Source organism: Ligilactobacillus cholophilus (assembly GCF_030389495.1).
Lineage (GTDB): Bacteria > Bacillota > Bacilli > Lactobacillales > Lactobacillaceae > Ligilactobacillus > Ligilactobacillus cholophilus.
In genome coordinates this window covers 1,095,756-1,211,098 of sequence record NZ_CP127832.1, presented here as the reverse complement: position 1 = coordinate 1,211,098, position 115,343 = coordinate 1,095,756, and the positions used below count along the sequence as shown (strand labels likewise).

The following is a 115,343-nucleotide window of genomic DNA, read 5'->3' as shown; positions in this document are numbered from 1 at the left end:
AGAAGAATTAAAGCAATTCGATGGCAAAAATGGTCACAAGGCATATGTTGCAATCGAAGGTGATGTTTATGATGTTACAGACATCCCAGGGTGGAAAAATGGTGAACATCATGGGAATTTAGCTGGAAATGATGTAACTGATGCACTTTTAAATAAGTCACCTCATGGAACACGAGTACTTTCAAAATTAACAAAAGTTGGTAAACTAATTTAAAATTATTTTTAAAAAGAAAAGAGATGGAATATTTATTTCCATCTCTTTTTTGATATAAAAAGAACTATGATTAATCATAGTTCTTTAAATTTATAATTTAAATTTTAGTACCAGTTGTGTGATAACCAGAAGTTCTTAGCGTTTACCCATGAACCGTAACGACCTTTTACATAACTGTCAGCAGTTCTATCTTGGTTTGCTTTTGAAAGGTCACCGTTTAAGTAGTTAATATCTAATTGGTAAGCACCATAGTAACGACCATTACGAGCTTCGTAGTTACCACCTGATTCGTGTTGGATAATCCATGCACGTGCTGAAGCTTCATCACCTGAAACATTTGATGTGTAACTTTGTGTTGAAGTTTGTTGTGTGTTTTGTTGTGTACTTTGTGTTGATGTAGCAGTTTGAGTTGCTGCTTGCATTTGACTGTTGTTTGTTGTTGATTGTTGTTGAGCAACGTTTGTTGTTGAAGCTTGTGCTGTGTTTTCAGCGCTAACTTCTAACTTTTCACCAACAAAAATCAAGTCAGGATTATCAAGGTTGTTCATTTCTTGAATTTTATTAACAGTTGTGTTGTACTTTTCTGCAAGTTCTGAAACTGTGTCACCAGCTTGAACAGTGATTGAGTCAGCATTTGCAACAACAGTAGCACCTGCAATTGAACCTGTTAATGCTGCAGCAGAAACTAAAACCTTTTTCATCTTCATAAATATATCCACTCCTAAAAATTTCTATCTTCTATCTGTTTATTTTTCAATTTATATTAATTTATGTAATTGATTTGAAAAATAAAAAACCGACGTTTTATCGATTCAACGATTAATAGTATACGAATTTAATATAACAACGATGTAGCACTTATATTACTAATTATTACAAAATGCATTTATTTTGTAATAAAGCGCCCATAATCTTTGATATATAAGGATTTATAAATTTTGAAATAATTGCTTTTTTTATGAAATTTTTTCAAAATAATGCGAATTTTATTTGAAAAAGAGCAATTTTTTTCGCTCAATGTAACAAAATAAGGTATAATTTAACGCAAAAGTAATAGAGAATTACGGAGGAATATTGGATGGCAAAAATTTTATTGTTAAATGCTGGAAGCTCATCAGTAAAATGGAAAGTTTTTGAATTAACGAATGAAAAGATGATCGCTGAAGGTGAAGTGGAACGGATAAATACACCTAAGGCAATGATTACTATTAAATATAATGGCGAAAAGATTGTTAATAATGAACCTGATTTAGGATATGAAGCATCCGTTCGATTAATTTTAAAGAAAATCCAAGAATTAAAAATTGCGACATTAGATGAAATTTCTACGGTTGGTCATCGTGTTGTTGCTGGAGGTCGACGTTTTACTAAAGCAACAAAAATTAACGCAGAAGTTTTAGAAGAAATCAAAAATTTAAAGGATTTTGCACCATTACATAACCCACATGAAGCTCATTTTATTGAGTTAATGCAAAAAATCTTACCAGATGTTGATCAATATGCTGTTTTTGATAGTGTGTTTTTCACTGATATGCCGGAAATGAATGCAATTTATAGTTTGCCATATGAAATGTCTGAAAAATATGGTATTCGGCGTTATGGGGAACATGGAATTAGTCATGGTTATTTAAGTAAAAGAACTGCTGAAATTCTTGATCGTCCACTATCAGAATTAAAAATTATCACTTTACATTTAGGAAGTGGAGCATCAGTTGCAGCAATTAAAAATGGAAAAGCCTTTGATAGTTCAATGGGCTTTACACCACTTCCAGGACTAACAATGGGAACACGTTCAGGAGATATTGACCCTTCAATTGTACAATTCTTAATGGATAAAGAAGGTATGTCTGCTGATGATGTAATGAATTTATTAAATGACAAATCAGGGATTTTAGGAATTTCAGGATTTAGTTCTGATATGCGCGATATTGAAGCTAGATGTGCTCAAAATGATGAGAGAGCAGCACTTGCTCGTGAAATCTTTATTAATCGTGTAGTTAAATATGTTGGAAGTTACTATACTGAATTAGGTGGTATTGATGCTATTGTATTAGCTGGTGGCATTGGGGAACATCAAATTGACTTGCGTGCTGATTTATTGAAGGAATTAAGTATTTTAGGAATTCAAGTTGATGCTCAAAAGAATCAAGCAAATCAAGAAGGAATTATTTCGCCAGATGATGCAAAAGTTAAAACGTTATTAATTCCAACAAATGAAGAATTAGCAATGGTTCAACAAATTAAAAAAGTTTTATAGGATATTTTTTAAGACGTGAATTTATTCGCGTCTTTTTATTTATGTATTATATTGTTAAGTGTCAAACTTAATGTACGGTATTTGTAAATATATTTTAATTTTATAAATCTGTTTTTGGTGTATAATCATTAAAAACGAATATTATTTGAAAATAATTGAGGTGTTTTTTGATGAAAAAAATTGCAATTGTAATGGGAAGTATTTCGGACTGGGATACAATGAAACATGCTGCTCAAATTTTAGATGAATTGAACGTTGATTATGTAAAAAAGGTTATCTCTGCACATAGAATGCCAGATGAAATGTTTTCATTTGCAAAAAATGCTTCTAAAAATGGAATTAAAGTAATTATTGCAGGTGCTGGTGGAGCAGCACATTTGCCAGGAATGATTGCAGCAAATACATTAGTTCCTGTGATTGGAGTTCCTGTACAAAGCCATGCTTTAAATGGATTAGATTCGTTACTTTCTATTGTACAAATGCCAGCTGGAGTATCAGTTGCAACAATGGCGATTGGAAAAGCAGGTGCAAAAAATGCAGCACTGATGGCAGCACAAATATTAGGTATTAACGATCAAAAGATTGAACAAAGATTAACTGAATATCGTGAAAGACAAACTTCTCAAGCAATAGAAAGCAGTGAAAATCTTGAATAATAGTATAAAAATCGGAAGTACAATTGGTATTATTGGCGGAGGACAATTAGGTCAAATGCTGGCACAATCAGCAAGACAAAGTGGTATGAAAGTTATTATTTTGGATCCACAAAAGGATTGTCCAGCAGCGTTATTTGCAGATGGGCAAATTGTTGCTGATTATTCAGATGAGGCAGCAATAAGAAAGTTAGTAAGTAAAGCTGATGTACTAACATATGAATTTGAAAATGTGGATTTAAATATATTAGAAAAAATTCAAAATAAAACTCTTTTACCTCAAGGTACACACTTATTGAAAATTACTAAAGATCGTTTGAATGAGAAGAACTTTTTAAAAAATTTAGGTTTAAGGACAGCGGAATTTAGTAGCATTAATACAGAAAAAGAACTAAAGAATGCTTTAGATGAATTTGGATATCCTAGTTATTTAAAAACTTGTGAGGGTGGATATGATGGTAAAAATCAAATGCAATTAAAATCAACTAGTGATTTTGATAAAGCTACAACGATTCTACAAAAGGGACCATGCATTTTAGAGAAAAAAGTTATTTTTAAAATGGAATGCTCTGTAATGGTTGGCAGAAATGTTGATGGAGAAGTTAGTGTATTTCCAGTAAGTGAGAATATTCATCGTAATCAAATTCTTCATGAAAGTATTGTTCCTGCAAGAATTTCAGAAAAATTACAAAATGAGGCACAGTTAATTGCAAGAAAAATAGCTGAAGCATTAAATTTGTGTGGGATTTTGGGAATTGAAATGTTTATTGGTGAGGATGATAATGTTTACGTCAATGAATTGGCTCCACGACCACATAATTCTGGACACTATTCCATTGAAGCATGCAATTATTCTCAATTTGATATTCATAATCGTGCTATTTGTAATTGGAAAATGCCTGAAATAAAACTATTAAAGCCAGTAGTAATGGTAAATGTATTGGGGCAACATTTAGAAAAAGTGAAAGCTTTAGTGCCACATAATGAAGAATATCATTTTCATGATTATTGGAAAACTGAAGCAAGAGTTGATCGTAAAATGGGACATGTTACAATCTTAACAAATGATATAGAAAAAACTTTAAATGATATAGAGAAAACTAACATTTGGGATTGATGAGTTAGTTTATAGTAAATATGGTAATTATAAATTATTTTCAGCAAAAGACGAACAATATACACTAAAATAGTGATTTAGTAGTGACAAATTTACTAAATCACTATTTTTTTGTGAAAATAAACTGAATGTAAGCGTTATTCGTTGTTGACATAGTTCGTGTTTTTGTAATAACATAGGTCTTGTAAACAGATACAAAAAAATATTTCGTTTAAAAACGAACGTTTCAAAGAGGAGATTACTGTGAAAGTTAAGAAGTTATACATGGGAAAAGCAAAGGAAGTTTGGAGTACTGAAGATGAAAATGTACTACAAATTGTCTATCTCGATCAAGCAACAGCATTTAATGGTAAAGAAAAAGATGAAATTGATGAAAAAGGAATTATTAATAATAAAATCTCAAGTTTAATTTTCAAATATTTGAACAAAAATGGAATTAATACTCATTATTTAAAAACAATTTCTGATAACGAAGAATTAGTTAAAAAGGTTGAAATCATTCCATTAGAAATGATTACTCGTAATTACTCTGCGGGACATTTTGCAAGTCGTTTTGGCGTAAAAGAAGGCATTAAGTTTGAAACACCTGTAGAAGAAATGTGTTATAAGAGTGATCCGCTGGATGATCCAGAAATTAATGAATCACAAGCAGTAGCATTAAAAGTAGTGACTCATGAAGAATTGGAAAAAATGTGGGAAATATCGCGTAAGGTAGATAAACTATTAACACCAATTTTTAGTGAAGCAGGAATGACTTTGATTGATTTTAAATTGGAATTTGGAAAATTGCCAAATGGTGAAATTATTCTTGCTGATGAATTTTCACCAGATAATTGTCGCTTATGGGACCAAAAAACACAAGATCATTTAGATAAAGATGTTTATCGTAGAAAGTTAGGCTCATTAACTGCTGCATACAAAATTGTATTAGATAGACTTGAAAAAGTGATAGGAGAATAGAGATGAAAATAAGACTTTTTGTAAATATTAAATCTTCAGTATTTGACCCTCAAAGTAAAGAAATCACAGAGGCGGCTCAAACATTAGGCTTTGAAAATGTTGCTGATATTAAAGCAGGAAAGTTCTTTGATATTAAGTTAAAAGATCAAAAGATTGATGAAGAAATGATCAAAAAATTAGCAGAAAATCTATTAGTTAACTTTAATTTAGAAACATATCATTATGAAATTTTGGAGGATGAATAATGAAAGTAGCAATTATTGTTTTTCCAGGATCAAATTGTGATACGGATTTGCATTACGTATTAACTAATTTATGTCATGCTGATGCGGAATATGTTTCTTATCGTACCTGTGATTTATCCAAATATGATGCAGTTATGTTGCCAGGTGGTTTTTCATATGGAGACTACTTAAGATGTGGTGCAATTGCAAGTATTGCTCCTGTAATGCAAGAAGTTCAACGATTTGCTGATGAAGGTAAACCAGTTATTGGAATTTGCAATGGGTTCCAAATTTTAACAGAAGCAAATATTTTACCAGGTGCGTTAAAAAGAAATGATAATTTAAAATTCATTTGCAAAACGGTTTCTTTAAATGCTGAAAACACAAAGACGCCATTTACATCAGCATTAAAAGAAAATGAAAAGATCGAATTACCAATTGCGCATTCAGATGGAAGTTATTATGCAGATCCAACTACACTAGATGCATTAGAAAATAATAATCAAGTAGTGTTTAGATATGCAGATGAAAATCCAAATGGAAGTGTTAATAATATTGCTGGTATTTGTAATCGAAGAGGAAATGTTGTAGGAATGATGCCTCATCCAGAACGTGCATCTGAAGCAATTATGGGAGGATCAGATGGTATAAAAATTTTTCAGTCATTATTAAGTTAAAGAATTTCAAAACATATGGAGGAATAAATAATGGATGAGGTAATGAGTCCACTTGAAATTAAAGAGAAAAAACCATATTTAGAATGGGGATTATCTGAAAAAGAATATGACTATATTTGTGAAAAGTTATTAAAGAGACTTCCAAATTATACTGAAACAGGCTTATTAGCAGTAATGTGGAGTGAACATTGTTCATATAAAATGTCAAAACCATTATTAAAGTTATTACCTAAAAAGAATAGCAAGGTTCTCCAAGGCCCAGGTGAAGGTGCTGGAATTATTGATATAGGTGATGATCAAGCGGTTGTATTTAAAGCAGAAAGTCATAATCATCCTTCAGCAGTTGAACCTTATGAAGGTGCTGCAACAGGAGTTGGTGGTATTTTACGGGATATTTTTAGTATGGGTGCTCGCCCAATTGCATCACTTGACTCTCTTCATTTTAATGAAATTAAGAGTGCACATGATCGTTATTTAATTGATCAAGTTGTTGCCGGAATTGGTGGATATGGGAATTGTATTGGTGTTCCTACTATTGGCGGTGAAACAACTTTTGATAGTTGCTATAAAGGCAATCCGCTTGTGAATGCAATGAGTATCGGAATTATGAATGTAAAAGATATTCAACAAGGACGTGCAGAAGGTGATGAAAGTTCCATTATCTACGTTGGTGCAAAAACTGGACGTGATGGTATTCATGGAGCAACTTTCGCATCAGCTGATTTTAGTGATGAACATGAAACTCAACGTTCTGCGGTTCAAGTTGGGGATCCGTTTATGGAAAAACTATTAATGGAAGCTTGTTTGAAATTAATTCAAGAGCATCCAGATTGGTTAATTGGGATTCAAGATATGGGTGCTGCTGGGTTGGTATCTTCAAGTTGTGAAATGGCTTCAAAATCTCATACAGGTGTGAAATTAAATTTAGATTTAGTACCACAACGTGAAACAAATATGACGGCATATGAAATTATGCTTAGTGAATCACAGGAAAGAATGCTCTTATGTGTACCAAAAGAACATACACAAGATGTAATTGATTTATTTAAGGAATTCAATCTTGAAGCCGCTAAAATTGGTGAAGTTATTGATGATACAAGATATGTACTTACACACGAGGGAAAAGTAGTAACAGATATTCCGGTATCGACATTAACAGATGATGTATTACAAGAAATTGGTAAAGAATCAATTCCAGAACGAATTAGCACAGCTAAAGAAGCTGAATTACCTAAAATAACAAATGCAAAAGAGATTTTCTACAAGTTATTAAAACAACCTACAATTGCATCTAAGAAGTCATTAACTACAACATACGATTCTCAAGTTAGGGCTTCAACAGTTGCGGGACCTAATGGTATTAATGATGCAGGAATTATTAAAGTTCGAGGAAAGAAAAAGGGGATTGCTGCAACAACAGATGGCAATGGCTGTTTCGTTTACTTAGATCCCAAAATCGGAAGTGAAATTGCAGTATTAGAAGCTGCGATGAATCTCTTGTCAGTTGGAGCAGATCCTTTAGCTATAACAGATTGCTTGAACTTTGGAGATCCACATGATCCAGAAGTTTACTGGGAATTACATCAATCTATTATTGGAATGGCAGAAGCATGTCGCCACTTAGACACTCCTGTTGTTTCGGGTAATGTTTCACTTTATAACGAGAGTAATGGCGAAGCAATCTATCCTACACCAATGATAGGAATGGTTGGGTTAATAAAAGATGTAAACCATTATATTAAAAATTCAGTCAGTTACGAGGATGAAAATCTTTATCTTATTGGTAAAACAGAGGATGATTTCAGCGGATCCGAAATCCAAAAAATGCAACAATCAAAGATTAACGGAAAGTTACGTGAACTTGATTGGAATGCAGAATTAACTAAGATAGCATTACTAAAGAATGCAATTGATAAAAATCTTATTAGTAGTGCTCATGACATTAGTGAGGGTGGAATAGCCGTAGCTTTATCTGAAATGTTCTTTAATACTCGATTAGGTGTTTCAGTTGACTTAGCAATGCCAGTTAGAAAAATCTTTAGTGAAACTCCAGGAAGAATGATTGTTGGAGTTGCAGATGCTAATAAGAAGAAGTTTGAATCAATTTTAATGGATAATGCTCAATTTATTGGCAAGGTTAATCAAAGTGCAAAAATTCAAATTAATTGCACAGATGATAAATTTATTTATCCAGTATATGAGGCACAGAAAATTTGGGAGGACGCTATTCCATGTTTAATGAAGAAAAAGGACTAAATGAATACTGTGGAATATTCGGAATATATGGAAATGAAAAAGCTAGCGATTTTGTTTATACCGGATTACATGCACTCCAACATCGTGGGCAACAAGGAGCAGGAATTGTAAGCGATATGGGCAATCATTTAGTTCGACGTAGAGGACTAGGATTACTATCAGCTGTTTTCAGTAAATATGAGGATATTGCACAACTTCAGGGAGAAAATGCAATTGGTCATGTTAGATATGGAACTAGTGGTTCAGATTCAATTTTTAATATACAGCCTTTTCTGTTTGATTTTAACGGTAATGATGTTGCATTAGCACATAATGGAAATTTGACTAATGCTCAGACACTAAAACGTAAACTCAAAGAAGACGGTGCTAAATTTGAGTCTGATTCTGATTCAGAAGTACTAATTCATTTGATTAAACAAAAACAAAACATGAGTTTTATTGATGCATTGAAAAAGAGTTTGAATGAAATAAAGGGTGGTTTTGCATTTCTATTTTTGAAAAAGGATTGTATGATTGCAGCACTTGACCCTAATGGATTTAGACCTTTATGTATTGGTAAGAGGACAGATGGTTCATATGTTGTTGCAAGTGAAACATGTGCGTTAGATGCGGTCGATGCAGAATATGTACGAGATGTTCAACCTGGAGAGTTGATTATCTTTGATAAAGATGGAATGCATCTTGACCATTTTACTACAGATACACAATTAGCTGTTTGTTCAATGGAATATATTTATTTTGCTAATCAAGATTCTAGCATTCATGGTGTTAGTGTATATGATGCAAGAAAGAAAATGGGCCAATTATTAGCAAGGGAACAACCAGCTGATGCCGATATAGTAATAGGAGTACCTAATTCTTCATTAGCTGCTGCATTAGGGTATGCACAGGAAAGCAAACTGCCTTATGAAATGGGATTAGTTAAAAATCAGTATGTTGCACGGACATTTATTGAACCTACACAAGAACAAAGAGAACGAAGTGTACGTTTGAAATTATCAGCAGTTAAATCAGTTGTTCAGGGAAAAAGAGTTGTTATTGTAGATGATTCGATTGTTAGAGGGACAACCTCAAGTCAAATTGTTAAATTATTAAGAAAGGCTGGAGCAAAAGAAATTCATTTAAGAATTGCTTCTCCACCATTTAAATTCCCATGTTTTTATGGAATTGATATTTCAACACGTTCAGAACTGATTGCTGCTAACTATTCAATAGAAGAAATGAAAAAAATCATTGATGTCGATTCATTAGGATATTTGAGTATTGAAAGTTTAGTTAAGTCAATTCCAATTCCAGATGCTAAGGGTGCCCCTAATGGTGGATTAACAATAGCTTATTTCAATGGAGAATATCCAACTCCACTTTATGATTATGAAAAAGATTACTTAGAATCTTTGAAAAAGCAAAAAAGAAAGGGACTAGAAAATGGATCAATATAAAGAAGCTGGGGTTGATATTGCTGCAGGCAATGAATTAGTTCATCGAATTAAAAAAATTGCTAAGCAAACTCGAACCAGAAAAAATGAAAATGAAATTGGAAATTTTAGTGGTACATATCAACTTGGCTCAAAATCTATTTTGGCAAGTACTGATGGAGTAGGAACAAAATTAATGATTGCACAAGAAGCACAAGTATATGATTCAATTGGAATCGATTGTGTAGCGATGTGTGCAAATGATATTTTAGCGCAAGGTGCACAGCCATTATTCTTCCTTGATTATTTAGCAGTTGGTCAAAATAATCCTGAAAAATTAGAAAAAATTGTTAAGGGCGTTGCTGATGGTTGTATTGATGCTGAAATGGAATTAATTGGTGGAGAAACTGCAGAAATGCCAGATATGTACGATAAGGATGAATTTGACATTGCTGGTTTTACAGTTGGTATATGTGAAACTAATGATTTATTAACAAATAAATTGCCTCAAGAGGGAGATATTTTAATTGGATTACCTTCTAACGGATTACATTCCAATGGTTATTCATTAGTTCGAAAAATTTTATTTAAAGATCATCATTACTCTTTAGATGATAAATTAGAAATTTTAAACAATGAATCCCTTAAAGATGAGCTTCTTAAACCTACTAAGATTTATGTTAAAGCAGTTAAGAAATTGCTTGAAAGTAAATTGATACACGGGATTGCTCATATTACTGGAGGTGGTTTACTTGAAAATGTTCCCCGGATGTTAAATGAAAAATTACAAGCGGTAATCGATACAGATGCATGGGAACCAAATCCAATTTTTAAACTTTTAAAAGAAGAGGGTAAATTAGATGATGCTAATTGCTACCGTATTTTTAATATGGGAATTGGTTTAGTTCTTTGTGTTGATCCTAATAATTACCAAAAAGTGTGTTCACAATTAGAAAGTGAAAATGAAACATACTTTAAAATTGGAAAATTAGAAGCAAGGGCTTCAGGTGATTCAGCTATCAAGTTATTAAAAGGTGGGAAGAATATTCAATGAGAATTGCGATTTTTGCGTCAGGAAATGGAACTAATTTTGAAGTTCTCGCAAAAGCATTTCAAAGCCATGAATTTGGGGAGAATGCCAAACTTGAACTACTGTTTTGTGATCATCCCAATGCTCCTGTTATTAAACGAGCTGAAAAATATGGTGTTTATACAGCGACGTTTACATTGAAATCTTGTGGAAACAAAGAGGAGTATGAAAAGAAAATCTTGCAAATCCTGAAATCTAGAAAAATAGATTTAGTGGTTTTAGCAGGATATATGAGAGTTATTAGCCCGGTAATTTTAAATAATTTTGATGGGAAAATTATTAATTTGCATCCTGCTTATTTACCTGAATTTACAGGATTACATGCAATTGAAAGAGCATTTCAAGATCATGTTGAAAATGGAAGAACGCAAACTGGGGTTACAATCCATTATATAGATGAAGGATTGGATACTGGTCCAATCATTAAACAGGAACATGTTCCTATTTATAAAGATGATGATGTTGATACGTTGGAGGCAAGGATACATCAAACCGAACATAAATTGTATCCAGAAGTATTGAAGAAAATTTTGGAGGAAGAAAATGAAAAAAGCAATAATTAGTGTATCTGATAAAACAAACTTATTAGACTTTGCCAAAGGTTTAACTGAAAACGGATTTGAAATTATTTCAACAGGTGGTACACAAAAATATTTAAATGAAAATGGTATTGAAACAATCTCAATTGAAGAAGTAACTGATTTTCCTGAAATTTTAGACGGAAGAGTTAAGACATTACATCCAAAAGTTCATGGTGGAATTTTAGCTAAACGTGATAACGATGATCATTTAGCAACGTTAAAAGAATTAAATATTGATTTAATTGATCTAGTATGTGTAAACCTATATCCATTTAAGAAGACAGTAACTGATGAAAGTAAAACAAATAGTGAAATTATTGAACAAATTGATATTGGTGGTCCATCAATGTTACGTTCTGCAGCTAAGAATTATCAAGATGTAACTGTTGTTACTGACCAATCAGATTACGAAGTAGTTTTAGATCAAATCAAAAAAGATGGACACACTAGTCTTGAATTACGTCAAAGATTAGCAGCTAAAGTCTTCCAAAAGACTGCAGCTTATGATGCTTTGATTTCTTCATACTTTAATAGTCAAATCAATCAACCAGCTCCTCAAAACTTAACATTAACATATAACCTAATTGATGAAATGCGTTATGGTGAAAATAGTCAACAAAAAGCATGGTTCTATGAAGATGTTGTTCCAAAGAAATTCTCAATTTGCCAAGCAAAGCAACTCCATGGAAAGAAATTATCATTTAATAATATCAAAGATGCGGATGCAGCCTTAAGAATTATCCGTGAATTTGATGGTCCAACTGCAGTAGGATTAAAACATATGAATCCATGTGGTATTGGTAAAGGTGAAACGATTGAAGAAGCATGGGATCAAGCATATTTAGGGGACCCAGTATCAATTTTTGGTGGTATTGTTGCATTAAACCGTCCAGTTGATGTAAAAACTGCTGAAAAATTACATAAACTATTCCTTGAAATTATTATTGCTCCTTCATATGATGACGATGCATATGAAATTTTAGCTAAGAAAAAGAACTTACGCTTATTAACAGTTGATTTTGAACGGAAAGATGAACCTGTAAGAAATGAAACTGTATCTGTTATGGGTGGCTTATTAGTACAAGAACAAGACTTCCTTGCAGATGATGTTAAGGATTGGAAAGTAGTTACTAAGAAACAACCAACTCCAGAACAATTAAAGACGATGGAATTTGCTTGGAAGGCAGTGAAATTTGTTAAGTCAAATGCAATTTTAGTTGCTAATCCACAAAGAACACTTGGTGTTGGTGCTGGTCAACCAAACCGAATTGATGCAGTTAAAATTGCGATTGAACATGCCCAAAAATACATTGATGATGAATGTGTATTAGCAAGTGATGCATTCTTCCCAATGAATGATTCAGTTGAATATGCAGCAAAACATGGAATCAAATTGATTGTACAACCTGGTGGATCAATTCGTGATCAAGACTCAATCGATATGGCAGATAAATATGGAATTGCAATGGTAATGACAGGTCGTCGTCATTTCAGACACTAGGAGGAAAAAATGGAAAACATTAACGTAATGGTAATTGGTTCAGGTGGACGTGAATATGCAATTTGTCGCAAATTAAAAGCGAGTTCAATGGTTAATAAGGTATTCTGTGCACCTGGTAATCCGGCAATGAACAAAATTGGTGTTGAAGTTTTAGATATTGAAGAAAATGATTATGATAAGTTGATTCAAGCAGTCGAACTTCATCAAATTGCATGGACTTTTGTTGGTGGAGAAGTAGAATTGGCCAATGGAATAGTTGATGTATTCCAAGAACATCATTGTAAAATTATTGGGCCAGATAAAGAAGCTGCTCAATTGGAAAGTTCTAAATCATTTGCGCTTAAATTTATGCGTAAGAACAATATTCCAACAGCACAAAGTAAAACATTTAGTAATAAAGAAGTAGCACGTAAAAATATTACTGAATTTGGTTTCCCATTAGTAATAAAAAAGGACGGACTTGCTGGAGGAAAGGGAGTATATATTGCACCTGATCAAGAAGCTGCATTGCAATTTGTTGATCAGCAAGATGTGGATGCTGCTCATCCACTAGTTTATCAAGAATGTTTAAGTGGACAAGAGTATTCGGTTTTTATTCTATTAGATCAGAATTCATATCAAGTATTACCTATTAGTCAAGATCATAAACGTGCTTATGATAATGATGAAGGTCCTAATACAGGGGGGATGGGAGCTTATAGTCCAGTTCCTCAACTTACATCACAGCAATATGAACAGATTATGAAAGATGTTGTTGAGCCAACAGTGAAAGGTGTTCATAGAGAAAAATTTTCATACAAAGGAATTTTGTATGTTGGAATTATGATGACAGCAGAAGGACCAAAAGTAATCGAATATAACGTTCGTTTAGGCGATCCAGAAACTCAAGTAGTACTACCACGAATTGAAAATGACTTTGCAAAATTATTAAATCAAGTTGCGAATAATGAAAAAATTGATAATATTATAATTAGTTACGAATCATTTATAAATGTTGTTTTGGCTGCTAAGGGTTATCCACAAAACCCGGTTACAAATCAAAAAATCGATTTAACGGATATCCCTGAAAATATTTTTATTGATTATGCAAATGTTAGTGAAAAAGATGGCGTTTTGTATAATCAAGGTGGTCGAATTCTATCTGTAGTTGGTAGGGCTGCTTCATTAAAAGAAGCCCAAAAAGAAGTTTATTCATTTTTGAATGAACATCCAATTTCAGACACATTTTACCGTAAAGATATTGGTAACAAAGCTATTTGTGATTGATTAGGAGGAATCTTACAATGAGTGATATTGAAATTGCACAACAAGCTAAATTAGAACCAATCCAACAAATTGCAGAAAAAGTTGGTTTGACAGATGATGAAATCGAATTATATGGAAAGTACAAAGCTAAAGTTAACTTACCATTAAAAAATGCTCACAAAACTAAAGAAAAAATGGTTTTAGTGACAGCTGTTAACCCTACACCAGCTGGTGAAGGAAAATCAACAGTTACAATTGGTTTAGGTGATGCATTAAAAGAAATTGGCAAGAACGTAATGATTTGTTTACGTGAACCATCTCTTGGACCAGTAATGGGAATTAAAGGAGGAGCAACTGGTGGTGGTTATTCACAAGTTGTTCCAATGGAAGATATTAACTTACACTTTACAGGTGATATGCATGCTTTAACAAGTGCAAATAATACATTAGCTGCTTTAATTGATAATCATATTTACCAAGGAAATGAATTACATATTGACCAACGCCGGATTATATGGAAACGAGTACTTGATATTAATGATCGTGCATTACGTCACACAGTGATTGGTTTAGGTGGTCCTCTTCAAGGGATTCCTCGTGAAGATGGCTTTGATATCACAGTTGCTTCTGAATTAATGGCTATCCTTTGCTTGGCAACTGATTTGAAAGATTTGAAACGTCGGATTGGTAACATCGTTATTGGTTACAACTTTGATAAAGAACCTGTAACAGTTGATCAATTAGGCGTAACAGATGCAATTACTTTATTGCTTAAAGATGCAATTAAACCTAACTTAGTTCAAACAATTGAACATACACCAGCATTAGTACATGGTGGCCCATTTGCTAATATTGCTCATGGATGCAATAGTTTAATCGCAACTAAGACAAGTTTGAAATTAGCTGATTACACAATTACAGAAGCTGGTTTTGGTGCTGACTTAGGTGCTGAAAAATTCTTAGACATTGTTTGTCCTAAATTGGGTAAAACTCCAAATGCAATCGTATTAGTTGCAACTTGTCGTGCATTAAAGATGAATGGTGGAGTTGCTAAGAAAGACTTAGAAGAAGAAAATGTAGCTGCTGTTGAAAAAGGATATGCTAACTTACAACGTCACATCAATAACTTGAGACAATATAATGTTCCCGTTGTAGTAGCTGTAAACCGCTTCAGTACAGATACACCAGCAGAATTAGATAAAGTAGTTGAACTTTGTGCTGCTGATGGTGCTAAGGCTGTAGTTTCAAATGGATGGGCTGAAGGATCAGCTGGTGTTCTTGATTTAGCTCGAGAAGTTGTTGCTGCATGTGATGAAACATCAGACTTTAAGCCATTATATGATCCAAATGAATCAATTGAAGATAAAGTGCAAACATTAGTTACAAAGATCTATGGTGGAAAAGATGTTGCATATAGTGCCAAAGCTAAATCTCAAATTAAGAAATTTGAAAAATTAGGTTGGGACAAGATGCCAATCTGTATGGCTAAGACACCATATTCATTCTCAGATAACGAAAAATTACTTGGGGCACCAAAAGACTTTACAATTCATATCCGTGAATTTGTACCTAAGTTAGGAGCAGGTTTCTTAGTTGCTTTAACAGGTAATGTATTAACAATGCCAGGATTGCCAAAAGTACCTGCTGCAAATGGAATGACTTTATCGGATGATGGTAAGATTAACGGTTTATACTAAAACTGAATATTAAATTAATGAATGATATTTAAATGGATTTATTTCTATTTAAATATCATTTTTTTTGACTGAATTAAGAATTATATTTAAATAGAAGATTCATGGTAAAATAAGAACGAATGTTTGATTGGAGTGAAATAGATGAAATTTTTACATACTGCAGATTGGCATATTGGGAAAAAATTACATGATTTTTCTTTATTTGATAGTCAACAAGAAGCATTAAAACAAATCGAGCACATTGCTAAGGAAGAACAAGTTGACGCAATTGTAATTGCTGGTGATTTATATGATCGTTCTGTTCCAAGTGAAGAAGCGATAAAAATGTTAAATCAAGCTTTGATGGAACTAAACTTAAATGATCATTTTCCAATATTGATGATTAATGGAAATCATGATTCAGCAATCCGATTAGATACTGGTAGCCAGTGGTTTAAAAAAACAAAGTTGTTTTTAAATACGAAACTTAAAGATGCATTTACTCCAATTGAAATAAAAGATACACAGTTTTTTCTATTACCATATTTTGAAATTCCGGTAGCACGTGACTATTTTGAAGATGACAGTATTCAAAACTTGGCACAAGCAATGAAAAAAATTGTAGCAAAAATGAAGATGAAATTTAATAATGACAAAAAACATGTTTTAGTAGCACATTTTTTTGCTGCAGGTAGTACACATAAAGATTCAGAAACGAATATTGAAGTTGGTGGCTTGGATGCTGTTCCATTAGATATTATGAATGATTTTGATTATGTTGCATTAGGACACTTGCACAGCAAAAATGCATTGCATGATGAAAAGATGAAATATAGTGGTTCACCAGTTAAGTTTTCTGTCAGTGAAGCAAATGATACTAAAGGGGTTTGGATTGTTGATACTGACCAACCTGTTGGGAAAATGACCAAATGGATTCCATTGAAACAAAAACATGAAATTCAAATTTTAAATGAAGATTTTGAAACATTAATTTCTCCACAAATGTATCAAAAAATTCCAGATGAAGATTTTGTAGCGGTTGAATTAACTGATAAAGAAATTATCCCTAATATTATGAATCGTTTGCGAGAATTTTATCCAAGGATTATTAGTTTTAAAAGACAAAATGGGCGAGAGGTTATTGAACAAGAAATGCCTAAAGAAATAAAGAAACTATCACCGGTAGAAATGCTAGAGATGTTTTTTGAAGAATCCACTGGTCACATTTTGTCTAAGGAACAATTGGATTTTGCAGAAAAAGTATTAACTGAATTAGAAAGAAGTGACTCATAATGCGTCCGTTGAATTTAACATTGGAAAATTTTGGACCTTATCAAAATGTTCAAATTGATTTTACTAAATTTCTAAATGCACCATTATTTTTAATTAGCGGTAAAACTGGAAGTGGTAAGACTACAATTTTTGATGGGATTTGTTATGCATTATTTGGTAAAACTTCTGGTGACGAAAGAACTGCAAGTCAAATGAGATCACTATTTGCTAAACCAACTGATAAAACAAAAGTGATATTGGAATTTGAACACCAGGGAAAGACGTACAAGATTACACGTGAACCAACATATGAATATCGAAATAATAAGGGGTCAAATTCAACTCATACCGCTAAAAACTCACTTGAATATCGTGATTCAATGGGTGAATTGATTGTTTTAACTAAAAAGCGAGATGTTGATAATTTTATTAGCAATTTATTACATTTAAATGCACAACAGTTTACGCAGATTGTACTATTGCCTCAACAAAAATTTCGTAAATTTTTAACAGCGGATAGCGATGAAAAAGAAAAAGTTCTACGTCAGGTTTTTGGAACAGAGATTTTTGCTCAGTGGACGGAAAAAATCAAAGAAAATGTTCGAAAAAAGAAACAACAAAGTGAGATGCAAACAAAACAGTTAGAAACGTTAATGAATACGGTTAAATTGAATGATGATGATTATGAAAAAATTAAAGCACCAAATGATTGGCTTGAAGTTGTTCAAAATTATGTAGTAGAAAAAGAAAAAATATTAGTACAAAAACAAAGCGAATTAAAGCGAGTTCAAGGTAAAATTGAACAATTGATGCTTAAATTTCAAAAACAAAAATTATTAGCTGATCGGTTGCAAAAGTTGAAAAATGTAGAAAAAGAAATTAAAGCATTGCAGCAAAAGCAAGATTATATTCAAAATTTGAAGATACAAGTTCAAAATTTAAAATGGGCATTGAATAATAAAACGTTAATGAATGAAATTACTCAAGGCCGAAAAAAATTAAATGAAGATAATCGTAAATTAACGACTTTTACTACCAAGTTAGAAAACATTGAAAATGAAAAACAACTTAGAAATAATGAATTATTAAAATTAAATAATCAAAAGGAAAAATATCATCAATTAGAGTTAAAACAGCAAGAATTACAGTCGAAGTTGCCTCTGTTTGATCAAGTTGCAGATTTACAATTGCAGTTAAATAAAATTGATGAGCAGTACCAAAAAGAAAAGGAAGTAAAATTTGAAAGTGAAAAGAAATTAGCGACAGCTAATGATAGGTTATTGCAATTAAGAAATGAAGTTCTTGATTTAAGCGATTTAATAAATGAAATAAATCAAATTCAACGCAATAATGATAGTCTGGAGCAGTTAGAAAAAAGTTTACAGGAATTAGTAGAAGATGATTTAAAGGTTAAACAATTAAAAAATGGACTTGATGAGGAAAAGCGTCACTTTGAGCAGCAAAATAAAATTTATCAACAGTGCAAGGAAACAAGAGAAAATTATCAAGATTATTTTGCTAAAAATCAGATTGCTTATTATGCACAACAGTTAAAAGAGGGGACGCCATGTCCAGTGTGTGGATCAATCGAACATCCACATTTAGCAAAGCTTGATTCTAAAATTCCTCAAATCAGTGAGCAACAAGTGAAGGATGCTCAGGAAAAGGAAAATAAAGCATTACGGAAATTTTCAGAATTGAAAACAAAAGTGCAGGATTTAGACGAGCAAATTGTTCAAAAAAATAATGAGTATAAAAAAAGGTTAAAAGAATATCAAATTAAAGCTCAAACAAGGGAAAGTAATTTAACAATTCTAAAGAATGAATTGATGAAAAAAATTAAAGAGGTTGCTAGCCGGTTAGATGATTTATCAGAAGAAAAGTATTCTCAAGAATTAAAGAAAAAGCAAATTCCTAAGATTGAGAATGAAATTAAACTATTAACGGAAGCAAGTCAAGAAGCACAAAATAAAGTAAATCAATTAGAAAAAAGAAATATTGAGGTAAAAACACAATTACGTAATCAACAAAATAATTTACCTAAGGATTATTTAAATCGCGAAAGTTTAGAAGAAGCGATTGAAAAGATGAAACAAAGTATTAGTGCGTTTGATCAACAATTGAAAAAGAAAGATGAACAAGTTCAAGAATTAGATCGAGCTTTTACATCATTAAAGGCTAATAAAAGACAGTTGGAAGAAATTGTTGTTGAAGAACGTACAATTTTGGAAAAAAATGAAAAAGATTTAAAAGTAGTTTTAGATGATAAACAAGTATCAGAAAAACAACTTTTAGATTGGCTTAAAAATGTTGGACAGATTGAACAAAATCAGTTTGAAATTAGTAGGTATGAAGAAAATTTATATGCTAATCAAAAACAACAAAAAGAATTATGTGACAAAGTAACAGGGAAAGAAATGCCTGATTTAGATCTTGTTCAAAAGCAACAAAGGGAGGCTAGTGAAAAAGGTTCTCAATTAAGTCGACAATGCGGAGAAATAAAAAATGAGTATGATAGATTGAATGAAATTTATCACCAAGTAGAAAAATTATGGGAGAAACAAAAAGAAAATCAAAGAGAATTAGATGAATTAAGTGAATTATCACAAGTTATAGTTAATGGGACATCAGCAAGAAAATTAGGTTTAGAAAGATTTGTATTGCGTGAGTACTTTAAAGAGGTGTTGCATGTGGCATCACAAATTTTAGAGAAAATTACAAATGGACGCTATACTTTTATTTTGCAACAAACAGCAGAACGAAATGTTGCTAATCAAACAGGATTAGGAATTGATATTTATGATGATGAAGCTGGAGAAACGCGTAGTGTAAGAACTTTATCTGGAGGAGAAAGTTTCATTGCAGCATTATCATTAGCTTTAGCATTAGGTGAAGTGATTCAACGTCAAAATGGTGGGACACAAATTGAAACGTTATTTATTGATGAAGGATTCGGTTCTTTAGATGAAGAATCATTACAAGTTGCTTTAGAAACATTGCGTTCGCTTGAAAGTCAGAATAGAATGATTGGTATTATTAGTCATGTGCAAGAATTACATGCACAGATCCCAGATCAAATTAATGTGATTACTCATAATGGGCAAAGTGAAATTCAATATAAAATTAAATAGAGTATAAGGAGTTTGTATGAAATATCGCACACACCTTGCCACAACAATGGCAATTGGATTGCCGTTAATGGCTGGATTGAATGAAATTAGTTTAATAAATATTGGTGCTCTTGGCTTAGGAAGCCTTTTGCCGGATATAGACCATCCAAGTTCTTTTTTAGGGAAAAGAAATAAAATTGCAAGTGGTATTACAAATAAGACGCTTGGGCATCGTGGTGGAACACATTCATTGATAGGAGTGTTTGTGGTTTTTATACTAGGTACGTTTATTCAACAAAACTATTTAGCTGTGTCGGGGCAAAATATGACATTTTGGTTAGTTTTTGGTTTCCTATTTCATTTGATTGAAGATGCATTTTCTAAAGAAGGAATTCATTGGCTATGGCCATATAAGCGAAAACGTCGTAGGAAAAAAATAATTTATTATACAACTGGTGGTATTGGGGAATATTTAATATTAGGTTTTACACTATGCCTGTTATTAATAGAACTTCGCCTGTTGTATTTAGGCACTTTAAATCAGTTTGCTCATTTTACATGGTTAAATGAAGTTCAAAGTAAATTTGAATATTTACAGAGGTTTTGTCATTTATAAAAAGCGAAGGATATTGTCCTTCGCTTTTTTTATTTTTCTTCTTCTTTGAAAACATAAAATCGTTGACCAAAATAATTTAAAACAGTAAATAAAATAGAACCAGAAAGTAATGAAACGATTTGTAATACAAGACTGCTTGCACTGCTGAAAATAAACTTAGCAATTGGTTTAGCAATGCCATAAGCAACAATATAACAAACTAAAATATTAATAATAAATTTAATAATATCTTTTTTGCTTTCGGTATTACTATTAAATGTGAAGTTTTTATTTAAAATATAACTAACGATACTACCTACAATTATATTAACGGCCGATGATGTCCAATAATTAATAGTATGATTAATTTCAGCGATGTCCATTAAATGCATTGTAATAAACATTGCTATCCAACCAACAACAGTATTAATAATACCAACGAAAATGAATTTAATTACGGTACTGTCGAATAGTTTTTTATTTTTTTCTTTTTTCACATTAAGCCTGCTCTCTTAAATAGGATAGTTATATAATTGATTAATTTAATTTTAACCAACATCTGATAAGTATAGAAAAAAATAAAAAAACAGTCAATTTATTTCAAAAATAGCTTGACGAATTTTATTTAACTCTGTATAGTAGTAAATGTTGTTACTGAGACAACTTAGAAAAAGTTTTTTTAAAAATATTTAAAAAAATCGTTGACATTTCTTTATAAATATCATATTATTTATAAGTTGTCTCATGTAAGACATTGAACATGTAGATCTTTGAAAACTGAATATGTTTCGATGAACAAATGTGCAGGGCAATTCATGAAAATGAATGCAAAAACATTTGCGAAGTCAATTCGCTAGTAAAATTTATGAGTCACAAAACTTTTAAAATGAGAGTTTGATCCTGGCTCAGGACGAACGCTGGCGGCGTGCCTAATACATGCAAGTCGAACGAGAAAATCTTACACCGGATGCTTGCATCCACCGTAAGAATTTCGAGTGGCGGACGGGTGAGTAACACGTGGGTAACCTGCCCAAAAGAAGGGGATAACATTTGGAAACAAGTGCTAATACCGTATAACCATGACAAGCGCATGCTTGTGATGTGAAAGATGGTTCTGCTATCGCTTTTGGATGGACCCGCGGCGTATTAACTAGTTGGTGAGGTAAAGGCTCACCAAGGTGATGATACGTAGCCGAACTGAGAGGTTGATCGGCCACAATGGGACTGAGACACGGCCCATACTCCTACGGGAGGCAGCAGTAGGGAATCTTCCACAATGGGCGCAAGCCTGATGGAGCAACGCCGCGTGAATGAAGAAGGTCTTCGGATCGTAAAGTTCTGTTGTTAGAGAAGAACACGTGTGAGAGTAACTGTTCATGCGTTGACGGTATCTAACCAGCAAGTCACGGCTAACTACGTGCCAGCAGCCGCGGTAATACGTAGGTGGCAAGCGTTGTCCGGATTTATTGGGCGTAAAGGGAACGCAGGCGGTCTTTTAAGTCTGATGTGAAAGCCTTCGGCTTAACCGGAGATGTGCATTGGAAACTGGAAGACTTGAGTGCAGAAGAGGAGAGTGGAACTCCATGTGTAGCGGTGAAATGCGTAGATATATGGAAGAACACCAGTGGCGAAAGCGGCTCTCTGGTCTGTAACTGACGCTGAGGTTCGAAAGCGTGGGTAGCGAACAGGATTAGATACCCTGGTAGTCCACGCCGTAAACGATGAATGCTAGGTGTTGGAGGGTTTCCGCCCTTCAGTGCCGCAGCTAACGCAATAAGCATTCCGCCTGGGGAGTACGACCGCAAGGTTGAAACTCAAAGGAATTGACGGGGGCCCGCACAAGCGGTGGAGCATGTGGTTTAATTCGAAGCAACGCGAAGAACCTTACCAGGTCTTGACATCTTTTGACCACCTGAGAGATCAGGTTTTCCCTTCGGGGACAAAATGACAGGTGGTGCATGGCTGTCGTCAGCTCGTGTCGTGAGATGTTGGGTTAAGTCCCGCAACGAGCGCAACCCTTGTTGTCAGTTGCCATCATTCAGTTGGGCACTCTGGCGAGACTGCCGGTGACAAACCGGAGGAAGGTGGGGATGACGTCAAGTCATCATGCCCCTTATGACCTGGGCTACACACGTGCTACAATGGACGATACAACGAGTCGCGAAATCGCGAGGTCAAGCTAATCTCTTAAAGTCGTTCTCAGTTCGGATTGCAGGCTGCAACTCGCCTGCATGAAGTCGGAATCGCTAGTAATCGCGGATCAGCATGCCGCGGTGAATACGTTCCCGGGCCTTGTACACACCGCCCGTCACACCATGAGAGTTTGTAACACCCAAAGCCGGTGGGGTAACCTTTATGGAGCTAGCCGTCTAAGGTGGGACAGATGATTGGGGTGAAGTCGTAACAAGGTAGCCGTAGGAGAACCTGCGGCTGGATCACCTCCTTTCTAAGGAAAAAATACGGAAACTGCACATTGTCGAAACTTATTCAGTTTTGAGAGATCTACTCAATATTAATGGACCTGTAGCTCAGCTGGTTTAGAGCGCACGCCTGATAAGCGTGAGGTCGATGGTTCGAGTCCATTCAGGTCCATCAATAATGGGGCCTTAGCTCAGTTGGGAGAGCGCCTGCTTTGCACGCAGGAGGTCAGGAGTTCGACTCTCCTAGGCTCCATTGATGAATTAGTTCATCAAACTTGTTCTTTGAAAACTAGATAATAATTTATTTCTTAATAAACCGAGAACACCGCGTTTTTAAGAGTTTTAACAAGAATCAAAGTTCTTAATTCGCTAAACTCATAAACCAACTGATCAAATCAGTTCAGGTTAAGTTATTAAGGGCGCATGGTGGATGCCTTGGCACTAGGAGCCGATGAAGGACGTGACTAACTGCGATATGCTTCGGTTAGCTGTAAGTAAGCAATGATCCGGAGATTTCCGAATGGGGAAACCCGAAACCGTTAGGTTTCATCACTAAGTGAATTCATAGCTTAGTTGAAGGAAGACGCGGGGAACTGAAACATCTAAGTACCCGCAGGAAGAGAAAGAAATTCGATTCCCTGAGTAGCGGCGAGCGAAACGGGAACAGCCCAAACCAAGAAGCTTGCTTTTTGGGGTTGTAGGACTGAACATCCGAGTTACCAAGAAATAACGTAGTTGAATGATCTGGGAAGATCAACCAGAGAAGGTGATAGTCCTGTAAACGAAACGTTGTTTCCTCAGTTCAGGATCCTGAGTACGGCGGAACACGTGAAACTCCGTCGGAATCCGGGAGGACCATCTCCCAAGGCTAAATACTACCTAGTGACCGATAGTGAACCAGTACCGTGAGGGAAAGGTGAAAAGCACCCCGGGAGGGGAGTGAAATAGTTCCTGAAACCATGTGCCTACAAGTAGTCAAAGCTCATTAACGAGTGATGGCGTGCCTTTTGTAGAATGAACCGGCGAGTTACGCTTGCATGCGAGGTTAAGACCGCAAAGTCGGAGCCGCAGCGAAAGCGAGTCTGAATAGGGCGCAAGAGTATGTAGGTGTAGACCCGAAACCAGGTGACCTACCCATGTCCAGGTTGAAGGTGCGGTAAAACGCACTGGAGGACCGAACCTGTGTATGTTGAAAAATGCTAGGATGAGGTGTGGGTAGCGGTGAAATTCCAAACGAACTTGGAGATAGCTGGTTCTCTCCGAAATAGCTTTAGGGCTAGCCTCGGAGTTGAGGATCGTGGAGGTAGAGCACTGTTTGGACTAGGGGCTCATCAAGAGTTACTGAATTCAGATAAACTCCGAATGCCACAGATCTATATCCGGGAGTCAGACTGCGAGTGATAAGATCCGTAGTCGAAAGGGAAACAGCCCAGACCACCGATTAAGGTCCCTAAATATGTGTTAAGTGGAAAAGGATGTGGGATTGCATAGACAACTAGGATGTTGGCTCAGAAGCAGCCACCATTCAAAGAGTGCGTAATAGCTCACTAGTCGAGTGATCCTGCGCCGAAAATGTAACGGGGCTAAACACATTACCGAAATCGTGGATGCACGTAGTGCATGGTAGGAGAGCGTTCTAAGGGCAACGAAGTCAGACCGTAAGGACTGGTGGAGCGCTTAGAAGTGAGAATGCCGGTATGAGTAGCGAAAGATTAGTGAGAATCTAATCCACCGAATGACTAAGGTTTCCTGGGGAAGGCTCGTCCGCCCAGGGTTAGTCGGGACCTAAGCTGAGGCCGAGAGGCGTAAGCGATGGATAACAGGTTGAGATTCCTGTACTATTAATTTTTGTTTGAACGATGGAGGGACGCAGGAGGCTAGAGATGCGCACGAACGGAAATGTGCGTCCAAGTAATAAGTCGGTATGAGAGTCAAATGCTTGAATACACAACGACAAGTTACGATGGGGAACGAAATTAAAGTAGTGAAGTGATCGACGTCACACTGCCAAGAAAAGCTTCTAGTGAGAAAATTAATACCCGTACCGCAAACCGACACAGGTAGTCGAGGAGAGTATCCTAAGGTGAGCGAGAGAACTCTCGTTAAGGAACTCGGCAAAATGACCCCGTAACTTCGGGAGAAGGGGTGCTGACCTCCGGGTCAGCCGCAGTGAAAAGGCCCAGGCGACTGTTTATCAAAAACACAGGTTTCTGCAAAATCGTAAGATGAAGTATAGGGGCTGACGCCTGCCCGGTGCTGGAAGGTTAAGAGGAAAAGTTAGCTTCGGCGAAGCTTTGAATTGAAGCCCCAGTAAACGGCGGCCGTAACTATAACGGTCCTAAGGTAGCGAAATTCCTTGTCGGGTAAGTTCCGACCCGCACGAAAGGCGTAACGATCTGGGCACTGTCTCAACGAGAGACTCGGTGAAATTATAATACCCGTGAAGATGCGGGTTACCCGCGACAGGACGGAAAGACCCCATGGAGCTTTACTGTAGCTTGATATTGGGTGTTTGTATAACTTGTACAGGATAGGTAGGAGCCATTGAAGGCGGAACGCTAGTTTCGCTGGAGGCGTTGGTGGGATACTACCCTAGTTGTATGAACACTCTAACCCACGCCGGCAATCACGGCGGGAGACAGTGTCAGGTGGGCAGTTTGACTGGGGCGGTCGCCTCCTAAAAGGTAACGGAGGCGCCCAAAGGTTCCCTCAGAATGGTTGGAAATCATTCGCAGAGTGTAAAGGCAGAAGGGAGCTTGACTGCGAGACCTACAAGTCGAGCAGGGACGAAAGTCGGGCTTAGTGATCCGGTGGTTCCGTATGGAAGGGCCATCGCTCAACGGATAAAAGCTACCCTGGGGATAACAGGCTTATCTCCCCCAAGAGTCCACATCGACGGGGAGGTTTGGCACCTCGATGTCGGCTCATCGCATCCTGGGGCTGTAGTCGGTCCCAAGGGTTGGGCTGTTCGCCCATTAAAGCGGTACGCGAGCTGGGTTCAGAACGTCGTGAGACAGTTCGGTCCCTATCCGTCGCGGGCGTAGGAAATTTGAGAGGATCTGTCCTTAGTACGAGAGGACCGGGATGGACATACCGCTGGTGTACCAGTTGTCTTGCCAAAGGCATCGCTGGGTAGCTATGTATGGATGAGATAAACGCTGAAAGCATCTAAGTGCGAAACTCACCTCAAGATCGGATTTCCCATTCCGTAAGGAAGTAAGACCCCTGAGAGATGATCAGGTAGATAGGATGGAAGTGGAAGTGCAGCGATGCATGGAGCGGACCATTACTAATCGGTCGAGGACTTAACCAAAGGTTAAAAAAGCGGTGAAGGTCAAAAGAATAAATTATTAGCTAGTTTTGAGAGAACAAGGTTTTCTCAAAAGCACAAAGTGCGGTGATGATGGCTTGAAGGATACACCTGTTTCCATTCCGAACACAGAAGTTAAGCTTCAAAACGCCGATAGTAGTTAGAGGAACGCCTCTTGCAAGGGTAGGAAGTCGCCGTGCAATCATTGCGGAAGTAGTTCAGTGGTAGAACACCACCTTGCCATGGTGGGGGTCGCGGGTTCGAATCCCGTCTTCCGCTTATTTTTTTACTTAAAAAAGAAGATTGCATCTATTGCAATCTTCTTTTTGTGTGTAATTAATGATAAAAAATAATTTGTTAAAATATGTTATGTAGTGTTGGAAATATTATAGGATTATTAAATTTTATTATTAACTTTCATATAGCCTTTTTGATAGTTCTCGTCTAACTTTATATAAAGTATTATATACTTTATTGTTAGTGATATTTAATTTATTAGCAATTTGTTTGGGAGTTAAATGAGTATTGAAATACAAAGAAAGAATTTCATTTTCAAATGAAGTCAGATTTTTAATAATGTTTTTGAATTCTAATTTCCCAAAATAAGTTACTTCAATATCAAAACGATTAATTTTGTATTCTACAGGCACTTTTGAATTATGAATAAAAGGATCAAAAGGAGTTGTTATTAAGTTAGCCTTTCTTTTATAGGAACTTTGTTCTCTAAGTAAGCTGCAAAATCTACGTTCAAGATTTAAATAGAAAAAAGTTCCAAAGGATACATCTAAATTAGGATTATAACTATCAAGTGATTTATAACAAGTAATAAAAGCTTCTTGCATTAAATCTTCTAAATCATATAAATTTATGTAATATTTACTGCATATTTTAGTTACTAAAGGTGCATACCTAGTAAAAACTGTAAGCAAGTAATCATTATCAATTACTTTTTTACAACAACAATTAAATTTTTTACAATTATTACACTTTTTTTTATTTGTCATAGTAACCTCATTTCTATGACTTAATAAAGTATAGATCTAACCTATTAATAAAAAAAACAATGATTGTGTAATTTGGAGAATTTATTTAGGGTTGACATTAAAAAAATATAGTTTTATTATTTGAATTAAATAAAATAATAGAGGTTGCAAAAAACATTAGTAGGTTAATGGAGTTTCTGTTAAACGTTGAAATTAACTGAAAGGGGATTTTGCCGAAATATATTATTAAAGACAGTTAATAATATATTGGGACGTAGTTTAAGAGATTACGGACTGTCGCATTAATTTTATGCGGAGCGCTATTATTCAACATAGGATAAATAGAATTTTTAAGTCTTACAGTTGAAATTGAGCTCAGTCAACAGTAGGGCTTTTTATTTATTTAAATTTTGTTGATAGTGTGACACCTTTATTAATTATTTAATTAAATATAGGGAGTCTTTTTATTATGGAAAATCGAAAGAAGATGTCAGTAATGGCCCTTGTATTGATGATTTTTGCATCAATCTTTGGTCTGGGGAATGTAACTACTGCATATTATCAAATGGGGTATGGAGCAATTATCTGGTATATTGCAGGTGCCATTTTGTTCTTTATTCCAACCTCATTAATGTTTGCTGAATATGGTTCAGCATTAAAGGGTAGCCAGGGAGGAATTTATTCATGGCTTGAAACTTCACTTGGTGAGAAACCTGCTTTTATCGGAGCCTTTGTTTGGTATGCAGCTTGGGTTATTACATTGTTAAGTCAATTCTCAACAATTTGTATTCCAATTTCAGGATTGATTTTTGGAAAGGATACAACACAAAGTTGGCATCTTTTAGGTTTGAATTCAACTGAAACACTAGGAATTATTGGAATCGGATTATTATGTTTAATTACGTGGTTAGCTAGTCGAGGTTTTGATAAGATTGAAAAGGTCGCTTCGGCAAGTGGAATAGTTATCCTTGCAATTTCGGGATTATTCATTGCTGCAAGTATTTTGATGTTATTTTTCAACCATGGACATTTAGCTCAACCAATATCAGTTCATGCGATGGTTTCATCACCAAATTCACAATTTAAGTCACCAATTGCTATCTTATCTTTCTTTGTATATGCAGTTTTTGCATATGCAGGGATGGAAACTATGGGAGGAACAATTGATCAAGTTGATAAGCCTGAGCGTAATTTTCCTCGAGGAATTATTTATGCAGGAATTGGAATGATATCAATTTATGCTTTAGGAATTTTCCTTTGGGGTGTAACAGCTAATTGGAACAAAGTATTAGGAGCAAATTCAACAAACCTTGGAAATATTACATTAGTTTTAATGCAAAATCTTGGTTATACAATTGGACGTGAAATTTTCCACTTATCAGTTCATCAAGCTTTAATCATTGGAAATTGGACTAATCGACTAATTGGATTTGAAGAAATGATGTCACTATTTGGATCAATGATTTTCTTGATTTACTCGCCATTAAAAACTATTTTAATGGGATCTCCAAAGCGTTTGTGGCCAGAAAAGCTTACCAAGTTAAATGATCATAAGATGCCAGCTTTTGCAATGTGGATGCAAGCCATTGTGATGGGAGTTGTAATTTTCGGAGTTTCATTTGGTGGGAGAGATGCTCAACAGTTTTACACAGTTTTGACTGATATGAACAATGTTACCTCATCTGTACCATATTTATTCTTAATTTTCGCATTCCCATTTTTCAAGCGAGTTCAAAATTTAAATCGACCATTTGAAGTATTTAAGAATCAAAGAGTAACTGATACAATTTGTGCTATTAGTTGGATTACGATTTTCTTTGGCATTATCTTTACTATTATTCAACCAGTTATGCAACATGATGGTTATACTGCCTTTTGGACAGCATTTGGGCCTGTATTCTTTGCTCTTGTAGGTTGGTTATTCTACCGGCATGCAGTTCGGAATGAAGAGACTGTGGCTCAAGAAGAATTGGATTAAGTTTTATAATTAGATTGATTGTGACAAACAAATGAAGTGGATTTCTAATGATTGTTACGTATTTCATTTCATGTCACAATCTTTTTTTGTGTTAAATTTGAATCTAATCAATGTTCCATAAAGGGGATTAATCAAAAAAAACAAGCTATAAAGCTTGTTTTGTATTGTAGTTAAAATATGCACACCTATAAGATTTCTAATTTTAAGCCACTTATCGGGTTTGAACCGACGACCCCCACCTTACCATGGTGATGCTCTACCTACTGAGCTAAAGTGGCATATTGATACTTTGTAAGTATATTATATAATCATTAAGGATGCAATATTGAAAGGATACTTTTTAATGAAACATTTGATAATTCTATGTGGTGCTTCAGGTACTGGTAAAACAACGATTCAACAATATTTAAAAGATAAATATCAGATGCCACGTGTAATTACACATACTACAAGAAAAAAACGAGATAACGAGATTGATGGAGTAGATTATTATTTTGAAACTGATAAAAGCTTTGATCAAAAGCACTATTTTGAATCTGTAAATTACGATGGGAAAAAATATGGGTCATCACAGGAAGCGTTACAAGAAGCTTGGAAAAAATCTGATTTTGCCACATTAGTTGTAGACACACCAGGAGCAATTTCATATGTAAAAGCTTTAGGAAATCAGGTAACTGTGTTTCATATTCAAGTAAGTGATTTAAAAGAATTGAAAAAAAGATTAATTAAACGAGGAGATAATGCTGAGTTAGTTAAGCAAAGATTGGCTAGCAAGGAAAGTCAGAGAGATTTAAATGTACCAATTGAAATCAAACAAAATACGATAATTATACATAATGATGACTGGAATTTAACTAAAAAAAAGATTGATCAAGCGGTTCAAAAAATTCAGCAAAAATTTCAGTAAAAAAGTATTGTATTTATGTTATCCAGGTGGTAAATTTAATGCAATCGGTAATTTTAAAGGGGATATAAAATGATTGATAGTGCATTACAAATTTTAAGACAAAACAATTTAAAAGTAACTAAGCAACGAAAAGATCTTTTAGCATACTTAAATCAATATCAAGATAAGTATATTAATGTATCCGCTGTAGATGAACATATGCATAAGTTATATCCTCGAATGAGTCATAATACAATATATCGAAATATTCGAGATTTTAATCACTTAGGAATTGTTGAGTTACAAACTAAAAGAAATGTATTACAGGTTAAATATCAATGTGATTTTAAACATGTGCATCATCACCATTTTATTTGTACTAATTGCGGAAAAGTTCAAGAATTGTCACAATGTCCGATGGAACAATTCCAACGGCAATTGCCAGGATGTAAAATTAATGGGCATAAATTTGAAATCTACGGGATTTGTGCGGAGTGTTACGAAAAATTCAAAAATTGATAGAAAATTAATCATAAATAAAAATTAAAATATTTTTAAGGAAGAGATTAAACGGGAGGGGAATTTTAAATGAAACGAATAGCTCCATTTATTACGCCATTTGCGATATTTTCTGCTGTATTAGCACTTGGAGCAACTAATGTCGCTGTTAATACAGTTACGCATACATCAGAGGGAAAGCCTAAATCAAGCGTAGTTTCATCAAGTGTAGCAAAGAAATCGATTAGCTTAAAATCAAGTATTGTGCATTCGATGCCTAACGATGAAAGTAAGCAAGAGGATGTTCCAAGTAAGCCAGCAGATCAAACTTCGGTTAAAGCAGATAATCAAAGTGTAACGAATAAACAAGAACAAACTAATAATGATCAAAACCAAACTAGTCAAAAGACAAATACAACAGGTAATGATCAAAAGGCAGACAATAATAATACAGATACAAATACAGATAATAATACGGATACAAATAATCAAACTAATGAACAGACTAACCAAACATCGCAAACACAACAAAAACAAACACGCGATGCAACTGGCGGAACTGGAAATAATCAAACTAATACAAATAATCAAGAATAAAGGAGTCGAATAATAGATGTTTACATTTCTTGATATGATTCGAGCTTCTTTAAATTATGTCAATTTAAGTACAGTTTTAAAGAATCGAATTTATACTATTTTAGCTACTATTGGTAATTTTTATTTACTATATGTTGCAATAAAATTTTATATTAATGGGTATTTTCTTCGTGGTACTTTATTTTTGTTAGCGTTTATTGGAATTTTATATTTTTCATATTTGAATTTACTTTATTATTTTACAAAAACAAAAAAATCTAAAATTGATGTTTCTCCTTGGATAGAGAAAAAATTACATTTGCAAGGACAAGATCCAATGTCAGCTGCAGAAGCAGAAAAACGAGAGTTAATGCCTGGATATGTACAAACTAATGGGATTTTTAAAAATGAAAACTTTTTACCAGCAGCAGTTGTGCATTCAGGAACACAACATCATAATATTCAAGAATTGGCACAGCAATTAACACGAATGGGATACTTAAAATTAGATTATGGTGGATTAAGTGAAGCTGAAATTTACGAAAAATTGGAAAAGCTTAATAAACCACAAAAAGCATTAAGTGCTCCAGTTGCATTACCTTATTTTGAATTAGCACAAAAGGGAAATTCATTAGTAATATATGGTGGTTTAAACCAAATTGAGCGAAAAGAACTTGCAACCATCCGTGAAGTAGGATTATTGAGTGCAAGAGAAGCAATGAAAAAGTATCAATTATATTTAGCAACAGCAGTAATTACAGGCGGTCCTGAAAAAATTTTAGGTCGAAGTGGTTTAATTGAAAAGAATAATCCATTTACTTTAGATGTACAAATTGCATATCGTAAAAAAGAAACTGCTGACAGCTCATCACAACAAAGTCGTGTGGGAGGCACTAACTCAGGCTTTTCTGAAACAGTAGAAGAAACTTCCACAATGTCACGGTCTCAACATGAAACTGTGGAAACTAAAGTTCCTAACAAACATTGGAGAAGTCGAAGATAAAAAAAGAAGTTGCAATATTGCAACTTCTTTTTTATTTATCTTCATCAACTATGAAAGATGCTAATTGTTGTTTTAATTTAGGCGAAACATCAGCGGTAATTAAAGTACCATCATTTTGGTATTCAGTTTCTTTAATGTTTGCTTGTTGATTTAAAATATCAATGTATTTGCCTTGGTTAAACGGAATAAGAAACTTCTTAGTTTGATAGTCCTTAAATAATTCTTTATGCAATAAATCAAGTAACATAGTAATTGATTTTTGGTCTTTAGCACAGTAAGTAAACTGGTTACTTTCTAATGTTGGATAAGGAATATTTGCTTTGTCAGCTTTATTAAAAGCATAAATCATTGGAATGTTATCAACTCCAATATCGCGTAATGTATCTTCCGTTGTCTGAATCATTTGACGATAATTTGGATCAGAGATATCGACTACTTGAATTAAGAGGTCTGCTTCAGCAGCTTCTAATAATGTTGATTTAAAGGCCTCAACTAATTGGTGAGGTAATTTAGATACAAATCCAACGGTATCACTTAAGATAAATGCTTTTTTATCAGGTAAAGTGATTTTACGGACATATGTATCTAACGTAGCAAAGAGCATGTCTTTTTCAAAAACGCGTTTGCTATCATTAATTTCCAAATAATCAAGAATATTATTCATAGTTGTTGATTTACCAGCATTAGTATACCCAACTAAAGCAACTGATTTTAAGTCAGATTTTTGACGCTTTTTACGTTGTGTGGCTGTATCACGTTGGACTTCTTTTAGTTCCTTACGTAATGCAGAAATTTGTTTTTGAATTGTACGCCGGTTTAATTCAATTTGAGTTTCACCAGTACCACGGTTAGTGAATCCACCACCTGTATTACCACCAGCAGTTTGTTGATCCATTTTATTAATGCTTGCGGTTCTGATTCGAGGTAGCTGATATTGTAGTTGTGCGATTTTTACTTGTAATTTTGCAACTTTTGTATGTGCTCGTGAAGCAAAAATATCTAAAATTAAAGCAGTGCGATCAATAATATCTAGTCCTGTTTCTTCCTCAAGATTACGAATTTGAGTTGGTAAAAGTTCATCATTAACAATTAAAGCTTCAGCGTCTAAAGCAATTGCTTGTTCACGAATTTCTTCAACTTTTCCTTTACCAAAATAGGTTGCAGAAACAGGTTTTTCAATATTTTGGCGGATCTCGCCAACGACTTCCATGTTGTCTGCATTGGCTAAATTCGCTAATTCTTCCATTGTATAGTCAAAATTAAGCTGTTCGTTTTCGATTCCACCAATTATAACTGATTTCATATTATTATCCCAATCTATTTAAAATTTTAGTAATTTTCCTCATTTAGACGGCCTAATGATTTACGAATTTTTTGAACAACATCACGTTCACCAGAGAAGATGATATGATCATTTAATTGAATTCGTGTTTCACCGTGAGGAGCAATAGCATGTCGATTACGGAAAATTCGACTGATTGTAATGTCCTTAATAAATGGCAATTTGTGAATTTCCAAACCAGCAAAGCGTGCATTTCGAACAGTAACTTCGTAAATGTGAGCATCGCCACCATCAGAAAGGACTTGAAGCATTGATGGTGATTCAATTGCAGTCCGTAAGATGTTAACATCCATACTAAACTTGTTGATTGTATCAACGCCAGCTTCATCTAATTCTTTTTCCATTGTATCATTAGGGTCACGACTTTCAATATAAGCAATGACTTCTTTTACTCCATACTTTTTAGCGTTCATCGCCAAGTTATAGTTTACTAAGGTATTATATGCTAACACTAATATATCAGTGTCGAAAATTTCCTGTTCAATTAGGTCATCTGGATTTAGAGACTTAACTAACTGAACGTTTGAACGAGATTTATATGTTGTATAATCTGCTTGTTTATCAGTATAAATTTTCACATCATACCAGTCTTTAGAAACTTGTTGAGCTGCAGGGATTGTAAGGAAGTTTGCGCCAATAATAGTAACTTTAGTTTTTTGAACATCTTCTGGTTCTGGTTTATATAACTTGTTGAATAAAATTGGAGCAAATATACATGTTAAAATACCAGCTAAAATGAATGCCCCAGATTGTTGTGGAGTAATTGCATTTAATTCTTCAGCGACAGTTAAAGTAGCTAATACTAATGTAATTGTTGTTGTTGAAAGAATGGCAGCAGCACGTGAATTTCCCTTTGAAAAACGCGTACGGTAGCCAAAGTATGCAGGAAGTTTAGCTACAATAAATGCGATAAAGAATAATGGTATTAATATTAATGTCTTAGGAGAAGCTAATAATGAAGGAATGTTTAGCTTCACTCCAGTTATAATGAAGAAGTAAGGAATAAAAATTCCATATCCAATTGAATCAAGTTTGCGTTGAGTTTCTTCTTCTGGTTGAAGTAATTTAACTACAATTCCGGCAACGAATGCCCCTAAGATATTTTCGGCACCAACTTCTTCCGCTAATACCACTAATGTAATGATGATTAAGAAAGCTAAACGCATATCTAATTGAGTAGTTGATTTATTGATCGTGTCAAAAAATGTAAAGAACTTACGAAAATGACGGAAAAATAAGGCAGCTACAATGAAGATTAGTGAAATTAACCATAAAGTTTCTCCCTTACCTGAATATAGGGATGAATACACTGTTAGTGTCAATAAAGGAACAACTTCACCTAATACGGCAAATAGAAGTATAGCTTGACCAAACGGCTTGCTTAATAATTCATTTTCTTTAAGTAATGAAATTACAACGCCTAAAGAGACGGTTGCAAATAAAATAGTAGCAAGCATAAAGTTAGTGAAGAGACCAGAAACTTTAAATAGAATTGCTAGAATCACGGCTGTTACTACACTAAGACCATAAGCTAAAATTGCCGTTTTTAATGGCGAAGTTTGAGGTTGTGCATTTGCTTTTTTTAATTCAAGCGGCGTCATTCGTTTTTTGCTATTCTTTTTAAATAAAGAAAAATCAATTTCCATACCACTCAAGAACATCAAAAAGATAACCCCAAGAGTTGATAAATAACTTAAAACGCTATTCATTTTTACTAAATGAAGGCAACTTTGGCCTAGAATAATCCCGACAATTACCTCAGCAACAGATGTTGGAACAACTGAAACCTTGAAACGGGATAAAATCATTGGTGTTGCAAACATTGCAACTGTAACGATTACTAAAGAAAGTGTCATATAAAATCCTCTTTCGTTAAAAATTACTATCACTATTATAATAAGAGATTGTTATATAAGTCCAATCTCTGATAAATCATATGATTAATTTATAAATTAGGAGGTTGAGGCATTTTGAATTAAATTTTTCAATCTAATATAATTCTTTTAATTTTAATAATAAGTAAATCAAATAATGATTAGGTTATTATTACATCATTTTTTCTTTTCTTCGTTTTAAGAAATTGGAGATGCCGGCAAATATAGCAGGGATAATTGCACAAATTGCAATCCCAACAAAGATTTCGGAGAAGTGTTGTTGAACAAAAGGTACTTGACCAAAGAAATAACCTAAGAAACTGCCAGCTGAAACCCAAAGCAATACTCCTAATAAATTATAAAAAGCAAATTTTTTAGTTGACATCCCAATTGTTCCTGAAATTAAAGGAACAAAAGTCCGGATAAGTGGAATAAAACGACCAAATATTACGGTTTTACCGCCATGACGATGGTAAAAACGGATGCCAGCTTGCAAACGAGCTTCTGTTAAATGTTTTTTGAAAAATGGAAGTCGCTTCAGATGTTTTCCAATTTCAAAGTTTACTGTATCACCGATCAAAGCAGCAAAGAAATAAACTAAGAATAAAATGCGAATATCGAGAATTGAATTTTTTACGGATGCAATTGCACTAGTAAAGAAAATCAATGATTCGCCTGGAAGAAATGGGAAAATAACTAACCCAGTTTCCATAAAAATTAAAATGAAAATTAATATATAAGACCAGTTTCCTAATCCTTCAATTAATGGGAAAAGATATTCTTTAAAATGAAGAATACCGTAAATAATTTGACTGAGCATTGCCTCACCTACTTAAATTTAGTTATTAAATATAATACCGCGCAATGGTGTTTTGACAAAATTTTATTACTTGAATTGGCGTAAATTTAATATAATCAATAATTTTATGTGAATGCGAGATTATAGCGCATCTTTTGAATTAAATCTGCTGATTATGCTAAAATATTATAACTTGTATTTTAAAAGGGAAGGGAATAGTTTCGATGAGTGCTGATCAAATAAAAAAACAAGAACAAGCAAGAATGGATATGGTAGTTGACAAAATCAAGACTGCCGAAAAAAAGGACCAAAAAAATATTGAAAATGCTGAAAAGGATGAGCGAGCAATACAGGCAGATTTTAAAAATAATGTCCGTATAAAGACTTCAACTTATTCTGGAATGATGGATACAGCTTTATCTGTACGTCAACAGCAGCAACTATTACAAGAACGGCAAAATAGTTGGCAACAAGCTACAAAAGAATTAGAAGTATTACAAAAATTAGAAAAGAAGCCATATTTTGCACGAATTGATTTTCAAGAAACTGGTTCTAATAAAACGGAAACAGCATATATTGGATTAGCAAGTTTCTCAGATACTCCAGACCATTTTTTGGTGTATGACTGGCGTGCGCCAATTTCGAGTGTATACTACGACGGTGGTTTAGGAAAAGTTTCATATGAAACACCGGACGGTACTCAAACCGTTAATTTGACATTGAAACGTCAATTTATGGTAGAAGATGGCAAAATCATTACCTTATTTGATACAGACGAAACTGTGGGTGATCAAATGCTTTTAGAGGTTCTTGATGAATCTTCTGATATTAAAATGAAAAGCATTGTAACCACTATCCAAAAAGAACAGAATAAAATTATTCGTGATACAAAGTCAGATTTATTGTTTGTTCAAGGGGCAGCAGGTTCAGGAAAAACATCGGCAGTATTACAACGTGTTGCTTATCTATTATATCGTTATCGTGGTAATTTAAATTCCAGTCAAATTATTTTATTCTCACCTAACCAATTATTTAATGATTATATTGATCGTGTTTTGCCAGAGTTAGGTGAACAAAATATGGTTCAAATGACATTCTATCAATATACACAACGTCGGGTTCCTCGCATTCATGTTGAAACATTGCAAGAAAGATTTGAAGAAACAAATACGGGAAATAATAAAAAAATTAAAGCGTTAAAAGATAGTCTTGCCTTTTTCAAGGCTACTCAAAAGTATGCTAATTATTTGGAAAAAGATGGAATTGATTTTAAAGATATTAAATATCATGGAAAAATTGTTTTTACGCGTGAAAAAATAAGAGATATTTATTACAGTTTCAATGAAAATTATCATTTAAGAAATCGAATTAGTGCAACTAAAGAAGAACTGCTTAAGTTATTACATCGAAAGTTAAATCGAATTGCAAAAACTGATAAAGTACAAAAAGCAGTTCAAGATCTAAGTCATGAGGAATTGAATAGTTTATATGGTAATAAGAATCGTGATAGTTTTGAAAATGGTGCAGATGAAATGTTCTACTTAGCTAAAAACTATGTAATGAAACATTTTCAACAAATTAGACAAACAATTATTCACAACAGATTCTTAAATATTAACAAGCAATATTATGATTTCTTGCGTGCGACGCCACAGTTAATTAATTTAACTGCCCACGATATTACGACTGAACAATGGGAACAACATGTCGCAACAATTAAGCAAAATTTGATTGATAAACATTTATCAATGACAGATGTTACAGCATATCTCTTTCTATACGATTTAATTACTGGGAAACGTGAGAATACTGATATTCGAGAAGTCTTTATTGATGAAATTCAAGACTATACAGCTTATCAATTAGCTTATTTAAAGAATGATTTTCCACGTGCTAAGTTTACAATGCTCGGCGATTTGAACCAAGCAATTTTTACAAAAGAAAATAGTCATAGTTTATTGGAAGAATTATCAACAATGTTTGATCCTGATAAGACTAAAGTAGTGCAGCTAACACAATCTTATCGTTCAACTAAACAAATTACAGACTTTACAAAGGGTGTCCTCGTAAACGGTGAGAAGGTAACAGCCTTTAACCGAACAGGAGATTTACCAACCATTACTATTGATGATTCAAATCAAAAAATGGTTGCAGATGTAGTACGTCAATTGCAATACAATAGAAGCAAAAAAATGACAACAGCAATTATTGGTAAGACATTGGCAGAGTGTGCAACGTTGACAGATGAATTAAAACAACAGGGTGAGAATGTAAGTTTAATTAAAACCGAAAATCAACGTTTAGTTGAAGGAACTTTGGTTGTTCCAGCATATTTAGCTAAAGGTTTGGAATTTGATGCAATTATTATGTGGAATGCTAATAAGGCAAACTATCATGATGAAGATGAACGTCAATTAGTATATACAATTTGTTCACGTGCAATGCATCGATTAGATATATTTGCTGAAAAAGAATTATCACCACTATTTAATAATGTGAAAAAGGAGACATATGTGATGCACAATCGCATCGCTGATAAATAAAATGGAAGAATCATTAAATTATTTTAGAATCCCGCGAAAAAAATGGCGTGAATACTATGAAAAGAATATTGTGCCATTGACAGAAAAAGAGTTAGAGCATATTAAATCATTGAACGATCGGATTTCAATTAAGGATGTTCAAGAAATATATATGCCACTTGTTTATTACATTGAAATGCAATTGAATGTACAAAAATATAAGCAAGAACAAACAGCTCGTTTTTTAGGGAAACCACTACAAAATATTCCGTTCATTATTGGGATTGCGGGATCGGTTGCTGTGGGGAAGAGTACAACTGCACGTTTATTAAAGTTGTTATTAAAAGAAGCGTTTCCGGGGAAAAAGGTACAACTAATCACAACAGATGGATTTTTATATCCAAATGCATATTTAAAGGAACATCAATTACTTAATCGTAAAGGATTTCCGGAAAGTTATGATATGGAGAAGTTGATTCACTTTATTGATGAAGTTAAAAGTGGAAAGCTTGCACAAGCACCAGTTTATTCACATCAAAGTTACGATATTATACCAAATCGAGTTGATGTTGTTAATAATCCAGATATTTTGATTGTAGAGGGGATTAATGTCTTACAGTTACCAAGCAATCAACAAATTTATGTAAGTGATTACTTTGACTTTTCAATCTATGTGGATGCAGAAGAAAAAGACATTCGTCGCTGGTATTTGGAACGGTTTGAAATGCTTTTAAATGGAGCATTCAATGATCCGCATAATTATTATTATTCTTTAGCACAAAAAGAGAATCGCGAAAAGGCGTTTCAAATTGCTAAGAATACATGGGAAACAGTCAATCATGTAAATTTACATGAATATATTTTACCAACTAAGAATCGAGCAGATTTAATTATGGCAAAAGGAAGTAATCACTTAGTAAACGAACTTTTGTTGCGCAAATACTGAAAAGTGCGTTTATTTACTGATAATAATTAAATTTTAATTGACATCATTCGGGTGTCTTTGTAAAATGGATAATAATATCAATGATGAGGTGAAAAGCATGGTAAAGGATGAAATGCAAAATTTCGATAAGATTATCGTGCTTGATTTTGGTAGTCAATATAATCAATTGATTACACGACGTATTCGTGAATTTGGTGTGTATTCAGAACTCTTATCACATAAAATCACGGCTGAAGAAATCAAGCAAATCGCCCCTAAGGGAATTATCTTTTCTGGTGGACCTAATAGTGTATATGATGATGGTGCTTTTAAGGTCGATCCTGAAATCTTTAATTTAGGAATTCCTGTTTTAGGAATTTGCTATGGGATGCAATTAATGGCACACACTCTTCCTGGGGGAAAAGTAGAAACTGCTGATAATAAAGAATATGGTAAAGCAGATATTAAGGTGACTGATGATAATGCAGTTATGTTTAAAGGTTTACCAACAGAACAAACAGTTTGGATGAGTCATGGTGATTTAGTAACTCAAGCACCGGATGGATTTAAAGTTGTGGCTACAAGTCAAAACTGTCCTATTTCAGCAATTGCAAATGATGAAAAGAAATTTTATGGATTACAATTCCACCCAGAAGTGCGTAATACAGAATATGGTAATGATATTTTAAGAAGATTTGCATTTGATGTTTGCCAAGCAAAAGATAATTGGACAATGGACGATTTCATTGACATGCAAGTCAAGAAGATTCGTGAAACTGTTGGCGATAAGAAAGTGCTTTTAGCTTTATCTGGTGGGGTTGATTCATCAGTTGTAGGTGTATTGTTACATAAGGCAATTGGTAATCAATTAACAAGTATTTTTGTTGATCATGGTTTATTGCGGAAAAATGAAGCACAACAAGTAATGGATAGTCTAGCTGGTAAGTTCGGCTTGAATATCATTAAAGTTGATGCACAACAACGTTTCTTGGATAAGTTAAAGGGCGTTTCAGATCCTGAAAAGAAACGGAAGATTATCGGAAATGAATTTATTCAAGTCTTTAATGATGAAGCTAAGAAGTTAGATGGAATTAAGTTTTTAGCTCAAGGAACGCTTTATACGGATGTGATTGAATCAGGAACGGATACAGCACAAACAATTAAGTCTCACCATAATGTTGGCGGACTTCCAGAAGACATGGATTTTGAATTAATCGAACCATTACGTACATTATTTAAAGATGAAGTTCGTGAATTAGGCGAAAAATTAGGAATGCCTCATAATTTAGTATGGCGTCAACCATTCCCAGGCCCAGGTTTGGCAATTCGTGTAATTGGTGAAGTAACTGAAGAAAAATTACAAATTGTCCGTGATGCAGATGCAATTTTGCGTGAAGAAATTGCTAATGCCGGTTTAGACAAGGAAATTTGGCAATACTTTGTAGCTTTACCTGGAATTCGTTCTGTTGGTGTAATGGGTGATGGACGAACATATGATTATGCAGTTGCAATTCGTGCCGTAACTTCAATTGATGGAATGACTGCGGACTTTGCAAAAATTCCATGGGATATTTTACAAAAAATCTCAGTACGAATCGTTAATGAAGTTCAACATGTTAACCGTGTAATGTATGATATTACTTCTAAGCCACCTGCAACAATTGAATATGAATAATATTAGAAAGTTCTTGTTGGAAAGCCAACAAGAACTTTTTTATTAAATTGATTTAAATAAATGCAACAAATAATTTAAATGTGTATCTTTTTGGTTTCAAAATGGGAAAAATGATTATGATTTGTTAAATCTAGGACATTATTTAGCTAAAGAAAATTGACAAAATTTTAGTGGGGGGGGGTAAAATCAACCTTGTAAACTTAAATATTTATATTTTAGGATTTACTAAAGGAGTTAGGTGAAAAATGAAGAAAAAAGCTTTAACAGCAATTGCCTTAGGTGCTGCAACAGTAGCAACTGGAATGGCAAGTAACGTACATGCGGATACTGTAACCGTAACTAAAGAAGAAATTGGTGATCAAACAAAGATCACTACGACAACAACTAAAACAGAAGTAAGTCAAGATAAAATCAATCAAGACAAGCAAGCTGTTTCAGACCAACAAAAAGTTGTCGACCAAACAAAAAATGAAATGGATCATGCACAAAGTATTGTTAATGCTGACAAGGATAAAGTTAATGATGCACAAAACAATGTTGATAGTGCCAAAGACGCTTTAGATAAAGCTCAAAGTGATAAAAATCAAGCAACATCTGACAATATTGAACAAAATAAGCAAGATCAACAAGCAACTCAAGACAAGATCAACCAAGATCAGTCTGCAGTCAATTCTCAACAACAAATCGTTGATCAAAACAAGAATACTGTAAATCAAGCCCAATCAAGTGTTGATCAAGCCAAACAAAATCAACAAACTGCACAAAATAACTATGACCAAGCAGTAAAAGATCAACAATAAGCCCAAAGTGATGTCAATAATGCTCAACAAGCAATTGATAATCAACAACACCAAATCTCTAATGACAAGAATCAAGTCTCACAAGACCAAACTAATATCAATAACACACAAAATGAAGTTAAACAAGATCAAGCAAACGTTGATCAAGATAAACAAAATATCGATAATAATAGCCAAAAGGTTAAAGATGACCAAGCAAAACTTGACCAAGACCAAGCTAAGTTAAATCAGGCTCAACAAACACAACAAAATGACCAAAATAAAGTTAATGATACTCAAAAACAATTAGATAAGGTCAACTCTCAAATCAATAATCAAGGTGGAAGTGTGCCTACTACTCAAGTACCTCAAGATTATATTGATGTTCTTGAAGGAAAGAAACAAATGGATTGGGATACTGCTGATAATATCATGGATAATGTAGGACCAGCATTCAAAGATTCATTTGTTCCTTCATCATCTGATGATTATCATGTTGATCCAAGTAACTTAACTCAAGATCAAAAGAACGAATTAAATATCTATGCAGCACAAATCATCAATGGTATTCGTCAACAATTTGGTACAACACCTGTTAAGACCAATGAAGCAATTATTGATTTAGCTGATCAAGTTGCTAAGAATTATAATTCAGATAACTTTAATTCACAAAAGATGGAGGATAATGGCATTGGTGCTGGTCATGATGCTAATGCATTAGGAAATCAAAACCTTAATGACAATCCTTACGGAATTACTTGGACACGTGGAAGTCAAGACAAAGAATTCTTCGAATGTATTGGAAATGCATCAAATACTTTTGACTATAATAATTGCACAATGAATGATCTTAAACATCAAATTTTGTTGGGTATTGTTGGTGATTTCTATAATGATACTGATCCTAACTTGAATCATGCTAAAGCTATTGCTGGTCTTTCAGGTGGAACGTATGTTGGAACATCAATTGATAAATATGGTAATGTCCATTTTGAATTTTCTGACGATAATGTTGAACAATCTGTAAAAGATGCAATGAACAAAACAAATGTTTCAATTCCATCAGATAGTGATTTGCAAAACCAAAAGAGTGAGTTGGAAAATCAACTTTCACAACAAAAACAACAAGTTGAACAAGATAAGCAAACAGTTCAAGACTTACAAAATCAAGTAAATGCTGATAAGGAACAAATCAAGAATGATACTCCAACAGCATTACAACAAAAACTTGAACAAGACCAAAAGAAATTGGCTGATGATCAAGCTAAGTTAAGTCAATTACAAAATACTTTGAATAATGATCAAACAAAACTTTCACAAGATCAAGCAAAACTTAAGGACTTACAAGAAGCATTAAGTGATCCTCAAGCTTACTTACAAAAGGCACAAGATAAAGTTAACTCAACAAAGACAACTTTAGATAACGCCAACAAAGATCTATCAGATAAGCAAGCAACACTTGATCAAGCAACAAAGACTTACAATGATTCAGTAGATAAGTTGAATCAATTGAAACAACAATTAGCCAATGATCAAGCTAAGTTGAAACAATTACAACAAACTGGCAATGACTACGCTAATGCAGACAAGGCTTTGCAAGAAGCACAAGATGCATATAACAACGCAGTGAAAGATTTGAATGATGCACAAAGTCAAATGAACGCTGATAGTGATACATTAGCTAAGGCACAACAAGCATACATTGATGCACAAAACAAGTTGAACGAACTTGAAACAATTTTGAAGAATGATGAAAAGACAATTACGACAGTAGATGTACAATGGATTAAACATCCACATACAACAGCTGAAATGGGTAATGAAGTTGTGCTTGGTAGTTCAAAACAAAACACTTCTACTGCTGTAACAATGCCAGCCGTTAATAGTGAAAGCTCATCAGTAGATGAAGCAAACACTGTTCACGCTGATACAGTAAGTGCAGTTAAAGAAGCACAAGCGGAAGAAGCAACCGTAAAAGAAGCTGACGTAATTCACTTTACAACACCAGCACCAACAAGCATTGCCAAACAAGAAGCTAAGGAAAACACATTGCCACAAATGGGTGATAATAACTCAAAGGCAACACTTTGGGGAGAGATCTCATTAGCTATGGCAGGTATTTTAGGAATGTTAGGTTTAGCAAAACGTAAACGTCACGAATAAAAAATGGTATAATAATAAAAGAATAAAAAGCCTTAATTTATTAAGGCTTTTTTAGGTTAAAGGAGAAAAAATGTACATTAAAAAATTAATATTAGAAAATTTTAAAATTTTTGAAGGAACGAATGAATTTACCTTTTCTAAAGGTGTTAATTATCTTGTAGGAGAAAATAATTCTGGGAAAACTACAGTATTCGATGCAGTAAAATTTTTAACGAAGAAAGTATCTCGTGATCAATATATATATCAAAAATATATCCAAGATATAAGTAAAGATGTTAGTGTGACTTTAGTATTAGGTGATTGTACAATTCTTCCTTCAAAAGCTAAAAAATATGAAAATTATATTAATTGTGATGAAGATAATAGTCTAATAATAAAAAAGACCTCAGAAGTATTAGAGGTTAATGGGAAAAAAACAAGTATTCAAAATGTGTTGGTACTTAATCAGGAAACAAATGAATATGAGAATCCTACAGGTGTACCTAATACAATTACGGCATTGTTAGATTGTTTGTTTATAGATGCTAATAGACATAATGAAGATATACAAGATTTTTCTAGTACAAAATTAATGGGAAAATTAGTTTCAAAAGTAACTGCTGATTTTCAACAAACAGATGAGTTCAAAGAACTTGAGCAAAAACACAAAGAAGTTTTTGGGGAAAAGGGAATAGGTCAACAATTAACTGAAATTGAACAAAAGTTGTCTGATACTGTAAAAGCCCAGTTTGGAGAATCTGAAATTAAAATTAATTTTGACTTTCCAAAAATTAAAGATTTACTAAAAAAAGGGAATATTCAAGTTAAAGAGCAGGGAATAAATACTGATATTAGTGAAAAGGGTAATGGTTTACAACGTGCAGTTTTATTGGCTCTTATTCAAATAAGTGCAGAGTATGACGATAATGAAGCCAATGAAAATATACTTTATTTTTTAGATGAACCTGAATTATTTTTACATCCAAGGGCACAAGACAAATTACTTAAATCTTTAAATAAACTTGCCTGTAACGATAATAGTCAGGTATTTATCACAACTCATTCACCATACATTTTAAAAAATTATAATATGAATAATAGCAAAGTATATATTTTAGATAAAGATAGCGAAAAAATTCATTATGAATCAATGGAAGATTTGGTATTGCCTGACGTAACAGTGGGAGAAATTACATATAAAGCGTTTAAAATACCTAATGTAGAATTTCATCATAGGTTATTCTCTGATATTTATGGATTGTGGACTGAAAAAGTTAATAAATATCGGCTTACTACAATAGATGAGGAATTATTTGTAGGAAAATATAATCTTCCTACCAAAAAATATATTCCAAAAAAATGGGGACAATGGAAAGATGAGGAGGATCGATCTATGCCATATATTATTCGTAATTGTCAAGATCATCCAGAAGTAAAAGAAAGAAATTCTTACTCAGAGGAAGAATTAAAATCATCAATTGAGTCATTAGTGCAAATTTATAAAGATTTAAAGAGCGAAGTAAATGAAGAATAAGCAAGTGAATATGGAGTGGTTTGTGCAGCGAAGAGATATAAGATTATTTCGTATTTGAAATAATTAGTAAGTTAATTTTATTAAAAGCAGGGAATTAACCTTGCTTTTTTATTTGCATTTTTTGTTTTAAAAATTCTAAAATAATGCCAAAAATATTAAGTGATAAAAGTATGATAAATAAAGACTTGTTAAGGCAAGGCAAAAAGATTTAGAGATAATAAAATGCCAAAATGATGCCAAGAAAGTTCAAATCTAGGTCGTTATTATATCTAAAAAAATCTATATAGTTGAATATGAATAATATTAAAAAGTTCTTGTTCATTAATAAATTGATAAAAGAAAAAAGGACTGTAACTTATGTTACAGTCCTTTTTTTATTAGACGGGATTACAAGTTAAATGTTAGTCATTAATTACAACTGGTACGTCTACAACACGATATCCATGATGTACGACTACACAGCGTTTAGCAATAACTTGACCACATGATGTTACGCAGTAGTGAGTTTCTACTGTTGTCCATGTGCATTCTACATATTTGTGAACAATAACAACTGTTTGATGTGGATGACATGGATCATTAGGACATGGACATGGATTGTCTGGACATGATGGTTTGTTATCTGGGCATGAAGGTTTACTTGGTACATTAGGTGTATCAGGTTTTGATGGAGCAGTAGGAGCTGTTGGGGCAGTAGGAGCAGTAGGGGCAGTAGGAGCCGTTGGAGCAGTACCAGCAGTGCCAGCAGTACCGGCAGTGCCAGCAGAATGAGCTACGCTGCTATTGCAAGCTGTTGATGTACTATTAGATGTTGATTCTGAAGAAACACAAGGAGTGGATGAAACTGCCACAGATGATGTTTGTGTTGATTGTGATTTTGAAGAAGCAACTGATGTTGAAGTTGCTGAGTTTGCATCTGATGAAACTACAGATGATTGCTTTTGTGAAGCAACTTGACTTGTAGTTGTATTTGATGATGTGGCGTTAACTTGATCAGCGTGAGTTGTTCCTGATGTCATAAATAAACTAAAACCAAGAACAGCAGTAGCTAATGCTAATTTATTTGTTCTTTTCATTATAAAAAATCCTTTCTTTTTATGATTTAGCAGTATTTGAATTGTCTTGACCATGAGCTGTTTTAATCCATTTTTGTTTACCAGTAATTTTACGATAAAAAGCAATTAAAATAGCTGGAAATAGAATGATGTTATAAATAATCATTCCAGCACAATTTAATAATGTTGCTAAACGCACTTTGGTTGGATCTTGACAGTACTTGACTCCCATATAAAAGGCTAATAGCAAATTAATACTGATTAAAAAAATAAACAAATGGAAAAAAATATGTATATGGAGAAGTGCAAAGATTAGAGTGATGAAATTTGATAATCCTACAAACATCGTTATGAATGGCAATAGCATGAAGAAAATCATTTCGAATTTTGCCCAAAAACCAAGCTCTTGACTTGTGAAAATATCTCTCATGTATTTTCCGGTACAATCAAGTCCTCCTTGAACCCAACGAGAACGTTGGCGAATGAAAGGACTGATTTTATTAACCGCTTCTTGATAAACAATAATATCAGGACGATAAAGAGTCTTTTTACCACTAAGTAAGAATTTGGTGCTAAATTCAAAATCTTCAAGCAAAGCATTTCCCCACGGAGTAGGATTGTCTTTAATTGCCGTCATTCTAACAAATTGACCATTTCCAGATGCAGCGGCATTATGGATACGATTCCGTATACGTTGAATCCAGTCATTGATCGTGGCAAATTCAATATCTTGCATTTTTTGAAGCCAGTTTTTTGTTTTAATCATTCTTACTTTGATTTGCAGTAGTGCAAGTTCAGGATTTTCAGCGAATTGCGCAAGTACTTTTTGAAAGTCCTCCTCGTACATGATTGCATCAGCGTCTAAAACTCCAACAATGACATTCTCTACGTCATCATTGACTTGATTACGAATAAATTGTAATCCAAAGTTTAAGGCGTCCCCCTTTCCAGTTTGTGCATTGGGAGGGATTCTGCGAATAAGGTGAATTTTATTTGCACAGTGATGTGAAGTGATGAATTCTTCAATTAGATCCCCAGTTCCATCTATCGAACCATCATCAATTACTCCTAGTTGGACTTGAGATAGTGCTTGAGTATTTGCCAAAAATTGAGATAAAGTAGAATCTACAACTCCAGCTTCATTCAGCATGGGCATTAAGATGAATAATTTAATATCTTGTGGAATTTTAGAACTGTCAAATTCAATATGTGGCTCTTTAATCGATCCACATACTAAGACAGCAACCCAGATTGAATAATATAAAATTCCCACGAAAGATATCAAAAGTACAATTTTGATAAAAATATTCATGAAAAATACTCCAAGTAATCTCGCCTACGATAGGAAATTCTACTATAAAACTAATAATTTGTTAAGCAAATTATTTGAGTAATTTATTTTAAATTTAAAATAAAATTATTGAAATAAAAAAGCTGAACTTAAGTTACAGCTTTTCAAAGACGAGATATAAAATTTAGTTATAACTGTGAATAGTGATAGATAGTGAAAAAGTATAATAGACTAGTTTATGATTTAGCAATATTTGATTTGTCTTGACCGTGAGAGGTTTTAATCCATTTATGTTTACCTGTGAATTTACGATAAAATGCGATTAAAATAGCTGGAAATAAGATGATATTATAAATAACCATTCCAACACAATCTAAAACAGTTACAAAACGAACTTTTGTGGGATCTTCACAATATTTTGATCCCATATAAAAGGCTAATAGCAAATTAATGCCAATCAAAAAAATAAACAAATAAATGAAAATTTTAAAGTGAAAAAGAGAGAATATTAAGGCAAAAAGGTTAGATAGTCCTACAAATAGAGTAATAGAAGGTAACAGCATAAAGAAAACCATTTCAAATTTTGCCCAGAAATTAAGTTCATGACTCATCAAAATTTCTTTTATATATTTTCCAATGCAATCTAAGCCTCCTTGAACCCAACGAGAACGCTGACGGATAAAGGGACTAATTTTATTAACCGCTTCTTGATAGACAATAATGTCAGAAGAATAGAGTGTTTTTTTCCCACTTAATAAAAATTTAGTGCTAAATTCAAAATCTTCAAGTAAGGCATTTCCCCATGGCTTAGGATTATTTTTAATAGCGGTCATTCTGATGAATTGACCATTTCCAGATGCAGCAGCATTGTGAATGTGATTTCGAATCCGTTGAATCCAGTCATTAAGTGTAGCAAATTCAACATCTTGCATTTTTTGTAGCCAATTATTTGTTTGGGTCATTCTAACCTTAATTTGTAACAATGCAAGTTCAGGATTTTCAGCAAATTCAATCAATACTTTTTGAAAATCATTTTGATGCATAATAGCATCAGCATCTAAAACGCCGACAATTACATGATTCATATTGTAATCAAAGTGTTTTCGAATAAAATTTAAGCCATAATTTAAGGCATCGCCTTTTCCTGTTTGTGCATTCGGAGAAATTCTGCGAATAAGATGAATTTTATTTGAACAGTGATGTGAAGTGATAAATTCTTGAATCAATTTTCCAGTTCCATCAATTGAACCGTCATCAATTACCCCAAGTTGGACTTGTGATAATTTTGCTGTGTTTTTTAAAAATTGAGATAATGTAGAATTTACAACCCCAGCTTCATTCAGCATGGGCATTAAGATAAATAATTTGATATCCTTAGGAATTTTTAAGTTATTAACTTTAATATGAGACTCTTTAATTGATCCGCATACTAAAATTGCTACCCAAATTGAGTAATATATAATGCCTATATAAGATATCAATAGCGTAATTTTAATAAAAATATCCATAAATATAATACTCCAATGAATCTCGCCTATTTAAAAAAATTTTACTATATTTTTTTTGTTTTTTAAATAGGTGATATCGTATAAATTAAAATTTACATATTAAAGTAATAATGCTATGTTAGTACCATATGATTAAATTTAATTAAAGGAATTGAACGGAATGAATTCATTTAAAAACCAAAAGAAACTTAATTACATTATTAGTTTTATTTTCCCTATATTATTATTTATATGCATTTTATTTTTAACACATGTATATCCATTTGGTAATAATACAGTGGTTACAGGTGATATGAAACATCAATATATATCTCTTATGACATATTTTAAAGAAAATATATTTCATCCTCGTAATTTTTTATATTCATATCAAATTGGATTAGGAAGTGGATTTTTTGCAGTTTTAGCATATTATTTGATTAATCCGTTAAATATAGTAACTTTATTTATTCCATCAAGTTATATGCCAATATTTTTTATGATTAACCTTCTAGTTAACATTGGATTAATTGGATTGACAACGTATACATTTTTAACAAATTCTGAATATTTGAATCAGAAAAAATAAACCATAAAAATTTAATAGCTATAATTTTAGGTACATGTTTTGCTTTTAGTTCTTTCTTTGCAAATTACCAACAATGTACAATGTGGGTCAATGCAATCATTTTATTACCAATAGTTTTATTAGGGTTAGATAGAATTCTGTATGGTAATGGAAAAACTTTATTGTATTGGATTTCTTTAGGATGTTTATTATTAATAAATTGGTATATTGGAATTATAGTTACTATATTTTTATTTATTTCCACATTAACATGGGTAATCAAGCAAATTTTAAGTAAAAGAATAAATGAAACAATAAAAAAAGGAACAAAAGTACTAATTTATTCGATTTTTTCAGTAGGTATAGGTACAATTGCAATGTTGCCTAGTTATCTAGCTCAAGAAAGTGTAAATCAAGAGAAATTTCAAATATCATTTGAACAAATTTATCATATCCATTCCTTCTTTTCAGCGTTATTAAATGGAAATGTAGATCCTCAAGCTCCACTGATTTTTTGTGGGGTTGGAGTAGTTTTATTTACAATTCTTTACTTTTTTAGTAACCAATATAGTTTAAAGTCAAGATTAATTTCATTAGTCTATATTTTATTTTTAATATTAACGACTAATGTAAAATTTTTCTATATGATGTGGCATGCATTTTCAATGCCTAATGGTTTTGTTCATCGTGAATCGTTTTTAATAACATTTGTATTTATTTGTTTTGCATATCAAGGAGCAGCAATTTTATCAAATAAAAATAAATCAATATTTATTGTTTTAGCAAGCATATTAATTGCTGCAGTAATGATGTTTAGTAATTATCATTATCATAATTTTGATATTTCAACTTTAATATTTGAATTGATAGTTCTTGTTACAATAACCTTATTATGCTTATTCATATCTAAAAAGAATTTAATAATTTATATTTTATTAAGTTGTGTATGTGTAATTGATATTTTTGCTTATAATTATAAAATTGAAAAAAATGAATTTTCGCAAGTACCAATGGATGCATATCAATATTCGGTAAGTTCATTTGATAAAGCAATAAAAAAGGTAAAAGATAAAGATTCAACTTTTTATCGAATGGGATCAAGTGCAGAAATAACTCCTAATGATCCATTATTATTTAATTATAATGGTGTACAAGCGTATATTTCACAACAACCAACATCGTTAACTGATTATATTTCAGCATTAGGATATTATCAAAAGCATTCATGGATTCGTTGGAATACATTTAATAATGGTTCAACTTTTGCTATTAATAGCTTATTGGGAATCAAATATTATTTTGAAGCTAATAAAAATTTACTTAATAATACTCAGAAAATTAATTCAATGCCAACATCCAATACAAAATTAGATGTTCCAAATATTAAAAAAATTGGAAAGACAAGCAATATAAAGATTTTTGAAAATCAAAGTGCTTTTCCTTTAGTTTTCAATATTAATCGTAAAGCGACGGATATAAATTATGTATATAATCCAGAAAGTAATCCGTTTGAGTATTATAATCAACTATTAAATAGCATATCAAAGACTAAGCGAGAATATTATAAGAATTTAACGATAAATACTCCTGAAATTAAAGAAAATGATTATGTATATAATACAATTGTGTCAAAAACTGGAAATGTATATTTGTATTTAGGACATTTACAAGCTCAAGAATTAGTAGATTTAACGATTATAGTTAATGGGAAAAATTTAGGGACTTATGGTGGTAATAATGCTTGGGGAGAAAATGGGGTCCTATATTTAGGAAGATATAATAAAAATGATCAAATTAAGATTGAAATAAAAAATGCAAAAATGATAAATCAGCCTAATCAATTATTTGTTAGTGTTGAGGATGTAAATGCTGTTAAACAACTTCAGCAAGAAGCTGTTAAGAAAAATATTAAAAATATTCATGTGAATGGAAATAAAATTAATTTTAATACAAACAAAGGATTTGATGGGGGAATATTAGCATTATCAATTCCATATGAAAAAGGATGGAAAGCTAAAGTAGATGGTAAGCAAATTAAACTCCAGAAAGCACTTGGAGATTTGACTGCTATTAACTTAAAAAAAGGAAAACATCATGTTGAATTAACATATGTAACTCCAGGGCTAAAATTAGGAATGATAATTAGTGGAATTTCATTAATTATTTTAATAGCTCTTGAATTAGTAAAAAAAGTAAAACGTCGTTAATAAAAAACTCTAGTTGAGTCTTTCAACTAGAGTTTTTTTAATGCTCAGTAATATAATCCAAAATTTTAAACATAATTTTTTTATTTTCATTTGGTATTGGCGTTTGTAAGATATCATTTGCATCTTGATTAAAAACAGAACCATGAATGTAATCGGAGTCATTTATCACAATTTCTCTAACATTATCTGCAAGTGGTTCAAAGTGAAATTGAAGTCCAACAATATGATGACCAATAATAAAGCCTTGATTTTTAACCTGATCACTGGAAAATAGAAGTTTTCCTTCATGTGGAATTTCAAAAGTATCACCATGCCAGTGAAGAACGTTTAATTTTGAAGGGATTCCTGGGATAATTGAACTTTTCCGATAAATTGGTCCCCAGCCTACTTCTTTGACAGGAGCAGATGTAATTTTTCCACCATAAATTTTAGAAATTAACTGTGCCCCATAACAGATACCTAAAATAGGAATATCTAATTGAATCAATTGTTGAACTAATTCAATTTCCTTTTTTATCCAAGGAAGGTTATCATTAGGGCTCATTGGGCCACCTAAAATGATTAATAAATCCGTATTTTTAGCTTCTGGAAGTTTTCCAAATTGATATGGATGATAAATGAATGTTTGATGGTTATGATTATGTGCCCAGTTAAGGATAGAACCCGGTTTTTCGTTTGGGGTATGTTGTAAAATGTTGATCCTCATAATATTTACTCCTTTTATGACTAATCATTATTAAATTTTATAGATTAATTATACTAGTGATTTTAATTATGTAAAAATTAAATACAAATTAATTTGGGGGAATTCAGTTAAAAATTCATAAAATCTTCAATGATAATTCACAAATTGTCGACAGTTAAAAATTGCTTTGATATACTGTGGGCGTAGTGATTTAACAATCATTTTGTAAAGTATTAAGGAGTGAGTGATAAAATGACAAATCACAAAAATTTAAAAAAGGTATTAACAGTTTCAACAATGGCAGCTGCAACAATGGGGGCAAGTATGTTAGTAAATGCTGATAATGTTCAACCATCATCAGTATCATCACAAACAAGTAGCGTTGCTAGTGTTTCATCAGAATCACAAACTGCAAAATCAAGTAATGCAGTTGCTTTAAGATCATCTCAATCATCTAAAGCATCTCAATCAACAAAATCAACAAATCAAACTGTAAAATCATCTACATCAACAGTTGCCTCATCTAGTTCAAAAGCTACAACATCAGCTTCAACCAAATCATCAACTACTAAATCTACAGCAAATACAACAAAAGAACAAAGTGTTCAACCTCGTTCTGTGGATGGAAATACTAAGGTTACTCCATCAATATCTGATCAAGAACATGACAAGTTACAAAACGAGATTAATAATGTAAATAGTGTAATTGACAAATATAAAGATGATACATTATTACCTGTTCAAATAGCAAGTTCAGATGTAAGCGGGAATCTTGTTGTAGATATATTAAATGGCTATGTAAATGGTTTGGATACTGTAAATGATTTACAACATGATATTGAAAAGCTTCAAGGCTTTGTAAATGATGATAAGAAGTCATTAGATTTAGAAACTAATGCACATGCTAGAGAAATCATTCAAGCCCAATTAACTCGTGATCAAGATGCTTTGGCATTTTTGCAAAATGCATTGAATAATATTAATAACAAGCAATCAAGTCAATCATCTAAACCACAAACTTCATCAACACGTCCAGCAACATCAGTATCTTCATCAAATGATAATAATGTTGCAGGTAAAAAAGATGAAATGAAAGCAACAAGTACAAAGGCTACTTCATCAACAAATACAAACAATAAGGTAGTAGCTAAAGTTGCTACTCAAAAGACATCAAATAGTAAGATTGCAACAACAGTAAAGACAAATAATGTATCATCGAAAAAGGCAACAAAAGCTACATCAAGAAGTAAAAGTACAATGCCACAAACTGGTGAACAAACAAAAGATGCTAGCATTTTAGTAGCTGTTGGTACAATTGCAATTGCTGCAGCTGGTGCATTATTAATGCGTAAACATCACTAATATGTAATTAATTGTTTTTATTTAACTCTAGTTGATAATTCAACTAGAGTTTTTTTGATAAATTAAAGCCAAGTATACATAAAAAATACAAAAAGTTTACCTTCGATATAATAAAAATTTACGAGACCTTTTTATACTAAATGTATAAAAGGAAGCAATATTATGTCAGTAAAAACACAAAAACGCCTTTTTATAGTGGCAATAGTTTCAGCAGTTTCAATTCTTACTTTTGCATATTTTGAAGATTTAAAGGTAAGTCAGCATGTAATAAACTATCATAGTTGGTTTGGAACATTTTTCCAAACATTTGGAGAGTTTCCTGTCTATTTAGTACTTGCTTTTGTGGGACAAATCGCAATGAATTATGCGTTACGATTCACATCTAATTATTTATTTTCAAGTACTTTATTTTTAGGTGGGATAACTTTAACTGCATGGCAAATAAAAAGGTATACTAATGAATTTTTAGGATATATAGCATCAATCCAACATAACATAGATAAACATCAAGCAATAGGTATTGCTAATAGCGATGGAGCAAAAATAAGTTTTTCATCTTCTGTAAATTGGATTACGTGGGCAATTTTTTTGATTATTTTTATAATAATTTGTCAATTATGGTTAAAAAGCAAAACAGATTTACAGATTAAAAGATTGATGATAATTGCAGTTTTTGCAGCATTAACCGTATGGTGTGCGTTAAAAGTAAATGAGACACTAAAAGAACTTTGGGGAAGAGTACGGCCATATGAATTATCAAAAACAAATCATTTTACTAATTGGCTAACAATTAATGGTCCTAATGGACATAAATCATTTCCATCAGGTCATACAATGGCAGCAACATTAGCAATTGTTTTTACTTGGTTTATTGAAAATAAAAAGAAACGTCAATTTTGGTTTGGAATAAGTGTTATTTATGGAATTTTAGTTGCGGTGAGTCGAGTGATAATTGGTGCTCACTTTCTATCAGATGTAACTTTTTCTTTCTTTATAACTATATTTATCATTTACATTTTGCGTGAATTATTGATTAAAAATTTAGAATAAAACTTTTCATTTAAATAGCGTGTATGTAATTTTACATACACGCTATTTATTATTGGTGATTTTTTAACTTTTTAATTATTGGTAAAATGATTCCTAAAATTGCGAAGATAATTGGTGTACTTATATTAATACTCAATTGAAACCACCATTGTGATGAATGATATGGAATATTATTTTTTGGAATCATTCCTAATATACTTATGATAAGTGTAATTATAAAAATCCATGTACCTAGCATAATTTGTGGGAACTTTTTAGTAAATGATATTTTTTGATGTTTTATTAAAAAGATAAAAGCTAGAAAGATGAAGAGAAACTTAAATGGAATGACAACAGAATTTAAATTTAATAGCCAGTAATAAAAATTTGTGGCATTTTTAATTTTTATGGTTGGAATAATAATTAAAATGCTGGTTAAAATTCCTGTTAAAATGTAACCATTAATGGATATATTATGCTTGTTTTTCTTCATTAAACTATGTGGAATATATTTTTTGTTATTCTCGGATAATAAAATTTTTAAAGGTGCATCAATTGAAATTATTAAAGCAGCAATTTGAGCTAGTAGGTTGGAAAAGGCATAAAGGATCATTAATGAGTTGCCAATATGAAATTTTTCTCCTAATATCTGAAATGCAACATAGGCACCATTCATAATTAAATCTTTGGGGATAGCATGACTGTTGAATAATATTCCTAGTGAATATGTTCCTAAAATAGCAGATGCTCCAACAAGTATAGCTAAAAATAACATGCTTTTAGGAAACTCATTTTTCCCATTTTTTAAATAATTAATATATGGTGAAATCTTTTCACTCCCGCCAACAGCAAACACAAACATTGATAATGTTGTGAAGTAAGTTGTGTTAAAGCGAGGAATAAATGAACTAACATTAGTTAAATTTGAAGTTGCTGGTTTTGCATGGAAAATAAAGAAAGTTGCTAATGAAAGAACTATCAAAAGCATTGAAATAATTAACATTGCTCCTCCAGCAATACTACCAATGATTTTTAATGTATTGATTCCTCGTGCAGAAAGCCACATGAAGAATATTAATATTACCAGGGAAATAATTGCAATTTTCCATGAAGCAAGATGGTTTAAGGTGTTAGCTTGCATTGTAAATAGCCATGAAATTGCTACGATAATATTTTGTGGTTTTTGTGCTAGGTAGGAGATGTTAACAATCCAATATGTCCAAGCAGCTAAATATCCCATTTTTGAATTGATTGTTTCTTCAACCCAAATACTTACACCGCCTGAACTATTTGGAAATGTTGCACCTAATTTGCTTACAATCCAGATATATGGAATAAAATATAAAAAGATAATGAGAACCCAAGAAAAAATTGCTTGTGTTCCTTGTTGTGAATAGTTATTAAAAATATTGCTGATGCTCCACATTGAAGTGAATGCAATTAGTGAAATGTTATACCAATTTAAATTTTTGTTTTCTTTTCTCAAATTAAACCCTCCCATTATTGATAATTCATAATGGGTAACAACACATTGTCATAATAGTTCACCTCTTTTACTTATTTTTAATAAGTTAACATATAAAATAAATAATGTAAATAATATAATTTACTCTTTTATAAGATAATTATTTGAATTAGTAAAAATCTTTTTAAATATCTTCTTTTCGAACATTGATAGTTTATTAATAATATGTTAAAATTTTCTTATTTAAATTTAATCAACGAATTGAGGTTAAATTTATAGGAGGGATATATTTATATGGATGAGAAACTTTCAAGAAATTTAAAGAGTCGACATATCATGATGATTGCGATTGGTGGCGCAATCGGAACCGGATTGTTTTTAGGATCTGGAGACTCGATTAAAAGTACTGGACCTGCGGTTATTTTAACCTATACAATTGCTGGTATTTTTATTTTCTTCATGATGAGAGCATTAGGAGAAGTCTTAATGTCTGATCTTAATAAGCACTCTTTTATTGAATTTATTGAAGAATATTTAGGTAAGAAAGTTTCCTTTGTAATTGGATGGACGTATTGGCTGTGTTTTATTGCACAAGCAATGACTGATTTGACGGCTTCTGGAATTTATATAAAATACTGGTTTCCGAATTTTCCACAGTGGATACCGCCTTTGATTATATTGATTATATTAATTGTTATTAACATGATTAATGTTGGGGCATTTGGGGAACTAGAAAGTGAATTATCATTAATTAAGATTCTTGCAATTATTGCGTTGATATTTATTAGTTTATTTTTATTATTAGGTCATAAAACAGTTGCTGGAACACAAGTTTCTTTTAATAATTTATTTGATTATGGTGGCTTTTTTCCTAAGAAAATGGAAGGATTTATTAGAAGTTTTCAAATGGTAATTCTTGCATATACAGGAATTGAAATGGTTGGTTTAACAGCTGGTGAAACTAAGAATCCTAAAAAAGATATTCCAAAGGCAATTAATAGTTTGCCTTTAAGAATTGGTCTTTTCTATATTGGATCAATGATTGCGTTAATGGTTGTATGTCCTTGGAATCAGATTTCGACTAAATCAAGTCCTTTTGTACAAGTGTTTGAAGCAATTGGAATTCCTAATGCTGCTTCGATTTTGAATATTGTGGTGATTATTGCGACAATCTCAGCAACTAATAGTGCGTTATTTAGTATGAGTCGTTCACTATATTCACTTGCAAAATTGAAAAATGCACCACGTTGTTTTACTAAATTAAGTTCTAAGGCAATCCCTAACAATGCTTTACATGCTTCGTCGTTAATCCTATTTGTTATTGTAATTTTAAACTATTTAATGCCAGGTAAAATTTTTACAATTATCACAAGTATTGCTTCAATTAATTTTATTTTTGTTTGGATTGCAATAATTGTATGTCACTTAAAATATAAGAAAACTCATAAAGAAAATAATGTCCTCTCCGTACCTGGTTATCCAATTACGGATATCATATCAATTCTATTTTTTGCTGGAATGATTATTATTTTTCTAGCAATTTCATCGACAAGATATGCTACTATATTATCTTTAGGATGGTTGATGTTACTTTATGTATTTGTCACATTGAGAGAAAGGAAATTGAGAAATGAAACTTTGGAATAAAATTTTTTATAGGCAAAATCCTCAAAAATATGAATTGAAAGATGATCACTTAGAGCGGTCTCTTAGAGTAAGAGATTTATTAGCATTAGGTTTAGGGATTATTGTTTCAACTTCAATTTTCACTTTGCCTGGTGAAGTAGCAGCGATGCATACGGGGCCGGCAGTTATTATTTCATTTATAATTGCAGCTGTTGTTGCTGGAATGGTAGCTTTAGTATATGCCGAAATGGCTGGTGCGATGCCATTTGCTGGTTCAGCATACACTTGGATTAATGTTATTTTCGGTGAATTACCTGGCTGGGTTGTTGGCTGGGCATTATTGGCTGAATATTTTATTGGATTATCCTTTGTAATTTCTGGTATTTCTTCTAACTTAAAACCAATTTTGGCATCTATTGGAATTAAATTCCCTGCATTTTTGGCGAATCCATTAGGTAAAGATGGGGGAATTGTTGATATTTTAGCAATTGCACTATTGTTGTTAGTTATGTTTCTTGTTTCAAGAAACCTTTCAAAAATTACATTAGTTGAAAATCTTTTTGTAGTTTTGAAAATTTTTGCAATTTTGTTATTTGTAGTAGTGGGTGCTACTTCAATTCATATGGCTAATTTCCATCCGTTTATTCCAGAATATCATGTGACAGCAAATGGGGCTTTTGGTGGTTGGCAAGGTATTTATGCCGGAGTATCTATGATTTTTGTATCATATATTGGATTTGATGCAATTGCCGCAAATTCAGCTGAAGCTATTGAACCACAAAAAACAATGCCTCTTGGAATTGTTGGATCTTTAGGAATTGCATCTGTATTCTTTATTTTAGTAAGTTTAGTATTAATTGGTGTATTACCATATCAACATTATGCAGCTAGTGCCGAACCAATTGGAATCGCTTTGAGAGCAATTAATCATCCAATAGTAGCAACGATTGTTCAATTAATTGCGGTCTTGGGAATGATTACCGCAGCTATTGGTTTAATGTTATCTGGCTCAAGATTAATTTATTCATTTAGTCGAGATGGAATGTTACCAAAAGTATTCAGCAAACTTGATAAAAACAAACAACCTAAGAATGCAGTAATTTTAATTTCTGTTGTTTCTATGGTAATTAGTTCAGTATTACCATTTAGTTTCTTATCACAATTAATTTCTGCAGGAACAATTATTGCATTCATGTTCGTTTCGGTAGGGTTATTCTTCTTAAGAAAACGAGAAGGAAAAGATATTCAACAACCTGCTTTCAAGGTTCCAGCATATCCATTATTACCAATTCTTGCATTTGTAGCTAGTTTACTTGTGTTTATTGGATTGGATAAGGCTGCTAAGCTTTATACGTTAGTTTGGTTTATTTTAGGAATAGCAATTTATTTTGTATATGGTATTAGAAATGCCAATCGGGATTAATTTGATATAAAAAGACTTAGGCGAAATGCCTAAGTCTTTTTTTGTTTAGATGCTTAATAATTAAAAAAATAAATTTTTTTAAAAGAATTTTAAAGATAGAAAAACGTTGTAAATAAAGGATTTGTAAAAGGTTAGTAACATACAAAAAATAAATTAATTAATTTTTTTAAAAAGTTAACCTTGCCTAAAAATTTATCTTTGGTATACTAAAAAAGGATAGGAGGATAAATTATGTCAAAAAACACTTTAAATCTCGTTGAGTATGCTAATGGTAAATCATTAGAAGAAATCAACGGGACTGTACATGTTCCTCCAAAAGACGCAGGCTTTTGGAAAACATTATTAGCATATTCAGGTCCAGGAGCACTTGTTGCTGTTGGATACATGGATCCAGGTAATTGGGCAACATCAATTACTGGAGGTCAAAACTTCCAGTACTTGCTGATGTCAGTTATCTTAATGTCTAGTTTGATTGCAATGTTACTACAATACATGGCTGCTAAATTAGGGATTGTAACACAAATGGACTTAGCACAAGCAATTCGTGCTAGAACAGGAAAAACATTAGGTATCATTTTATGGATACTTACGGAAATGGCGATTATGGCGACAGATATTGCCGAAGTAATTGGGGCTGCAATTGCGTTGAACTTATTATTCCATATTCCATTAATTCTTGCAGTTTTCATTACTGTATTTGATGTTTTGCTATTATTATTACTTGCCAAGATTGGATTCCGTAAGATTGAAGCAATTGTTGTATGTTTAATCTGTGTAATCTTATTTGTATTTATTTACGAAGTCTTGTTATCAGATCCCGATTGGGGTGCTGCAATTAGAGGTTTAATGCCTAGTGCAGATGTGTTAGCAAGTCATCCATCAATTAATGGTGAAACTCCATTAACAGGTGCATTAGGAATTATCGGGGCAACAGTTATGCCACATAACTTGTACTTGCACTCATCAATTTCACAAACACGTGAACTTGATCATCGTAATCATGACGATATTAAAAGAACAGTTAAGTTTGCAACATGGGATTCAAACATTCAATTAACAGGTGCTTTCTTTGTTAATGCATTACTTTTGATTATGGGTGTTGCAGTTTTCAAGTCAGGTGCTGTTAAAGACACTTCATTCTTTGGTTTGTTTGAAGCTTTAAATGAACCAACATTATTACATAACCATATTTTAGCTAGTGTTGCTCAAACAGGTATTTTATCAATCTTGTTTGCTGTTGCTTTACTTGCATCAGGTCAAAATTCAACAATTACAGGAACATTGACTGGTCAAGTTATTATGGAAGGTTTCATTCATTTACGAATGCCATTATGGGCTCGTAGATTAGTTACTCGTTTGTTATCAGTTATTCCAGTTATTTTATGTGTCTTAACAACTAGTGGGGAATCAGTTACAAGACAACATATTGCCATTAATAACTTAATGATTAACTCTCAGGTATTTTTATCACTCGCATTGCCATTCTCAATGGTTCCACTATTGATGCTTACAGATAGTAAGAATGAAATGGGTGAATTCAAAAATAGTTTATGGGTTAAGATTTTAGGTTGGATCTCAGTTATTGCATTGATTTACTTGAACTTAACTGGTTTACCTGATCAAATGACAGCTTTCTTCAGTTCTAATCCAACACCTGAACAAGTTGTAATTGGGAAGAATGTTGCATATGTAATTAGTGTAATGATTATTATGTTATTAGTTTGGGTAATTATAGATATGTATAAGAACAACCAAAAGATAGGTAAAGAACAAGGAGAATAGAAATCGATATGAGTATAGAAAAGATTAAAAACATTAGAAAAATTCTAGTAGGTGTAGACGATTCCGAAGATGCACAATTAGCTTTTCGTGTAGCAATGCAAAGAGCTAAAGAATTAGATGCAACTTTATATATAACATCAATTATAGAAACAGATGAAATGAACGTTTATCAAGTTTTAGATGTTGACTATATTCATAAATCGATTGACGAACTTAATGAGCACATTAAGGGTTATAAAAAAATTGCATTAGAATCAGGAATCAAGAAGGTAAAGACAATCACTGCACAAGGTGATGCAGGGGAAACAATTATCAAAAAAGTTATTCCTGAAGTAAATCCAGATTTACTTGTCGTTGGTGCTTTAGCTAAAGACGGATTAGGTAAATATTTTGGTTCACAAGCTGCTTATATGGCAAAATATTCACCAGTTTCTGTGTTAGTTGTACGCTAATATACTATTAATATTTGTACAAAATATAAATTATAACGTTGAAGTTTTAGTTAAATGATTAACTAAAACTTTTTTTGTGCAATAAAGCATCTTTTTTGAAAGCGCTAACCACGAATGATATAATGGTTCGACGTGACAGGAATTATTTGCATTCCAAGATCAATTGAACAGAAAAAGGTGAATTTATATGTGTACAGGTATTAAGTTTAATGATTCTAATGATCAAATGTTTTTTGGTCGTAATTTGGATTATGGTATAGATTTTGGGGAGAAACCAATCATTGCTCCTGCAGGATATAAAATGGAATATCGTAATTTGCCAGCTCAAACTTTATCTAAACCAATCATTGGAATGGGTTTAAATATTGGTAATTATCCGCTATTCTTTGAGGGGAATACTTCTGATTTGTGTATGGCTGGTTTGATGTTTCCTAATAATGCTTATTACTCACCAGAAAAAGTAGAAGGTAAATATAATATTACTTCATTTGAATTTATTGTTTGGGTCTTGGAGAACTTTAAGACCGTTAAAGAAGCAAAGGAAGTAATTAAAGACAAGGTTAATATTGTAAATACGGCTTTTAGTGAACAGTTGCAACCATCTCCAACACATTGGTTGATTTCAGACAAAAATGACACAATTGTAGTGGAACAAACTAAAGATGGAATGAATGTATATGATGATGAAGTATGTACTTTGACTAACAATCCACAATTCCCTTGGCACTTACAAAATTTGGATAATTATGTTGGCCTAACCCCTAATGATCGGACTTCATCAGAATGGAATAGAAGAAAGGTTGTTCCACAAGGTGTGGGGACAGGCTCATTTGGATTGCCAGGAGATAGTACACCTCAATCAAGATTTGTTAAGGCAGCATACCTAAATGCAGTTTATCCAACAACTGATACTGAAATTGAAGGTGTTTCGCGGATGTTTAATATCTTAAAAGCTGTTGCAATGCCTTTAGGAAGTGTTGTTAATGGAGAAAACCAAAAAGAGTATACAATGTATACAGCATGTTATTCACAAAAAACACAGACATACTATTACAATAGATTTAATGATGTAAATATTCACAAGGCTAAATTGGATGAAAATAATTCAAAAGGGACAGAAATTATAACTGTTGATTAATAAAAAAAGCCCGGTTGCAATTAAGCAACCGGGACTTTTTTATTTTATAAATTGATATCTTTTGACTTAGGTTCTTTTTTAAGAGTTAAGGAAACTACTAAACCGATCAAGATTAAAATGATTGTGAAGTAGAAACCGTAGTGTGAACCATTTGCAAATGCAGCTGCAGTGCTGTGTCCATGGTATGAAGCAGCACCTAAACCAAGAAGACTGGTTGCAACGGCAGTTGAAATTGCTCCAACGATTTGTTGAAGTGTATTAATAATGGTACTTCCATCAGCATTTTCTGTAACGTCTAATGAATTCAACGCATGTGTTTGTGATGGTGACATTGCAAGTGGACATCCAATCATCAAGATAACGTGTGACATAATAACGTAAGCAATTGAAGTTTTTGGTGAAACTAATGAAAGTAAGATTGCACCAATTGTTGCGATTATAAAACCAATAATAGCAATTGTTTTTACACCATAGTTATCATATAATTTCCCAGCAATTGCTGAAACTAATGCATTCACAATTCCACCAGGTAACATAATGATTCCGGTTAAAGCAACAGGGATCATCATACTTCTTTGGATAAATTGTGGAAGAATATACATTGCAGCAAGAATTGTTGCGAAGTCTAACATTACTAGGAATGAGCCTTTGCTAAATGCTTCTTTTTTGAAAACGCGTAAATTTAAAATTGGATTATCGATTTTAAGTTGGCGTTTAGCATAAAAGAATAAGATGATCGCGCCACCGATTAAACAGCCAAGCACGATTGGTGATAGCCAACCAATTTCAGCAGCAAGACTTGAACCCATAACGATTAAACTGAAACCAACAGCAGATTCTACAATTGAGATGAAATCAACTTTTGGTTTGGTAATTTCACTAATATTAACTAAATATTTTAAGTCGAAGAAAAGAGCAATTAATAGAATTGGAACGAACATCCAGAAAATCCAGTGCCATGAAAGTTTAGCAAGGATAAACCCAGTTAGTGTAGGTCCAATTGCTGGAGCAAACATGATAACAAGTGCACAGACACCCATAGCTGTTCCTAATTTTTGAGGAGGGAAGATGCTCATTGCGACAGTAAACATTAATGGCAAGATAATTCCAGTTCCGATTCCTTGGATCAAACGACCAATTAATAAAGGAACAAAGGAAGGAGCGCAGGCAGAAATAATTGCTCCAGATAGGAAACATCCTAAACCAAATGTAATAAGTTTTCGTGTTGAAAACCATTTAGTAAGTAAACTTGATAATGGTAACACAATTCCGATAACTAACATGTAGCCAGTAACTAACCATTGGAGGGTTGCATTACCAATATGTAGACTTTGTGAAAGTTGTGGAAGAGCGATGTTTAAGGAAGTTTCGGAAAACATTCCGACAAATGCACCAATCATTGGCCCTAACATAACTAACCATAAATTTTTTTGTTTCTTTTCACTCAAATTTATTTGACCTCTTTCTCTTTATTTTCATATCTATACGAATCATTAATGAAAAAACGTAACATTTTTTCAAAATTATCGATTTCTGACTCTGAGAAATATTTTTCCATTTGTTTTTGTTGATTAATCATGAATTTGTGAACTTCACTAATGAGTGGAGTTGCTTTATCAGTTAGTAAAACAACTCGTTGACGTGAATCAGTAGGACTGACTTGACGCTCGATGAGACCTTTTTTCTCCATGCGTTGAATCATGACGGTTGCTGTCGAACGTTGGATGGTAAATTCAGTTTCAATCTCTTTTTGAGTACATGGTTGACATCTGGATAAATAATCAATCAAAGTCATTTGATTCCATGTAAGATTAAAGTTTTGTGCAAAATCATCTAATTGTTTAGTTAGATGATTACTTGCCATTCTTAACAATCTTCCGGTATTTTTCAATCTGCCTCTCCTTCATAAAATTGTTAGATAACTAACAATCGATTATTTTAGTCGAATTTTTTGGAAAAATCAATGTTTTAACTAATAAAATCAGGAATTTAGTATAAAAAAATCTGCTAGATTTGCCCACAAAAATCTAACAGATTATACGTAAATGAATTATTTGGAATAGTATGTTTACTTTTTTGAGTGATGATATTATCAAAAACTAGATTGCAGTTTTATAAATATCAACAAGTTAATTATATTAAATAATACCGCCTTTTGCAATCGTTTACATAAAATAAAAATGATCATTTTCTTTGTATTTGTGATTTAAGGTATTCAAATATTATTTTAGATTCTATTAAGTTTTATAGGATTGTGATCGAAAAATTGAAATTGAAAACCAATCTATTTATAATCACTCACTGATAGCGTTGAAATGTGAAATAAATTATGACTAAAAATTAAAACGTTTTTTCGAATAATTTATGGAATATTGAAAGCGGTGAAAAAAATGGAAAAAAGGTTTAAGCGAATCTTAATGAGCAAAAATAATATAATTTTTGCAATTATAATTTTATTTAGTTCAATTTTTATTGGCACTACTTCATCATTTGCTTCAACGACAAATGAGAATGTCAAAATTACTAACATCAGTACAAGTAGTTCTGAAGTTAAGGATGGAGAGAAGGTTGCCATAACGGTTGGATTTAGTGGAAACGGAAATGTAAAACCGGGAGATAAGCTTACAATTTCGTTGCCACAACCAAGTTCATCTTCAGGAGGACTACATGGAATTCGGACAACGATTCCAATTTCAGCAACAGCACCGGATGGTTCAACTATCGCGGATGCTGCCACAGCAGAAGTTAATGGTTATACAGTGACTATTACTTTTAATGATGGAATAACACAACTAACAAATGGATTTAGTGGAACATTTACATTTCAAGCTATCGCAGAAAAAGGTTCTACAATTAGTGGAATAGATGGAAAAGTTGACATTAGTAAGGATTGGGGAACTAACGTTCAAGGCCCAAGTATTGTAATTACTACCTCAACAAATAATTCTTCATCGTCTAATAGTGGTGTTAATAGTGGAAATCAAAGTTCACAACCTGTAACACCTCCTGATACAACAGTTGCTGGATTAACAAAAGGTGGATATCAAGGAACAGATGGAAATCTAAATTGGTCAGTTTATGGAACTGTGTCAGCAAATGCACAAGGACCAATTGTGATTACAGATACTCCTTCACCAAGTGTACCAATTGATTGGAATAGTTGGCGTTTTTATTTAACGGATGCACAAGGAAATAAATTTGTGTACACAGTTAATGAATTGGAACAACATGGAATTAACGTTGATAAGAATCAACCAACAGGTGGATTTACGGTAACTGATCCTAATGGTACATTAGCTGGAACAAAATGGGCTATTTCATATCGTTGTATGTTAGAAAATCCTGAAACAGGAGCTTCATATGATAACGGTGCAGAAATGGCATATGGTAATGAGAATTTCACAGATAAGGCAAATATTACAATCCAACAACATGGACAAGGTGAAATCATTGGATATAGTAGTGGAAAATTAACTTTATTAAAAGAAGATGCAGATTCACATACTTTATTAGCAGGAGCAAAATTTGAATTAACAAATACAACTTCTGGTAAGACAATGACGGCAACTAGTGATGCTGAAGGAAAGATTGCATTTGATAATTTATTAGATGGTAAGTATGTATTAAAGGAAGTTCAAGCACCAGATGGATATGAATTGAGTGATAAACAATATCAATTTACAATTCAACAAGGTAAGATGATTGATTCAGATCTTCCAACAGATAATATAGTTTCAAATGTGAAAATCCCAGTAAGTTCATCAAGCAGTTCAAGCGAAAGCAATAGCACATCAAGCGAAGTACCAAGCAGCTCAAGTGAAAGCAGTAGCGCATCAAGCGAAGTACCAAGCAGCTCAAGTGAAAGCAGTAGCGCATCAAGTGAAGTACCAAGTAGCTCAAGCGAAAGCAGTAGTATATCAAGTGAAGTGCCAAGCAGCTCAAGTGAAAGCAATAGCACATCAAGTGAAGTGTCAAGCAGCTCAAGCGAAAGCAATAGCACATCAAGTGAAGTACCAAGTAGCTCAAGCGAAAGCAGTAGTATATCAAGTGAAGTGCCAAGCAGCTCAAGTGAAAGCAATAGCACATCAAGTGAAGTATCAAGCAGCTCAAGCGAAAGCAATAATGCATCAAGTGAAATTTCATCAAGCAATACAAGTGTAAAACATGTATCAAGTAGCTTGAATTCAGAAAGTTCAAGTTTATCAATTGAACTTTCATCAAGTAATGCAAGTTCAGAAAGCTCAGCAAGTAAAGTTTCATCAAGTAGTTCAAGCATAGATAGAGTACCTGCTGTAGTAACAACAAGTAGCTCAAGTTCAGCAAAAACAGTTGAAGAAACATCATCAAGTGAAGTTAATGCTAAGAGTGTAACAAGTGAAATTTCATCAAATAAGATGAACTCTAAGAATGAATCAAAAGTAAATGATGTAAATGGTGAAAAGGCATCAGTTGCAACAAATAATAGTGAAAATTCAGTTAGTGAAACGACTGTAAGTTCAAATGAACATGGTGCTATTGGTGTAGCAAATGGTTCAAGTTCAACAAGTGAAGCTAAAAATGGTACAAGTCAAAATAAAGGTAAGAATCAAGTCCTTCCACAAACAGGTGAAATGAATACAAGTTCAATTGTAGTTATTGGAATGGTTCTTTTAGCTTTGGCAGGATCAGCTATTATCTTTAAACGCCATTAATTAAAACGGTAAAAAGAGTCTAGTAATAGGCTCTTTTTTTGTTTAAAAGTATAGTAACTAGTCTGAGATTTTAATATAATATAGATACAAAGATGATACATAACAATTATTAGATGGAGTGTTTAGAATGAAATTAAATAATAAATTATTTGTATTGTTGATGGGTACAGCATTAGTTTTAGGGGGATGCGGTAGTAGTCAAACACAAAAGAGTTCAGATAATAGTGATTCAAAGACTAAAACAGAAGAAGTAAGTTCAAAAGCTAAGAAAACAAAAGAAGTAAGTAGCCAAAAAGACAATGAAGTAACTGAATCATCACAAGCAGTTAGTGAAAATTCTGCTAGCCAAGAAGGATCAAATACAAGTGAAAGTTCAGCAACAGAAAATTCTACAGCATCAAAAAGTAATAGCGTAGATACAAAGAACTTAACAACAGAACAAGCATATAGTTGGGCATATAAAGCAGTAATTCAAAACTATAGCAAAGATGGAAGTACACCACCAATGGAAGCTTTTACTTTTAGTGATATTACAGATGATTCAGGTTGCTTGACGATTCAAGTTCAAGAAAATCATCAAAGTGAATGGATGAAAGAACATAATGGAAATGCTGATACAAACCCAACTGTTGGTTGGTATCGGATTAATGAACAAGGCCAATTACAAAAAGGAAATGGCTCAGGTGATGATTGGCAAAATACCAATATACCATATTCAGAAAATTAATAAAATATCAAATTTAATGGATAAAAAGGATCTATAACTAGATCCTTTTTATTTGTCTAAGAAAAAAATAATACATAGTTCGGGATTCAGTTGATAATCTTATGGTATTAGTAAATTTTATGATTATTAATTTATAAATACAAACTATTTATTTATTGAAGTTCGGAATGTATGCTATAATATGAACATACATTAAGTTGTAAATAAAATTAATAAGGGGAATCCGAACAATGATGAATGATGTAGAGACTGCCATTAAGTTTTTGAAAGAAGGAAAATTCATTATTCTTGCTGATAATGAATCAAGGGAGAATGAAGGAGATTTAGTTGCTCTAGGTTCACGTGTTAGTCCAGAAACAATTTACCAAATGTTGAAAATTGCAAATGGTTTAATGTGTGTTCCAGTAAGTCGTAAAATTGCTGAACGATTAGGTTTCAAATTGATGGTCGAAAATAGTACAGATCCTAATGAAACACCATTTATGGTAACGACTGATGCAACATATGAAGAAACAGGGGTAACAACAGGGGTGTCTGCATATGATCGTGCAGCAACAATTAAAAAGATTGCTGATCCAACAGCTAAACCTGAACACTTTAATCATCCTGGACACATCCAACCATTAATTGCACAGGATAAAGGAATTCGTGAACGAACAGGACATACAGAAGCAACTGTAGATCTAGCATATCTAGCACATGAAGAACCAGTTACAGTAATCATCGAAATTTTAAAAGAAAACGGTAAGATGGCACGGCGCGATGATTTAGCAAAACTTTCAGAAAAGTATCAAGTTCCAATGATTACAATTCCACAACTAGAAAAATATCTTGATGAAAATCAAATCGAATACGCAGCAAAATTAGCTGAATAAGATTTTTCTATTCTATATAGCATTATAGTTTTAGAAAAATATAATCAATTATTGATTTTTTCTAATCGTTTAATAAAATACTTTTAATTATAAAAATAAAATGTTAGAATACTTTTGTTAAGTATTATTGAGATAAATCTTCAGGGCAGGGTGTGATTCCCGACCGGCGGTGATAGTCCGCTACTCCGAAAGGATTGAATTGGTGAAATTCCAATACCGACAGTATAGTCTGGATGGAAGAAGATTATATAGCATTGCTATTAGTCTGCAAATTTATCTTAATTTTGCAGACTTTTTTATCTTCACTTGAAGGTGAATCTCTTCAGGAGGTCACTTTATGAGTAAATACAGACGCATGACATTTATAGCAGTTTTAGCTGCAATGGCATATATTTTAATGTACATATCATTTCCAATCATTCCGATTGTTCCATGGTTAAAGATAGATTTTTCAGATATTGTAATTCTATTTGGAATGATCATGCTTGGAGTTAAAGATGGAATTTTGATTGCGGTTATTGAAGAATTAATTTATTTAATCGTTACCGGTCCATCGGTTGGACATTTAATTGGTGTGGGTAGTAATTTCATAGCAATGTTTTGCTTATGCTTGCCACTGTATCTAACTTTAAAAAAGACAGATTTTATTGTTACAGTTAAACAAGCTGTTTGCGCAGTAGGACTAGAAATGCTAGTTTTAACAAGTGTAATGAGTTTAGCTAACTTCTTTGTTATTACACCGCTATATATTAATGTATTGGGAATGAAATTAGGATTTTCAATTACTAAAATTGTATTGCTAGGTGTTGTTCCATTTAATTTAATCAAAGGGTTAGTTGTTGGAATTGCATTTCTTGTGATGATTCATTTTTTAAAACCATATTTCTCACATGTTAAAAATTAATTAGCCAGTTAGAACGTTAAGCTTTTATGTTGATCTGATTACTCAACATGAAGGCTTATTTTTTAGCAATTATTAAGAATAACTTAACGACAATTGAATCAAAAAACGCAACGAACCTTGGTTTTATACAATAAAGTTCGTTATTTGTCGTGTTTTTATTAAAAAATAAGCCCATATATAAGCTGTTTAATATTTATTAACATACTATATATGGTATTGAACTTATAAAAGTTCATGATATACTATTAAGTGTAGTTATTAATATCTGCAATATAACTAAGGAGGAATTTGCTTAATGTTTAAGAAGAGAAATGTTGTCGCCTTTGCGGGAGTTGTCTTTCACTTAATGATCGGTTCAGTTTATGCTTGGAGTGTTTTCTCTAAGCCAATCGTTGCTGCAACTCATTGGAGTGAATCTGCCGTTTCATTTGCATTCAGTTTAGCAATCTTTTGTTTAGGAATGTCAGCTGCATTTATGGGGAAGGCAGTTGAAAAATTTGGTCCTACAGCTACTGGAGTCTTCTCAAGTATTTTCTTTGGTGCTGGGATTGCTCTTACTGGATTGTCAATTCACTTGCACTCATTACCACTACTTTATCTTGGATACGGAATTATTGGAGGAATTGGTTTAGGTGCTGGATACGTTACTCCAGTTTCAACAATTGTTAAATGGTTCCCAGATCGTCGTGGTTTAGCTGCTGGTTTAGCAATCATGGGCTTTGGTTTTGCTTCATTAGTAACAAGTCCAATTGCTCAATACTTAATGGATACTGTTGGTTTAGTTAATACATTTTACATTTTAGGTCTTGCATACTTTGTTGTAATGATCACAGCATCATTCTTCATTAAGAAACCTAAGGAAAATGAATTACCTAAGACAATGAACGAAAAGATGGTTATCCGTTCAACATATCTTAACGGGAAACAATTTACTGCTAACGAAGCAGTAAAAACACGTTCATTCCGATTACTCTGGTTAATGTTCTTTATCAACATTACTTGCGGAATTGGTTTAGTTTCAGCTGCATCACCAATGGCTCAATCAATGACAGGAATGAGTGTTGCTAAAGCAACTATCATGGTTGGTATTATCGGTTTATTCAATGGATTTGGTCGTCTTGCATGGGCAACTTTGTCAGATTACATCGGTCGTCCAAACACATTCTCATTGATTTTCATTACTGATATTGTTATGTTAATCTTAATGCTTATTTTTAAATTACCAATGGTCTTTACTGTTGCCCTTTGCTTATTGCTTTCATGCTATGGTGCTGGTTTCTCAGTTATCCCTGCATACTTAAGTGATGTATTTGGTACAAAAGAATTAGGTGCAATTCACGGATATGCTTTAACAGCATGGGCAGTAGCTGGATTAGTTGGACCAGTCTTGTTATCAGTTACACACCAAATCTTACATACATATATAGTTACAATCACTGTATTCGTAATTATTGATTTGCTTGCTTTACTCGTTTCATACTACATCCGCAAGGACTTTGTAGCAGAAATTCGTAACATGCAAGAAGAAATGTAATTTGATATAGGTGTTAATAGTTTAACGGATATATAGGAGAGAGAAATGAAATTTGAAAAGACAAACAATTTAAGTAATCAAAATACAATAACTTTAGTCGCTCACAATTTCAAAGATGATGGTAAAATATTAAATACCTTGAAAGGCAACACGGAAAGTATCTTGATGTCAGACAATGATTTGATTATCACAGTTAACATTTTCCAATTAGCTCGTCTCAAGGACTTGCTTAAAGCAGAAGATTTAAATCTCGATCAAATTTATGAAGATGAAAGAATTATTTGGGAAGGGCCAAACTTCAAATTTGATTTAACAGTAGATCCTTTGATTTATTCAATCTTTAATTTCTCACCAGACTCTTTCTCTACCCATGTTTCTAATGAAACTTCAGCATTTTTACGCAAAGCAGAAGATGATTTGCAAAACGGAGCTAAAGTATTAGAAATTGGAGGGAAATCAACTCGTCCTGGTTTCACAGAAATTACAGTTGATGAAGAGTGGGAACGAATTGAAAAACCTCTTAAAATTTTGAAAAAAGAATTTCCAAATGTTCCAATCTCAGTAGACACATATAATGTGGAAGTTATGAGAAGAAGTTTGGAAAACGGTGCAGATATTATAAACGATATTAATGGCTTCGAAACTGAAGAAAAAATCGACTTACTAAAACAATATGACGTTGGGGCAGTTGCGATGTTAAACAACCGACTTAAACACGAAACCGATATTGATAGTACGTTGATTGAAAATCATTTTAAAGAATTATTAACACAAATTGACGATAAAAATATTCCACGGAATCGTTTCTCATTTGATTTGGGAGTTGGTTTCTCTGAAAACTCATCACTTGCAGATGATTTAGTTAAGATTAACGCATATTCTCAATTATCAAAATTAAACGTTCCATTAATGATTGCAATTTCAAGAAAGAGTTTCATCCAAAAAATCTTAGATAGTGAAGCTGATCGCGTAACTATCAGTTTGTTTGTTGAACTTTTAATGACATTAAATAATGGTCGGATTTTAAGAGTTCATGATGTTAAAGAAACTCAATATCTCTTGAATTTACTTAAAGCAATCGTGATTGACTAATATAAAAAATAAATGGAGCTCACATCATGTGAGCTCCATTTTTTTGTACAGTTATAAATTAGTTTTGATATATCTTAAAATGGGTCTTGCTAAATAGAATGAACCAACAACAAAGATTACAGTTTGTGAATTACTTCTTTGCAAGGCAGTTTGAAAAGCCATTACAGAATCTTGTTGTAGACTTACATTTGCAATTTTTGAGTTTGCCTGCATATGTTGATAAAGAGTCTCAAGATTATATTTACGATCATCATTATCTGGTTGAGTAACAATGAAGTCAGCCTTTAATTGTGCTAAACAATCACTACATTGAAGAGGCTTTTTGTCCTTTAAAAAGCCGGTGATAATGATTTTGTGATAATCTTGATATTTATCTTGAACAGTTTTAACAAACTGACTAATTCCATCTAAATTATGTGCACAATCGATAATGATTGGTGGTGCTTGATGCACTTGTTGAAAACGACCAATCAAATCAAAGTTGCGAATGACTGCTAGACAATCATCAACTTTGATTTTACCGTTATCAAAAACAGTGAAAAACTGTAAAACAGTTGCTAAATTGTCATACTGATATTCCGCAGTAAAGTCAATTTTAGTTTGATTTGCATGAGTTTCTGCAAAATAAATTGAAGCATTTTTGGCTTGTGCTTGCTTTGACAATATCGTTTTTACGCAAGCATTTTGTTTAGGTGCGACAATTACTTGAGAATTTTCACGGATAATCGCTGCCTTATTAGTAGCAATTTGTTCAAGTGTATTACCTAATTCATCTGTATGATCCAATGCAATATGTGTGAAAATCTCATATTCGCTAGTCAAAATTGCATTTGTTGCGTCAGTCTTACCACCTAAACCACATTCCAATACAACATAATCAACTTTATGATCGCTAAAATATAGTAGGGCAATCAATAAAATCATTTCAAATTTTGAAATACTCTTTAACAAATCCAAATGTAGCGTATCAGTAATTAAGGTAGCAACTTGAGAATAATAGTGGTCAATTTCTGTTGAAGAAATTTTTTTTCCATTAATGCGAATTGCTTCACCTTGATCAATAACAAATGGACTGGTAAAAAGTCCAACATTATAACCATTATGAGATAAAATTTCTGCAATCATGGTTGAAGTTGAAGTTTTTCCATTTGTTCCTGCTGTATGAATGATTTTGTAATCACAATCAGGATTTCCTAATTGATGTAATAGTTTTTGTAAAAAAGGAATACGATCATCACTATCGTAAAGTGAATATTTTAAATCATTGAATGTTATCATAATGATCCTCGATTACTATTTACTGTCATAATAAAGTTGTTTAGCATATCAGGTTGTTCTTTGTAGATACCATCATAGTATTTTGACTTAGTAACAGAATTTAATTTCTTTACACCACGCATTTCAACGCACATGTGGCGTGCTTCTGTTTGTACTACAATTCCTTTTGGCTTTAAAATGCGGTTGAGTTCAAGTGCAATATCATGTGTTAGCTTTTCTTGTAGTGTTAGGCGGTGAGAAACAAAATCAATTAAACGAGGAATTTTGCTCAAACCAATAATTTTATCATTAGGAACATAAGCTACATTTGCAACACCAAAGAAGGGGAGCATATGGTGTTCACACATTGAATAAAATGGAATATTTGTAACCATAACATCTTGATCAGCACCCACAGATTCGTTATCAAATAATTTGTAATCAGTGAATTCAGTTTGATTGATTGATCCTAAAATTTCTTGATACATTTTTTCAACACGATGAGGAGTTTCAATTAATCCAGGTCGTTGTGGATCATCACCAACACTTTCTAATAGGTTTGTGATGATTGTTTCGATATTATCAGAATTTTTATTATTACTCATTATAACTGTCCTCTATTTATTAATTTTTGATCACTTGTATCTTCTAATGCTTGTCTTGCATTGACTAAACGATCATAGTCGTAAAAATCAGTGCCACAGATTTCTAATAGTGGAACTAATACAAATAAACGGTTCAAAATTTCAGGATGGGGAACTTTTAGATGTTCTGTATTCATTTGTTGTTCATTAAAGTACAAGATGTCAACATCTGCAGTTCGTGGTCCCCAATGAATAATCCTGATTCTTTTGAGTTTCTTCTCAACTTCATGAATGATTTCTAATAGCTGTTCGGCTGAAAATGTTGTACCGATTTTAATTACCATATTGTAAAAATTATCTTGTTCAACACCGCCAACCGGAGAAGTTTCATAAACTGATGATTGCTTGAGAAGTTTGATTTCGTCATGCTTTTGCAACAATGCAATGATTTGTTCTAAATTTTGTTGTTTATTACCTAAGTTAGTACCTAATCCAAGATAAACAATATTTAACTTTTCCATGTATTACTCCTCTAAAATTACATTTGCACTTTCAAGAATTCCATCCATTGGAAGAGTCTTCTTTTTAACGTAGACTTTAATATGAGCTATTTCAGCAGCATATTTTTCTTTAATTTGAACGATGATTTTTTTAGCTAAAGTTTCGATTAAATCATCTCGACTTTCTGCAACTATATCACGGATAATGCCATAGAATTTAGCATAACTAATATAGTGTTCAAGGTCATCGCTTAAATCAGGAACAATATTTAAAGTTACCTTTAAATCAACTTCTAAATCCTGACCTACAACTTTTTCTTCTGGATGAACTCCAATATGAGAATGAAATTTCATCTTCTTCAATTCAACTTGGTACATGTTTGACCCTCCTAGTATTATGATCCGGTTGAAGAATATTCAGATAATGCATATCTCCAGAATAGCAACACTAACCCAAAGAATATAAAACAAATGCATGGTGTTAAGCAATACAGCCAATTATTTGTAAATCCAAGAATATACTTAAATGGAAGATAATTAATACATCCAAATGGAAGAATATAAAGTAGAATAAAACGAATTCCACGTGGTAAGGCATTAGCCGGATAGTGTAGTATATCAGAGCCACTTCCCATCAGCAAGACCGAGATACTGACTTGTTTGGTTGTAAAAAATGATAATGTTCCGAAGAACAAATATATTGATAAAAATAGTGCAATCCCAGCAATAATGATTAATACTACATCACTAATCTTTATCAAATTCCATTTAATATTACTTGTAAAAAGGGTGATTCCGAAAATCAATAAGGATTGAACCAATCTTCCAATCCATGATACTTCAAAATCATTTCCCATAACCTGTAACAAAATTGACATTGGACGAATGAAATAAATATCTAAAGTGCCATTACGTACTAATTTTGCCAGATCATTGATTCCTTTGCCTAACATTTCTGCTAATGTATAACAAATGTTAACCGTTGCGTAAATAAAGATTGCCTGATTAACAGTATAACCTTTTACATTGCCCAATGACTTAAAAAGTATCAAAAAACTTAAAATAAAAGTAAATTGTGCAATAAATTCACCAATTATTAGCAGATACATTGATTTATTATATTCAAGTTGAGATTTAATATTCTTATTTAAGAGTAACAAATATTTTTTCAAAATTAACCCCCCTGAATTTCAATTTTATGTAATTGATGACTTAACCAGCATCTTCCAACTAGTAATGCCACAATAATCCAAATGATCTGTAACACAATTCCACTTAATAATTGATTATTATTTAACTGATTTGTTAAATATTGAAAAGGAAAAGCTGAGCCATACCAGAAAGGAAAGAGTTTAAAAACATGTTGGAGGCCACTAGGAAATAAACTAAATGGAATTACTGATCCACCGGTAAACTCCATAATGGAACCAAAAACTAATAATGACCCTGTAATTGAATAGGTATAAAAAACAGAAATATATACTAATAACGAAAGTACCACATTTAAGCAAAGTGCAAGCATGATGGTAATCGTAAACATTATTATTTTTTCAAAAGAAAATGAAACTGTAAAACTGAATGGAGCTGGTAAAAAGCAAATCACAACTAAAATTGGTAAACTAGACAATGCCAATTGAGCTAAACGTTGACCAATTAAACGCATGAACCATGATGAGTAAATATCTAATGGCTTAATATATTCATATGCGATGTTTCCTGATTTGATCATTGTATTTAAATCATAGTCAACGACCCAGGCAGAGATGATAGGATAGAAAAGATTAATTAGCCAAAAATAATTAACAAGTTGTTGGGGATTATCGCTATTTGTACGCGTGAACGCAAAAACAATTGCAATTGAAAGTAGCCCACGGAAGAAAAACAGTGGAATACTAGCAAATGCAGCCGAACGATATAGCCAACTTTTTTTCATTTCAGCAGTCAATACACTTAGATAACCTTTTAACATAAACATCACCTGAATTCATTCACATAGTTTTGCTATTTTGTTCATAGAAATGTGCAATTACTTCTTCAGTATTAAGCGGTTGAACGGAATAATTTTCGATTTCAAATTGGTTAATAATTTGCATTAAATTTTCAAGAGGTTGACCTTCTTTAATTTCGAGAGTCAACTCACCTTCGATTTGTTGAATAATACTAAATGGAATATTTTTTTTGTTGGATTGCACTGATAATTTGATCACTAGATTTAATGGGTAATACTACTTTTCGAATATCATTGAATTTATTAATAATATTTTCAGGATGACCATCATATAATTTGTTTCCATTTCCAATGACAATGATACGCTGTGCTAATTCCTTAATATCATTCATATCATGAGTAGTTAAAATTACAGTTAATTTTTGTTCACTATTGATTTTCTTGATAAATCGATGCATCGCAATCTTAGATACAGCATCTAAACCTAAAGTAGGTTCATCTAAAAATAAAATTTTAGGTGAGTGAAGGAGAGAAACGACTAACTCACAACGCATTCGTTGTCCCAAACTCATTTGGCGTACAGGGACATTTAAAATATCTTGAATACCAATAGCTTCTGCTAAATCATGCAAGCGTTCTTGAAAATCATTTTCTGGAATATCATAGATATCTTTCATCATTTTAAAAGAATCAATTGCAGGTAAATCCCAAATCAGATTAGAACGATTACCAAAAACAACGCCGATCTGACGCACGAATTGCTTACGATTTTTAAGAGGATCCATTGCTAAAACGCGGCACTTACCAGTAGTGGGTTTTAGAATTCCGGTCATGATTTTGATAGTAGTTGATTTTCCTGCACCATTAGGACCAATATAGCCAACAATTTGGCCAGCGGGAATAGAAAAATTCATATTATTAAGAGCAACTTTATCGACATAACCTGGCTTGATAAAGTCGATAAATGAATTGCCACTTCTTTTCTTTAATTTGTAGATTTTGGTAATATTTTGAAACTCGATAATATTCATGATGCTGTTGGTTAACCTCGTAAAAACCTTAAATATTTTTGTGATTCTATGCTTTTATATTATCAAAAGTTAACTATAATCGCAATATTAGAAATAATATCACGCTTTATGTTGAAAGATAGTTGGTTGTTTGATGATATAGTTCGTTTTTAAATAAAAGGTTGTGATTTTATCAATCACAACCTTATTCAAGAATATTAGATTTTAGCCCATGGAGTTTCTGATAACTTGTTAACAGTAACTTCGCCATCACATTCATCATATACACAAGTTAATTGTTCTGTATTATCAAAAATCATCACACAATCAAATAATGATTTTAGTTTAGTCATATTTTCTTTAACTCGTGCATACCTTTCCGGTAAGTTTAGTTGTGTACCACCAAATCCGCCATTACGGAAACGATGAAGAACACGTTCTAATGAAATTTCAGCATCTTTAACAGTAACATAGATTAAATTCACATTGTAGCCAGCTTCACGTGCAAGGGTGATCATTTCTGTTTCACTTTTAGCACTTCCAGCCATTTCAACTTCCCACACAATTGATATCCCCTGACCAAGAGCTCCCTCAAGTGCTTGATTTGCTTGTGAGATTGCCTTGAGACGATCTGAAGTGCGTCGCCAATTACCATTAAAAGCACGAAGATAATTATCTGAATCAATGACTTGCATTCGATGAAATAATTCTGGATGTTCATTGCGTAAAGTTGTTTTACCTGCACCATTAATTCCTGCCAAAATAGTTAATCTTTTATTCGACATAAAAAGCACCTCCAATTAGTCTGATCATTAATAAAAACACTTATACCTTTTATTTAACATTTTATCTAATCTTCATTAAAATAAAAAATAAATTACTTAGTAGAAAGAAGTTTTATTATGTTGTATCCTCAAACGAACGCTTGTCGCATTGTCAATTCATTAGATGGTTTTTGGGATTTTTACGTTGAAAAACCTAACGAAAAAGTTGATACTACTAAAACTTTAACGGATACAATCAAAATGGCAGTGCCAGCATCATATAATGATCAATTAATTGATTCAAAAATTAGTGAACACAATGGATATTTTTGGTATGAAACTCAATTTAACATTTCAATGTTGCAAAAAGAACAACGCAATGTACTTCATTTTGGTTCAGTAACACATCAAGCCTGGATTTATGTAAATGGAAAATTATTAGGAAAACATATAGGTGGGTTTACTCCATTTGAAATTGAACTTCCAGATGATGTTTTAAAAATTGGCGAAAATGATTTGAAAGTGCGTGTTTCAAACTTATTAGATGAAACTACAGTTCCTGCAGCTGAATTGAGTGAGCATGATGGTAAATATGAAGTTACACCTAATTTTGATTTCTTTAATTATGCTGGAATTCATCGACCTGTGCGGTTGTATACAACAGCAAAGCAAGCACATATTGAAAGTATTTGTGTGAAATATGATACAGATTTAAAGGAGACGGTTGTTAATCCATTAGTTGAAATTAGTGGAACATATCACGATATTTCCCTGGAAATATTTGACCAAGAGGGTAATATGGTTGAAAGCGCACGGAGTTCAAGTGTTGCTGATACCAAACCTTTAGTGATCTCAGACACTCATTTATGGCAACCATTAAATTCATACTTATATGAATTAAAAATTTGCCTATGGGATGAAAAAGAGCAACTGATCGATACATATACTCAAAAATTTGGTGTCCGCACCGTCAAGATTAAAGACTGTCAAATTTATGTTAACGACGAACCAGTTTACTTAAAAGGCTTCGGACGGCATGAAGATTTTCCAGTTATTGGTAAAGGAATGAATCGTGCAGTAATTAATCATGATCATAACGTGATGAAATGGATGCATGCAAATGCTTTTCGAACTTCTCATTATCCTTATTCTGAAGAAGAAATGCAACTTGCAGATCAGGATGGTTTCTTGGTGATTGATGAAGTTCCTGCTGTAGGCCTATATAAAAACTTTACAGCAGCCCTTACAATGAAAACTCAAGAAAATACTTGGAAAGATTTCGACACAATGGCTAACCATAAACAAGCATTGAAAGAAATGATTGAACGTGATCAAAATCATCCTGCTGTAATCATGTGGTCAGTTGCTAATGAACCAGCAGTCAACAACAGGGAGCTCATGAGTATTTCAAGGAAATTGTAGATTATACACATCAATTGGATTGGCAAAAATTACCTTTGATGGCACCTAAAATTGCAGTAGCCACTCCTGATGTAGATTTAACAACTGATTTGTTTGATGTAATTGCCTTAAATCGTTATTATGGCTGGTATATAGACTTTGATGACTTAAAGACAGCACAAGCTAATCTGCATGATGAACTAGCTGTTTGGCATCAAAAGTTTCCTGATAAGCCAATCATTTTTACAGAATTTGGTGCAGACACTATAGCTGGAATGCATTCGTTTAAACGTACTCCTTATTCTGAAGAATATCAAACTGATTATTATCAGATGAACTTTAAAGTTTTTGATGAATTAGATTATGTGGCAGGAGAATTGTTATGGAATTTTGCAGATTTTGAAACACCGGCAGGATTAATTCGTGTTAATGGTAATCGAAAGGGAATTTTAACACGAGATCGGCAACCAAAAGCAATCGCATATCAATTACGGAAGCGTTGGCTTAAATTAACAAAGAAGGGGAAAGAATGAAAAAAATCTTATTGGCGTTAGTGACAATATCATTATTATTAAGTATTCCAATTCAAGTTAAAGCAGATACAACAAATGCTCAAGTAATGCAAGATAATAAACAAACAGACACAAATAAGATTAGTGAACGAAACGGTATTCTATTAGATGTTGCACGCTTTCCAATGGATCAAAAGCAAATTTGTACAGTAATCGATCAGATGGATCCTAATAAATTTAGTTACTTAGTATTGCATTTAAATGATAATTCGCATGTTGCAATTCAACTAAAAAACTTAAAAAATAAAGATACAAAAGATACGCTTTCAGCAAGTGATTTGAAGGCGATTGTTAAACATGCAAAAGAGCATGGAATTGTGGTAATTCCAGATTTTGATACTCCTGGACACTGTAAAGCACTGATAAAGTTAATCAGGAAACATCATCCATATCTTGCAAAAAAAATCGTTACTGATAGTGAAACACTTAATTTTAGTAATAAAGCGACAATTCGTTTTATGAAAAAAATCTATGCCGAAATCAATTCAATTTTTCAGGGGCAACAAGTATCCTATCTTTTGATGGGAGGAGATGAAGTTGCCGGAGGAATTAATAATAATAAAAAATTAGTGCATTATTTTAATCAGTTAAATCAATATGAAAACCAACATGATTTTAAGACAATTGTATGGAATGATGCTTTGCGTAAGGAAAATAAATTAAGCGATAAAATCACGGTTGCTTATTGGTCGCAATCAGGAAATGCAGAAAAAAAGAGTGATATAAAAGAACGAAAGGCTAAAAGAACAACAGTAACTCAATTAAAAGATCATCCCATTATAAATGCCAATAGTATATATAATTACATTATGGTTGATCAGCTAAATAACCAGACTGAAGTTACTAATTTTATTCAAAACTTTAAACAAAATAATCCGCGGAATTTTAATGAAATTGATACGAAAACCATGAAGAATAATGGGCAAACTTTGCAATCAAAAGTGCCTACTACAGGACAATTGGTTTGTTTATGGGAAGGGAATCCAGATCAAATTAAAGTAGAACAGATAATTGACTTTGTAAAAAAACTAAATCAATAAATTTTTAATCTAAATAAAAATGAGGATGCGGTCGACATCCTCAAATTAGAGCGTTAACATACGTCCGGTATGTATTGATAAAGCCCTTATCATGAATAATAAAGCTAAGTAAATATATAGTCAACAATTATATCAATTTAAATTGATATAATTTTTTTTATATTTCAATCAAAAATGCTGATATATAAGCATTAATTTTTTTTGATTTAATAAAATTTGATTGATTACAATAAAAATTTGTGAAACAAATAATGGTATTTTAGGACGTGATTTCATTAAATTTAATACAAATGATACAATAACAAATGATAAAAAAGTGAGAGGTGGACTATGAAAAAAATACAACAATTAACTAAAAAAGCTCAATATGGAATTTATTTCTTATTACCATTATTGACTATTTTAGTGATTTTTATCATGCAACATATCTTTCCTTTTGGTCAAAATACACTTTTTACATATGACCTAAATGAACAATATGTTGATTTCTTTGCGTTTTATCGCGATACAATTTTACATCATCCCAGTCAGTTCTTTTACTCATTTACCAATGGCTTAGGCGGGGAGACTGTTGGTTTATGGGCATATTATCTTTTGAGTCCATTCAATTTATTATTATTGCTAGTACCTGCAAAATATATAACCGTTGGTGTATTAGTGATTACTCTTTTGAAATATGGATTCGCAGGATATGCAATTTGTTATTTTCTGGGACACACATTTAATAATCAAAAAGTAGAAAAATATCTACCAATGGTATCTGTTTTCTATCCATTAATGGGATGGGCAATTGCTAATCAATTTAATATCATGTGGCTTGATGTTTTGATTTTATTGCCTTTTATGTTATATGGAATTGAAAAAATTATCTCAACTGACAAATTCTTATATTTTACAGTTTTTGTTGCATTAACTTTGTTGATTAATTTTTACATGGGGTACATGGCATGTATTTTTGCTTGCTTGTATTTCGTTTGGACAGCAGTACGTCAATGGAATGGCTGGAAGAATTTTGGGCAGCATGCATGGCGTTTCGCACTTGGTGGAATTTTAGGGGCAACCGCAGTTAGCTTCTTATTAATGCCAGCTTATTATGATATTTCACATAGTAAAGGACAATATATGCTTGCTAACATTCCTATCAAAATTGAATACGCACCATGGAAAATGATAAGTAAGTTTTTGATTGGAACAGTTAATGATGAGCAAATTCAAGGTGGATTACCTAACTTATTTATTGGTTCTGCAATTATAATTGGTTTTATTTTATATTTTGTTGCTAAGCGTATTCCTTTAAAGGAAAAAATTGCTGCATTTCTAGTTAGTGGATTTCTATTTTTGTCATTATGTTTCAGTCCATTAGATTTATTTTGGCATATTTTTCAATATCCAGTCTTTTATCCATATCGCTTTAGTTTCGTAATTGGAATTTGGATGGTAATCTTAGCGATTCGTGGACTCACAATGATTGGTAAACCGCAGAAATATCAGCTGTTTATTGCATTTATTATTCCTATAATCGGATTACTTTTAATTGCAATCCAATATAAAAATTTTGATTTCTTGAATAATCAAAAAATTATTTTAAGTGCATTTTTCTTCTGTTTGATGTTTATTGCTTTGAGTTTAACTTTATTATTAGATCACGAGAAGATTAGAAATTTGAGAGCAAAATCGCTTGCCCTTTTAGCAGTTCTTATTTTGGCAATCGTTGAAGCAGGAACTAATGCAGATCTTACTTTAAAAGTCTTTCAATGGACTAAACAAACGGATTTTGCAGCATTTACAACTGCATTAGATAGTGATGCTAAGTGGATAAAAGAAAACGTAAAAGCGGATGAATTTTACCGCATTGCTAAAACATACCAACGTACCGAAAATGATTCATTACAAGGTTCGTATAATGGAATTTCTAACTTTAGCTCCACTCAAAGAGCGGCAGTTACAAAATTAATGGATGACCTAGGTCAACCAACTTATACAGGAAAAGTAAATTATACTAAAGGGACACCATTAACTGATGCTATATTTAATATTCAATATTATTTAGCACCAGCTAATCAATTTGAAAATTTGAATGGTAGCAATGTAACTCCAGCAATTTCTTATCGTCCTGATGTTTCATACTATACACGAATTCATGAATCTTCATCAGCAGTAACTTATAGTAATCCATTAGCGATGGGAATTGGTTTTGCTGCCAATCGAAATGTCTATCATTTACCAGAAATGAGCACAGATAATGCTGCCGCTAATCAAAATGCAGTAATGAACGCAATTACTGGCAAAAATGAGAATTATTTCAATGAAATTGGATATTCAATTGAAGCAATAAATTGTCATTTAGATAATGGGGCTAATGGGACTTTAATTACTGATAACAAAAAACAACCATCTAGATATACGGTTATTTTACGTAATGTAACTGCACAACCATATTATATTCAAATGGATTCAAACATTTTGTGGAATGCTAATATTAAGATCAATGATCATCCTTTGCCAGGAGTAGGAAATATTGCCCATCCAGCATTAATTAATGTGGCAGCAAATGTTCCCGGTTCAACAATTAAGATTGAAATTGAACCAATTGATGGTAATGCAATTTCACTTGGAAGTTTGCGAGTTTATCAATTTGATTTAAGTAAGTTACAACAAGATGTATATCAGGTTAAACAAGATGAATTTAAACTTTCATATAAGGGAAAATTAAATCTTGAAGGGACTATTAATATACCAAATAATCAAGATACATTAATGACCACAATTCCATATAGTAGCGGATGGCATGCACAAGTTGACGGTAAGTCAGTTAAAATCAAGAAAGCATTAGGTGCATTTGTTGCTGTTCCAATGAAGAGCGGTAAACATACTGTTACCTTATCATTCTGGCCACCATTATTAAATATTGGAATTGTAGTTTCAGTATTGACGTGGATAATTTTATTGATGGTTTGGAGAAAAGAAAGACAATAATAAAAAGTGGCTATGTAAGACATAGCCACTTTTTTAGTAGATATTAGATAAACGATAGAAACTAATTTTCAGAAGTAGTAGAAACTATTTTGCTACATGTTTTGTTAGCCATTTTTCCATTTTATTTGGTGCTAATTTGAGTTGAGAAATTAAAGCACCAATAGAATGAATAGGATAATAATTTACATCATTAATAATTTTTGAATGCTTGTTCTTTTTCATTCCCTCTCACCTCGGAAAGTATTCTAACATTAAGGCGACACAATTCAAGTTTATGTATTTTTTAAATTGTGAACAATTAAATTTAATACAATTAAATTATTTATCTTTGTTCGGTTGTTGCATATGTAAGATTAGAAAATAGTACGGACAATAAACTATACGCGAATAAAAAATTAAAAATTATAAGATTAGCACAATCAGCAATTTTAAAAAGTCTTTAAATTCCATTTTAAATGACTAAACGTATATAATTTATGTATAGGAAAAAGAGGAGATATGCATGATGAAAAAACAGATTATATTTGGAGGACTTTTATGTGCAACAACTTTAATTCTAGGAGCATGTGGAACTCATGATAGTAAGAGTACCCATCATCATACAAGTCCTAAAACAGAAAATGTTGAAGAAACTGACTCATCTTCAATGGTTGAAAGTAGTAAATTAAGTTCCAATATTAGTTCGACGGTTAATGAGTCGAGTTTAGTTGCAGATAACAACACTGAAGAAATGGAATCTTCAGCTAATGCTCAAAGTACAGAAAATGTGGCACAATCCAATCAAACAGTTCCAAACGTAACTAATAAGCAATTAGGTGTAATGGTTGGATTATTACAATCTCCAGATTGGTTTAAAGGTGGTTTGAGTTCTGGCGAAATGTATTATGGAACTGTTAATGATACTGGAGGAGAAGTTACTGGTTATAACTTTATTTCTGCAAATGGTGATCCAGAAAGTTATATTTATTACAAACGGAATGGCGACGTTGTCACAATCAAGTATGTTGATCCTAAACCAGGTCAAACCGTTGCGGATGCAGGAATGGCAACACGAACTATTTCGTATAATGATTTGCTTCAAGATTATTATCAAAATTCAAATCAACAAACCGAAGTTAATAACGATGCTAGTCAATTAAAAGATGAATAAAGGAAATAATTAGAATGTCAGAAATAACAGTTAAATTAGGTGATATAACTAAATTTAAAGGAGATGCAATTGTAAATGCAGCTAATTCCACACTTTTAGGTGGTGGAGGAGTTGATGGTGCAATTCATCGTGCAGCAGGAAAAGAATTAAATGTTGCTTGTCGAGCTTTAAATGGATGTAAAACTGGTGAAGCTAAAATTACAAAAGGATACCTTTTGCCTGCCAAGTATATTATTCATACAGTTGGTCCAATTTATCACAAAAGTGAAATAGATGCTCCCAAATTAGCCTGTTGTTATTGGAATAGTCTAGAAGTTGCAAAAGAAAATAAAATTCATTCAATTGCTTTTCCGGCAATTTCAACTGGCGTTTATCATTATCCAATTCATGAAGCAACCAAAATTGCAGTTGAAACGGTAAGAAAATGGATCAATGAACATGCAGATTATTCTATCAATGTTACATTTATGTGTTTTTCTGAGAATGATAAAAATGTATATTTAAATGAATTAAATCACTAGAATAAAAATGAAATTATGATATTTGCATAATCTCATTTTTTATTATATAAAACTATCAACAATAATTTTATGATTGTTGAACATTTATATTTTTTAATTTTAATAATTTGCAATATAATAAGTCTATCAATCAAAAGAAGGGGAATTTTATGACTACAATTAAGGATGTAGCTCAAAGAGCAGGGGTATCACCATCAACGGTATCACGTGCGTTACATGATAGCTCTTTGATTAGTAGAGATACAAAAGAAAAAATTTGGGCAGCGATGAAAGAGTTAAATTATGAACCTAATTTTGCAGCTCAAAACTTAGCAAATAGTTCATCAAATATTATTGGTGTAATTTTACCGCCAAATAAACAATCAGTTGCCAATAATCCCTTTTTTTCACAAATAATTCAGGGAATTACAGCTGTTTGTAATCAACAATCATATTTAGTTTCAATTGCTACTGGAAAAAATGACCATGAATTAATTAAAAATATAAAGACCATGATTATTCAAGGAAAAACAAATAAATTTATTGTTACATATTCACAAAAAAGTGACCAGGTAGTTAATTTTTTAAGAGATGAAAAAGTTAATTATGTTTTGATTGGTGAACCTACTAAATGGGAAAATGAAACTTTATATGTAAATAACGATAATGTCAAATGCGGGCAAGATGCAACTAGTTATTTAATTAGCTGTGGATATAAGACACCGGTATTTGTTTATAGTAATCTGACCGAAATGGTTCAATATGATCGTTATATTGGTTACTCACAAGAATTGCAGAAAAATGCTAAAAAGACTATAGAATTTAAAATGGAATCACAAAAATTATTAGAGAAATTAAATCATTTTTTGGAAACTCATCCTGAAATTGATTCATTTGTTGTAAGTGATGATATTATGGCGATTACTTTACAAGATATGTTATTGGCTACTAATCGAAAAAGTCCTGATTACGGAATAATCAGTTTTAATAATTCGATTTTTGCTCGGGCAGCACATCCATCGATTACTTCAATTGAGATTTTCCCTGATTCATTAGGGACGCAAGCAGCTAAGCTGATTCTTAAAACAGATGATTTACCTTCATTTGATAAGCAACAAGCTGGATTTCCACATGTAACAATCCCACATAAAATAGTTAGAAGACATTCAACTAAATAAAAAGAAATTTAAGGACATAATTTAAGTTATGTCTTTTTTTAATTTAGTTATTGAAAACGGTTGCAAAAGAAAATGAATGGAACTATAATGTAAATGTAATCTAATTGAAAGCGTTTGCAATAGGAGTACAACATTATAGTTTTGGGGAGGAATTATCATGGACAATTCAAAGCAAAAACACAAGCCAATGCCCAATTTAGCCATGAGCGTTTTAATGTTAATGACGTTTGGTAATTTGGGAACATCAATGGCATTCTCACTTCAAAGTTCACAAATGAGTCGTATTTTTCAAACAATTGGAGCAGATCCAACTAAATTAGGTTTCTTCTTCATTTTGCCACCATTAGCCGGAATGATTGTACAACCTTTAGTTGGTTGGTTTTCTGATCATACATGGATTCCCAAAATTGGTAGAAGACTTCCATACCTAATCGTTGGTTCAATTGTTGCGATGATTGTTATGTTCTTACTACCTAACTCAGGATCATTTGGTTTTGGTTATGCTTCAATGGCTGCTTTATGGTTCGGTGCAATTTCTATTTTATTTATGGATTTAATGTCTAATATGTCAATGCAACCATTCAAAATGATGATTGGTGATATGGTTAACGATAAACAAAAGGATAAAGCATGGGCATGGCAAACTATTTGGTCAAACATTGGTAGTTTTGCTGCATACTTATTCCCATTTATTCTTTCAGCTTTAGGAGTTGCTAATGTTGCTGCTAAAGGTGTCGTTCCTGCTTCAGTTCGTTATTCATTCTATATTGGTGCTATTATTTTGGGCGTAACTGCATTCTTTACAGTATTTAAGGTACACGAATATGATCCAGAGACGTATAATGAGTATCATGGAATTGATGCTGAAGCACAAAAGAAAGAAAAAACTTCAATCGTAGATATTTAAAAAAATGCACCTAAAGTATTCTGGACATTAGGAATTGTAGAATTCTTCTGCTGGTTTGCATTCCAATATTTATGGACATATGCACCAGGTGCATTGTCAGCTAATATTTGGCATACTACAGATGCAACATCTGCAGGTTTCCAAGCTGCCGGTAACTGGTATGGGGTATTGTCAGCAGTTCAAACTGTAGCATCAATTCTATATGGCTATGTTCTATCTCATTTAAACGATAAGACAAGAAAACCATTTTATTCTGCTGGATTAATTGGTGCTGCAATCGGTTTTGCTATGTTGGCATTTTGCCATGATAAAGTTACTTCAGTCTTTGCATTTATTTTCATTGGAATTGGTTGGGTAACTATTAATTCAATTCCATTTACTATTTTAACTAATGCATTAGATGGTAAACATGATGGTACTTACATTGGATTATTCAACTGCTGGATTTGTTTGCCACAAATCGTTGCCTCAGTTGCTAGTTTTGGTATTTACCCATTACTTACAAAATTAAGCAACGGTAATGGTTCAGCAATGATGATCTTATTCGGTGCAATTTTCTTTGTAATCGGAGCTATTACAGTTTGGATTGTAAAAGAAACTAAGAATAATCCAACAAATGGTAAGAAAGTCGAAGTTGAAACCTTAGAAGCAGAAAACTTAGACACGAACGAATAATTTAATATCAAAATTAAACAAAGAGACTGGACTTAAGGACAGTCTCTTTCTTAAAAGAAAGAAGGAATTTCAAATGGATTTGACAGGAATTTATCATCGTCCCGAAAGTGAATATGCATTTATAACAGGAAAAGATACAATGTCAATTCGGTTACGTACAGTTAAAGATGATATTGAAAGTGTTGAACTAGTTGCAGGAGATCCATATGCAATTCGTTCACTTAACAGCAAATGGTTCAATCGAAAAATTCCAATGAAGAAGGGATTAAGTACAGACTTATACGATTACTGGACAGTTTCAATTACTGAACCTAAGCATCGCTTGGCATATGGCTTCTTTATTACAGATCAAAAAGGACAACAAGTTTTATATAACGATCAAGGATTTCAATTTAACTATGATGAAAATTATTTGGCGCAAGAAAATAATTACTTTAGAATGCCTTTCTTTCAACAAATTGATATGTTTAATGCACCAGAATGGGTAAAGAATACAGTTTGGTATCAAATTTTCCCAGAACGTTTTGCAAATGGAGATCCAACTATTAATCCCAAGGGAACAAAAGAATGGGATTCAACTATTCATCCTGGACGCCAAGATTTTTATGGCGGTGATCTTCAAGGTGTAATTGATCATTTAGATCACTTGGTTGATTTAGGAGTTAATGGAATCTATTTCAATCCAATTTTTAAAGCACCATCTAATCATAAATATGATACAGAAGATTATTTTGAAATCGATCCTCATTTTGGAAACAAAGAATTATTTAAAAAATTAGTTTCAGAAGCACATAAACGAAATATCAAAGTGATGCTGGATGCAGTTTTCAATCATATTGGTGATCAATCTCCACAATGGCAAGATGTCCTTCAACATGGTAAAGATTCCCAATATGCAGATTGGTTTCATATTAATGGATTTCCTGTTCATTATACGCCAACTGATAATTTTGAGTTTGCGGCGGATGCCAATTATGAAACCTTTGACTATACACCTCACATGCCTAAATTAAATACTACAAATAAAGAGGTTCAAGATTACTTACTATCAATTGCAACATATTGGATCAAAGAATTCGATATAGACGCATGGCGTTTAGATGTTGCTAATGAAATCGACCATCATTTCTGGCGTGAATTTCATGATGCAACAACCGCATTAAAACCAGATTTTTATATTTTAGGAGAGATTTGGCATACTGCTCAACCATGGTTACAGGGTGATCAATTTACTGGTGTAATGAATTATGCTTATATTGAAGCAATCAAAGAACACTTTATTGAACATGTAACTACAGCTACTGAAATGAAAAATAATTTAAATCGACAATTGATGCTATACAATGATGCTGCTGACAGAATGATGTTTAATGTTTTAGATTCACATGATACAGCTAGAATTAAAACGTTAGCACATGATGATATGGATTTAGTTAAACAAATTTTTGGCTTTACTTTTATTCAACCAGGGACACCAAGCATTTATTATGGAACTGAATACGGAATGACAGGTGAGAATGACCCCGATGATCGTAAGCCAATGGTTTGGAATGAAAAATTACAAGATCATGATTTTTATGCATTTATGCAAAAATTGATCAAGGTAAGAAAACAGATTGTGAAATATTTAGATGTTCAACAGTTAAATTGGAGCGAAATTGACGACGAACTTGGTTTCATGAAGTTAAATTACGGCAATTTAGAGGCAAGATTTAATACAGGAGTAGCTGAAATTAATTCTCCAATCGAAAATGCAGAAATATTAATAGAAAACGGTTATCAGGATGAAATTTTAAATCCGAAAGGCTTTGCAATTTACATTAAAAAATGATTAAAAGCAAATAAGCTTTGTGCAATCGGTTGCATAAAATCAATGATAGCGGTATACTTTTAATATAAAACATTAAGAAATCGTTTACATTTAGTGCGTATTCGATTTTCAGAATTTAGGAGGATTTATGTTATGGATAATAACAAGCCCAAAGCAGGGCTTCCTAATTTAAAACCAAGTACAATCTGGATGATTAACTTTGGCTTTTTAGGGGTTCAAATGGCTTTCACCTTACAAAGCTCACAAATGAGTCGGATTTTTCAAACTATTGGGGCAAACCCTAATGATTTAGGTTGGTTTTTCATTTTGCCACCATTGGCAGGCTTAATCGTACAACCATTAGTAGGTTATTTTTCAGATCGAACATGGGCACCTAAATTAAGTGGACGTCGTTTACCATACTTATTACTTGGTACTTTGGTCGCTGTAATTGTAATGTGCTTACTTCCTAACTCAGGAAGTTTCGGTTTAGGTTATGCATCGATTGCTGCAATGTCATTTGCTGCGGTTACTGTTGCTTTTCTTGATTTATCATCAAATGTTGCAATGCAACCATTCAAAATGATGATTGGTGATATGGTTAATGATGAGCAAAAGAGTTATGCATATGGGATTCAAAGTTTCTTATCAAACACTGGTGCAGTTTTAGCTGCAATTTTCCCATTTATCTTAACAATGTTTGGTATTGCTAATACAGCCCAAAAGGGTGATGTACCAATGTCAGTTAAATTATCATTCTATGTTGGTGCAATTATCTTAATTATTACAAGTTTATTTACAGTATTACGTGTTCATGAATATGATCCAGCAACATATGCTAAGTATCACGGTATTACTGAAGAAGATAACGAAGAAAAAGTTGGAATGTTTGAATTGTTGAAGAAAGCACCACGTGCATTCTGGACAGTTACATTAGTTCAATTCTTCTGCTGGTTTGCTTTCCAATACTTATGGACATATTCAAACGGAGCAATTGCAGCTAACGTATGGCACACAACAGATACAGCTTCAGCTGGTTTCCAAGATGCTGGTAACTGGTATGGAATCTTAGCTGCTGTTCAATCAATTGCTGCTGTAATTTGGTCATATGTTTTAGCTAAGTTACCTAACAAATTCCACAAATTAGGTTATGCTGGTAGTTTAGCATTAGGTGCAGTTGGTTTTGGTTCAGTATTCTACATCCATGACAAGTGGTTATTACTTGTATCATTCACATTAGTTGGAATTGCATGGGCAGCTATGAATACATATCCATTAACAATTGTTACAAATGCATTATCTGGTAAACATATGGGAACATACTTAGGTCTCTTTAATGGCTCAATTTGCTTACCACAAATTGTTGCTTCATTAGCAAGTTTCGTTCTCTTCCCATTATTTGGTGGCGAACAAACAAATATGTTCTTATTCTCAGGAATTATTATGTTACTAGGTGCATTATCTGTATTCTTAATTAAAGAAACAAGTGCAGAAGCTCCTGCAGAACCTGATCAAATTGATGGTGAAATTTAATTTAAAGTAGGTGTCAGTTATGAAAAAAGAAGTTATTCAGGGGAAAGAGATTCAAAGATTTACATTAACTAATGCAAATAAAACTAAAGTAGTGATTTTATCACTTGGAGGTATTATCCAAGAATTTTCGATTATTAACCAAGGACAACGTCAAAATTTAGTTGTAAATTTTGATTCTGCAAAAGAATATGTTGAAAATCCATATCAAATTTGCAAGCAAATTGGTCGGGTAGCTGGTCGAATTAAGAACGGTTGCTTTGAATTAAATGATAAGTTAGTTCAAGTGCCAGTAAATGAAGGAACTAATACATTACATGGAGGGGAACATGGTGTTAGTTCACAAGTTTTCGATGGCTATCAAGTTGCTGATAATGAAGTTACTTTAAGTTTAAATTTAGATCCTACGGTTGATGGCTTTCCTGGTGATTTAACATTACAAATCAATTACTTTTTAACTGATGAAGATCGTTTAAATGTTACATATGATCTTGTAGCAAAAACAGACACAGTTTATGACCCAACAATTCATATTTATTGGGCTTTAGATCAAGGATTAAACGATACAACATTAAATATTAATGGTGATGAAATTACTGAAACAACAGCAGATAAAATCCCAACAGGTGAGTTACAAAAAGTTAATGGTACTGCATATGATTTTACAAATGATCAAAATTTAGCAGAAGCTGTTACAAAATTGCGTAACGAAGAAGGTTTAAAGGGATTTGATACTGCTTATAAAGTTCAAGATAGTTTAAAAGAACCAGTTGCAGTCGTCAATGAACACAATAAATGTGTTAAAATAAAAATCTTCAGTGATCGCAATGGACTTGTCATCTTTACAGCTGATCCAAAGAATGCTGCTAATGATGAAAAGGGATTGTTTAACTCGCTAGCTACTGAAGTGCAGACCTTGCCTGATTCATTACATAATGGTAAATTTGGTAATGTCCGGTTAACAGCTGGCGAACATAAGCGCATGCAAATTGCGTATCAAATAGAAAAATACTAATAAGAGGTGAATTAAATGAAAAGAACATTTGAAATTGATCCTTGGAAAGTTATCACTCATGAATTAAATCCTGAAGATAAACGTCTCCAAGAAAGTATGACAAGTATTGGTAATGAATACATGGGTATGCGTGGAATGTTTGAAGAAAAATATTCTGGCGACTCACACCAAGGAATTTACTTAGGTGGCGTATGGTATCCTGACAAGACTCGTGTTGGTTGGTGGAAAATTGGATATCCAGAATACTTTGGTAAAGTTCCTAACGCAATTGACTTTATTAGTGTTGATATTAAGATCAACGGTGAATCAATTGACTTAGCTAAAGATTCATTTAGCGATTTTGAATTATGCTTAGATATGAAACGTGGAATTTTAAGTCGTTCATTTATCGTTGAAAAAGACGGTCACAAGATCGAAGTAAAATCAGAACGTTTTGTAAGTATTGCATTTAAAGAATTATATGCTAACAAATTAACATTCACTAACTTAAGCAATGAATCAGTTAAGATTGAAGTTCAATCATTAATCAATGCTGATGTATACAACGAAGATTCAAACTATGGTGAACAATTCTGGGGCGTTTTAAATAAAGAAGTTGCTGATAAGACAGGACGTTTAGTAGGTCAAACTGTTGAAAACAATTTTGGTACACCTCGTTTTACTGTTGAAATGGCAATGAGCCACGAAACAGAATTAAGTGCTGCTAAATCTGAAAATGAAGAAAAATATATTGCAAATAACTTCGAAGGTACAATTGAACCAGATCAAACTGTTTCATTTGAAAAACGTGTTATTGTAACAACATCACGTGATTATGATACAGATGAAGCTTTAGATGAAGCAACAACAAACTTAATGAATAAAGCTGGCGAACAATCATACGACCAATTAGTTAAAGCACAAGAAGATGCTTGGGCAGAACGTTGGACAAAATCAGACATCACAATTGATGGTGATGAAGCTGCACAACAAGGAATTCGTTTCAACTTATTCCAATTATTCTCAACATACTACGGTAATGATGCTCGCTTAAACATCGGACCAAAAGGTTTCACTGGTGAAAAATATGGTGGTGCTACATACTGGGATACTGAAGCATTCTGTTTACCAGTTTACTTAGGTACAAGTGATCCTAAAGTTTCAGAAAACTTATTAATGTACCGTTACAATCAATTACCAGCTGCATTCCACAATGCTCAACAACAAGGTTTAGATGGTGCATTATACCCAATGGTTACATTTAACGGTGTAGAATGCCACAACGAATGGGAAATTACATTTGAAGAAATTCACCGTAATAGTGATATTGCATACGCAATTTACAACTATGCAAAGACAACAGGCGACAACACATATGCTTTACACGAAGGTAGTGAAGTATTAGTTGCAATCGCTCGTTTCTGGGCAGATCGTGTACACTTCTCAGAAAGAAATGACAAGTACATGATTCATGGTGTAACAGGTGCTGATGAATACCAAAACAACGTAGACAACAACTGGTACACAAATGCCACAGCTAAGTGGGAATTAAAATACACATTAGAAGTATTAGAAGAAGTTTCAGAAGAACAAGCTAAGAAATTAGCAGTTTCAGATGAAGAAAAAGCTAAATGGCAAGATATCGTTGATAAGATGTACTTACCAGAAGATAAAGAATTAGGTATTTTCGTACAACACGATGGTTTCTTAGACAAGGAAATTACATTAGACGAAAACAACAACCCAATTAACAAAGTTCCAGCTGATGAATTACCAATTAACCAACACTGGTCATGGGACAAGATTTTACGCTCACCATATATCAAACAAGCTGATGTATTGCAAGCAATGTGGTACTTCATGGATGACTTCACAGAAGAACAAAAGAAACGTAACTTTGACTTCTATGAACCATTGACAGTTCACGAATCAAGTCTTTCAGCTCCAATTTACGCAATTATGGCTGCTGATTTACGTTACCAAGAAAAATCAGTTGAATTATATGAACGTACAGCTCGTTTAGACTTAGATAACTACAACAATGATACAAAAGATGGTTTACACATCACTGCTATGTCAGGTGGTTGGTTAGCAATTGTTCAAGGTTTCGCTGGCATGCGTGTTAACGATGGCCAATTACAATTCAAACCATTCGTACCACAAGCATGGAATGGCTATAACTTCCGCTTGAACTTCCGTGATCGTTTGTTAGAAATCGACGTAACAAAAGAAAACACAGAAATCAAGTTGTTGAAGGGTGAACCATTAACAATCAAACTTAACGGAGAAGATGTTGAAGTAAAATAATTACCTAAACATCAACTTGTTAAGGAATAACATCAAACACTAAACGCCAGGGGAATACTTTGGCGTTTTGGTGTAATGATATGAAATTATTGGAGGTACAAAATGGAAACAATGCAAGGTGCCGTTTTTGATTTAGACGGTGTAATTACAGATACAGCACGTTATCACTTCGCTGCTTGGTGCCAATTAGCTAAGGAAAAACTTGGCTTGGATTTACCAGCAAAATTTGAAATTGAATTAAAAGGTGTTAGCCGTATTGACTCTTTGAAAAAGATTTTAGAATATGGCAACATGTTAGATAAATACAGCGATGAACAAATTCAAGATTTAGCAGCTGAAAAGAATGGTTACTACTTGAAAGCAATTGAAGATTTATCAGAAAAAGACATTTTACCTGGTATTCCTGAATTGATTGATCAATTAAAAGAACACAATGTTAAGATGTCATTAGCATCAGCATCAAAGAATGCTCCTGCAATTTTGAAAAAATTAGGTTTATTCGATGCATTTGATGCAATTGCAGATCCATCAAAAGTTGAACATGGTAAACCAGCTCCAGATATCTTTTTAGCAGGTGCTGCTGCAGTTGACTTAAAGCCAAGTGAATGTGTTGGTGTTGAAGATGCAGTTGCTGGTGTACAAGCAATTAAAGATGCTGGAATGACAGCAGTTGCAGTTGGAGATGCTGCTGAATTAGGTAAAGCTGATACAGTTGTACCAACAACAGCAGATTTCAGCTATGACTTATTCGAAAAGACATTCGAAAAAGCACATAAATAATTGTTGTGAAAAAAGCAAGATTGTAAATCTTGCTTTTTTCTTTTGCTTTTTTTTAATAAAAGAGTAAAATGTTTGGTTAGAAATAAATGATGTCAGCGAGCATCAATTTTGGAGGGAATTGAATATGAATAAAATGAAGTCTCGTACTACTACAAGGATGACAAAGGATCAAAAATGGGTAATGGCGTCCACAGCAGCTGGATTTTCATTGGAAAATATGGATATTATGTTTTTATCATTTGCATTAACTCCGATTATTGCAAGTTTACATATTTCTCAAGGAGCAGCTGGTTTTATTGGAACAATTACCAACCTAGGAATGCTTGTTGGTGGTGCGATTTTTGGTTTATTAGGCGATAAAATTGGCCGGGTAAAGACTTTTACATATACAATTTTTATTTTTGCAATTGCAACGGGATTAATGTATTTTGCTAACTCATTACCAGTAATTTATATTCTTCGATTTTTAGCAGGAATTGGTGCTGGAGGAGAATATGGAGTTGGAATGGCATTAATTGCAGAAAACTTCCGTGAAACACAAGTTGGTCGGATGACTTCAGTAGCTGCGATTGGCGGACAAGTAGGTGCAATTATTGCTGCATTAGCTGCTTCAGTTATTATTCCAAGATTTGGTTGGAATGCACTTTTCTTACTTGGAATTATACCAGTTATATTGACATATTTTATTCGTCGACACTTAAATGAAAGTCAAGAATTTTTAGCAGTTAATAAAAAGATCAAAGAAAATAAGGTAAAAATTTCAATTAAGCGATTATTTGAAACTCCTAAATTAGCATTACAAACACTTGGCTTGATGATAATGACAATTGTTCAAATCGCTGGTTATTTTGGTTTAATGAACTGGCTACCATCAATTGTTCAAGAACAACAAGGCCTTTCTGTTTCTAAATCTTCAATTTGGATGATTGCTACAATAATTGGAATGAGCTGTGGCATGATTGTATTTGGATACATTATGGATAAATTTGGAGCAAGAATTGCATTCAGTATTTTTTTAATTGGATCAGCATTAGTGCTATTCATTATTTTAAAAGCAACCACTCCATTTACAATGATCCTTGCAGGAATGTTGATTGGATTTTTCTCAAATGGAATGTTCGGAGGATATGGTGCTGTGATTAGTAGATTATATCCAACAGAAATTCGTTCAACTGCAAATAATATTATTATGAATGTAGGACGTGCAATTGGAGGATTCTCATCACTAATTATTGGATTATTAATGCAATACTTCAATTTAACTATTACAATGATGTTTTTATCTGGCTTATATGTAATTAGTTTTATTGTGATGATACTCTTACCAGGTTTCAAAGAACTAGCTGTTAAAAATACTGATTATGAATAATAAACTAAATGAATGTATTAGTTTATAATTCAATGGATAAAGCGCTTGCAAAAAATAACAAAATGTGAAAAAATAAGATTGTGTAAGTGGTCTATTCCAATTTTGAATTAGAAAGAAGTTTTAAAATGAGCTATTACATTCATGCTGCAAAATATTTTTTGAAAAATACAACAGAAAATAATGGTTATTTAGAAATTAATGATGATGGCACATTTGGTAAATATTATCCAGAAAATCAAAAGCCACAAGGAAAAATCGTCGAGTATCCAGATAAATGGGTTTCTCCTGGTCTATTTGATACACATATCCATGGATTATTAGGTCATGATGTAACTGATGGTGATTGGGATGCAATTAATGAAATGTCCGAGGGATTATTAAAAGCAGGAGTTACATCTTGGTTACCAACAACAGTGACGGCATCGTTTGAACAATTAGATAAGGTATGCCACGCAATTGGAGAACACCAAGGTCAAGAAAAGGGTGCTAAAATTCGTGGGATTCATTTTGAAGGGCCATATTTTACTGAAGAACATAAAGGTGCTCAAGATCCTAAATACTTACGTGATCCAGATTTTGATGAATTTCAAAAATGGCAAGAATCTGCTAATGGATTATTAAATAAAATTTCAATTGCTCCAGAACGTAATGGAGCAGCAGAATTTACGCAAAAAGCAGTTAATAGTGGAGTAGTTGTTTCAATAGGACATAGTAGTGCAACGTATGAACAAGCTAAACGTTGTATTGAGGCTGGAGCAACTATGTTTACACATACATATAATGGAATGAATGATATGGGACATCGTGAACCTGGGATGGTAGGAGCAGCATATACGATGGCAGACACATATTGTGAAATAATTTGTGATGGACATCATAATGCTCCGGCTGCAGTACAGGTATTAATAAATCAAAAAACTCCTGATAATGTTGCTCTCGTTACAGATTGTATGCGAGCTGGTTTAATGCCAGAAGGAGATTATATGCTGGGCGAGTTGGAAGTTTACGTTAAAGACGGAATGGCACGTTTGAAAAAGGGAAATAATTTAGCAGGTAGCATTTTATTATTAAAAGATGCTATTAAAAATTTAGTAGAATGGAATGTAGCTACACCTGAAGAAGCAATTAGGATGGCTACACTTGTTCCTGCTAAAAGTATGAATATGGAAAATAAAGTAGGTGCAATTGTTCCAGGAGCCGCTGCAGATTTCTTGATTTTAGATTCAAATATGAATTTATGTGAAACATATTTAAATGGAAAATCACGGTATCTTGCATAAAAAATTGTCTATAAGAATTTTTATGGAAGAGTGCGAATAAAATAAAATAATTCTATTGAAATTTAACAGTAAATATTTTATTTTATTCCATTATTTTGGTAAAATAGAAAATGTTGAGAGCTTTAGGAACTTTAAAGCTCTGCTAAGGATTATATCCTTAAATAATTTAAGAGGTGATTTCAATGGCTACATTGACAGCAAGAAAAGCTGCTATCGTCGGTGTCGGCGGTGTAGGTATGGGTTGTGCATACTCAATCTTAAACCAAGGTCTTTTAGACGAAATGGTATTAATCGACGTTGCTGGTGACAAGGCAGACGGTGAAGCACGTGACTTAATGGATGGTGTTTCATACGCTCCTGAAAACTGCAAGGTTTACCATGGTGACTACTCAGACTGTAAAGATGCTCAAATGGTAATCATTACAGCTGGTATCAACCAAAAACCAGGTCAATCACGTTTGGAATTAGTTGGTACAAACGCTAAGATCATGCGTTCAATCGTTAAAGAAGTTATGGCTTCTGGTTTCGATGGCAACTTAGTAATCGTTTCAAACCCAGTTGACGTTTTAACATATGTTGCATGGGAAGAATCAGGTTTACCACAAAACCGTGTTATCGGTACAGGTACATCATTAGACTCAACTCGTTTACGTATGCAATTAGCTAACAAGACTGGTGTAGATCCACATGCTATCTCAGCTTACATTGTTGGTGAACACGGTGACTCAGAACAACCATTATGGTCACAAGCTTCAATCGGTGGTAAGCCATTAATGGACTGGATCGAAGACGGTGACGAAGGTGTTATCAAGAAAGAAGATCTTGAAGAAATCCGTAAGACAGTTCGTGACGCTGCATACTACATCATTGATCGTAAGCAAATCACTAACTGGGGTATTGGTTTAAGTACAGCTCGCGTTGTTCGTGCTATCTTAAACGACGAACGTGCAATCTTACCAGTTTCAGCATACTTCAATGGTGAATATGGTTTGAACGACATCTTCACAGGTATCCCAACAATCGTTGGTGAAAACGGTGTAGAACGTATCGTTGAAATGCACATCACAGACGAAGAAAAAGCTGGTTTACACAAGTCAGCTTCAGAACTTAAAGAAGTTCTTGACTCAGTTCGTGGAAAATAATTAATTGAAATTAATTAAGGGAGACAGCGACTTAGGTTGCCGTCTCTTTTTTATTTAGAATAAGAAAGGCAAAAATTGTAATGGAATACCCTGAAAATCTAGTGAATCTAGTTAAGCAAAGAACAAAAGATTTTAAAATGGAAGGATTTTTATCTGGAAATGGTAAAATAAATCCGCCAATTATGATTGTTGGAGAAGCTCCGGGAAGAAAAGAAATTACCTCTCATATTCCATTTTCAGGTCAAGCTGGTAAAGAACTAATAAAATCTTTGGCGATTACGGGATTAACTCGTAATGATGTTTATATTACAAGTGTTGTTCGTAGTCGACCATATTCAATTAAAAAAGTTAAGAATAAAAAAACTGGTGAAATAGAGACAAAGGAACCAAATCGTACGCCAACAAAAAAAGAAGTGCTAGCCTTTGCCCCATTATTTGATTGGGAACTTCAGCAGGTAGCACCACAGATTATTGTTACTGTTGGAAATACAAGTTTACAACGAATTTTAGGTTCTAAGTATAATGTAGGAGAAAATCACGGACAAATTTTTCATCAAGCAATTCAACGATTTGATGAAGAAAATGAATGCTATAGATTAAGTGAGAAAAAATATACTGTTATTCCAACATTTCATCCAGCAGCAGTGTTTTACAATCGCAAACTCACACCTATGATTAGTGAGGATTGGAATTTGATTAATCAAATTTTAAAAGATAAAAGCAAAATAAAACAGTGACCCAACGATCATGATTAATAGTAGCCATTGTGATAAAGCAATGTTATCATGGTAACTTTCTGTACGAGAATAGTTATCTGAGAAACCTTGTGCAACTAGAGAATTAGAAAGTGTTTCAGACCAATTTAAACAACTGACAATTATTTTTAAATATAACATCGGATTCCACCAATAAAGTGTTTTTTGTCTCATATTGGATGAAATCCGAATTTTTTTAATTTGGGTAGTTACATCATTTAACATTTCACTTGCTGTTAAAAGTCCATAAACAAATGTATTTGGAAGTCTAAAATGTTGATGGAGGCTTTTAAGAATTTGTTCTAAATTAAAGAGTAAAGTTACAATTGCACCGAGTGCAAAATAAACATAAATTCTAGTACCATATAGCCAAGCAGCATGAAGTTTATGACCAAAAGTAAAAAATGATAGCCAACTTCCTAGTGCAAATGGAAATGCAACTAATAAAGCTATACATAATTTTTTCCAGTCAATTCGGCAGTAACCAAGATAAATTAAACAAAATATAAACACAACTACATTTAACCAGATCTTTTGTGAGAAAGTTAATATCAAGCCAGATAAGAGCATTATTAGAACAGCAATTGTAGGATTTAATTGATTACGATTATTCATTAATAATTGCTCCTTTCTCAAGTAAAAATAAATGGTGATCTTGTAGTTTTATAACATAATCATAATTTTCTGGTTGACTTAATTGATGATCAACAACTAATATTGAACATCCTATGTTTGCTATTTCACGTAATAATTCCATTGCATTATAAATTGAATCTTGGTCTAATCCAACAAAAACCTCATCAAGTAAAATAACTGGTGCACAAATCAAAGCAAGAATTAATAATTGAACTTTTTTTTGCTGACCACCAGAAATATAATATGGACTTTGCTTTAATATTTCTTTTAAAGATAAGCGATCTATCCATTCATTTAAGCGTTGATCATTCCAAAACTTATTTTGCTGAGTAATTGAATATGCAGCATTTAATTCGTCTAAAACAGTTGTTTTGATGAATTGATTTTCACTATTTTGAAAACCTAAATTTACGTATTGAAGCCATTTTCGAGTTTTCATTTTATTTTGATCTTTATTGCAATAACAAATTGTACCGTTATATTTGCATTGTTTGGTTAATGCATTCAGCAAAGTGGATTTCCCACTTCCATTTTTTCCACATAATAATCCCAATTTTCCTTTTGGAAAATTAAAATTAGCGGCAGTTAAAATTTCTTTTTGGGGATAAGTTATATTTAATTGTCTGAAAGTTAATGTATTTTGAGAGTTATCCCCAGAAATGGAATTAGTTACACGTGGAACGTTTCTTTTTAAAGATAATTGTGGATGCTTTTTGTGTATAATTTTTCCTGCATCAAAATAATATAAATTATCTAGTAATTCAGCATACAGAGAGAGATCATGGTCTGCAATAATAATTGTATGGTCTTGTTTTAAAATTTTTAAAATCGCTAAGATTTCTTCACGATTTTTCTGATCTAGGTTTGCTAACGGTTCATCAAGTAAAATATATTCAGCATTAATGCACATCACTAAAGCAAAAGCTAATCGCTGAATTTCTCCACCAGATAATGTAGTTATAGGTTGATTTATTATATATTGTAAGTTTAAACATGCCGTAATATTATCTATACGTTTTTGAATTTCGTCTTGTGTTAAATTAATATTTTCAAGTGCAAATCTTAATTGTTGTAATCCTGTTTTAAATGTAAAAAAATGACGAGGGTTTTGTGGAAGATAACTTACATATTGCACACGATAGCAAGGAATAACTTGACTAATATCTTGATTGTTCAATAAAACTTTACCTTCACTAGCTTTTTTTAAACCACTTAATATTCTAAGGAAGGTAGATTTTCCACAGCCATTTTCACCAGTAATTAAATTTAATGAGTGCTTCTCAAATTGAAGATTCACATTTTTAAAAAGAAATTTTGTATGATTAGAATATTTAAAAGCCAAATTAGTAGTTATTAAATCAAGCATTATTAAGGACCTTCGTTCTAATTAATAGTTTTTGAATTGCAGCAACAAGAATTCCTGAAAATAGTCCAATTGAAATAAATCGGATTATAAAAAGAGTAATTAACATTTGAAGTGGATAACTTAAGTATCCATTTTGAAATAAATCCCATAAAAATGTAATAATTGTGGATGTTATTGTGGATAAAAATAGTCCCCAACCATTGAACTTACGATATCCGGTAAATGCAAATCCCAATTCTGATCCAAAACCTTGAACAAATCCAGAGATAATGTTGCCAACTCCCCAACTAGAGAAAAGAAACATCTCAATAATCGCAGCTAAAAGTTCACCAATTAAACAAGCATTTCTTTTTTTGATTAAAATAGCACTTAATGGTCCTGCCATCAGCCATACGCCTAAAGTTAAATCATTGGCATATGGTTTTAAAGGGGTAGCAGCCAAAGCATAATAAATATAATTCCATACTTGATAAATAATGCCGAAGAAAACAGCAATTAATGAAATTAAAATAACATCATGAATATTCCAATGATTTTTATACGATTTAATTGTTGGTAATTTCATAAGACATAATCCCTTTGTTAAATGATTTGCTATACTTTAATTATACAGGATTAGAAAGTGAGTGGATAAAAAATGGAAATAGATGAATATGTGGATAATTTAATGCAAATAAAAGAATATTTCCACAATTTATCCCAAATTGTGAAAAAAGTAAATTCGATTTTGGATACAGTTGCTGCTTTTCAACAAAACTCGCTACCTCAAAGCCCAGTATTGAATTTAGAATTATCAGATGAATATATTTTAGATCATATAATTGAATATCCTGAATTAATGCAGGTATCATCATATTTAGAAAATTTACGACAAGTATTGATTGAAAATTTAGGCATATGGCACGTTGTAAATCAGAAATGGATTGACGACTTACAACGATTTATTGGAAAAGATTCACATAATTTAGAAGTGATGTGTGGTAATGCGATAATTAGTGCAAACTTACAGAATACGATTGCTACTGATAATTTAGATTGGAAAAATCAAGATAATCAAAAACCGCATCCTTGGTGTCAAGTTGAGCAATTAGATGCAATGCAAGCAGTAAAAAAATATTATGCACATGTGGATAACATTATTATGGCATGGGCGCCTGATTGTGGTGAGAGTGATTATGAGATTTTATGTTATTTGCGTAAAGTTAAATTTAAGGGGAATTTGATTGTGATTGGAGAGCGAAATGGTGCAACAAATTCTAAAAAGTTTTGGCAAAAAGCCAAGTTAGAATTGAATTCACAATTAAATTTACATCATCGTCCGTTTGATTTTATTAAAGATAAAGTTTGGTTAGTAAAATAAAAAGACCTTCAATTGAAGGTCTTTTTTTAATTAGTCGATAATATCAAAGTTTTCAACAAAGTTTTCAAAGTCTTCTTCAGTATATCCATAAAGAGTCATGAATACTAAAATTTGACCTAAGATAGTATCAACATCATAATTTGCTAAATCATTGATTGTTAAATCAGAACCATCTTCTTGATTTAATTCATAGTATGCAATTTCTTCAAATGAGTACACACCTGTGTTAAACATATTATAGAAGCTTAAGTCACGCTTACCATGGAAACCATAATCTTCCATAGTTAGAATTTTAACATCACCATTTTTGCTTGCAAACATTTGAGGAACTTCAATATTATCGTTTTCCTTTTCAACAGGGAAAAGATTTCTTAAAGTTGAGTAATCAAGTAATTGTTGTTCTGTTTTATCAATTTCATTTGGTAAAGCAGCAATGGCATCTTGAAATTTAGTTAATTTTTCCTTAAATGCTAAAAATGTAGGATTATCTTCAGATGCTTCTGTAGAGAAGTACATTTTATAATCTTCATTGTATTTGCATGGAAAATCTTTAGCACCTAAAATTTCATTTTCATGAGTCCAAAGTAATTGACGTTCCATGATTTGACTGAATTCAGGACGGTTGTGTTCGATTTCACGAATCATGGCACCAAAGTGACCAATCAAATTAACAACCATCTTATTGAAATTATTAGATGTTAAAGAATTGTCAATAAAGTCTTTGATTAACATCAAAAAGCCTCCTTAAAAAATCTATAATACCATTTTAAGCTATTTTTATTCATTTTGAAAATAATAATTTTACAAAAAATATGAAAAATTAGTGATTAAATATAATATTTATTCGCTTATGGCAAAATTTTTGTTAAAATGTATAAGAGAGAATAAAAGTTAAAAGTCTTTTTTTACTTAAAAGGCTTTAACAAGTTTATTTTTTTAGAATAGGAGACTCAAAATGAAGATTTTGATTGTTGATGATGATAAAGACATCGTAGAATTAATGAGTATTTATATTACTAACGAAGGTTATGATGTAGAAAAAGCCTACAATGGTAAAGAAGCAATTACTAAATTAAATACTAACCCAGACATCGCATTGATGATTTTAGATGTAATGATGCCTCAATTAGATGGTTTAGCTGTACTACGTGAAGTACGTAAGGATTCACAAATCCCAGTTTTAATGTTATCAGCTAAAACTGATGATCTAGATAAAATTCAAGGATTAATTCAAGGGGCAGATGATTATGTAACTAAACCATTTAATCCACTTGAAGTTATGGCTCGTGTTAAATCATTACTTCGTCGTTCACAACATGATGTTCGAAATGAAGAACCAGATCAAATTGAAATTGGACCATTAGTAATTAAGAAAGATTCACATGAAGTTACAACTACTGATGGTAAGCCAATTCAATTGACTGCTTTAGAGTTTGGTATTTTATATCTTTTAGCAAGTCATCCTAATCGCGTCTTTTCAGCTGATGAAATTTTTGAACGTGTATGGCAACAAGAATCAGTTGTTTCAGCTAAGACCGTTATGGTTCACGTAAGCCACTTGAGAGATAAAATTGAAGAAGCTACAAATGGCGAAAAAGTTATCCAAACCGTATGGGGCGTTGGATATAAAATTGAAACACATTAAAAAGTAACACGCGAAGAAGGCAAACATTAATGAAGCTCAAACTAACTTCACGTGAAAAGCGTGAATTGTTTTTAGTCGGGCTTTTCACATTGATATTACTAATTATTTCTAATATCGCTATTTACATTTTATTAAATGAATGGGTACGACAAAATCCTGGATTAGAAGATGGAATTTTCCAATTAAAAATGTCCCTAGCATTAGGGCCAAATGATGTCCAAGTTGGTAACTGGGGGCTAATGTTTATTTTCTTAGTTTGTGTAGTTGACATTTTTGTTGTGTATTTACGAGTTTCGTTTCGTTATCGTCAGATTCAGTTGCTACATGTAATTACAGAATTGCATTTTATTGCTTCTGGACATTTTGATCATCGTATTACGTTTACTCTTTCAGGACAAATGCAACGTGTTGTTGAAAGTATCAATACATTAGTAGATAGCACGATTAAAGCGATGGAAGAAGAACGTCAAATTGAAAAGTCTAAAGATGAATTAATAACCAATGTCAGTCATGATATTCGAACACCATTAACTTCGATTATTGGGTACTTAGGGTTGATTGAAAATCATCAATTTCAATCGGAAGAAGATTTATTGAAATTTGCTCACATTGCATATCTTAAGTCTAACCAAATGAAATCACTTGTTGATGATTTATTCGAATATGCTAAAGTACGTCAGACTGATACACCACTTGAACTAATGGATTTATCTTTAAATTCATTATTTGAACAATTAGAAGCAAGTTTTGAATTGGAAGCAAAGCAAAATAATATGAAAATTGTATTGCAACTACCACAAGAAGATTTAAAGATGCAAGCTGATCCAGAAAAGTTTGCTCGTATTTTTAATAATTTAATTACTAATGCATTAAAATATGGTGAAGGTGCAAAGCACATATACTTATCTGCAAGAAAAGTAAGTGGTACTGAGGTAGAAGTATGTGTTTCAAATGATGGTAAACCAATTCCTAAAGAATCATTGCCACAAGTATTTGATCGATTTTATCGAGTTGAAAAATCACGAAATACTAAAACAGGTGGGACTGGTTTAGGATTAACGATTACCCAAAGAATTGTTGACTTACACCATGGAACAATTAAGGTTGAATCAAATGATAAGTTAACCAGTTTTATAATGTATTTTCCAATTAAACAACCTGAAAAAGCTCAAATTTAAGTTTAAAAAATTCCAAGGAGATACATAATGAAATTTTTAAAGAAAGCACAAAAAGCCATTTTAGTCTTGATGGCAACTTTAATGGTCGCTATTTGCGTCCCATTTAATAGCATAAAAGCTGCTGAAACTAAAAATGATACAAATCAAGATTTAAAATTGGACGTAAAGGGAGCTATTGCGATTGATGAAAAAACAGGGCAAGTTTTATTTGAACAAAATGCTACTGAAGCATTGCCTGTTGCTTCATTATCTAAACTTTTAACATTGTATATTGTGTTGGATGAGATTAAAGCCGGAAAGCTCTCATGGGATCAAAAAATTACACCAGATAAAACAACGGCAGAAATCAGTCAAGATACTTCACTAAACAATGTACCGTTAAGAACTGATAAACAATATACCGTTAAATCATTATATGAAGCTACTTTGATTTACTCAGCCAATGGGGCAGCTATGGCATTAGCTCAAGCTGTTGCAGGAAGTCAAAGCAAGTTTGTTGATATGATGCGTAAACAAGTTAAAAAATTTGGAATTAAAGATGCAGAAATTTATACATGTAATGGTTTGAATAATGAGCAAATGAAATCTGCCGCATATCCTGGGGCTGCTAAAGATGCTGAAAACAAATTTTCAGCTAAAGACATGGCAATCATTTCAATGAAATTATTACATAAATACCCAGAAGTATTGAAAACAGCTAGTGTTCAAAAGAAAGATTTTGATAATGGAAATGGCCAGACAGTTATGGAAAACTGGAATTGGATGCTTCCAGGACAATCAAGTTCATATGAATTATTACCAGTTGATGGTTTGAAAACAGGAACATCGGATGCAGCTGGAGCATGTTTTGTTGGAACTGTTAATAAAGATGGACATCGTTTGATTACAGTTGTCTTAGGTGCACAACATAATAGTGATACTGATAATTCAAGATTTGTTCAGACGCAAAAATTAATGTCATATGTTTATAATACATATAATTATGTGACTTTAGATAAAGGACAAGAAAAAGCTAGCTTACCAGTATATCATGGTAAGGAAGAAAAGGTTAAAGTTCAGTCTGATCAAGCAGTTGGAATTTGGTTGAAGAAGGGAACATCTAAGAAGGATATTACAGCTAAAGCAGTAGCCAATAAAAAGTTAACAAAAGATGGAGCATTAGAAGCTCCACTTAAAGAAGGGCAAACTGTTGGTAAAATCAAATTAGAAGTTTCAGGAAAGACAATTAAAACAGTATCATCAGATATTGAATTAAATGCACAAACAACAACGGCAGTAAAAAAAGCAAATATTTTTGAAATTATATATAGAAGCATTTTCAAATAAGATTATTAGGTCTAATATTTGTAAGTAAGAAGTGGCTCTAGCCCTTCTTTTTATTTTGTGTTGGAAGTTTAATTTCTTTTAGTTTATAGATATATTCAGATTCCTTATCATTCAAAGAATTAAATACGAATATTTTCTTATGTATGTTATAATTATTACGTAGGACTTTAAAATAGATGGAGGTTTATTGTGACTAAAGAACAACCACGTTGGCTGGAAGTATTAAAGGTTTCACTTCCACTTTGTCTAAGTTACATTCCAATCGGATTAGCGTGTGGTGTTTTGCTTCATGCAGCTGGTTTTAATACTGTGCTTACCGGATTAGTATCTTTATTAGTATTTTCGGGTGGAGCACAATTTTTAATTGCTTCAATGTTAACGGCAAATGCGCCAATGCATACAATTTTATTTATGCTGTTTTTCCTTGAACTACGTTATGCATTGTTAGGTTCAAGTTTATCACAATATGTACGTGGAACTAGCAAAAAGTTTATTTACTTTTTTGCAATTTCACTTAATGATGAAAACTACGCGGTTAACTATTTGAAGTTTGCAACTGATAAAGAGTGGACACCTGATGATGCCTTGATGGTGGAACATTATTCATTAATGTTTTGGACTGTTGCAAATGTAATCGGTAGTTTAATCGGTGGGATGTTACCAAAAATTAATTTAAGTATTGTTGATTTTGCATTAACTTCATTATTCTTATACATGATTGTTATGCAAATTCGTAATAAATTAACAATTGTAATCAGTGTTTTCTCTGGAATTTTAGCAATTATTTTTATGTGTTTATTAAAGAGTACGATGGGATTAGTTGTAGCAACGTTGATTGCTTCATTCACTGGTTTTGTAATTGAAGATTATTTACGCAAGCATGGTAAAGAAAAAGGTTTCTTACTGAAAAATATCAAGCCTAATAAGCAATAACCGAGTAGTTAGGAGATTATTATGTATATGTCTAGTTGGGATCATCTTTTGTTGATCATTTTATCAATGCTAGTTGCATTGGGACCACGTTTATTGCCAATGAAATTCTTCACTACACGTAAAATTCCTGAATGGTTTAATGAGTGGATGAAGTATGTTCCAGTTTCATTGTTTACAGCATTGGTCGTAAAGGATTTATTCCTTAATTCAGATATTTATACATTTGTAGGATTACAACATGTAGCTAAATTATTAGCGGCTGCTCTAGTTGTGATTGTTGCTTATAAATCGCGTTCAATGGGATTATCTGTTGTATGTGGTTTAGCCGCAGTAGCATTACTATCAACAGTTGTTGGATAATAAATATTAAGTAAGTCATTGTAAGGTTGATTGAATTTTCAAGTTTTACAGTGGCTTTTGTTGTATAATAAAGGTAGATTATTAAATAAAGAAGGGTATACAATGCAATATTTTACAAAAAAAATTCAAACACCAATCAATGATGATGCTAAATTAACCGGTTATGTATTAGATAACACTCCAGAAATTGATGAAAATCGTGTACGACCAGCTGTAATTATTTGCCCTGGTGGTGGTTACAAGATTGTTTCTGAACGTGAAGGTGAACCAATTGCAGTTCAATTGTTAGCGATGGGTGTACATGCATTTGTATTAGATTATTCTGTAATGCCAATTCATCATCCTGCACAATTAGCAGAATTGGCAAGTGTAGTAAAACTAATTCGTGAAAATGCAGCAGAATGGCATGTAGATCCTGATAAAATTATAGTAATGGGAACATCTGCAGGTGGTCACTTAGCAGGAATGCTTGCAACAATGTGGAATTCTAAAACATTAACTGATTTAGGATATGATCCTCAACAAATTAAACCTAATGGATTGATTATGGGATATTCAGTTGTAACAGCTGATAAGGAATTTGGCCACCAAGGTTCATTTGATCATCTTTTAGGCGAAGATGCTGGTCAAGCAGAACGTGAGAAACTATCATTACAAAAATTAGTAAGCAAAGATACACCAATGAGTTTTATTTGGACAACTGATGAAGATACAGTAGTTCCAATGGAAAATAGCTTGATGATGGTTGAAGCTTTACGTAAAAATAACGTCAATGTAGAATTTCATGTATTTCCACATGGACAACATGGCCACAGTTTAGCAACTGCAGAAACAGCTAAAACTGATGCTCAAATTGTTAAAGATTTACAAATTTGGCCTGTATTGCTAAAAGAATGGTTAAACGAAAATTTCTAAAAAGGTAGGAATAAATTTGAAAAAGAAGATTCTAACTGGTTTAAGTATAATTGTGATTGCAATTATATTTGTCGGTTTTGGATTTACTAAGAATGTTGAAATTGAAAAAGAATATCAACGTGCAATGGATCGTGGTATTGAAGCTGTGAAAAAAATGCACTATCAGGCAGCTAAAATTGATTTTCAAGATGCTTTAAAACGCAAACCCAATGATCGTACAGCAAAGCAGAATTTAAATCAGTTGAATTTTTATATAAATGCTAAAAAGGAATTAAAAAATAAAAATTATCAACAGGCTAGTGCAATTTTTAAACAAGTAGCGACACAAGAACATGGAATAAATGTTTTAGTTAGAAGAGCAACGGCATATTACACAGAACTTGATGAGGCTGAAGAAGAATTAGCAGTTTTTAAAAAGCACTATCAAAAAGCAGTTGATTTAAGTGATGAAGGTAATTATAGTGCATCTAATCACAAATTATCATTGATTTTAGAGTACCGAAATATTGACCAAAGTTATTATGATCAAATTCGTACTAAAGCAAAACAATTGAAAGAATCTAATGATAAGAATATTCCTAATGAACAAAGTGCTCCACGCAAAACCAAAGCACCAGCTGAACCCGAACCGAAATAAAAAAGCGAGACAATTGTCTCGCTTTTTTATTATTTATTTTTACTGAAAAAATGTGTCCAGATTATTAATGCAAATTCCCAAACTGCACCAGCTAATAAGAGACTTCCAAATGTATCAGTTGGAAAGTGAACTCGTAAATAAATACGAGTCAACATGATTATAATAATCCAAATGATTGCAAGTACTTTGATGACTGTTTGAGTTGTTTGATTTTTGATACGTGGCACAATTAAATAAATTATTAATAATGCAAACATGCAAGTACCAAATGTATGACCACTTGGGAAACTAAAACCATCTGCAGGTGCCAAGCGTTGTGATAACTCAGGACGAGGACGTGCTGCTAGATGTTTGAAAACATAAGCAATCCCATTACCAAAAATTAAAGTTGCAAATCCCCAAATTGCAAGTGCGTATTCGCGTTTAAAGAAAATAAATGCTAATACTAAGATTGACAAAATTAAGGAAACCATTGGTGAACCAAAATTTGTTACGATATTTGCAATTGTTGTTAAGTGTTCATTAGTAATTGGAATAATAATTCCACGGACAAAATTATCAATGCCTTGAACAATCGGACTATTTATTTTTACAAAAATAAATAGTAATAAGAATAAAATAGAATAAATAATAGCCCAAATTGGACGATTTTTATTTTCTTTAATCTCCAATATTTTTCACCTCATGAATTATTCAATTATTACATGTAATATCTTACCATTAAGTCAGGATATTTTTACAAAAATTGGCTGTTTTTTTCTTAATTTTTGAATTATGATAAGGATATTAATTAATTAAGGATTAAAAAAATGCAATATACATGGAAGAAAAATTTAAATCAAAAAGTAAAACTTCAAACTTTTCTAAAAGAAAATGGGATTAGCGGAAGAACGCTTAAAAAGATCAGACATGGAGAGGGCGAAATTCTTGTAAACCAAACTATTAGCAAACAATCCCAGTGGATCAGTGGTGATGTGGAAGTTACGATAATACTAAAAGATGAGAAGGCAGATCCTACTGTAAATCAAAGCATGTTACCAATTGATATTGTTTGTGAAAATGATTACTTTTTAGCAATTAATAAAGCAGCTAATTTATCTAGTGTACCAGGGCCAAAGGATTCACAAAATACATTAGCAAATCGAGTGTTAGGATATGCACAACATCAACTACCATCTTATGTGCCACATATTTTAACACGATTAGACTATGATACTAGTGGTTTAGTGTTATTTGCAAAAAGTAATTTTATTCAAAGTATGTTACAGCAGCAAATTAGTCAACATACTATGAAAAAGACATATTATGCCCTGGTGAGTGGCAAATTAGAAAAAGAGCATGCACTTATTGATTTGCCTTTAGAAAAAGAAAGTTTTGAAAGTGCACGTAGAGTTGTACGGGAATCAGGAAAACCTTCTCAAACAGAATATTGGATACAAGAGAGATACGAAAATGCTACCTTGGTTAAAGTGCGATTACATACAGGGAGGACTCATCAAATTAGAGCGCATTTTGCTGCAATTAAGCATCCATTAGTAGGAGATGAATTGTATGGTGGAACTACTACACTAATTAAACGTCAAATGCTTCACGCATATCAATTAGAATTAGTTAATCCATTTACGAATAAATTAGAAAAATTTACTGCAGAAATTCCACACGATTTTAAGGAAGTTATACAAAAACTTAAATGAGCCACATTAACTTAAAATAATCAGTTATTTGTTTTATTTTTTGTTATAATGTAATCGAAACAATAAAATGAGGTGAAATCAATGACACCTAAAAAAGAAGACTATTTAAAAATCATCTTTGAACTAGGCGGTCGTAAGAAAAAAGTTTCCAATAAGCAAATTGCAGTGAGTTTAAACATTGCTGCTGGATCAGTTACTGAAATGGTGCGTAAATTAGTTCGTGAAGGCTTAGTGCATCATGAACCTTACGCAGGAATTTCATTAACTTCAAACGGTGTACGAGTTGCTGAAGAATTAATTCGACGTCATCGTTTATGGGAAACTTTTTTAGTAACAAAGTTGGATTATCCATTACAAGATGTTCATGAGGATGCAGAAGTATTAGAACATGCTACAAGTGATAAGTTAATGGATCACTTAGACAAGTTTTTAGGATATCCTAAACGTTGTCCTCATGGTGGAATTATTCCAAATAAAAATGGTGATTATGAAGAAGATAGTCATGATGTATTAGGCGATATGCCTGACGGCGCTAGTGTCGAAGTTGATCGCTTTATTGATAACCATGATTTATTGGCTTATTTAGCTGGAGTAAAATTACAACTTGGAGATAAAATTACAGTTATTTCTCACAAACCATTCGAAGGGCCAATTGAAATTAAAGTTGAAGACACTGGAGAAATTATGGAAATTGGCTATAAAGCCGCACATTATATTTTTGTGAAATAAATATAATAATTTTAACTAATAAAAAGCTTAATAGTACGATGATTATGGGATAAGATTCTGAAACCTCTCGTTTCCATAAATTATGACTATGAATGCAGCAAATACCAACTTTATAAAGAGGTGAGAATCTTGACCAAAGCTAATTTAGTTATTGATACAGTATTATTAGCTGGAAAAATTATGATTGAAAATGGTGCAGATATGGCTAGAGTTGATGATACATTGACTCGAATTGCACATAATGCTGGGATTCAAAATCCACGTATTTTTGAAACTACAACAGGATTAATGATGTCTATCCAAGGATCAGAAAATGCACAAGTAGAAGCGATTGCTAAAAGAAGGATAGACTTAGAACGAATCTCACGTGTAAATGATGCTTCTAGAGCATTTCAAGCACATAAGATCACTTTAGATCAAATGTATGAATACTTACAACAGTTAGATAATACTACAAGAGATTTTAGCCCGTTAATGAAAATTGTTGCAGCTGCAATAATTGGTGGGACTCTTGAAGTAGTATATGGTGGCTTATGGTCAGATATGATACCAACAATGATTATAAGTGGAATTGGCTATCTAAGTTTCTATGTTTTAAGTCATTTATTCCATACACAATTTGCAAGTGAGTTTATAGCTGCAGTTGTAATTGG

The 115,343-nt window shown here is 32.6% G+C and carries 98 protein-coding genes, 4 tRNA genes, 3 rRNA genes, 1 pseudogene and 2 riboswitches (2 of these 108 cut by a window edge); of the genes and pseudogenes, 77 read left to right on the top strand and 29 right to left on the bottom strand.

From position 1 onward, the window contains the following. A protein-coding gene (locus tag QPK35_RS06320; RefSeq protein ID WP_290033110.1) for a cytochrome b5 domain-containing protein crosses the window boundary here: on the top strand, nucleotides 1-214 show its 3' portion. It extends 23 nt beyond the left edge of the window; only the last 214 of its 237 coding nucleotides appear in the window; the start codon falls outside the window, past its left edge; it ends in the stop codon at nucleotides 212-214. 104 nt (nucleotides 215-318) lie between these two features. On the opposite strand, the gene apf is transcribed toward QPK35_RS06320, so the two are convergent. After that, on the bottom strand, nucleotides 319-921 hold the full coding sequence (gene apf, locus QPK35_RS06315; RefSeq protein ID WP_290033109.1) for an aggregation-promoting factor: 603 nt from the start codon (nucleotides 919-921) through the stop codon (nucleotides 319-321). 371 nt (nucleotides 922-1,292) lie between these two features. Between apf and QPK35_RS06310 the strand changes: the two genes are divergently transcribed. The 16 genes from QPK35_RS06310 (at nucleotide 1,293) to QPK35_RS06235 (ending at nucleotide 20,864) form a co-directional block, all read left to right on the top strand. Continuing rightward, entirely contained in the window at nucleotides 1,293-2,471 is a 1,179-nt protein-coding gene (locus QPK35_RS06310) for an acetate/propionate family kinase (RefSeq protein ID WP_290033108.1), read from the top strand. Nucleotides 2,472-2,638: 167 nt separating this feature from the next. Continuing rightward, nucleotides 2,639-3,127: a 5-(carboxyamino)imidazole ribonucleotide mutase gene (gene purE, locus QPK35_RS06305; protein WP_290033107.1), complete on the top strand. Its 489-nt coding sequence runs from the start codon at nucleotides 2,639-2,641 to the stop codon at nucleotides 3,125-3,127. After that, nucleotides 3,120-4,241, top strand: coding sequence for a 5-(carboxyamino)imidazole ribonucleotide synthase (gene purK, locus QPK35_RS06300; RefSeq protein WP_290033106.1), 1,122 nt, complete (start codon nucleotides 3,120-3,122; stop codon nucleotides 4,239-4,241). Before purE ends, purK begins: the two co-directional genes overlap by 8 nt. A gap of 243 nt (nucleotides 4,242-4,484) precedes the next feature. Beyond that, nucleotides 4,485-5,201, top strand: coding sequence for a phosphoribosylaminoimidazolesuccinocarboxamide synthase (purC, locus tag QPK35_RS06295; protein ID WP_290033105.1), 717 nt, complete (start codon nucleotides 4,485-4,487; stop codon nucleotides 5,199-5,201). A 2-nt stretch (nucleotides 5,202-5,203) separates the two neighbouring features. Beyond that, entirely contained in the window at nucleotides 5,204-5,446 is a 243-nt protein-coding gene (purS, locus tag QPK35_RS06290) for a phosphoribosylformylglycinamidine synthase subunit PurS (protein ID WP_290033104.1), read from the top strand. Further along, nucleotides 5,446-6,102, top strand: coding sequence for a phosphoribosylformylglycinamidine synthase subunit PurQ (gene purQ / locus QPK35_RS06285; RefSeq protein WP_290033103.1), 657 nt, complete (start codon nucleotides 5,446-5,448; stop codon nucleotides 6,100-6,102). The genes purS and purQ overlap by 1 nt, the downstream gene beginning before the upstream one ends. A 30-nt stretch (nucleotides 6,103-6,132) precedes the next feature. Next, a complete protein-coding gene (gene purL, locus QPK35_RS06280) occupies nucleotides 6,133-8,358 on the top strand; it encodes a phosphoribosylformylglycinamidine synthase subunit PurL (RefSeq protein ID WP_290033102.1) in 2,226 nt (741 codons plus the stop codon). Next, nucleotides 8,334-9,797, top strand: coding sequence for an amidophosphoribosyltransferase (gene purF / locus QPK35_RS06275; protein ID WP_290033101.1), 1,464 nt, complete (start codon nucleotides 8,334-8,336; stop codon nucleotides 9,795-9,797). The genes purL and purF overlap by 25 nt, the downstream gene beginning before the upstream one ends. Further along, a complete protein-coding gene (purM, locus tag QPK35_RS06270) occupies nucleotides 9,784-10,827 on the top strand; it encodes a phosphoribosylformylglycinamidine cyclo-ligase (RefSeq protein ID WP_290033099.1) in 1,044 nt (347 codons plus the stop codon). The genes purF and purM overlap by 14 nt, the downstream gene beginning before the upstream one ends. Then, complete coding sequence (gene purN, locus QPK35_RS06265; protein WP_290033098.1) at nucleotides 10,824-11,426, top strand: phosphoribosylglycinamide formyltransferase; 603 nt, start codon at nucleotides 10,824-10,826, stop codon at nucleotides 11,424-11,426. The genes purM and purN overlap by 4 nt, the downstream gene beginning before the upstream one ends. After that, a complete protein-coding gene (purH, locus tag QPK35_RS06260; protein ID WP_290033097.1) occupies nucleotides 11,407-12,945 on the top strand; it encodes a bifunctional phosphoribosylaminoimidazolecarboxamide formyltransferase/IMP cyclohydrolase in 1,539 nt (512 codons plus the stop codon). The genes purN and purH overlap by 20 nt, the downstream gene beginning before the upstream one ends. Nucleotides 12,946-12,954: 9 nt before the next feature. Continuing rightward, nucleotides 12,955-14,211, top strand: coding sequence for a phosphoribosylamine--glycine ligase (gene purD / locus QPK35_RS06255; protein ID WP_290033096.1), 1,257 nt, complete (start codon nucleotides 12,955-12,957; stop codon nucleotides 14,209-14,211). A gap of 17 nt (nucleotides 14,212-14,228) precedes the next feature. Then, the gene (locus QPK35_RS06250; protein WP_290033095.1) at nucleotides 14,229-15,887 is read left to right on the top strand and encodes a formate--tetrahydrofolate ligase; all 1,659 of its coding nucleotides are present in this window, start codon (nucleotides 14,229-14,231) and stop codon (nucleotides 15,885-15,887) included. Nucleotides 15,888-16,028: 141 nt separating this feature from the next. Further along, the gene (locus tag QPK35_RS06245; RefSeq protein ID WP_290033094.1) at nucleotides 16,029-17,159 is read left to right on the top strand and encodes an exonuclease SbcCD subunit D; all 1,131 of its coding nucleotides are present in this window, start codon (nucleotides 16,029-16,031) and stop codon (nucleotides 17,157-17,159) included. Beyond that, a complete protein-coding gene (locus QPK35_RS06240; protein WP_290033093.1) occupies nucleotides 17,159-20,269 on the top strand; it encodes an AAA family ATPase in 3,111 nt (1,036 codons plus the stop codon). Before QPK35_RS06245 ends, QPK35_RS06240 begins: the two co-directional genes overlap by 1 nt. A 16-nt stretch (nucleotides 20,270-20,285) precedes the next feature. Then, nucleotides 20,286-20,864, top strand: coding sequence for a metal-dependent hydrolase (locus tag QPK35_RS06235; protein ID WP_290033092.1), 579 nt, complete (start codon nucleotides 20,286-20,288; stop codon nucleotides 20,862-20,864). Between the two features lie 29 nt (nucleotides 20,865-20,893). Here the strand turns inward: QPK35_RS06235 and QPK35_RS06230 are convergent, their stop codons facing one another. Beyond that, nucleotides 20,894-21,340 carry a GtrA family protein gene (locus QPK35_RS06230; RefSeq protein WP_290033091.1) on the bottom strand — a complete coding sequence of 149 codons (447 nt, stop codon included), beginning with the start codon at nucleotides 21,338-21,340 and terminating at the stop codon, nucleotides 20,894-20,896. 385 nt (nucleotides 21,341-21,725) lie between these two features. Here QPK35_RS06230 and QPK35_RS06225 point away from each other — a divergent pair. The 6 genes from QPK35_RS06225 to QPK35_RS06200 all read left to right on the top strand — a co-directional run bounded on the left by QPK35_RS06225 (nucleotide 21,726) and on the right by QPK35_RS06200 (nucleotide 26,852). Further along, nucleotides 21,726-23,289: ribosomal RNA gene (locus QPK35_RS06225) — 16S ribosomal RNA — on the top strand. 71 nt (nucleotides 23,290-23,360) lie between these two features. Next, nucleotides 23,361-23,435 (top strand) — tRNA-Ile (locus QPK35_RS06220). Nucleotides 23,436-23,443: 8 nt separating this feature from the next. Further along, nucleotides 23,444-23,516 (top strand) — tRNA-Ala (locus tag QPK35_RS06215). A gap of 150 nt (nucleotides 23,517-23,666) precedes the next feature. Then, nucleotides 23,667-26,576 (top strand): 23S ribosomal RNA (locus QPK35_RS06210). Between the two features lie 80 nt (nucleotides 26,577-26,656). Beyond that, a 5S ribosomal RNA gene (gene rrf, locus QPK35_RS06205) occupies nucleotides 26,657-26,773 on the top strand. Together the 16S, 23S and 5S rRNA genes with 3 tRNA genes alongside form the textbook arrangement of a ribosomal RNA operon. Nucleotides 26,774-26,780: 7 nt before the next feature. Next, nucleotides 26,781-26,852 (top strand) — tRNA-Gly (locus QPK35_RS06200). Between the two features lie 131 nt (nucleotides 26,853-26,983). On the opposite strand, the gene QPK35_RS06195 is transcribed toward QPK35_RS06200, so the two are convergent. Beyond that, nucleotides 26,984-27,577: a sigma-70 family RNA polymerase sigma factor gene (locus tag QPK35_RS06195; protein WP_290033090.1), complete on the bottom strand. Its 594-nt coding sequence runs from the start codon at nucleotides 27,575-27,577 to the stop codon at nucleotides 26,984-26,986. Nucleotides 27,578-27,707: 130 nt separating this feature from the next. Beyond that, a riboswitch (Lysine riboswitch) is annotated at nucleotides 27,708-27,887 on the top strand. Between the two features lie 138 nt (nucleotides 27,888-28,025). On the opposite strand from QPK35_RS06195, the gene yjeM reads away from it, so the two are divergent. After that, a complete protein-coding gene (gene yjeM, locus QPK35_RS06190; protein WP_290033089.1) occupies nucleotides 28,026-29,534 on the top strand; it encodes a glutamate/gamma-aminobutyrate family transporter YjeM in 1,509 nt (502 codons plus the stop codon). A gap of 205 nt (nucleotides 29,535-29,739) precedes the next feature. Here the strand turns inward: yjeM and QPK35_RS06185 are convergent. Continuing rightward, nucleotides 29,740-29,812: transfer RNA gene (locus QPK35_RS06185), tRNA-Thr, on the bottom strand. Nucleotides 29,813-29,877: 65 nt separating this feature from the next. On the opposite strand from QPK35_RS06185, the gene QPK35_RS06180 reads away from it, so the two are divergent. From QPK35_RS06180 to QPK35_RS06165, 4 genes are all read left to right on the top strand, one after another. Beyond that, nucleotides 29,878-30,441 (top strand): guanylate kinase, encoded by a 564-nt coding sequence (locus tag QPK35_RS06180; RefSeq protein WP_290033088.1) that lies wholly within the window; start codon nucleotides 29,878-29,880, stop codon nucleotides 30,439-30,441. Between the two features lie 69 nt (nucleotides 30,442-30,510). Then, complete coding sequence (locus tag QPK35_RS06175) at nucleotides 30,511-30,939, top strand: Fur family transcriptional regulator (RefSeq protein WP_290033087.1); 429 nt, start codon at nucleotides 30,511-30,513, stop codon at nucleotides 30,937-30,939. 69 nt (nucleotides 30,940-31,008) lie between these two features. Then, nucleotides 31,009-31,515 (top strand): hypothetical protein, encoded by a 507-nt coding sequence (locus tag QPK35_RS06170; protein WP_290033086.1) that lies wholly within the window; start codon nucleotides 31,009-31,011, stop codon nucleotides 31,513-31,515. 16 nt (nucleotides 31,516-31,531) lie between these two features. Further along, nucleotides 31,532-32,497: a DUF6681 family protein gene (locus QPK35_RS06165; RefSeq protein ID WP_290033085.1), complete on the top strand. Its 966-nt coding sequence runs from the start codon at nucleotides 31,532-31,534 to the stop codon at nucleotides 32,495-32,497. Nucleotides 32,498-32,528: 31 nt separating this feature from the next. Here the strand turns inward: QPK35_RS06165 and hflX are convergent, their stop codons facing one another. The 3 genes from hflX to QPK35_RS06150 form a co-directional block, all read right to left on the bottom strand. Then, nucleotides 32,529-33,800: a GTPase HflX gene (gene hflX / locus QPK35_RS06160; RefSeq protein WP_290033084.1), complete on the bottom strand. Its 1,272-nt coding sequence runs from the start codon at nucleotides 33,798-33,800 to the stop codon at nucleotides 32,529-32,531. A 26-nt stretch (nucleotides 33,801-33,826) separates the two neighbouring features. Next, on the bottom strand, nucleotides 33,827-35,695 hold the full coding sequence (locus QPK35_RS06155) for a monovalent cation:proton antiporter family protein (RefSeq protein ID WP_290033083.1): 1,869 nt from the start codon (nucleotides 35,693-35,695) through the stop codon (nucleotides 33,827-33,829). A gap of 190 nt (nucleotides 35,696-35,885) precedes the next feature. Next, nucleotides 35,886-36,533, bottom strand: a complete 648-nt coding sequence (locus QPK35_RS06150; protein ID WP_290033082.1) for a VTT domain-containing protein — start codon at nucleotides 36,531-36,533, stop codon at nucleotides 35,886-35,888. 203 nt (nucleotides 36,534-36,736) lie between these two features. Here QPK35_RS06150 and helD point away from each other — a divergent pair, with 203 nt between their 5' ends. The 6 genes from helD (at nucleotide 36,737) to QPK35_RS06120 (ending at nucleotide 46,089) form a co-directional block, all read left to right on the top strand. Next, on the top strand, nucleotides 36,737-39,055 hold the full coding sequence (helD, locus tag QPK35_RS06145; protein WP_290033081.1) for an RNA polymerase recycling motor HelD: 2,319 nt from the start codon (nucleotides 36,737-36,739) through the stop codon (nucleotides 39,053-39,055). A 1-nt stretch (nucleotide 39,056) separates the two neighbouring features. Beyond that, complete coding sequence (coaA, locus tag QPK35_RS06140) at nucleotides 39,057-39,980, top strand: type I pantothenate kinase (protein ID WP_290033080.1); 924 nt, start codon at nucleotides 39,057-39,059, stop codon at nucleotides 39,978-39,980. Nucleotides 39,981-40,077: 97 nt separating this feature from the next. Next, entirely contained in the window at nucleotides 40,078-41,634 is a 1,557-nt protein-coding gene (gene guaA / locus QPK35_RS06135) for a glutamine-hydrolyzing GMP synthase (RefSeq protein ID WP_290034256.1), read from the top strand. Between the two features lie 245 nt (nucleotides 41,635-41,879). Beyond that, nucleotides 41,880-42,434: a hypothetical protein gene (locus tag QPK35_RS06130; RefSeq protein ID WP_290033079.1), complete on the top strand. Its 555-nt coding sequence runs from the start codon at nucleotides 41,880-41,882 to the stop codon at nucleotides 42,432-42,434. A 33-nt stretch (nucleotides 42,435-42,467) separates the two neighbouring features. Continuing rightward, entirely contained in the window at nucleotides 42,468-44,576 is a 2,109-nt protein-coding gene (locus tag QPK35_RS06125; RefSeq protein WP_353851767.1) for an SEC10/PgrA surface exclusion domain-containing protein, read from the top strand. A 70-nt stretch (nucleotides 44,577-44,646) separates the two neighbouring features. After that, nucleotides 44,647-46,089 (top strand): ATP-dependent nuclease, encoded by a 1,443-nt coding sequence (locus QPK35_RS06120; protein WP_290033078.1) that lies wholly within the window; start codon nucleotides 44,647-44,649, stop codon nucleotides 46,087-46,089. A 401-nt stretch (nucleotides 46,090-46,490) separates the two neighbouring features. Here QPK35_RS06120 and QPK35_RS06115 read toward each other — a convergent pair whose 3' ends face one another. The 3 genes from QPK35_RS06115 to QPK35_RS06105 form a co-directional block, all read right to left on the bottom strand. After that, complete coding sequence (locus tag QPK35_RS06115; protein ID WP_290033077.1) at nucleotides 46,491-47,165, bottom strand: hypothetical protein; 675 nt, start codon at nucleotides 47,163-47,165, stop codon at nucleotides 46,491-46,493. A gap of 19 nt (nucleotides 47,166-47,184) precedes the next feature. Next, nucleotides 47,185-48,456 carry a glycosyltransferase family 2 protein gene (locus QPK35_RS06110; protein WP_290033076.1) on the bottom strand — a complete coding sequence of 424 codons (1,272 nt, stop codon included), beginning with the start codon at nucleotides 48,454-48,456 and terminating at the stop codon, nucleotides 47,185-47,187. Nucleotides 48,457-48,671: 215 nt separating this feature from the next. Continuing rightward, nucleotides 48,672-49,943 carry a glycosyltransferase family 2 protein gene (locus QPK35_RS06105; protein WP_290033075.1) on the bottom strand — a complete coding sequence of 424 codons (1,272 nt, stop codon included), beginning with the start codon at nucleotides 49,941-49,943 and terminating at the stop codon, nucleotides 48,672-48,674. A 160-nt stretch (nucleotides 49,944-50,103) separates the two neighbouring features. Here QPK35_RS06105 and QPK35_RS06100 point away from each other — a divergent pair, with 160 nt between their 5' ends. Both QPK35_RS06100 and QPK35_RS06095 read left to right on the top strand, forming a co-directional pair. Then, a complete protein-coding gene (locus QPK35_RS06100; RefSeq protein ID WP_290033074.1) occupies nucleotides 50,104-50,511 on the top strand; it encodes a YfhO family protein in 408 nt (135 codons plus the stop codon). After that, complete coding sequence (locus QPK35_RS06095; RefSeq protein WP_353851766.1) at nucleotides 50,490-52,697, top strand: YfhO family protein; 2,208 nt, start codon at nucleotides 50,490-50,492, stop codon at nucleotides 52,695-52,697. The genes QPK35_RS06100 and QPK35_RS06095 overlap by 22 nt, the downstream gene beginning before the upstream one ends. A gap of 37 nt (nucleotides 52,698-52,734) precedes the next feature. Here the strand turns inward: QPK35_RS06095 and QPK35_RS06090 are convergent, their stop codons facing one another. Then, nucleotides 52,735-53,403 (bottom strand): type 1 glutamine amidotransferase, encoded by a 669-nt coding sequence (locus tag QPK35_RS06090; protein WP_290033073.1) that lies wholly within the window; start codon nucleotides 53,401-53,403, stop codon nucleotides 52,735-52,737. Between the two features lie 231 nt (nucleotides 53,404-53,634). Between QPK35_RS06090 and QPK35_RS06085 the strand changes: the two genes are divergently transcribed. Together QPK35_RS06085 and QPK35_RS06080 are read left to right on the top strand one after the other, a co-directional pair. Further along, nucleotides 53,635-54,744 (top strand): hypothetical protein, encoded by a 1,110-nt coding sequence (locus tag QPK35_RS06085; protein WP_290033072.1) that lies wholly within the window; start codon nucleotides 53,635-53,637, stop codon nucleotides 54,742-54,744. A 162-nt stretch (nucleotides 54,745-54,906) separates the two neighbouring features. Next, on the top strand, nucleotides 54,907-55,794 hold the full coding sequence (locus QPK35_RS06080; RefSeq protein ID WP_290033071.1) for a phosphatase PAP2 family protein: 888 nt from the start codon (nucleotides 54,907-54,909) through the stop codon (nucleotides 55,792-55,794). A 49-nt stretch (nucleotides 55,795-55,843) separates the two neighbouring features. Here QPK35_RS06080 and QPK35_RS06075 read toward each other — a convergent pair whose 3' ends face one another. Further along, nucleotides 55,844-57,259, bottom strand: a complete 1,416-nt coding sequence (locus QPK35_RS06075; protein ID WP_290033070.1) for an APC family permease — start codon at nucleotides 57,257-57,259, stop codon at nucleotides 55,844-55,846. 273 nt (nucleotides 57,260-57,532) lie between these two features. Between QPK35_RS06075 and QPK35_RS06070 the strand changes: the two genes are divergently transcribed. The 5 genes from QPK35_RS06070 to bsh all read left to right on the top strand — a co-directional run bounded on the left by QPK35_RS06070 (nucleotide 57,533) and on the right by bsh (nucleotide 63,659). Further along, a complete protein-coding gene (locus tag QPK35_RS06070; protein WP_290033069.1) occupies nucleotides 57,533-58,885 on the top strand; it encodes an amino acid permease in 1,353 nt (450 codons plus the stop codon). Next, entirely contained in the window at nucleotides 58,869-60,287 is a 1,419-nt protein-coding gene (locus tag QPK35_RS06065) for an APC family permease (protein WP_290033068.1), read from the top strand. Before QPK35_RS06070 ends, QPK35_RS06065 begins: the two co-directional genes overlap by 17 nt. A gap of 231 nt (nucleotides 60,288-60,518) precedes the next feature. Then, nucleotides 60,519-62,069, top strand: a complete 1,551-nt coding sequence (locus tag QPK35_RS06060; RefSeq protein ID WP_290033067.1) for an Nramp family divalent metal transporter — start codon at nucleotides 60,519-60,521, stop codon at nucleotides 62,067-62,069. A gap of 8 nt (nucleotides 62,070-62,077) precedes the next feature. Beyond that, complete coding sequence (locus QPK35_RS06055; RefSeq protein ID WP_290033066.1) at nucleotides 62,078-62,521, top strand: universal stress protein; 444 nt, start codon at nucleotides 62,078-62,080, stop codon at nucleotides 62,519-62,521. Between the two features lie 187 nt (nucleotides 62,522-62,708). Continuing rightward, nucleotides 62,709-63,659 (top strand): choloylglycine hydrolase, encoded by a 951-nt coding sequence (gene bsh / locus QPK35_RS06050; protein ID WP_290033065.1) that lies wholly within the window; start codon nucleotides 62,709-62,711, stop codon nucleotides 63,657-63,659. Between the two features lie 44 nt (nucleotides 63,660-63,703). On the opposite strand, the gene QPK35_RS06045 is transcribed toward bsh, so the two are convergent. Further along, on the bottom strand, nucleotides 63,704-65,071 hold the full coding sequence (locus QPK35_RS06045; RefSeq protein ID WP_290034253.1) for a DHA2 family efflux MFS transporter permease subunit: 1,368 nt from the start codon (nucleotides 65,069-65,071) through the stop codon (nucleotides 63,704-63,706). A gap of 38 nt (nucleotides 65,072-65,109) precedes the next feature. Then, nucleotides 65,110-65,550 carry a MarR family winged helix-turn-helix transcriptional regulator gene (locus tag QPK35_RS06040; protein ID WP_290033064.1) on the bottom strand — a complete coding sequence of 147 codons (441 nt, stop codon included), beginning with the start codon at nucleotides 65,548-65,550 and terminating at the stop codon, nucleotides 65,110-65,112. A gap of 499 nt (nucleotides 65,551-66,049) precedes the next feature. Between QPK35_RS06040 and QPK35_RS06035 the strand changes: the two genes are divergently transcribed. The 6 genes from QPK35_RS06035 (at nucleotide 66,050) to folP (ending at nucleotide 73,482) form a co-directional block, all read left to right on the top strand. Then, entirely contained in the window at nucleotides 66,050-68,350 is a 2,301-nt protein-coding gene (locus tag QPK35_RS06035; protein ID WP_290033063.1) for a SpaA isopeptide-forming pilin-related protein, read from the top strand. A gap of 127 nt (nucleotides 68,351-68,477) precedes the next feature. Further along, a complete protein-coding gene (locus QPK35_RS06030; RefSeq protein WP_290033062.1) occupies nucleotides 68,478-69,077 on the top strand; it encodes a hypothetical protein in 600 nt (199 codons plus the stop codon). Between the two features lie 221 nt (nucleotides 69,078-69,298). After that, the gene (gene ribB, locus QPK35_RS06025) at nucleotides 69,299-69,952 is read left to right on the top strand and encodes a 3,4-dihydroxy-2-butanone-4-phosphate synthase (protein WP_290034252.1); all 654 of its coding nucleotides are present in this window, start codon (nucleotides 69,299-69,301) and stop codon (nucleotides 69,950-69,952) included. A gap of 132 nt (nucleotides 69,953-70,084) precedes the next feature. After that, nucleotides 70,085-70,201: riboswitch (FMN riboswitch) on the top strand. A gap of 88 nt (nucleotides 70,202-70,289) precedes the next feature. Further along, on the top strand, nucleotides 70,290-70,856 hold the full coding sequence (locus QPK35_RS06020) for an ECF transporter S component (RefSeq protein WP_290033061.1): 567 nt from the start codon (nucleotides 70,290-70,292) through the stop codon (nucleotides 70,854-70,856). Nucleotides 70,857-71,151: 295 nt separating this feature from the next. Then, nucleotides 71,152-72,390 carry an L-lactate MFS transporter gene (locus QPK35_RS06015; RefSeq protein ID WP_290033060.1) on the top strand — a complete coding sequence of 413 codons (1,239 nt, stop codon included), beginning with the start codon at nucleotides 71,152-71,154 and terminating at the stop codon, nucleotides 72,388-72,390. A gap of 45 nt (nucleotides 72,391-72,435) precedes the next feature. Further along, nucleotides 72,436-73,482, top strand: coding sequence for a dihydropteroate synthase (gene folP / locus QPK35_RS06010; protein WP_290033059.1), 1,047 nt, complete (start codon nucleotides 72,436-72,438; stop codon nucleotides 73,480-73,482). A 51-nt stretch (nucleotides 73,483-73,533) separates the two neighbouring features. Here folP and QPK35_RS06005 read toward each other — a convergent pair whose 3' ends face one another. From QPK35_RS06005 to QPK35_RS05965, 9 genes are all read right to left on the bottom strand, one after another. Continuing rightward, nucleotides 73,534-74,760 carry a bifunctional folylpolyglutamate synthase/dihydrofolate synthase gene (locus tag QPK35_RS06005; protein WP_290033058.1) on the bottom strand — a complete coding sequence of 409 codons (1,227 nt, stop codon included), beginning with the start codon at nucleotides 74,758-74,760 and terminating at the stop codon, nucleotides 73,534-73,536. Next, nucleotides 74,757-75,344 carry a GTP cyclohydrolase I FolE gene (folE, locus tag QPK35_RS06000; protein WP_290033057.1) on the bottom strand — a complete coding sequence of 196 codons (588 nt, stop codon included), beginning with the start codon at nucleotides 75,342-75,344 and terminating at the stop codon, nucleotides 74,757-74,759. The genes QPK35_RS06005 and folE overlap by 4 nt, the downstream gene beginning before the upstream one ends. Beyond that, the gene (gene folK, locus QPK35_RS05995) at nucleotides 75,344-75,844 is read right to left on the bottom strand and encodes a 2-amino-4-hydroxy-6-hydroxymethyldihydropteridine diphosphokinase (RefSeq protein WP_290033056.1); all 501 of its coding nucleotides are present in this window, start codon (nucleotides 75,842-75,844) and stop codon (nucleotides 75,344-75,346) included. Before folK ends, folE begins: the two co-directional genes overlap by 1 nt. A gap of 3 nt (nucleotides 75,845-75,847) precedes the next feature. Beyond that, nucleotides 75,848-76,201 (bottom strand): dihydroneopterin aldolase, encoded by a 354-nt coding sequence (gene folB, locus QPK35_RS05990; protein ID WP_290033055.1) that lies wholly within the window; start codon nucleotides 76,199-76,201, stop codon nucleotides 75,848-75,850. Between the two features lie 17 nt (nucleotides 76,202-76,218). Continuing rightward, a complete protein-coding gene (locus QPK35_RS05985) occupies nucleotides 76,219-76,995 on the bottom strand; it encodes an ABC transporter permease (protein WP_290033053.1) in 777 nt (258 codons plus the stop codon). A gap of 2 nt (nucleotides 76,996-76,997) precedes the next feature. After that, complete coding sequence (locus tag QPK35_RS05980; RefSeq protein ID WP_290033052.1) at nucleotides 76,998-77,792, bottom strand: ABC transporter permease; 795 nt, start codon at nucleotides 77,790-77,792, stop codon at nucleotides 76,998-77,000. Nucleotides 77,793-77,811: 19 nt separating this feature from the next. Beyond that, complete coding sequence (locus tag QPK35_RS05975; protein WP_290033051.1) at nucleotides 77,812-78,015, bottom strand: hypothetical protein; 204 nt, start codon at nucleotides 78,013-78,015, stop codon at nucleotides 77,812-77,814. Beyond that, nucleotides 77,984-78,802, bottom strand: a complete 819-nt coding sequence (locus tag QPK35_RS05970) for an ABC transporter ATP-binding protein (protein WP_290033050.1) — start codon at nucleotides 78,800-78,802, stop codon at nucleotides 77,984-77,986. Before QPK35_RS05970 ends, QPK35_RS05975 begins: the two co-directional genes overlap by 32 nt. 197 nt (nucleotides 78,803-78,999) lie before the next feature. Next, complete coding sequence (locus QPK35_RS05965; protein WP_290033049.1) at nucleotides 79,000-79,566, bottom strand: AAA family ATPase; 567 nt, start codon at nucleotides 79,564-79,566, stop codon at nucleotides 79,000-79,002. Between the two features lie 117 nt (nucleotides 79,567-79,683). On the opposite strand from QPK35_RS05965, the gene QPK35_RS05960 reads away from it, so the two are divergent. From QPK35_RS05960 to QPK35_RS05945, 4 genes are all read left to right on the top strand, one after another. Then, nucleotides 79,684-80,967 carry a glycoside hydrolase family 2 TIM barrel-domain containing protein gene (locus tag QPK35_RS05960; RefSeq protein WP_290033048.1) on the top strand — a complete coding sequence of 428 codons (1,284 nt, stop codon included), beginning with the start codon at nucleotides 79,684-79,686 and terminating at the stop codon, nucleotides 80,965-80,967. A gap of 14 nt (nucleotides 80,968-80,981) precedes the next feature. Next, nucleotides 80,982-81,479, top strand: a complete 498-nt coding sequence (locus QPK35_RS05955; RefSeq protein WP_290033047.1) for a glycoside hydrolase family 2 TIM barrel-domain containing protein — start codon at nucleotides 80,982-80,984, stop codon at nucleotides 81,477-81,479. Further along, nucleotides 81,476-82,558, top strand: coding sequence for a family 20 glycosylhydrolase (locus QPK35_RS05950; RefSeq protein WP_290033046.1), 1,083 nt, complete (start codon nucleotides 81,476-81,478; stop codon nucleotides 82,556-82,558). Before QPK35_RS05955 ends, QPK35_RS05950 begins: the two co-directional genes overlap by 4 nt. 330 nt (nucleotides 82,559-82,888) lie before the next feature. Continuing rightward, nucleotides 82,889-85,534, top strand: coding sequence for a YfhO family protein (locus QPK35_RS05945; protein WP_290033045.1), 2,646 nt, complete (start codon nucleotides 82,889-82,891; stop codon nucleotides 85,532-85,534). An 84-nt stretch (nucleotides 85,535-85,618) separates the two neighbouring features. Here the strand turns inward: QPK35_RS05945 and QPK35_RS05940 are convergent, their stop codons facing one another. Next, nucleotides 85,619-85,756 carry a hypothetical protein gene (locus QPK35_RS05940; protein ID WP_290033044.1) on the bottom strand — a complete coding sequence of 46 codons (138 nt, stop codon included), beginning with the start codon at nucleotides 85,754-85,756 and terminating at the stop codon, nucleotides 85,619-85,621. Nucleotides 85,757-86,039: 283 nt separating this feature from the next. Between QPK35_RS05940 and QPK35_RS05935 the strand changes: the two genes are divergently transcribed. The 13 genes and pseudogenes from QPK35_RS05935 (at nucleotide 86,040) to QPK35_RS05875 (ending at nucleotide 101,893) form a co-directional block, all read left to right on the top strand. Beyond that, complete coding sequence (locus QPK35_RS05935) at nucleotides 86,040-86,684, top strand: Lreu_0056 family protein (RefSeq protein ID WP_290033043.1); 645 nt, start codon at nucleotides 86,040-86,042, stop codon at nucleotides 86,682-86,684. 14 nt (nucleotides 86,685-86,698) lie between these two features. Continuing rightward, complete coding sequence (locus tag QPK35_RS05930; RefSeq protein ID WP_290033042.1) at nucleotides 86,699-87,205, top strand: O-acetyl-ADP-ribose deacetylase; 507 nt, start codon at nucleotides 86,699-86,701, stop codon at nucleotides 87,203-87,205. A 149-nt stretch (nucleotides 87,206-87,354) separates the two neighbouring features. Then, nucleotides 87,355-88,362 carry a LacI family DNA-binding transcriptional regulator gene (locus tag QPK35_RS05925; RefSeq protein ID WP_290033041.1) on the top strand — a complete coding sequence of 336 codons (1,008 nt, stop codon included), beginning with the start codon at nucleotides 87,355-87,357 and terminating at the stop codon, nucleotides 88,360-88,362. A gap of 157 nt (nucleotides 88,363-88,519) precedes the next feature. Next, nucleotides 88,520-89,944, top strand: a pseudogene (locus QPK35_RS05920) (SLC45 family MFS transporter). A gap of 73 nt (nucleotides 89,945-90,017) precedes the next feature. Continuing rightward, the gene (locus QPK35_RS05915; protein ID WP_290033040.1) at nucleotides 90,018-91,775 is read left to right on the top strand and encodes a glycoside hydrolase family 13 protein; all 1,758 of its coding nucleotides are present in this window, start codon (nucleotides 90,018-90,020) and stop codon (nucleotides 91,773-91,775) included. Nucleotides 91,776-91,907: 132 nt separating this feature from the next. Further along, nucleotides 91,908-93,287 (top strand): SLC45 family MFS transporter, encoded by a 1,380-nt coding sequence (locus QPK35_RS05910; RefSeq protein WP_290033039.1) that lies wholly within the window; start codon nucleotides 91,908-91,910, stop codon nucleotides 93,285-93,287. A 19-nt stretch (nucleotides 93,288-93,306) separates the two neighbouring features. Next, complete coding sequence (locus QPK35_RS05905) at nucleotides 93,307-94,299, top strand: aldose epimerase family protein (protein WP_290033038.1); 993 nt, start codon at nucleotides 93,307-93,309, stop codon at nucleotides 94,297-94,299. 15 nt (nucleotides 94,300-94,314) lie between these two features. Beyond that, on the top strand, nucleotides 94,315-96,585 hold the full coding sequence (locus QPK35_RS05900) for a glycoside hydrolase family 65 protein (protein ID WP_290033037.1): 2,271 nt from the start codon (nucleotides 94,315-94,317) through the stop codon (nucleotides 96,583-96,585). Nucleotides 96,586-96,696: 111 nt separating this feature from the next. Then, nucleotides 96,697-97,365: a beta-phosphoglucomutase gene (pgmB, locus tag QPK35_RS05895; RefSeq protein ID WP_290034251.1), complete on the top strand. Its 669-nt coding sequence runs from the start codon at nucleotides 96,697-96,699 to the stop codon at nucleotides 97,363-97,365. A 124-nt stretch (nucleotides 97,366-97,489) separates the two neighbouring features. Beyond that, nucleotides 97,490-98,734: an MFS transporter gene (locus tag QPK35_RS05890; protein ID WP_290033036.1), complete on the top strand. Its 1,245-nt coding sequence runs from the start codon at nucleotides 97,490-97,492 to the stop codon at nucleotides 98,732-98,734. A gap of 125 nt (nucleotides 98,735-98,859) precedes the next feature. Next, nucleotides 98,860-100,014 (top strand): N-acetylglucosamine-6-phosphate deacetylase, encoded by a 1,155-nt coding sequence (nagA, locus tag QPK35_RS05885; RefSeq protein WP_290033035.1) that lies wholly within the window; start codon nucleotides 98,860-98,862, stop codon nucleotides 100,012-100,014. A 182-nt stretch (nucleotides 100,015-100,196) separates the two neighbouring features. Next, on the top strand, nucleotides 100,197-101,156 hold the full coding sequence (locus QPK35_RS05880; RefSeq protein ID WP_290033034.1) for an L-lactate dehydrogenase: 960 nt from the start codon (nucleotides 100,197-100,199) through the stop codon (nucleotides 101,154-101,156). Between the two features lie 80 nt (nucleotides 101,157-101,236). Then, a complete protein-coding gene (locus tag QPK35_RS05875; RefSeq protein ID WP_290033033.1) occupies nucleotides 101,237-101,893 on the top strand; it encodes a uracil-DNA glycosylase in 657 nt (218 codons plus the stop codon). On the opposite strand, the gene QPK35_RS05870 is transcribed toward QPK35_RS05875, so the two are convergent. Genes QPK35_RS05870 through QPK35_RS05860 form a run of 3 tightly spaced genes read right to left on the bottom strand, consistent with a single transcriptional unit; the run spans nucleotide 101,864 to nucleotide 104,478 of the window. Beyond that, nucleotides 101,864-102,526: an energy-coupling factor transporter transmembrane component T family protein gene (locus QPK35_RS05870; RefSeq protein ID WP_290033032.1), complete on the bottom strand. Its 663-nt coding sequence runs from the start codon at nucleotides 102,524-102,526 to the stop codon at nucleotides 101,864-101,866. The genes QPK35_RS05875 and QPK35_RS05870 overlap by 30 nt on opposite strands. Then, nucleotides 102,519-103,913, bottom strand: a complete 1,395-nt coding sequence (locus QPK35_RS05865; protein WP_290033031.1) for an ATP-binding cassette domain-containing protein — start codon at nucleotides 103,911-103,913, stop codon at nucleotides 102,519-102,521. Before QPK35_RS05865 ends, QPK35_RS05870 begins: the two co-directional genes overlap by 8 nt. Beyond that, complete coding sequence (locus QPK35_RS05860) at nucleotides 103,906-104,478, bottom strand: ECF transporter S component (protein WP_290033030.1); 573 nt, start codon at nucleotides 104,476-104,478, stop codon at nucleotides 103,906-103,908. Before QPK35_RS05860 ends, QPK35_RS05865 begins: the two co-directional genes overlap by 8 nt. Nucleotides 104,479-104,550: 72 nt before the next feature. Here QPK35_RS05860 and QPK35_RS05855 point away from each other — a divergent pair, with 72 nt between their 5' ends. Then, a complete protein-coding gene (locus tag QPK35_RS05855; RefSeq protein ID WP_290033029.1) occupies nucleotides 104,551-105,273 on the top strand; it encodes an SAM-dependent methyltransferase in 723 nt (240 codons plus the stop codon). Nucleotides 105,274-105,303: 30 nt separating this feature from the next. Here the strand turns inward: QPK35_RS05855 and QPK35_RS05850 are convergent, their stop codons facing one another. Continuing rightward, entirely contained in the window at nucleotides 105,304-106,005 is a 702-nt protein-coding gene (locus QPK35_RS05850; RefSeq protein WP_290033028.1) for a hypothetical protein, read from the bottom strand. A 223-nt stretch (nucleotides 106,006-106,228) separates the two neighbouring features. Here QPK35_RS05850 and croR point away from each other — a divergent pair, with 223 nt between their 5' ends. The 7 genes from croR (at nucleotide 106,229) to QPK35_RS05815 (ending at nucleotide 112,267) form a co-directional block, all read left to right on the top strand. Then, nucleotides 106,229-106,918, top strand: a complete 690-nt coding sequence (croR, locus tag QPK35_RS05845) for a response regulator transcription factor CroR (RefSeq protein WP_290033027.1) — start codon at nucleotides 106,229-106,231, stop codon at nucleotides 106,916-106,918. A gap of 29 nt (nucleotides 106,919-106,947) precedes the next feature. Continuing rightward, the gene (locus QPK35_RS05840; protein ID WP_290033026.1) at nucleotides 106,948-108,096 is read left to right on the top strand and encodes a sensor histidine kinase; all 1,149 of its coding nucleotides are present in this window, start codon (nucleotides 106,948-106,950) and stop codon (nucleotides 108,094-108,096) included. A gap of 27 nt (nucleotides 108,097-108,123) precedes the next feature. After that, the gene (locus QPK35_RS05835) at nucleotides 108,124-109,422 is read left to right on the top strand and encodes a serine hydrolase (protein ID WP_290033025.1); all 1,299 of its coding nucleotides are present in this window, start codon (nucleotides 108,124-108,126) and stop codon (nucleotides 109,420-109,422) included. 189 nt (nucleotides 109,423-109,611) lie between these two features. Continuing rightward, nucleotides 109,612-110,355, top strand: a complete 744-nt coding sequence (locus QPK35_RS05830; protein ID WP_290033024.1) for an AzlC family ABC transporter permease — start codon at nucleotides 109,612-109,614, stop codon at nucleotides 110,353-110,355. Nucleotides 110,356-110,376: 21 nt separating this feature from the next. Beyond that, complete coding sequence (locus QPK35_RS05825; RefSeq protein ID WP_290033023.1) at nucleotides 110,377-110,715, top strand: AzlD domain-containing protein; 339 nt, start codon at nucleotides 110,377-110,379, stop codon at nucleotides 110,713-110,715. 102 nt (nucleotides 110,716-110,817) lie between these two features. After that, nucleotides 110,818-111,630: an alpha/beta hydrolase gene (locus QPK35_RS05820; RefSeq protein ID WP_290033022.1), complete on the top strand. Its 813-nt coding sequence runs from the start codon at nucleotides 110,818-110,820 to the stop codon at nucleotides 111,628-111,630. 16 nt (nucleotides 111,631-111,646) lie between these two features. Then, nucleotides 111,647-112,267, top strand: coding sequence for a hypothetical protein (locus QPK35_RS05815; protein ID WP_290033021.1), 621 nt, complete (start codon nucleotides 111,647-111,649; stop codon nucleotides 112,265-112,267). Nucleotides 112,268-112,296: 29 nt separating this feature from the next. Here the strand turns inward: QPK35_RS05815 and QPK35_RS05810 are convergent, their stop codons facing one another. Next, a complete protein-coding gene (locus QPK35_RS05810) occupies nucleotides 112,297-112,938 on the bottom strand; it encodes a phosphatase PAP2 family protein (RefSeq protein WP_290033020.1) in 642 nt (213 codons plus the stop codon). Nucleotides 112,939-113,076: 138 nt separating this feature from the next. Between QPK35_RS05810 and QPK35_RS05805 the strand changes: the two genes are divergently transcribed. The 3 genes from QPK35_RS05805 to QPK35_RS05795 all read left to right on the top strand — a co-directional run. Then, a complete protein-coding gene (locus QPK35_RS05805) occupies nucleotides 113,077-113,961 on the top strand; it encodes an RluA family pseudouridine synthase (protein ID WP_290033019.1) in 885 nt (294 codons plus the stop codon). An 81-nt stretch (nucleotides 113,962-114,042) separates the two neighbouring features. Beyond that, nucleotides 114,043-114,690: a metal-dependent transcriptional regulator gene (locus QPK35_RS05800; protein WP_290033018.1), complete on the top strand. Its 648-nt coding sequence runs from the start codon at nucleotides 114,043-114,045 to the stop codon at nucleotides 114,688-114,690. Between the two features lie 129 nt (nucleotides 114,691-114,819). After that, nucleotides 114,820-115,343 carry the 5' portion of a threonine/serine exporter family protein gene (locus QPK35_RS05795; protein WP_290033017.1) on the top strand. Its footprint extends 220 nt past the window's final position, so 524 of the gene's 744 nt are visible here — the first part of the coding sequence; its start codon is at nucleotides 114,820-114,822; its stop codon lies beyond the right edge, outside the window.

Coding starts and splice junctions, on each gene's coding strand:
- apf (WP_290033109.1), bottom strand. CDS start 921: ATGAAGATGAAAAAGGTTTTAGTTTCTGCTGCAGCATTAACAGGTTCA.
- QPK35_RS06310 (WP_290033108.1), top strand. CDS start 1,293: ATGGCAAAAATTTTATTGTTAAATGCTGGAAGCTCATCAGTAAAATGG.
- purS (WP_290033104.1), top strand. CDS start 5,204: ATGAAAATAAGACTTTTTGTAAATATTAAATCTTCAGTATTTGACCCT.
- purQ (WP_290033103.1), top strand. CDS start 5,446: ATGAAAGTAGCAATTATTGTTTTTCCAGGATCAAATTGTGATACGGAT.
- purL (WP_290033102.1), top strand. CDS start 6,133: ATGGATGAGGTAATGAGTCCACTTGAAATTAAAGAGAAAAAACCATAT.
- purF (WP_290033101.1), top strand. CDS start 8,334: ATGTTTAATGAAGAAAAAGGACTAAATGAATACTGTGGAATATTCGGA.
- purM (WP_290033099.1), top strand. CDS start 9,784: ATGGATCAATATAAAGAAGCTGGGGTTGATATTGCTGCAGGCAATGAA.
- purN (WP_290033098.1), top strand. CDS start 10,824: ATGAGAATTGCGATTTTTGCGTCAGGAAATGGAACTAATTTTGAAGTT.
- purH (WP_290033097.1), top strand. CDS start 11,407: ATGAAAAAAGCAATAATTAGTGTATCTGATAAAACAAACTTATTAGAC.
- purD (WP_290033096.1), top strand. CDS start 12,955: ATGGAAAACATTAACGTAATGGTAATTGGTTCAGGTGGACGTGAATAT.
- QPK35_RS06250 (WP_290033095.1), top strand. CDS start 14,229: ATGAGTGATATTGAAATTGCACAACAAGCTAAATTAGAACCAATCCAA.
- QPK35_RS06245 (WP_290033094.1), top strand. CDS start 16,029: ATGAAATTTTTACATACTGCAGATTGGCATATTGGGAAAAAATTACAT.
- QPK35_RS06240 (WP_290033093.1), top strand. CDS start 17,159: ATGCGTCCGTTGAATTTAACATTGGAAAATTTTGGACCTTATCAAAAT.
- QPK35_RS06235 (WP_290033092.1), top strand. CDS start 20,286: ATGAAATATCGCACACACCTTGCCACAACAATGGCAATTGGATTGCCG.
- QPK35_RS06195 (WP_290033090.1), bottom strand. CDS start 27,577: ATGACAAATAAAAAAAAGTGTAATAATTGTAAAAAATTTAATTGTTGT.
- yjeM (WP_290033089.1), top strand. CDS start 28,026: ATGGAAAATCGAAAGAAGATGTCAGTAATGGCCCTTGTATTGATGATT.
- QPK35_RS06180 (WP_290033088.1), top strand. CDS start 29,878: ATGAAACATTTGATAATTCTATGTGGTGCTTCAGGTACTGGTAAAACA.
- QPK35_RS06175 (WP_290033087.1), top strand. CDS start 30,511: ATGATTGATAGTGCATTACAAATTTTAAGACAAAACAATTTAAAAGTA.
- QPK35_RS06170 (WP_290033086.1), top strand. CDS start 31,009: ATGAAACGAATAGCTCCATTTATTACGCCATTTGCGATATTTTCTGCT.
- QPK35_RS06165 (WP_290033085.1), top strand. CDS start 31,532: ATGTTTACATTTCTTGATATGATTCGAGCTTCTTTAAATTATGTCAAT.
- hflX (WP_290033084.1), bottom strand. CDS start 33,800: ATGAAATCAGTTATAATTGGTGGAATCGAAAACGAACAGCTTAATTTT.
- QPK35_RS06155 (WP_290033083.1), bottom strand. CDS start 35,695: ATGACACTTTCTTTAGTAATCGTTACAGTTGCAATGTTTGCAACACCA.
- QPK35_RS06150 (WP_290033082.1), bottom strand. CDS start 36,533: ATGCTCAGTCAAATTATTTACGGTATTCTTCATTTTAAAGAATATCTT.
- helD (WP_290033081.1), top strand. CDS start 36,737: ATGAGTGCTGATCAAATAAAAAAACAAGAACAAGCAAGAATGGATATG.
- coaA (WP_290033080.1), top strand. CDS start 39,057: ATGGAAGAATCATTAAATTATTTTAGAATCCCGCGAAAAAAATGGCGT.
- guaA (WP_290034256.1), top strand. CDS start 40,078: ATGGTAAAGGATGAAATGCAAAATTTCGATAAGATTATCGTGCTTGAT.
- QPK35_RS06130 (WP_290033079.1), top strand. CDS start 41,880: ATGAAGAAAAAAGCTTTAACAGCAATTGCCTTAGGTGCTGCAACAGTA.
- QPK35_RS06120 (WP_290033078.1), top strand. CDS start 44,647: ATGTACATTAAAAAATTAATATTAGAAAATTTTAAAATTTTTGAAGGA.
- QPK35_RS06115 (WP_290033077.1), bottom strand. CDS start 47,165: ATGAAAAGAACAAATAAATTAGCATTAGCTACTGCTGTTCTTGGTTTT.
- QPK35_RS06110 (WP_290033076.1), bottom strand. CDS start 48,456: ATGAATATTTTTATCAAAATTGTACTTTTGATATCTTTCGTGGGAATT.
- QPK35_RS06105 (WP_290033075.1), bottom strand. CDS start 49,943: ATGGATATTTTTATTAAAATTACGCTATTGATATCTTATATAGGCATT.
- QPK35_RS06100 (WP_290033074.1), top strand. CDS start 50,104: ATGAATTCATTTAAAAACCAAAAGAAACTTAATTACATTATTAGTTTT.
- QPK35_RS06090 (WP_290033073.1), bottom strand. CDS start 53,403: ATGAGGATCAACATTTTACAACATACCCCAAACGAAAAACCGGGTTCT.
- QPK35_RS06085 (WP_290033072.1), top strand. CDS start 53,635: ATGACAAATCACAAAAATTTAAAAAAGGTATTAACAGTTTCAACAATG.
- QPK35_RS06080 (WP_290033071.1), top strand. CDS start 54,907: ATGTCAGTAAAAACACAAAAACGCCTTTTTATAGTGGCAATAGTTTCA.
- QPK35_RS06070 (WP_290033069.1), top strand. CDS start 57,533: ATGGATGAGAAACTTTCAAGAAATTTAAAGAGTCGACATATCATGATG.
- QPK35_RS06065 (WP_290033068.1), top strand. CDS start 58,869: ATGAAACTTTGGAATAAAATTTTTTATAGGCAAAATCCTCAAAAATAT.
- QPK35_RS06060 (WP_290033067.1), top strand. CDS start 60,519: ATGTCAAAAAACACTTTAAATCTCGTTGAGTATGCTAATGGTAAATCA.
- QPK35_RS06055 (WP_290033066.1), top strand. CDS start 62,078: ATGAGTATAGAAAAGATTAAAAACATTAGAAAAATTCTAGTAGGTGTA.
- bsh (WP_290033065.1), top strand. CDS start 62,709: ATGTGTACAGGTATTAAGTTTAATGATTCTAATGATCAAATGTTTTTT.
- QPK35_RS06045 (WP_290034253.1), bottom strand. CDS start 65,071: ATGTTAGGGCCAATGATTGGTGCATTTGTCGGAATGTTTTCCGAAACT.
- QPK35_RS06035 (WP_290033063.1), top strand. CDS start 66,050: ATGGAAAAAAGGTTTAAGCGAATCTTAATGAGCAAAAATAATATAATT.
- QPK35_RS06030 (WP_290033062.1), top strand. CDS start 68,478: ATGAAATTAAATAATAAATTATTTGTATTGTTGATGGGTACAGCATTA.
- QPK35_RS06020 (WP_290033061.1), top strand. CDS start 70,290: ATGAGTAAATACAGACGCATGACATTTATAGCAGTTTTAGCTGCAATG.
- QPK35_RS06015 (WP_290033060.1), top strand. CDS start 71,152: ATGTTTAAGAAGAGAAATGTTGTCGCCTTTGCGGGAGTTGTCTTTCAC.
- folP (WP_290033059.1), top strand. CDS start 72,436: ATGAAATTTGAAAAGACAAACAATTTAAGTAATCAAAATACAATAACT.
- QPK35_RS06005 (WP_290033058.1), bottom strand. CDS start 74,760: ATGATAACATTCAATGATTTAAAATATTCACTTTACGATAGTGATGAT.
- folE (WP_290033057.1), bottom strand. CDS start 75,344: ATGAGTAATAATAAAAATTCTGATAATATCGAAACAATCATCACAAAC.
- folK (WP_290033056.1), bottom strand. CDS start 75,844: ATGGAAAAGTTAAATATTGTTTATCTTGGATTAGGTACTAACTTAGGT.
- folB (WP_290033055.1), bottom strand. CDS start 76,201: ATGTACCAAGTTGAATTGAAGAAGATGAAATTTCATTCTCATATTGGA.
- QPK35_RS05980 (WP_290033052.1), bottom strand. CDS start 77,792: ATGTTAAAAGGTTATCTAAGTGTATTGACTGCTGAAATGAAAAAAAGT.
- QPK35_RS05970 (WP_290033050.1), bottom strand. CDS start 78,802: ATGAATATTATCGAGTTTCAAAATATTACCAAAATCTACAAATTAAAG.
- QPK35_RS05965 (WP_290033049.1), bottom strand. CDS start 79,566: ATGTCGAATAAAAGATTAACTATTTTGGCAGGAATTAATGGTGCAGGT.
- QPK35_RS05960 (WP_290033048.1), top strand. CDS start 79,684: ATGTTGTATCCTCAAACGAACGCTTGTCGCATTGTCAATTCATTAGAT.
- QPK35_RS05950 (WP_290033046.1), top strand. CDS start 81,476: ATGAAAAAAATCTTATTGGCGTTAGTGACAATATCATTATTATTAAGT.
- QPK35_RS05945 (WP_290033045.1), top strand. CDS start 82,889: ATGAAAAAAATACAACAATTAACTAAAAAAGCTCAATATGGAATTTAT.
- QPK35_RS05940 (WP_290033044.1), bottom strand. CDS start 85,756: ATGAAAAAGAACAAGCATTCAAAAATTATTAATGATGTAAATTATTAT.
- QPK35_RS05935 (WP_290033043.1), top strand. CDS start 86,040: ATGAAAAAACAGATTATATTTGGAGGACTTTTATGTGCAACAACTTTA.
- QPK35_RS05930 (WP_290033042.1), top strand. CDS start 86,699: ATGTCAGAAATAACAGTTAAATTAGGTGATATAACTAAATTTAAAGGA.
- QPK35_RS05925 (WP_290033041.1), top strand. CDS start 87,355: ATGACTACAATTAAGGATGTAGCTCAAAGAGCAGGGGTATCACCATCA.
- QPK35_RS05915 (WP_290033040.1), top strand. CDS start 90,018: ATGGATTTGACAGGAATTTATCATCGTCCCGAAAGTGAATATGCATTT.
- QPK35_RS05910 (WP_290033039.1), top strand. CDS start 91,908: ATGGATAATAACAAGCCCAAAGCAGGGCTTCCTAATTTAAAACCAAGT.
- QPK35_RS05905 (WP_290033038.1), top strand. CDS start 93,307: ATGAAAAAAGAAGTTATTCAGGGGAAAGAGATTCAAAGATTTACATTA.
- QPK35_RS05900 (WP_290033037.1), top strand. CDS start 94,315: ATGAAAAGAACATTTGAAATTGATCCTTGGAAAGTTATCACTCATGAA.
- pgmB (WP_290034251.1), top strand. CDS start 96,697: ATGCAAGGTGCCGTTTTTGATTTAGACGGTGTAATTACAGATACAGCA.
- QPK35_RS05890 (WP_290033036.1), top strand. CDS start 97,490: ATGAATAAAATGAAGTCTCGTACTACTACAAGGATGACAAAGGATCAA.
- nagA (WP_290033035.1), top strand. CDS start 98,860: ATGAGCTATTACATTCATGCTGCAAAATATTTTTTGAAAAATACAACA.
- QPK35_RS05880 (WP_290033034.1), top strand. CDS start 100,197: ATGGCTACATTGACAGCAAGAAAAGCTGCTATCGTCGGTGTCGGCGGT.
- QPK35_RS05875 (WP_290033033.1), top strand. CDS start 101,237: ATGGAATACCCTGAAAATCTAGTGAATCTAGTTAAGCAAAGAACAAAA.
- QPK35_RS05870 (WP_290033032.1), bottom strand. CDS start 102,526: ATGAATAATCGTAATCAATTAAATCCTACAATTGCTGTTCTAATAATG.
- QPK35_RS05865 (WP_290033031.1), bottom strand. CDS start 103,913: ATGCTTGATTTAATAACTACTAATTTGGCTTTTAAATATTCTAATCAT.
- QPK35_RS05860 (WP_290033030.1), bottom strand. CDS start 104,478: ATGAAATTACCAACAATTAAATCGTATAAAAATCATTGGAATATTCAT.
- QPK35_RS05855 (WP_290033029.1), top strand. CDS start 104,551: ATGGAAATAGATGAATATGTGGATAATTTAATGCAAATAAAAGAATAT.
- QPK35_RS05850 (WP_290033028.1), bottom strand. CDS start 106,005: ATGTTAATCAAAGACTTTATTGACAATTCTTTAACATCTAATAATTTC.
- croR (WP_290033027.1), top strand. CDS start 106,229: ATGAAGATTTTGATTGTTGATGATGATAAAGACATCGTAGAATTAATG.
- QPK35_RS05840 (WP_290033026.1), top strand. CDS start 106,948: ATGAAGCTCAAACTAACTTCACGTGAAAAGCGTGAATTGTTTTTAGTC.
- QPK35_RS05835 (WP_290033025.1), top strand. CDS start 108,124: ATGAAATTTTTAAAGAAAGCACAAAAAGCCATTTTAGTCTTGATGGCA.
- QPK35_RS05825 (WP_290033023.1), top strand. CDS start 110,377: ATGTATATGTCTAGTTGGGATCATCTTTTGTTGATCATTTTATCAATG.
- QPK35_RS05820 (WP_290033022.1), top strand. CDS start 110,818: ATGCAATATTTTACAAAAAAAATTCAAACACCAATCAATGATGATGCT.
- QPK35_RS05805 (WP_290033019.1), top strand. CDS start 113,077: ATGCAATATACATGGAAGAAAAATTTAAATCAAAAAGTAAAACTTCAA.
- QPK35_RS05800 (WP_290033018.1), top strand. CDS start 114,043: ATGACACCTAAAAAAGAAGACTATTTAAAAATCATCTTTGAACTAGGC.